The organism is Wenxinia marina DSM 24838 (genome assembly GCF_000379485.1).
GTDB classification, from domain to species: Bacteria; Pseudomonadota; Alphaproteobacteria; order Rhodobacterales; family Rhodobacteraceae; genus Wenxinia; species Wenxinia marina.
Genome location: NZ_KB902288.1, coordinates 1 through 109,771, shown reverse-complemented (window position 1 = coordinate 109,771; position 109,771 = coordinate 1). Strand labels below are relative to the sequence as shown.

Annotated in this window: 110 protein-coding genes and 1 tRNA gene (1 of these 111 cut by a window edge); 47 read left to right on the top strand and 64 right to left on the bottom strand. The window is 70.8% G+C overall.

The annotated features are described in order from the left end of the window. The 3 genes from aroA to A37W_RS0109600 all read right to left on the bottom strand — a co-directional run. Positions 1-179 carry the 5' end (the start) of a 3-phosphoshikimate 1-carboxyvinyltransferase gene (aroA, locus tag A37W_RS0109610; RefSeq protein WP_018302820.1) on the bottom strand. Its footprint begins 1,180 nt before the window's first position, so the window shows 179 of its 1,359 coding nt (coding positions 1-179); it begins with the start codon at positions 177-179; the stop codon falls past the left edge of the window. A 690-nt stretch (positions 180-869) separates the two neighbouring features. Further along, a complete protein-coding gene (gene trmB, locus A37W_RS0109605) occupies positions 870-1,577 on the bottom strand; it encodes a tRNA (guanosine(46)-N7)-methyltransferase TrmB (protein WP_018302819.1) in 708 nt (235 codons plus the stop codon). Between the two features lie 151 nt (positions 1,578-1,728). Beyond that, the gene (locus tag A37W_RS0109600; RefSeq protein WP_026198402.1) at positions 1,729-2,715 is read right to left on the bottom strand and encodes a 2-hydroxyacid dehydrogenase; all 987 of its coding nucleotides are present in this window, start codon (positions 2,713-2,715) and stop codon (positions 1,729-1,731) included. 100 nt (positions 2,716-2,815) lie between these two features. On the opposite strand from A37W_RS0109600, the gene A37W_RS21415 reads away from it, so the two are divergent. Further along, positions 2,816-3,499 (top strand): SH3 domain-containing protein, encoded by a 684-nt coding sequence (locus A37W_RS21415; RefSeq protein WP_018302817.1) that lies wholly within the window; start codon positions 2,816-2,818, stop codon positions 3,497-3,499. Positions 3,500-3,579: 80 nt separating this feature from the next. Further along, entirely contained in the window at positions 3,580-3,825 is a 246-nt protein-coding gene (locus A37W_RS0109590) for a hypothetical protein (RefSeq protein WP_018302816.1), read from the top strand. A 260-nt stretch (positions 3,826-4,085) separates the two neighbouring features. Here the strand turns inward: A37W_RS0109590 and trpS are convergent, their stop codons facing one another. Then, positions 4,086-5,105 (bottom strand): tryptophan--tRNA ligase, encoded by a 1,020-nt coding sequence (gene trpS, locus A37W_RS0109585; protein ID WP_018302815.1) that lies wholly within the window; start codon positions 5,103-5,105, stop codon positions 4,086-4,088. A gap of 72 nt (positions 5,106-5,177) precedes the next feature. On the opposite strand from trpS, the gene A37W_RS0109580 reads away from it, so the two are divergent. Then, positions 5,178-5,858: a rhomboid family intramembrane serine protease gene (locus A37W_RS0109580; RefSeq protein WP_018302814.1), complete on the top strand. Its 681-nt coding sequence runs from the start codon at positions 5,178-5,180 to the stop codon at positions 5,856-5,858. Between the two features lie 465 nt (positions 5,859-6,323). Here the strand turns inward: A37W_RS0109580 and murJ are convergent, their stop codons facing one another. Further along, a complete protein-coding gene (gene murJ, locus A37W_RS0109575; protein ID WP_018302813.1) occupies positions 6,324-7,910 on the bottom strand; it encodes a murein biosynthesis integral membrane protein MurJ in 1,587 nt (528 codons plus the stop codon). An 87-nt stretch (positions 7,911-7,997) separates the two neighbouring features. On the opposite strand from murJ, the gene A37W_RS0109570 reads away from it, so the two are divergent. Beyond that, a complete protein-coding gene (locus A37W_RS0109570) occupies positions 7,998-8,921 on the top strand; it encodes an endonuclease/exonuclease/phosphatase family protein (RefSeq protein ID WP_018302812.1) in 924 nt (307 codons plus the stop codon). Between the two features lie 133 nt (positions 8,922-9,054). Here A37W_RS0109570 and A37W_RS0109565 read toward each other — a convergent pair whose 3' ends face one another. Continuing rightward, on the bottom strand, positions 9,055-11,892 hold the full coding sequence (locus A37W_RS0109565) for a [protein-PII] uridylyltransferase (protein WP_018302811.1): 2,838 nt from the start codon (positions 11,890-11,892) through the stop codon (positions 9,055-9,057). Beyond that, complete coding sequence (locus A37W_RS0109560; RefSeq protein WP_018302810.1) at positions 11,852-13,027, bottom strand: penicillin-binding protein activator; 1,176 nt, start codon at positions 13,025-13,027, stop codon at positions 11,852-11,854. The genes A37W_RS0109565 and A37W_RS0109560 overlap by 41 nt, the downstream gene beginning before the upstream one ends. 95 nt (positions 13,028-13,122) lie before the next feature. On the opposite strand from A37W_RS0109560, the gene rsmI reads away from it, so the two are divergent. From rsmI to A37W_RS0109540, 4 genes are all read left to right on the top strand, one after another. Next, on the top strand, positions 13,123-13,995 hold the full coding sequence (rsmI, locus tag A37W_RS0109555; RefSeq protein WP_018302809.1) for a 16S rRNA (cytidine(1402)-2'-O)-methyltransferase: 873 nt from the start codon (positions 13,123-13,125) through the stop codon (positions 13,993-13,995). Between the two features lie 55 nt (positions 13,996-14,050). Then, positions 14,051-14,488, top strand: coding sequence for a YraN family protein (locus tag A37W_RS0109550; protein ID WP_018302808.1), 438 nt, complete (start codon positions 14,051-14,053; stop codon positions 14,486-14,488). 141 nt (positions 14,489-14,629) lie between these two features. Beyond that, positions 14,630-15,571: a glutathione synthase gene (gene gshB / locus A37W_RS0109545; protein WP_018302806.1), complete on the top strand. Its 942-nt coding sequence runs from the start codon at positions 14,630-14,632 to the stop codon at positions 15,569-15,571. Beyond that, the gene (locus tag A37W_RS0109540; RefSeq protein WP_018302805.1) at positions 15,568-16,491 is read left to right on the top strand and encodes an alpha/beta hydrolase; all 924 of its coding nucleotides are present in this window, start codon (positions 15,568-15,570) and stop codon (positions 16,489-16,491) included. The genes gshB and A37W_RS0109540 overlap by 4 nt, the downstream gene beginning before the upstream one ends. Here the strand turns inward: A37W_RS0109540 and A37W_RS0109535 are convergent. From A37W_RS0109535 to cobU, 4 genes are all read right to left on the bottom strand, one after another. Then, positions 16,461-17,975, bottom strand: coding sequence for a YifB family Mg chelatase-like AAA ATPase (locus tag A37W_RS0109535; RefSeq protein WP_018302804.1), 1,515 nt, complete (start codon positions 17,973-17,975; stop codon positions 16,461-16,463). The genes A37W_RS0109540 and A37W_RS0109535 overlap by 31 nt on opposite strands. Positions 17,976-18,234: 259 nt before the next feature. After that, positions 18,235-18,912: a glutathione S-transferase gene (locus A37W_RS0109530; protein WP_018302803.1), complete on the bottom strand. Its 678-nt coding sequence runs from the start codon at positions 18,910-18,912 to the stop codon at positions 18,235-18,237. Between the two features lie 76 nt (positions 18,913-18,988). After that, positions 18,989-19,567, bottom strand: a complete 579-nt coding sequence (locus A37W_RS0109525; RefSeq protein ID WP_018302802.1) for a histidine phosphatase family protein — start codon at positions 19,565-19,567, stop codon at positions 18,989-18,991. Continuing rightward, positions 19,564-20,091: a bifunctional adenosylcobinamide kinase/adenosylcobinamide-phosphate guanylyltransferase gene (gene cobU, locus A37W_RS0109520; protein ID WP_026198400.1), complete on the bottom strand. Its 528-nt coding sequence runs from the start codon at positions 20,089-20,091 to the stop codon at positions 19,564-19,566. Before cobU ends, A37W_RS0109525 begins: the two co-directional genes overlap by 4 nt. A gap of 93 nt (positions 20,092-20,184) precedes the next feature. Here cobU and A37W_RS0109515 point away from each other — a divergent pair, with 93 nt between their 5' ends. From A37W_RS0109515 to A37W_RS0109465, 11 genes are all read left to right on the top strand, one after another. Beyond that, a complete protein-coding gene (locus tag A37W_RS0109515; RefSeq protein WP_081617071.1) occupies positions 20,185-21,063 on the top strand; it encodes an RNA polymerase factor sigma-32 in 879 nt (292 codons plus the stop codon). Then, complete coding sequence (locus tag A37W_RS0109510) at positions 21,060-21,830, top strand: ChaN family lipoprotein (protein ID WP_018302799.1); 771 nt, start codon at positions 21,060-21,062, stop codon at positions 21,828-21,830. The genes A37W_RS0109515 and A37W_RS0109510 overlap by 4 nt, the downstream gene beginning before the upstream one ends. Before the next feature lie 153 nt (positions 21,831-21,983). Beyond that, positions 21,984-23,168: a bifunctional phosphopantothenoylcysteine decarboxylase/phosphopantothenate--cysteine ligase CoaBC gene (gene coaBC, locus A37W_RS0109505; RefSeq protein WP_018302798.1), complete on the top strand. Its 1,185-nt coding sequence runs from the start codon at positions 21,984-21,986 to the stop codon at positions 23,166-23,168. A gap of 59 nt (positions 23,169-23,227) precedes the next feature. After that, the gene (gene dut / locus A37W_RS0109500; protein ID WP_018302797.1) at positions 23,228-23,695 is read left to right on the top strand and encodes a dUTP diphosphatase; all 468 of its coding nucleotides are present in this window, start codon (positions 23,228-23,230) and stop codon (positions 23,693-23,695) included. Then, a complete protein-coding gene (locus tag A37W_RS0109495; RefSeq protein WP_018302796.1) occupies positions 23,692-24,759 on the top strand; it encodes a HesA/MoeB/ThiF family protein in 1,068 nt (355 codons plus the stop codon). The genes dut and A37W_RS0109495 overlap by 4 nt, the downstream gene beginning before the upstream one ends. A gap of 80 nt (positions 24,760-24,839) precedes the next feature. After that, entirely contained in the window at positions 24,840-26,102 is a 1,263-nt protein-coding gene (locus A37W_RS0109490; RefSeq protein WP_018302795.1) for an imelysin family protein, read from the top strand. Next, entirely contained in the window at positions 26,099-26,344 is a 246-nt protein-coding gene (locus A37W_RS21410) for a (2Fe-2S)-binding protein (protein WP_018302794.1), read from the top strand. Before A37W_RS0109490 ends, A37W_RS21410 begins: the two co-directional genes overlap by 4 nt. Next, positions 26,341-26,826: a bacterioferritin gene (bfr, locus tag A37W_RS0109480; RefSeq protein ID WP_018302793.1), complete on the top strand. Its 486-nt coding sequence runs from the start codon at positions 26,341-26,343 to the stop codon at positions 26,824-26,826. The genes A37W_RS21410 and bfr overlap by 4 nt, the downstream gene beginning before the upstream one ends. Beyond that, positions 26,786-28,345: a di-heme oxidoreductase family protein gene (locus tag A37W_RS0109475; protein WP_081617070.1), complete on the top strand. Its 1,560-nt coding sequence runs from the start codon at positions 26,786-26,788 to the stop codon at positions 28,343-28,345. The genes bfr and A37W_RS0109475 overlap by 41 nt, the downstream gene beginning before the upstream one ends. After that, positions 28,342-29,319, top strand: coding sequence for an imelysin family protein (locus tag A37W_RS0109470; RefSeq protein WP_018302791.1), 978 nt, complete (start codon positions 28,342-28,344; stop codon positions 29,317-29,319). Before A37W_RS0109475 ends, A37W_RS0109470 begins: the two co-directional genes overlap by 4 nt. Before the next feature lies 1 nt (position 29,320). Next, entirely contained in the window at positions 29,321-30,400 is a 1,080-nt protein-coding gene (locus A37W_RS0109465) for a DUF1513 domain-containing protein (protein WP_018302790.1), read from the top strand. Between the two features lie 87 nt (positions 30,401-30,487). Here the strand turns inward: A37W_RS0109465 and A37W_RS0109460 are convergent, their stop codons facing one another. The 4 genes from A37W_RS0109460 to dapD form a co-directional block, all read right to left on the bottom strand. Next, a complete protein-coding gene (locus A37W_RS0109460) occupies positions 30,488-30,817 on the bottom strand; it encodes a DUF8846 family protein (RefSeq protein ID WP_018302789.1) in 330 nt (109 codons plus the stop codon). Beyond that, positions 30,817-31,062: a GlsB/YeaQ/YmgE family stress response membrane protein gene (locus A37W_RS0109455; protein ID WP_018302788.1), complete on the bottom strand. Its 246-nt coding sequence runs from the start codon at positions 31,060-31,062 to the stop codon at positions 30,817-30,819. The genes A37W_RS0109460 and A37W_RS0109455 overlap by 1 nt, the downstream gene beginning before the upstream one ends. Before the next feature lie 84 nt (positions 31,063-31,146). Further along, complete coding sequence (locus A37W_RS0109450; RefSeq protein ID WP_018302787.1) at positions 31,147-31,401, bottom strand: GlsB/YeaQ/YmgE family stress response membrane protein; 255 nt, start codon at positions 31,399-31,401, stop codon at positions 31,147-31,149. Between the two features lie 91 nt (positions 31,402-31,492). Beyond that, positions 31,493-32,320: a 2,3,4,5-tetrahydropyridine-2,6-dicarboxylate N-succinyltransferase gene (dapD, locus tag A37W_RS0109445; protein ID WP_018302786.1), complete on the bottom strand. Its 828-nt coding sequence runs from the start codon at positions 32,318-32,320 to the stop codon at positions 31,493-31,495. Between the two features lie 124 nt (positions 32,321-32,444). On the opposite strand from dapD, the gene A37W_RS0109440 reads away from it, so the two are divergent. Next, on the top strand, positions 32,445-32,843 hold the full coding sequence (locus A37W_RS0109440; RefSeq protein WP_018302785.1) for a GFA family protein: 399 nt from the start codon (positions 32,445-32,447) through the stop codon (positions 32,841-32,843). A gap of 80 nt (positions 32,844-32,923) precedes the next feature. Here A37W_RS0109440 and rpsU read toward each other — a convergent pair whose 3' ends face one another. Next, positions 32,924-33,130 (bottom strand): 30S ribosomal protein S21, encoded by a 207-nt coding sequence (gene rpsU / locus A37W_RS0109435; protein ID WP_018302784.1) that lies wholly within the window; start codon positions 33,128-33,130, stop codon positions 32,924-32,926. Between the two features lie 169 nt (positions 33,131-33,299). Here rpsU and A37W_RS0109430 point away from each other — a divergent pair, with 169 nt between their 5' ends. The 4 genes from A37W_RS0109430 to A37W_RS0109410 all read left to right on the top strand — a co-directional run bounded on the left by A37W_RS0109430 (position 33,300) and on the right by A37W_RS0109410 (position 37,050). Further along, positions 33,300-34,010, top strand: a complete 711-nt coding sequence (locus tag A37W_RS0109430) for a COQ9 family protein (RefSeq protein WP_018302783.1) — start codon at positions 33,300-33,302, stop codon at positions 34,008-34,010. A gap of 1 nt (position 34,011) precedes the next feature. Continuing rightward, positions 34,012-35,004, top strand: coding sequence for an NAD(P)H-quinone oxidoreductase (locus tag A37W_RS0109425; RefSeq protein ID WP_026198398.1), 993 nt, complete (start codon positions 34,012-34,014; stop codon positions 35,002-35,004). A 361-nt stretch (positions 35,005-35,365) separates the two neighbouring features. After that, entirely contained in the window at positions 35,366-36,124 is a 759-nt protein-coding gene (locus A37W_RS0109415) for an electron transfer flavoprotein subunit beta/FixA family protein (protein WP_018302780.1), read from the top strand. After that, entirely contained in the window at positions 36,124-37,050 is a 927-nt protein-coding gene (locus A37W_RS0109410) for an electron transfer flavoprotein subunit alpha/FixB family protein (protein WP_018302779.1), read from the top strand. The genes A37W_RS0109415 and A37W_RS0109410 overlap by 1 nt, the downstream gene beginning before the upstream one ends. Here A37W_RS0109410 and A37W_RS21405 read toward each other — a convergent pair. Continuing rightward, positions 37,016-37,819, bottom strand: a complete 804-nt coding sequence (locus A37W_RS21405; protein WP_018302778.1) for a DUF6473 family protein — start codon at positions 37,817-37,819, stop codon at positions 37,016-37,018. The two genes, A37W_RS0109410 and A37W_RS21405, sit on opposite strands and share 35 nt — an antisense overlap. A 147-nt stretch (positions 37,820-37,966) precedes the next feature. Between A37W_RS21405 and A37W_RS0109400 the strand changes: the two genes are divergently transcribed. Further along, positions 37,967-38,842: a 3-hydroxybutyryl-CoA dehydrogenase gene (locus A37W_RS0109400; RefSeq protein WP_018302777.1), complete on the top strand. Its 876-nt coding sequence runs from the start codon at positions 37,967-37,969 to the stop codon at positions 38,840-38,842. Here the strand turns inward: A37W_RS0109400 and A37W_RS0109395 are convergent. The 8 genes from A37W_RS0109395 to A37W_RS0109360 form a co-directional block, all read right to left on the bottom strand. Continuing rightward, a complete protein-coding gene (locus tag A37W_RS0109395) occupies positions 38,839-40,275 on the bottom strand; it encodes a methyl-accepting chemotaxis protein (RefSeq protein ID WP_018302776.1) in 1,437 nt (478 codons plus the stop codon). The two genes, A37W_RS0109400 and A37W_RS0109395, sit on opposite strands and share 4 nt — an antisense overlap. Positions 40,276-40,303: 28 nt before the next feature. Beyond that, positions 40,304-41,215, bottom strand: a complete 912-nt coding sequence (locus A37W_RS21400) for a lysophospholipid acyltransferase family protein (protein ID WP_018302775.1) — start codon at positions 41,213-41,215, stop codon at positions 40,304-40,306. A 28-nt stretch (positions 41,216-41,243) separates the two neighbouring features. Continuing rightward, positions 41,244-41,522, bottom strand: coding sequence for an HPr family phosphocarrier protein (locus A37W_RS0109385; RefSeq protein ID WP_018302774.1), 279 nt, complete (start codon positions 41,520-41,522; stop codon positions 41,244-41,246). Beyond that, complete coding sequence (locus tag A37W_RS0109380; RefSeq protein ID WP_018302773.1) at positions 41,519-41,944, bottom strand: PTS sugar transporter subunit IIA; 426 nt, start codon at positions 41,942-41,944, stop codon at positions 41,519-41,521. The genes A37W_RS0109385 and A37W_RS0109380 overlap by 4 nt, the downstream gene beginning before the upstream one ends. Beyond that, complete coding sequence (rapZ, locus tag A37W_RS0109375) at positions 41,941-42,855, bottom strand: RNase adapter RapZ (protein WP_040753794.1); 915 nt, start codon at positions 42,853-42,855, stop codon at positions 41,941-41,943. The genes A37W_RS0109380 and rapZ overlap by 4 nt, the downstream gene beginning before the upstream one ends. A 67-nt stretch (positions 42,856-42,922) precedes the next feature. Then, positions 42,923-43,348 carry an HPr kinase/phosphorylase gene (locus tag A37W_RS0109370; RefSeq protein WP_018302771.1) on the bottom strand — a complete coding sequence of 142 codons (426 nt, stop codon included), beginning with the start codon at positions 43,346-43,348 and terminating at the stop codon, positions 42,923-42,925. A gap of 7 nt (positions 43,349-43,355) precedes the next feature. Next, positions 43,356-45,119: a sensor histidine kinase gene (locus A37W_RS0109365; RefSeq protein WP_018302770.1), complete on the bottom strand. Its 1,764-nt coding sequence runs from the start codon at positions 45,117-45,119 to the stop codon at positions 43,356-43,358. Between the two features lie 17 nt (positions 45,120-45,136). Further along, a complete protein-coding gene (locus A37W_RS0109360) occupies positions 45,137-45,838 on the bottom strand; it encodes a response regulator transcription factor (RefSeq protein WP_018302769.1) in 702 nt (233 codons plus the stop codon). A gap of 310 nt (positions 45,839-46,148) precedes the next feature. Here A37W_RS0109360 and A37W_RS0109355 point away from each other — a divergent pair, with 310 nt between their 5' ends. The 3 genes from A37W_RS0109355 to A37W_RS22800 are packed head-to-tail and all read left to right on the top strand — an operon-like array spanning position 46,149 to position 48,708. After that, positions 46,149-47,744 (top strand): phosphoenolpyruvate carboxykinase, encoded by a 1,596-nt coding sequence (locus tag A37W_RS0109355; protein ID WP_018302768.1) that lies wholly within the window; start codon positions 46,149-46,151, stop codon positions 47,742-47,744. Continuing rightward, positions 47,741-48,226, top strand: coding sequence for a DUF3859 domain-containing protein (locus tag A37W_RS21395; protein WP_018302767.1), 486 nt, complete (start codon positions 47,741-47,743; stop codon positions 48,224-48,226). Before A37W_RS0109355 ends, A37W_RS21395 begins: the two co-directional genes overlap by 4 nt. Positions 48,227-48,237: 11 nt before the next feature. Further along, positions 48,238-48,708 carry a DUF3859 domain-containing protein gene (locus A37W_RS22800; RefSeq protein WP_157236475.1) on the top strand — a complete coding sequence of 157 codons (471 nt, stop codon included), beginning with the start codon at positions 48,238-48,240 and terminating at the stop codon, positions 48,706-48,708. Positions 48,709-48,873: 165 nt separating this feature from the next. Here A37W_RS22800 and A37W_RS0109340 read toward each other — a convergent pair whose 3' ends face one another. The 3 genes from A37W_RS0109340 to clpS are packed head-to-tail and all read right to left on the bottom strand — an operon-like array spanning position 48,874 to position 51,043. After that, entirely contained in the window at positions 48,874-49,677 is an 804-nt protein-coding gene (locus A37W_RS0109340; protein ID WP_018302765.1) for an SDR family NAD(P)-dependent oxidoreductase, read from the bottom strand. A 15-nt stretch (positions 49,678-49,692) separates the two neighbouring features. Continuing rightward, positions 49,693-50,676: a class I SAM-dependent methyltransferase gene (locus A37W_RS0109335; protein WP_018302764.1), complete on the bottom strand. Its 984-nt coding sequence runs from the start codon at positions 50,674-50,676 to the stop codon at positions 49,693-49,695. A gap of 19 nt (positions 50,677-50,695) precedes the next feature. Then, complete coding sequence (gene clpS, locus A37W_RS0109330; protein ID WP_018302763.1) at positions 50,696-51,043, bottom strand: ATP-dependent Clp protease adapter ClpS; 348 nt, start codon at positions 51,041-51,043, stop codon at positions 50,696-50,698. Positions 51,044-51,138: 95 nt separating this feature from the next. Here clpS and A37W_RS0109325 point away from each other — a divergent pair, with 95 nt between their 5' ends. Both A37W_RS0109325 and A37W_RS0109320 read left to right on the top strand, forming a co-directional pair. Further along, on the top strand, positions 51,139-51,873 hold the full coding sequence (locus tag A37W_RS0109325) for an HAD family hydrolase (protein ID WP_018302762.1): 735 nt from the start codon (positions 51,139-51,141) through the stop codon (positions 51,871-51,873). A 222-nt stretch (positions 51,874-52,095) separates the two neighbouring features. After that, complete coding sequence (locus tag A37W_RS0109320) at positions 52,096-53,622, top strand: D-alanyl-D-alanine carboxypeptidase family protein (protein ID WP_018302761.1); 1,527 nt, start codon at positions 52,096-52,098, stop codon at positions 53,620-53,622. A 197-nt stretch (positions 53,623-53,819) separates the two neighbouring features. Here A37W_RS0109320 and preA read toward each other — a convergent pair whose 3' ends face one another. From preA to A37W_RS0109295, 4 genes are all read right to left on the bottom strand, one after another. Then, the gene (preA, locus tag A37W_RS0109315) at positions 53,820-55,124 is read right to left on the bottom strand and encodes an NAD-dependent dihydropyrimidine dehydrogenase subunit PreA (RefSeq protein WP_018302760.1); all 1,305 of its coding nucleotides are present in this window, start codon (positions 55,122-55,124) and stop codon (positions 53,820-53,822) included. A gap of 1 nt (position 55,125) precedes the next feature. Further along, a complete protein-coding gene (locus A37W_RS0109310; protein WP_018302759.1) occupies positions 55,126-55,626 on the bottom strand; it encodes a hypothetical protein in 501 nt (166 codons plus the stop codon). Beyond that, positions 55,623-56,069: a hypothetical protein gene (locus A37W_RS0109305; protein ID WP_018302758.1), complete on the bottom strand. Its 447-nt coding sequence runs from the start codon at positions 56,067-56,069 to the stop codon at positions 55,623-55,625. Before A37W_RS0109305 ends, A37W_RS0109310 begins: the two co-directional genes overlap by 4 nt. Before the next feature lie 196 nt (positions 56,070-56,265). Further along, positions 56,266-57,585: an NAD(P)-dependent oxidoreductase gene (locus A37W_RS0109295; RefSeq protein ID WP_018302756.1), complete on the bottom strand. Its 1,320-nt coding sequence runs from the start codon at positions 57,583-57,585 to the stop codon at positions 56,266-56,268. 149 nt (positions 57,586-57,734) lie between these two features. Between A37W_RS0109295 and A37W_RS0109290 the strand changes: the two genes are divergently transcribed. Next, positions 57,735-58,328 (top strand): DedA family protein, encoded by a 594-nt coding sequence (locus tag A37W_RS0109290; RefSeq protein ID WP_018302755.1) that lies wholly within the window; start codon positions 57,735-57,737, stop codon positions 58,326-58,328. Positions 58,329-58,405: 77 nt separating this feature from the next. Here the strand turns inward: A37W_RS0109290 and mmsB are convergent, their stop codons facing one another. The 5 genes from mmsB to A37W_RS0109265 form a co-directional block, all read right to left on the bottom strand. Continuing rightward, positions 58,406-59,275 (bottom strand): 3-hydroxyisobutyrate dehydrogenase, encoded by an 870-nt coding sequence (gene mmsB / locus A37W_RS0109285; RefSeq protein ID WP_018302754.1) that lies wholly within the window; start codon positions 59,273-59,275, stop codon positions 58,406-58,408. Next, the gene (locus A37W_RS0109280) at positions 59,272-60,318 is read right to left on the bottom strand and encodes an enoyl-CoA hydratase/isomerase family protein (RefSeq protein ID WP_018302753.1); all 1,047 of its coding nucleotides are present in this window, start codon (positions 60,316-60,318) and stop codon (positions 59,272-59,274) included. Before A37W_RS0109280 ends, mmsB begins: the two co-directional genes overlap by 4 nt. Continuing rightward, the gene (locus A37W_RS0109275; RefSeq protein ID WP_018302752.1) at positions 60,315-61,454 is read right to left on the bottom strand and encodes an acyl-CoA dehydrogenase family protein; all 1,140 of its coding nucleotides are present in this window, start codon (positions 61,452-61,454) and stop codon (positions 60,315-60,317) included. The genes A37W_RS0109280 and A37W_RS0109275 overlap by 4 nt, the downstream gene beginning before the upstream one ends. A gap of 75 nt (positions 61,455-61,529) precedes the next feature. Then, the gene (locus A37W_RS0109270) at positions 61,530-61,895 is read right to left on the bottom strand and encodes an HIT domain-containing protein (RefSeq protein WP_018302751.1); all 366 of its coding nucleotides are present in this window, start codon (positions 61,893-61,895) and stop codon (positions 61,530-61,532) included. A gap of 11 nt (positions 61,896-61,906) precedes the next feature. Next, on the bottom strand, positions 61,907-63,484 hold the full coding sequence (locus A37W_RS0109265) for a DUF5928 domain-containing protein (protein WP_018302750.1): 1,578 nt from the start codon (positions 63,482-63,484) through the stop codon (positions 61,907-61,909). A gap of 144 nt (positions 63,485-63,628) precedes the next feature. Between A37W_RS0109265 and A37W_RS0109260 the strand changes: the two genes are divergently transcribed. Beyond that, a complete protein-coding gene (locus A37W_RS0109260) occupies positions 63,629-64,447 on the top strand; it encodes a sulfotransferase family protein (protein ID WP_018302749.1) in 819 nt (272 codons plus the stop codon). 35 nt (positions 64,448-64,482) lie between these two features. Beyond that, entirely contained in the window at positions 64,483-65,208 is a 726-nt protein-coding gene (locus A37W_RS0109255; RefSeq protein WP_018302748.1) for a phosphatase PAP2 family protein, read from the top strand. A 129-nt stretch (positions 65,209-65,337) separates the two neighbouring features. On the opposite strand, the gene A37W_RS0109250 is transcribed toward A37W_RS0109255, so the two are convergent. Further along, the gene (locus A37W_RS0109250) at positions 65,338-66,321 is read right to left on the bottom strand and encodes an adenosine kinase (RefSeq protein WP_018302747.1); all 984 of its coding nucleotides are present in this window, start codon (positions 66,319-66,321) and stop codon (positions 65,338-65,340) included. Between the two features lie 85 nt (positions 66,322-66,406). Next, complete coding sequence (gene nth, locus A37W_RS0109245) at positions 66,407-67,069, bottom strand: endonuclease III (protein ID WP_018302746.1); 663 nt, start codon at positions 67,067-67,069, stop codon at positions 66,407-66,409. Positions 67,070-67,178: 109 nt separating this feature from the next. Here nth and A37W_RS0109240 point away from each other — a divergent pair, with 109 nt between their 5' ends. Both A37W_RS0109240 and A37W_RS0109235 read left to right on the top strand, forming a co-directional pair. Next, positions 67,179-68,018, top strand: coding sequence for a methylated-DNA--[protein]-cysteine S-methyltransferase (locus A37W_RS0109240; protein ID WP_026198397.1), 840 nt, complete (start codon positions 67,179-67,181; stop codon positions 68,016-68,018). 122 nt (positions 68,019-68,140) lie between these two features. Next, positions 68,141-68,788, top strand: coding sequence for a YiaD family glycine zipper/OmpA-like lipoprotein (locus tag A37W_RS0109235; protein WP_018302744.1), 648 nt, complete (start codon positions 68,141-68,143; stop codon positions 68,786-68,788). Positions 68,789-69,144: 356 nt separating this feature from the next. Here the strand turns inward: A37W_RS0109235 and puuE are convergent, their stop codons facing one another. Beyond that, positions 69,145-70,563, bottom strand: a complete 1,419-nt coding sequence (gene puuE, locus A37W_RS0109225; protein ID WP_018302743.1) for an allantoinase PuuE — start codon at positions 70,561-70,563, stop codon at positions 69,145-69,147. 108 nt (positions 70,564-70,671) lie between these two features. Between puuE and uraH the strand changes: the two genes are divergently transcribed. Continuing rightward, a complete protein-coding gene (gene uraH / locus A37W_RS0109220) occupies positions 70,672-71,025 on the top strand; it encodes a hydroxyisourate hydrolase (protein ID WP_018302742.1) in 354 nt (117 codons plus the stop codon). A 406-nt stretch (positions 71,026-71,431) separates the two neighbouring features. Here the strand turns inward: uraH and A37W_RS0109215 are convergent, their stop codons facing one another. From A37W_RS0109215 to A37W_RS0109170, 10 genes are all read right to left on the bottom strand, one after another. After that, positions 71,432-72,406, bottom strand: a complete 975-nt coding sequence (locus A37W_RS0109215; RefSeq protein WP_018302741.1) for an aldose epimerase family protein — start codon at positions 72,404-72,406, stop codon at positions 71,432-71,434. Continuing rightward, positions 72,403-73,245 (bottom strand): SMP-30/gluconolactonase/LRE family protein, encoded by an 843-nt coding sequence (locus A37W_RS0109210; protein ID WP_018302740.1) that lies wholly within the window; start codon positions 73,243-73,245, stop codon positions 72,403-72,405. Before A37W_RS0109210 ends, A37W_RS0109215 begins: the two co-directional genes overlap by 4 nt. After that, a complete protein-coding gene (locus A37W_RS0109205) occupies positions 73,242-73,844 on the bottom strand; it encodes a 2-dehydro-3-deoxy-6-phosphogalactonate aldolase (protein WP_018302739.1) in 603 nt (200 codons plus the stop codon). The genes A37W_RS0109210 and A37W_RS0109205 overlap by 4 nt, the downstream gene beginning before the upstream one ends. Further along, a complete protein-coding gene (locus tag A37W_RS0109200; protein ID WP_018302738.1) occupies positions 73,841-74,746 on the bottom strand; it encodes a 2-dehydro-3-deoxygalactonokinase in 906 nt (301 codons plus the stop codon). The genes A37W_RS0109205 and A37W_RS0109200 overlap by 4 nt, the downstream gene beginning before the upstream one ends. Next, positions 74,743-75,519 carry an SDR family NAD(P)-dependent oxidoreductase gene (locus A37W_RS0109195; protein WP_018302737.1) on the bottom strand — a complete coding sequence of 259 codons (777 nt, stop codon included), beginning with the start codon at positions 75,517-75,519 and terminating at the stop codon, positions 74,743-74,745. Before A37W_RS0109195 ends, A37W_RS0109200 begins: the two co-directional genes overlap by 4 nt. A 720-nt stretch (positions 75,520-76,239) precedes the next feature. Beyond that, positions 76,240-77,298, bottom strand: a complete 1,059-nt coding sequence (locus A37W_RS0109190) for an acetate/propionate family kinase (RefSeq protein WP_018302736.1) — start codon at positions 77,296-77,298, stop codon at positions 76,240-76,242. Beyond that, the gene (locus tag A37W_RS0109185; protein ID WP_018302735.1) at positions 77,295-78,236 is read right to left on the bottom strand and encodes a phosphate acyltransferase; all 942 of its coding nucleotides are present in this window, start codon (positions 78,234-78,236) and stop codon (positions 77,295-77,297) included. Before A37W_RS0109185 ends, A37W_RS0109190 begins: the two co-directional genes overlap by 4 nt. 170 nt (positions 78,237-78,406) lie before the next feature. Next, positions 78,407-79,102, bottom strand: coding sequence for a GNAT family N-acetyltransferase (locus A37W_RS0109180; protein WP_026198395.1), 696 nt, complete (start codon positions 79,100-79,102; stop codon positions 78,407-78,409). A 2-nt stretch (positions 79,103-79,104) separates the two neighbouring features. Continuing rightward, positions 79,105-80,487, bottom strand: coding sequence for an aminotransferase family protein (locus tag A37W_RS0109175; protein ID WP_018302733.1), 1,383 nt, complete (start codon positions 80,485-80,487; stop codon positions 79,105-79,107). A gap of 470 nt (positions 80,488-80,957) precedes the next feature. Then, entirely contained in the window at positions 80,958-81,911 is a 954-nt protein-coding gene (locus tag A37W_RS0109170; protein ID WP_018302732.1) for an ABC transporter ATP-binding protein, read from the bottom strand. 403 nt (positions 81,912-82,314) lie between these two features. Here A37W_RS0109170 and A37W_RS0109165 point away from each other — a divergent pair, with 403 nt between their 5' ends. The 4 genes from A37W_RS0109165 to A37W_RS0109150 all read left to right on the top strand — a co-directional run bounded on the left by A37W_RS0109165 (position 82,315) and on the right by A37W_RS0109150 (position 86,500). Beyond that, entirely contained in the window at positions 82,315-82,503 is a 189-nt protein-coding gene (locus A37W_RS0109165; protein ID WP_018302731.1) for a zinc-finger domain-containing protein, read from the top strand. A gap of 70 nt (positions 82,504-82,573) precedes the next feature. Next, on the top strand, positions 82,574-83,056 hold the full coding sequence (locus A37W_RS0109160; RefSeq protein WP_018302730.1) for a GNAT family N-acetyltransferase: 483 nt from the start codon (positions 82,574-82,576) through the stop codon (positions 83,054-83,056). Positions 83,057-83,138: 82 nt separating this feature from the next. Beyond that, entirely contained in the window at positions 83,139-85,970 is a 2,832-nt protein-coding gene (polA, locus tag A37W_RS0109155; RefSeq protein WP_018302729.1) for a DNA polymerase I, read from the top strand. Next, on the top strand, positions 85,967-86,500 hold the full coding sequence (locus tag A37W_RS0109150; RefSeq protein WP_018302728.1) for a GNAT family N-acetyltransferase: 534 nt from the start codon (positions 85,967-85,969) through the stop codon (positions 86,498-86,500). The genes polA and A37W_RS0109150 overlap by 4 nt, the downstream gene beginning before the upstream one ends. A 256-nt stretch (positions 86,501-86,756) precedes the next feature. Here the strand turns inward: A37W_RS0109150 and hemC are convergent, their stop codons facing one another. Further along, positions 86,757-87,692, bottom strand: a complete 936-nt coding sequence (gene hemC / locus A37W_RS0109145; protein ID WP_018302727.1) for a hydroxymethylbilane synthase — start codon at positions 87,690-87,692, stop codon at positions 86,757-86,759. A 236-nt stretch (positions 87,693-87,928) separates the two neighbouring features. On the opposite strand from hemC, the gene A37W_RS0109140 reads away from it, so the two are divergent. Further along, positions 87,929-88,624, top strand: a complete 696-nt coding sequence (locus A37W_RS0109140) for a helix-turn-helix transcriptional regulator (RefSeq protein WP_018302726.1) — start codon at positions 87,929-87,931, stop codon at positions 88,622-88,624. A gap of 32 nt (positions 88,625-88,656) precedes the next feature. Next, a complete protein-coding gene (gene hemE, locus A37W_RS0109135; protein WP_018302725.1) occupies positions 88,657-89,697 on the top strand; it encodes a uroporphyrinogen decarboxylase in 1,041 nt (346 codons plus the stop codon). Positions 89,698-89,772: 75 nt separating this feature from the next. Here hemE and hemF read toward each other — a convergent pair whose 3' ends face one another. Next, positions 89,773-90,660: an oxygen-dependent coproporphyrinogen oxidase gene (gene hemF, locus A37W_RS0109130; RefSeq protein WP_018302724.1), complete on the bottom strand. Its 888-nt coding sequence runs from the start codon at positions 90,658-90,660 to the stop codon at positions 89,773-89,775. An 81-nt stretch (positions 90,661-90,741) separates the two neighbouring features. Between hemF and A37W_RS0109125 the strand changes: the two genes are divergently transcribed. Further along, on the top strand, positions 90,742-91,131 hold the full coding sequence (locus A37W_RS0109125; RefSeq protein ID WP_018302723.1) for a hypothetical protein: 390 nt from the start codon (positions 90,742-90,744) through the stop codon (positions 91,129-91,131). 47 nt (positions 91,132-91,178) lie between these two features. After that, positions 91,179-91,255 (top strand) — tRNA-Met (locus tag A37W_RS0109120). A 57-nt stretch (positions 91,256-91,312) separates the two neighbouring features. On the opposite strand, the gene A37W_RS0109115 is transcribed toward A37W_RS0109120, so the two are convergent. The 12 genes from A37W_RS0109115 to A37W_RS0109060 form a co-directional block, all read right to left on the bottom strand. Next, a complete protein-coding gene (locus A37W_RS0109115) occupies positions 91,313-92,353 on the bottom strand; it encodes a tyrosine-type recombinase/integrase (RefSeq protein WP_018302722.1) in 1,041 nt (346 codons plus the stop codon). Positions 92,354-92,535: 182 nt separating this feature from the next. After that, positions 92,536-92,865 (bottom strand): DUF2190 family protein, encoded by a 330-nt coding sequence (locus A37W_RS0109110; protein ID WP_018302721.1) that lies wholly within the window; start codon positions 92,863-92,865, stop codon positions 92,536-92,538. 1 nt (position 92,866) lies between these two features. After that, positions 92,867-93,088 carry a phage head-tail joining protein gene (locus tag A37W_RS0109105; protein ID WP_018302720.1) on the bottom strand — a complete coding sequence of 74 codons (222 nt, stop codon included), beginning with the start codon at positions 93,086-93,088 and terminating at the stop codon, positions 92,867-92,869. Next, positions 93,088-94,371, bottom strand: a complete 1,284-nt coding sequence (locus tag A37W_RS0109100; RefSeq protein WP_026198394.1) for a phage major capsid protein — start codon at positions 94,369-94,371, stop codon at positions 93,088-93,090. The genes A37W_RS0109105 and A37W_RS0109100 overlap by 1 nt, the downstream gene beginning before the upstream one ends. Before the next feature lie 106 nt (positions 94,372-94,477). Further along, positions 94,478-94,879 carry a DUF2213 domain-containing protein gene (locus A37W_RS0109095; RefSeq protein ID WP_026198393.1) on the bottom strand — a complete coding sequence of 134 codons (402 nt, stop codon included), beginning with the start codon at positions 94,877-94,879 and terminating at the stop codon, positions 94,478-94,480. Continuing rightward, positions 94,872-96,251, bottom strand: a complete 1,380-nt coding sequence (locus A37W_RS0109090) for a phage portal protein (RefSeq protein WP_018302719.1) — start codon at positions 96,249-96,251, stop codon at positions 94,872-94,874. Before A37W_RS0109090 ends, A37W_RS0109095 begins: the two co-directional genes overlap by 8 nt. Next, on the bottom strand, positions 96,251-96,874 hold the full coding sequence (locus tag A37W_RS0109085; protein WP_018302718.1) for a hypothetical protein: 624 nt from the start codon (positions 96,872-96,874) through the stop codon (positions 96,251-96,253). The genes A37W_RS0109090 and A37W_RS0109085 overlap by 1 nt, the downstream gene beginning before the upstream one ends. Before the next feature lie 481 nt (positions 96,875-97,355). Continuing rightward, positions 97,356-99,047 (bottom strand): DUF262 domain-containing protein, encoded by a 1,692-nt coding sequence (locus A37W_RS23190; RefSeq protein ID WP_081617067.1) that lies wholly within the window; start codon positions 99,045-99,047, stop codon positions 97,356-97,358. 13 nt (positions 99,048-99,060) lie between these two features. After that, entirely contained in the window at positions 99,061-100,833 is a 1,773-nt protein-coding gene (locus tag A37W_RS0109075; RefSeq protein ID WP_018302716.1) for a phage terminase large subunit family protein, read from the bottom strand. Beyond that, positions 100,823-101,320: a hypothetical protein gene (locus A37W_RS21380; RefSeq protein ID WP_018302715.1), complete on the bottom strand. Its 498-nt coding sequence runs from the start codon at positions 101,318-101,320 to the stop codon at positions 100,823-100,825. The genes A37W_RS0109075 and A37W_RS21380 overlap by 11 nt, the downstream gene beginning before the upstream one ends. 387 nt (positions 101,321-101,707) lie before the next feature. Beyond that, positions 101,708-103,792, bottom strand: coding sequence for a virulence-associated E family protein (locus A37W_RS22795; RefSeq protein ID WP_018302714.1), 2,085 nt, complete (start codon positions 103,790-103,792; stop codon positions 101,708-101,710). A gap of 263 nt (positions 103,793-104,055) precedes the next feature. Further along, on the bottom strand, positions 104,056-104,286 hold the full coding sequence (locus A37W_RS0109060) for an extracellular solute-binding protein (protein ID WP_026198392.1): 231 nt from the start codon (positions 104,284-104,286) through the stop codon (positions 104,056-104,058). Here A37W_RS0109060 and A37W_RS23705 point away from each other — a divergent pair. The 3 genes from A37W_RS23705 to A37W_RS21370 all read left to right on the top strand — a co-directional run bounded on the left by A37W_RS23705 (position 104,285) and on the right by A37W_RS21370 (position 109,399). Further along, positions 104,285-104,527 (top strand): hypothetical protein, encoded by a 243-nt coding sequence (locus A37W_RS23705; protein ID WP_018302713.1) that lies wholly within the window; start codon positions 104,285-104,287, stop codon positions 104,525-104,527. The two genes, A37W_RS0109060 and A37W_RS23705, sit on opposite strands and share 2 nt — an antisense overlap. A gap of 170 nt (positions 104,528-104,697) precedes the next feature. Continuing rightward, positions 104,698-106,095, top strand: coding sequence for a fused MFS/spermidine synthase (locus A37W_RS0109050; protein WP_018302712.1), 1,398 nt, complete (start codon positions 104,698-104,700; stop codon positions 106,093-106,095). 253 nt (positions 106,096-106,348) lie between these two features. Then, the gene (locus tag A37W_RS21370) at positions 106,349-109,399 is read left to right on the top strand and encodes a TIR domain-containing protein (protein WP_018302711.1); all 3,051 of its coding nucleotides are present in this window, start codon (positions 106,349-106,351) and stop codon (positions 109,397-109,399) included. Positions 109,400-109,771: the final 372 nt, after the last annotated feature.

The following is a 109,771-nucleotide window of genomic DNA, read 5'->3' as shown; positions in this document are numbered from 1 at the left end:
GCGGTGTCGAGGACGTCCTGCCCTTCCAGGAGGCCGGTGACGCGGGTCTCGCCCACCGCAAGCGCGCCGAGGATCAGCGAGCGGTGCGAGATCGACTTGTCGCCGGGGACGTGCGCCTCGCCCGTCAGCGGGGCGCCCCGCTGCGAGATCATCGGGATCGGCTCGCCGTGGCCTGACATGGGTCTCTCCCTCGCCCGTTCGCGGGGTGTCTATCGGAGCCGGCGGCGGGCGTCCATCGGCGGGGCGGGCGGGCATGCCGAGCAACCGGCGGGATATCGCACCGCGACGCAAGGGCAGCGTCTGGCCGCGGTCAGAGGCTCCTACGCTGCGGTGGCGGCGATACATCCCGCCACCCTCGCCAGACCGCGATCGTCTCGCAGGTGGCGCGGAAGCGTCTGGCCGGGGGGCGGCGGGACGCTGCCCGGGCCGCTGGCGCGGCTGTTTCCGGGCCGGGTGCCGCAGGTCTACACGCGAAGGCTGGAACGTCGGGCTGGACCTGGTTCCTGATCCGGCCAGCCTTGCAGTTCGCAACCCGGCGGGGCGAGGCCCCGGCTCGAGGCCGGGGCGGGAGCCACAAGGACCACCCGTCCCGGGCCTGACCCGGCGGGAGCCACAAGGACCACCCGTCCCGAGCCTGACCCGGCGGGAGCCACAAGGACCACCGTCCCGGGCCTGACCCGGCGGGAGCCACAAGGACCACCCGTCCCGGGCCTGACCCGGCGGGAGCCACAAGGACCACCCGTCCCGGGCCTGACCCGGCGGGAGCCACGAGGACCACCCGTCCCGGGCCTGACCCGGGACCCCAACCGACAGGGCGCCCGTCCCGCGCAAGGCCCGGGTCAGACCCGAGCCGATCAGGTCCCCGCCCCTTACACCCTCCGGAACGTCAGGTAGTGCGGCGCCCGTCCCTCGCGCAGCGCCTTCTGCTCGTAGCGGGTGGAGGGCCAGTCGTTCCAGGCCCGGTCGGTCGGATGATCCTCGCGCACGAAGCCGGCGGCGGGGACCTCCTTCAGCGTCTGGCGGACGTAGTCCGGGATGTCGGTCGCCACGCGGAACTCCGCGCCCGGCGCCAGCACCCGGTGCAGCGCGGACAGGTAGCCGGGCGTGACGAAGCGGCGCTTGTGGTGGCGCTGCTTGGGCCAAGGGTCGGGGTAGTTGAGGAACGCCTTCGCGGCGCTCCCCTCCGGCAGAACGTCGAAGAGGTCGCGCACGTCGCCAGGATGGATGGCGAGGTTCTGCACCCCCGCCTCTCGGATCTGCCGCAGCAGCATGGCGACGCCGTTCACGAACGGCTCGGCGCCGAGGATCGCGACCTGCGGATGGCGCGCCGCCATCGCGACGAGGTGCTCGCCGCCGCCGAAGCCGATCTCGACCCAGATCTCCCGCGCGCCGGGGAACCGGGCGGCGAGGTCGAGCGGCCGCCGGTCCGGGTTCTCCTCCCAGCCGACCGGCCCGGGCGACAGCGGCGCGAGGTCTTCGTCCAGCATCTCGCGCTGGCGCGGCCGCAGCGTCTTGCCGTGGACGCGGCCGTGAAAGTTGCGCCAGGGCGCGCCGGATTTGTGGCGGTCGGATCTCATGGCCGGGCGCTGTAGCCAAGGCGGCCGGAGGCTGCAACCGCGGGCAGGCGTGTGCGGGGGTGGTGGGTTTCACCCACCCTCCGGGGCGCGGGGACGCAGGGTCGATGGCAGGATCAGGCCGACGATGACGGCGCGGGAGGTTTCACCCACCCTACATCATGCCGGGCACCACGAGGTCGGGCGGCCGGTGGCCGTCCTCGAAGGTCTTGATGTTGATGATCACCTTCTCGCCCATCTCGACCCGCCCCTCCACGGTGGCCGAGCCCATGTGCGGCAGCAGCACGACGTTGGACAGCTTGCGCAGGCGCGGATTGATGTGCGAGCCGTGCTCGTAGACGTCGAGTCCCGCGCCCGCGATCTCGCCGGCGCGCAGCATCCGGGTGAGCGCGTTCTCGTCGATCACCTCACCGCGCGAGGTGTTCACGATCACCGCCGACGGCTTCATCAACTTCAGCCGGCGGGCGTTCATCAGGTGGAACGTCGACGGCGTGTGCGGGCAGTTGATCGACAGCACGTCCACCCGGGCGACCATCTGGTCGAGGCTCTCCCAGTAGGTCGCCTCCAGCCCCTCCTCGATCTCGGGGCGCAGGCGTTTGCGGTTGTGGTAGTGCACCTGCATCCCGAAGGCGCGGGCCCGCCGCGCCACGGCCTGGCCGATCCGGCCCATGCCGAGGATGCCGAGACGCCGGCCGGCGATCCGGCCGCCCAGCATCGCGGTCGGCGCCCAGCCCGGCCAGTCGCCGGCCTGCATGACGGCGAGTCCTTCGGGAATCCGCCGGGTGACGCCGAGGATCAGCGCCATCGTCATGTCGGCCGTGTCCTCGGTCACCACGCCCGGCGTGTTCGAGACGAGGATGCCGCGCTGGCGGGCGGTGGCGACGTCGATGTGGTCGACCCCGGCGCCGTAGTTCGCGATCAGCTTCAGCCGCTCGCCGGCCTGCGCGAGGAGGGCGGCGTCGATCCGGTCCACCAGCGTCGGCACCACCACGTCGGCGTCCTGCAGCGCCTCGGCCAGCGCCTCGCGGGTCATCGGCACGTCGTCCGGGCTGAGGCGGGCGTCGAACAGTTCGCGCATCCGCGTCTCCACCGCCTCGGGCAACCGTCGCGTGACGACAACAGTCAGTCGCTTCCCCGGCATCTGGCGCGGCCCTTCGCTTGTGCTTTCCCCGTCCCGAGGCGCAAGTTGCCCCCAAAAGGCGCCGGGGCACAAGCATCCCGGCCCATCGGGCGAGCGGGACATGACACGGACGGGCGGCAGGACGGGACTGGCGGTCGCGGCGGCGCTGGCGCTGGGCGTTGCCGGCGCGGCGGCGGCAGAGCAGATGCGGCCGCGGCCGAGGCCGGTGGACCTGACGGCGGAGACGCTGGCCGCCGACGCCGCGATGGCGACCGCGGCGGAGGCCGGCACGGTCGACGCCGACGCCCGCCCCGAGGCGCGGCCCGTGGCGCTGCGGCCCGAGGACGTGATGCCGGTCGCCGCGCCCGCCGCGCCGACCATCGGGCCCGAGACGAACCTGCCCCTCCCCCGCTACGTCTCGCTGAAGGTCGAGGAAGGCAACGTCCGCCGCGGCCCGTCGCTGTCGCACCGGATCGACTGGGTCTTCGTCCGCCGCGACATGCCGCTGCAGATCGTCGCCGAGTACGGCCACTGGCGCCGCGTGGTCGACCGCGAGGGGCTGGGCGGCTGGGTCCATTACGCGCTGCTGTCCGGGGTCCGGACGGTGATCGTGGACGAGGACCTGCTGCCCCTGCGGGTGCGCCCCGATCCCGACGCGGCCGAGGTGGCGCGGCTGGAGGCCGGAGTGATCGCACGGCTCGGCGAGTGCGAGATCGACTGGTGCTGGCTCAGCGCCGGCGGCTTCCGCGGCTGGGCGCCGAAGAGCGCGCTCTGGGGCGTCGATCCGGACGAAACGCGCGAGTAGGCGGCCCCTCCGTCGCGCGGGGCCTGACCAGGCCGCCGGGCTGCGCTAGAGTGATCGCGAACAGATCAGCGGAGCCGCCCATGACCGATCCCGCCACCGCCGCCACGCTCGAGGGGCGACTCCTCGCCCAGCGCAAGGTCCTCGCCCGGATCGTGGCCGAGCTGAAGAGCCCGGCGCTCGACGCGTACCTCGCCGACCGGGACCATTTCGAGGGCTACGACGAGGATCCGGGGGCGGTGCCGGACGACGGATTTTCGATCGAGGGGGCGATCTCGGACGAGCTGCGGCTTATCCGGGAGCTGGCCGAGGCGATGCGGGCGCGCTGAGGGCGGCGCTCCTGCCTTCGGGCCGGGCCCCGCGCACGCGGGCCTGAAGCCCGGCTCGGGCGGTGGGCCCGCCCCCCACGCGGGTCGGCGCGGGAGGCGGGAAGGGAACATCGGCAGGGACGGCCGATGGGACAGCGCCGCCCGGGGTGCGGGCGACGACCGGGCGGCCGCAGAGAGGCCGGGCCGGCAGGCGCGGGGACAGCGCCCGGCCCCGTTATCCGGCGAGTCGGTAAAGGATTCGTGACGGTCCGAGCAGAACCTCAGCCGCGCACCAGCCCCACGATCTCGTAGGTCTTCGCCAGGATCGGCGCCGCGACCTGCCGCGCCCGCTCGGCCCCGCGGGCGAGCGTGCGGTCGATCTCGGCCGGGTCATCCAGCAGCCGCCGCATCTCGTCCGAGATCGGCCCCAGCCGCGCGACGGCGAGGTCGGCGAGGGCCGGCTTGAAGGCTCCCCAGCCCGCGCCCTCGTGCTCGGCCAGCACCGCCTCGGCGCTGGTGCCCGACAGGGCGGCGTAGATCTCGACGAGGTTGCGGGCCTCGGGCCGGTCCGCCAGCTCCTTCACCTTTCCGGGGATCGGGGCGGGATCGGTCCGCGCCTTCCTGAACTTCTTCGCGATGGTGTCGGCGTCGTCCAGCATGTTGATCCGCTCCATGTCGGACTCGCCGGACTTGGACATCTTCTTGGTCCCGTCCCGCAGGTTCATCACCCGCATCGCCGGCCCCTCGATCACCGGCTCGGTGAGGGGGAAGAAGTCGGTCCTGTAGTCGTGGTTGAACTTGGCCGCGATGTCGCGGGTCAGCTCCACATGCTGCTTCTGGTCCTCGCCGACGGGGACGTGGGTCGCGTGATAGAGCAGGATGTCGGCCGCCATCAGCGCCGGGTAGGCGTAGAGGCCGAGGCTGACCGCTTCGGCGTTCTTCCCCGCCTTCTCCTTGAACTGGGTCATCCGGTTCATCCAGCCGACCCGCGCGACGCAGTTGAAGATCCAGGCCAGCTCGGCATGGCCCGACACGGCGGCCTGATTGAACAGGATGGATTTCTCGGGGTCGATGCCGCTGGCGATGTAGCCGGCCGCGACCTCGCGCGTGGCCTGCGTCAGCTCGGCCGGGTCCTGCCAGACGGTGATCGCGTGCAGGTCGACGACGCAGTAGATCGTCTCGAACTCCCCGTCCGCCATCTCGACGAAGCGCTTGATCGCGCCGAGGTAGTTGCCCAGCGTCAGGCCGCCGGACGGCTTGATGCCGGAAAAGACACGGGGGGCGAACGTCGGCTCGGTCATGGGGGCAGCTCGCTGGTCAACGGGGCCGGCCTCGCTTACCGAGGGGCGGTCAGGGCGTCAACCGGAGGTCCCATGCAGGAGGAGAGCCCGTTCGGCGCGGTGCCCCCGCTCGTCGTGGCGCTTACGATCGTCGCGGCGCTGGTCGAGGCGATCCTCGCCCTCGGCGCCGAGGGGCTGGTCGGCGGACCGGCGGCCGTGGGCTGGCGCTCGCAGGCGGTGGCCGACTGGGGCGTCTCGCCCCTGGTGTTCGAGCAGGTGGCCTATCGCGGCGACTGGTCCTTCGACCTCGTCCGCCGGTTCGTGACCTACGCCTTCATCCAGGGCGGCGTCACGCCGGCCCTGTTCGGGATCGCGCTGCTGCTCGCGCTCGGCAAGTTCGTGGGCGAGATCTTCCACCCCGTCGCTCTGGCGATCCTGCTGCTGCTGTGCACCGTCATGGGGGCCGTGGCGTTCTGCGCGATCTTCTCGGGGCCGATCGCCCTGATCGGACTGTTCCCGGCGGTCTACGGGCTGATCGGCGCATTCACGTACCTGCTGTGGCTCAAGCTGGGGGGACTGGGGCAGAACCGGCTGACGGCCTTCCGCCTCATCGGGGTGCTGATGGCGTTCCAGCTGGCCTTCTCGCTGCTGTTCGGCGCCAGCCCGGTCTGGGTGGCCGAGGTGGCGGGCTTCGTCACCGGCTTCGCGTCGTCGGTCCTGCTGGCGCCCGGCGGGTGGAGCGGGTTCGTGGAGCGGATGCGGGCGCGGGGGTAGGCAGACCAGCCTCACCGTCCCTCACGCCCCGCCCCGGCCTTGAGCCGGGGCCCCGCGGGAGAAGTGCTCCGGCGCGTCGAGGTCCCGGGTCAGGCCCGGGACGGGTATTCCGGAAGCTTACGGCCCACTTCTCGCCTCTCCGGACCTCCCCGCCCGGAATCAGCCGCGTCAGCGGCCCGGGCAGCGTATGGCCGCCCCCCGGCCGGGTCAGGTCCGGGACGGGTTGAGCCTGGCCGGCCGCAATCTCTTTAACCTTCCCCTCCGGACCTCACCCGCCCGGAATCAGCCGCGCAAGCGGCCCGGGCAGCGTCTGGCCGCCCCCCGGCCAGACGCTTCCTCGCGGCAGGCGCGACATTTCAGGATCGTCCGGGCAAACTTAGATAAACCGCGATCCGGAGACGTCGGAGCGTCTGCCCGCGGCCAGCCGCCGCCCTCCCTTGGCGCAAAGCCTGCAAGGCCGACGACCTACCGCCGCATCGCCCGCCGGAACTCCGCCAGCCGGAACGCGCCGAACAGCTGCCCGAACGCGAAGTAGATCACGATCCCCGCCGCCACGAGCAGCGCCAGCGCCCAGCCGCGCGAGCCGGGCGTCATCAGGAACGGCGTCAGCGTGGCCGACAGCGCCCACAGGATCCCGCCCATCGCCACGCTCGCCAGCACGATCCGCCAGATCCGCCGCCGGAACCGGTCGTCCAGCCGCGCCGCCTCGCCCATGCCGCGGGCGCCGATGCGCAGCGTCACCACCATCGCCCAGCCGGCCAGCGTCGTGCCCAGCGCCGCGGCGATGTAGCCGATCACCGGCGCCAGCCCGACCGCGACGGCCGCGTTCACCACCAGCGCGACGAGCGCGTAGTAGAAGGGCCGCCGCGTGTCCTCGCGCGCGTAGAACAGGGGCTGGTAGCACTTCTGCAGCACGAAAGCCGGCAGGCCGAGGCCGTAGACCGCCACCGCGAAGGCCGTCGCCGCCGCGTCGTCGCTGTCGAACGCGCCCCGCTCGAACAGGACCGACACCAGCGGCAGCGGCACGACGAGCAGCGCGATCGTGGCGGGGATGGTGAGCGCCAGCGAGAACTCCGCCGCGCGGCTGAACGCGTCGCGCCCGCCGATCGTGTCGCCGGCGCGCAGGCGTCGCGACAGGTCGGGCAGCAGCACCACGCCGACCGCGATGCCGATGACGCCGAGCGGCAGCTGGTACAGCCGGTCGGCGTAGCTGAGCCAGGCGACCGCGCCCTCGAAATGGCTCGCCACCTGCCGCCCGATCAGCAGGTTGATCTGCACCACCCCGCCCGCCAGCATCGCCGGCAGCGCGATGATCGCGAGCCGCCGCAGGTCGGGCGTCAGCCGCGGCCGCAGCGCCCGCATCGAGAAGCCGGCCCGGTGCGCCGCCCACCAGACCAGCAGCAGCTGCGCCGCCCCCGCGATCGGCACCGAGGCCGCGAGCGTGTCGCCGACCCGCAGGCCGAGGAGGTTGTCGATCCCGGTCCCGAGCGACTCCTCCATCGGCCGGCCGAACAGCCAGCCGACCACCATCGCGACGATGAAGACGACGTTCAGCAGGACCGGCGCCGCCGCCGCCGCGACGAACCGCCCCGTCGCGTTGAGGACCCCCGACAGCAGCGCGGCGAGCGAGATGAAGAGGATGTAGGGAAACGCGATGCGCCCGTATTCCACCGCCAGCGTGAACCGCTCGTCGCCCACGAAGCCGGACGCCATCAGCCAGACCAGCGCCGGCATCGCGACGATGCCGAGGATGGTGAAGGTCGTCAGCAGCACGGTCATCCCGACGAACGCCTCGCGCGCGAAGCGCTCCGGCTCGTCCCCCGCCTCCAGCTTCTTGGCGAACATCGGCACGAAGGCCATGTTGAAGGCACCTTCGGCGAAGAAGCGGCGGAACATGTTGGGCAGCGAGAACGCGATCAGGAACGCCTCGGCGATCGGCCCGGTGCCGAGGAAGGCGGCGATGAGGATGTCGCGGGCGAAGCCGAGCACGCGGCTGGCCAGCGTCCAGACCCCCACGGTCAGGAAGCCCTGGACGAGACGGATCGGTTTCATGCGGGCGGGACTGCCTCGGGCGACTGCTCTGGCGGCCTACCTACCCGCTCGCGCCGGTCAGGGGAAGCGGACGGGACGGACGCGGACGTGAGGGCGGTGCGCTGGATCCTGCGCGGCCTCCTCGCGCTCGTCGCGATGCTCGCGCTCGTCGCCTGCGCGTTGCAGGTGGCGCTGGGCGGGGACGAGGGCGTGCCGCCTCGCTCGGAGGGCGCTCTCAGGGTGGCGACGCTGAACGTGCATTACATCCGCCTGCGTGCGGACGAGGGCCCCTGGTCGGTCGGCGACTGGGAGGTGCGGCGGGGTCCGCTCGACCTCGCCTTCAAGGCGCTGGATGCCGACCTCGTGGCGTTCCAGGAGATGGAGAGCTTCGGCGGCGGCGAGGGGACGGACGTGAACCTCGCCCTCGACTGGCTTCTGGAGCGGAACCCCGGCTACGCCGCCGCCGCGGTGGGCGACCCGCGGGAGTTCCCCTCGACCCAGCCGATCCTCTACCGCCGGGACGCGCTGGAGGTCGAGGCACAGGGCTGGTTCTTCTTCTCCGACACGCCGGACGTGATCTATTCCCGCACCTTCGACGGCTCCTGGCCCGCCTTCGCCTCGTGGGCGCGGTTCACGCCAGAGGACGGAGCGGCCTTCACGGTGATGAACGTGCATTTCGAGTATCGCAGCGGATCGAACCGGATGCTGTCCGCCGCGCTGGTGGCCGAGCGGATCGCGCCTATGCAGGCCGAGGGGCCGGTGATCCTGCTCGGCGACCTGAACGCACTGCACGGATCGCGCACGATGGCGGTGCTGGAGGGCGCCGGCCTGACCTTCGCGGACGTGTCGGGCGCGACCTACCATTTTGACCGGGGGATCAACCTCTTCGGCGCGATCGACCATGTCGGCGTGAGCGACGGGGTGGAGGTGGTGGGGGAGCCGGTCGTGGTGCGCCGCCGGTTCGACGGGGAGTGGCCGACGGATCATTACCCGGTGGTCGCGGACCTGAGGTTGCCCCTGCCGGGTGGGTGAAACCCACCCGGCACGTTCGCCATGGTGGGTTTCGCCCACCCTACGCGTCGGCCCGCCGCGCCAGCGGGCCGGACCCGCTCAGGCCGTGGCCTGTCGACCCCGGCTGCGGGACCGCTCCGTCCCGAGGAGCGCCCTACCCCTGCGCCCGCGCCCGTTCGGCGCCCTTGAAGATCGCCTCGCGCAGCTTCTTCTCCAGCGCCTTCTGCCGGCTCTCGGCGTGGAATTTCAGGCCGAACATGTCCTTGACGTAGAAGGTGTCGACGACCTGCTCGCCGTAGGTCGCGATCACCGCGCTGGAGATGTTCACGTTGTTTGCCGCCAGCGTCCGCGTCAGGTCGTAGAGCAGACCGGGCCGGTCCCGCGTGTCGACCTCGATCACGGTGTAGATGTCGGACGCGTCGTTGTCGAAGGCGACCGAGGTGGCGACGGCGAAGGCCCGCTCGCGCTTCTTGATCCGGTCGCGGTCCTTCAGCGCGTCGCGGGCGACCACCTCGCCGGCGAGCGTGCGCTTGATCATCGAGCGCAGGCGCGGCAGGCGGGCCTCCTCGAACGGATGGCCTTCGGCATCCTGGATCCAGAAGATCGCAGTCGCGTAGCCGTCCTTCGTCGTGTAGGTCCGCGCGTCCACGATGTTGGCGCCGACCAGCGCCAGCGCGCCGGTCATCCGGCTGAAGAGACCGGGATGGTCGGCCATCGCGAAGGCGGCGCGAGTGGCGTCGCGGTCGGGGTCGAGCTTGAGGTCGATCCGCACCTCGTCGTCGCGGATGCCGCGCAGCAGGCCGGCGAATATCGCGTGGGCGTCCACGCCGAGGCCCTGCCAGTACGGGCCGTAATGCCGGCCCGTCTCGACGCGCAGCTCCTTGGGATCCCAGCCCGCCAGCGCCTCGCGCAGCGCCCGCTTCGCCTCGGCCTCGCGCGCCTCGCGGTTGAGGTCCTCCAGGCCCGTCGCCAGCGCCTGCTCGGTCGCGCGGTACAGGCCGCGCAGCAGCATGGCCTTCCAGTTGTTCCACGTGCCCGGCCCGACGCCGCGGATGTCGCAGACGGTGAGGACGGTCAGCAGGTCCAGCCGCTCCTTCGACTTCACCGCCTTGGCGAAGTCCTTCACGGTGCGCGGGTCCGAGATGTCGCGCTTCTGCGCCATGTCCGACATCAGCAGGTGATAGCGGACCAGCCACTCGGCGGTCTCCGCCTCCTTCTTCGTGAGGCCGAGGCGGGGGCCGACGGTCCGCGCGATGCGCGCGCCGAGGACGCTGTGATCCTCGTCCCGGCCCTTGCCGATGTCGTGCAGCAGCACCGCGGCGTACAGGACCTTGCGGTTCACGCCCTCCTCGAGGATGCGGCTGGCGATGGGCAGCTCCTCGGCCAGCTCGCCCTTCTCGATCCGCGCGAGGGTGGAGATGCACTGGATGGTGTGTTCGTCCACCGTGTAGTGATGGTACATGTTGTATTGCACCATCGCGACGATGGGCGCGAACTCCGGGATGAAGGCGGCGAGGACGCCCAGTTCGTTCATCCGCCGCAGCGCCCTCTCGGGGTTGCCGTGCTTCAGCAGCAGATCGAGGAACAGTCGGTTCGCCTGCGGGTCCTCGCGCATGCCGCGGTCGATCTGGTCGAGGTTCGCGGCCAGCAGGCGCATCGCGTCGGGATGGAGGAGCGTGCCGGTGCGCAGCCCTTCCTCGAAGATCCGCAGCATGTTCAGCTTGTCGGAGAGGAACGCGGTCTCGTCCGCGACGGTCAGGCGGTTCTGCTTGATCGCGTAGGGCGGCTTGGCCTTCTTGCGGCGCGACAGCAGGCGCTGCAGCATCGGCTCGGGCTTGAGGTGAGCCGCCTCCTGCGCGGTCAGGAAGATCCGCGTCAGCTCGCCCACGCGGGTGGCGTGGCGGAAGTAGTCCTGCATGAAATGCTCGACCGCGCGCCGTCCGCCATGGTCGCGGTAGCCCATCCGCTCGGCCACCTCGACCTGCAGGTCGAAGGCGAGCTGGTCCATCGCCCGCCCGGTCAGCAGGTGCAGGTGGCAGCGCACGGCCCACAGGAACGTCTCGGCGTCGCGGAAGGTCTGGTACTCGTCCGGCGAGAAGACGCCGCGGCCCACGAGCTCGCGCGCGGCGCGCACGTTGTAGACGTACTTGCCGATCCAGTAGAGAGACTGCAGGTCGCGCAGGCCGCCCTTGCCCTCCTTCACGTTCGGCTCGACGACGTAGCGCTGGCCGCCCTGCTTGCGGTGACGCTCGGTCCGCTCGTTCAGCTTGGCCTCGACGAAGTCGGAGGCGGTGGTGCGGAACAGCTCGGTCCAGAGACGGGCGCGCAGGGTGTCGGCGAGGGAGGCCTCGCCTGCGAGGAGCCGCATCTCGACGAGGGTGGTGCGGATGGTGAAGTCCTCGCGCGCGAGGCGCAGGCAGTCCTTCACGGTGCGGGTGGCGTGGCCGACCTTCAGCTTGAGGTCCCACAGGATGTAGAGCATCGACTCGACGATGCTCTCGGCCCAGGGGGTGACCTTGTAGGGCGTCAGGAACAGCAGGTCGACGTCGGAATACGGCGCCATCTCGCCCCGGCCGTAGCCGCCGACGGCGATGAGGGCGATCCTCTCGCCCTCGGTCGGGGTGGGGTTCGGGTGCAGCCGGTCGCGCACGACCCGCAGCGTCTCGCGCACCAGGCCGTCGGTGAGGAAGGCGTAGGCGCGGATCGTGCGGCGGGCGGCGAAGGGCTGCCTCCGGAAGGCATCGGCGATGACCTCGCGGCCGCGGGTTCGGGCGCGGGTCAGCACCTCCACCGCCGCCCGGCGGACCTCGATGGGCTGGTCGAGACCGTCGAGCGCCGCGTCCATTTCCGCGCGCACCGCCGCGGGGTCGAAGATCTCGACGCCCGGGCGGATCAGCGCCGCGTCGGGGACGGCGGTCGGGTCGGCGGGAGGCGGAGCGGTCGGCGCCGGCTCAGAAGCCGGCACCGCCGAAGCTGCGCGGGGCGGGGTCAAGGATCACCACCTGCTGGTTGCGGATCGTGGCCACCGCCATGCCGCGCTCGTTCGTGCCGTCGGGCAGCAGCCGGAAGATGCCCTGCGTGCCCTGGAAGCCCTGGCCCGTGGTCAGGTCGTTCCGGCCGAGGCCGCCGCCCCGCGAGACCAGCGCACCCACGGCGGCGATGCCGTCGTAGGCGAGCCCGGCCAGCGGATGCGGCTCGTCCCCGTAGGCCGCGGCATAGCGCTGCTCGAAGTTGCGCTGGGTCGCGGTGTCCGGAACGGCGAAGACGCCGCCCTGCAGTCCCGGCAGGGCAAGCCCCTGCGGCGCGGCATCCCACCGGGTGAGGCCCATGTAGCGGATGAGATCCGGGCCGAGACCCGCCTCGGGCAGGGCGGTGGCCAGGATCGGCAGGTCCGCGTTGATGCCGGCGGTCAGGAACAGCGCATCCGCGCCGGTGGCCCGCGCCTCGGTCGCGATCGGTTGCGCGGCGGCGAGGATGCCCTGCTGCGACAGCGGGTACGACTTCGTCCCGACGACGGCGCCGCCCGCACCCTGGACCGCGGCCGCGATCTCGGCCTGGCCGAGATTGCCCTGCAGGTCGTTCGAATGGGCGACGTAGTAGCTCGACAGCCCGTTGCGGAGGCCCCAGCGGGCAAGGCGGTTGGCGGTGTTGCGGAAGGTCGGGCCGAGGACGAAGACGTTGCCGCCGGCGATGGTCGGATTGTTCGAGAAGGCGAGCACGTTGATGCCGGTGCCCGCGACGGCGACGCCCGCGGCGTTCGCGCTTTCTGCGTAGAGCGGCCCGAGGATGATCTGCGCCCCCTCGTTCACCGCCTGCGCCGCGGCGCTCGCCGCCTGCTGCGGGTTGGCGCCGGTGGGGTAGGTGCGCAGGTCGATCTCCACGCCCTGGAGGTCGGCTGCCGCGAGGCGCGCCGCGTTCTCGAGGTTGCGGGCGAGGAAGTCGTCGGACGACTGGCCCGAGCCGGAGGGCAGGAGCATCGCCACGCGCACCGGCTCGCCGGGGTCGACGCGGGGGCCGCCGCCGGTCCCGGGTAGGCCCATCGGGGCGCAGGCGGTCAGCCACGCGGCGGAGAGGACCGCAACGAAGCGGGCCGCGACCTTGCGGCGGGTCGGGTTTTTCGCGAACATCGGCCGGGTCTCCTTGGCGCTGCGGCGGGTTGTGGCGTCGGCTTCTGGCGTCGGGCCGGACCACATCATAGGAGCGGCGGCACGGGGGTCCAGCGATGAATGACGCAGCGAGGCCCGTTTCCGCCGGGCTGCATTTCGTCGCCGTGCCCATCGGCAACGCCCGGGACATCACGCTGCGCGCCCTCGACGTGCTCGCCGGCGCCGACGTTCTCGCGGCCGAGGACACGCGGACGCTGCGGCGGCTGATGGAGATTCACGGCATCGCCCTGAACGGCCGCCGGATCGTCGCGTACCACGACCATTCCGGCGAGGCCGATCGCGCGCGGCTGCTGGACGAGCTGCGCGGCGGGCGGTCCGTCGCCTACGCGTCCGAGGCCGGCACGCCGCTTCTCGCCGATCCGGGCTACGCGCTCGGCCGCGCGGCGATCGCCGAAGGGCTGCCGGTGGTCGCGGTGCCCGGCGCCTCGGCGCTGCTGGCCGCGCTGGCGGTGGCGGGCCTGCCGACCGACACCTTCACCTTCGCCGGCTTCCTGCCGTCCGCGAGCGCCCAGCGCCGGGCGCGGCTGGCCGAGCTGTCGGCGGCGCCCGGCACGCTCGTCCTGTACGAGAGCCCCCGTCGGCTTGCCGCGGCGCTCGCGGATCTCGCCTCGGTCCTCGGCGGCGCCCGTCCGGCCGCGGTCGCGCGCGAGCTGACCAAGCGGTTCGAGGAGGTCCGGCGGGGCACGCTGGACGAGTTGGCGGCGGCGCTGGACGCCGAGGCGGTGAAGGGCGAGGTCGTGGTGCTGGTCGGCCCCCCGGCCGCCGGTGCCGCGGCGGCGGACGACGCGGCGGTCGAGGCGGCGCTGGCCGAGGCGCTGAAGACGATGCGGGTGAAGGACGCGGCGACGGCGGTCGCCGGCGCCCTCGGCCGGCCGCGACGCGACGTGTATCAGATCGCCCTGGCACTGGCGGCGGAGGGCGGGACTTAGGCGATTGTTAGGACGAATCGTACAAGTTGAAGCGGCTGATGCAGGGGACCGTACCATGCCGCTCGATCTGTTCGACTGGGCCGATGCCCTGCCCCCTCCTCCCGCCCCCGCCGCGCCTCTCGGCGGCGGGCGGTCCCGGCGGGGCGCCGCGAACCACCGCCGCGGCTCCGCGGCCGAGGATCAGGTGCTTGCGGCCTACGAACGGCGCGGCTGCAACCCGCTCGCCCGGCGCTGGCGCGGCCGCTCCGGCGAGGTCGATCTGGTGATCGGAGACGGCGAGACGGTCGTCTTCGTCGAGGTGAAGGCGGGGCGCGACGCGGCGGATGCGCTGGCGCGGATCCGCCCCCGGCAGGTCGCCCGCATCCACGGCGCGGCGGCCGAATTCATCGGCACGCTGCCCGGCGGCTCGCTGACCGAGACGCGCTTCGACGCTGCGCTTGTGGACCGCCACGGCGGGATCACGGTGATGCCGAACGCGCTGGGCCACCTCTAGCGCCGGCGGCGACACGGTCCGGACCGTAGCCGGTCCCGTCTGGGAAAACCGTCCCTTTTGAGCGCCGCGAGTTGCGCGGCCGGACCGGATCGGACAAGACGGGGACGCGCCGCCGCCCGGCGGTCCGACCACGAGGATCCGATGCCGCTCTCCGTCGCCATTCAGATGGACCCGATCGGGCCCATCAACATCGACGCCGATTCCACCTTCCGCCTCGCCGAGGAGGCACAGGCGCGGGGCCATTCGCTGTTCTACTACACGCCCGACCGGCTCGCCTTCCGCGAGGGGCGGGTGACCGGACGCGGTTGGCCGCTGACCGTCCGCCGCGTGAAGGGCGATCACTTCGAGACCGGACCCGAGGAAGAGCGCGACCTGTCGACGTTCGATGTCCTGTGGCTGCGCCAGGATCCGCCGTTCGACATGTCCTACATCACGACGACGCACCTCCTCGACCTCATCCACCCGCAGACGCTGGTGGTGAACGACCCGTTCTGGGTCCGCAACTACCCCGAGAAGCTGCTCGTCCTGCGCTTTCCCGACCTGACGCCGCCCACCGTCGTCGCCCGCGACCTGCGCACCCTGCGCGAGTTCCGCGACACCCACGGCGACATCATCCTCAAGCCGCTCTACGGCAACGGCGGCGCCGGCGTGTTCAAGCTGCACGCCGAGGACGGCAACCTCGCCTCGCTGTGGGAGATGTTCGCCCAGATCAGCCGCGAGCCGCTGATCGCGCAGAAGTTCCTGCCGGACGTCAGCAAGGGCGACAAGCGCGTCATCCTCGTCGACGGCGAGCCGGTGGGCGCGATCAACCGCGTGCCCCAGAAGGGCGAGACTCGGTCGAACATGCATGTCGGCGGCCGCGCCGAGAAGGCGACGCTCACCGACCGCGACCGCGAGATCTGCGCCGCGATCGGCCCCCTCCTGCGGGAGAAGGGGCAGATCTTCGTCGGCATCGACGTGATCGGCGACTGGCTGACCGAGATCAACGTGACCTCCCCCACCGGGATACAGGAGCTGGAGCGGTTCGACGGGACCAACGTCGCCGCGAGGATCTGGGAGGCGATCGAGGCGCGGCGCGGATGAGCCTGGCGCTGCGCCTTCTCAACCTCTGGCTCGCCCGGGTCGAGAAGCCGCTGCTGCGCCGCGCCGACCCGATGCGCCTGCGCGATTCGTTCGAGCGGATGGGGCGGACGCTGTTCCGCCCTCCGCGGGGCACCGTCTGCGACCGGGTGACGCTGGGCGGGGTGCGGGCGCTCCGCGTGACGGGTCCGGATGTCGATCCAGAGGCGGCAGGCCGCCTCCTCTACCTGCACGGCGGCGCCTTCGTCATGGGCTCGGCCCGGGCCTATGCCGGGATGGCCGCGCGCCTGTCCGCCGCGCTCGGCCTGCCGGCCATCGTCCCCGACTACCGGCTCGCGCCGGAGCACCCGTTCCCTGCCGCTCTTCAGGATGCGGGGAAGGTCTGGGCGGCGCTGTCGGCAGACGTCGGCGCCGGCCGCATCGTCCTGGGCGGCGACAGCGCGGGCGGCAACCTCGCCCTGTCGCTGCTGGGCCGGCTTGCGGACGAAGGCCTGCCCGGCCCCGCCGCGACCTTCGCCTTCTCGCCGCTCACCGATTTCCGTCCCGCCCGCCTCAGCGGCGCCGCCGGATCGCGCAGCGCCAACGAGGCGGTCGATCCGATGCTGCCGGTCTCGCGCCTGACCGAGGTGCGGCGGCTCTACCTCGCCGGGGCCGATCCGGCGGATCCGCGCGCGTCGCCGGTGCTCGGCCGCTACGGCGGCGCGGGGCCGGTCTGGCTGGCGGCGGGGACGACGGAGATCCTGCTGGACGACATGCGGGAGATGGCGGCGCGGCTGCGCGCGGACGGCGTCGCGGTCGAGACCCACCTCGTCGACGCCGCGCCGCACGTCTGGACCTTCTTCCCCGGCCTGCCCGAGAGCCGCGAGACGCTGGCCGCGCTCGCCAGGTGGGCTCAGGAGGTTGGCGCGGTGGACAGCCGGTAGGCCACCGCCTCGGCCACGTGGGGGCGGCGGACGTCGTCGCTGTCGTCGAGATCGGCGATGGTGCGGGCGACGCGGAGCACCCGGTGATAGCCGCGGGCGGTCAGGGCGAACCGCTCGGCCACCTTCGTCAGCAGCTCCCGCCCCTCGGGGTCCGGAGCCGCGATCCCCTCCAGCACCTGCCCCTCGGCGTCGGCGTTGGTCCGCAGACCCTCCCGGCCGTCGAACCGCGCCGCCTGCCGCGTCCGCGCCGCCGCGACCCGGGCGGCCACCTCGGCAGAGCCGTCGCCCGACGGCGGCAGGTCGAGGTCGCTGAAGGCGACCGGCGGCACCTCCAGCCGGATGTCGATCCGGTCCATCAGCGGCCCCGAGATCCGGCCGAGATAGTCCTCGCCGCACAGCGGCGCGCGGCCGCAGGCCTTGTCCGGCTCGGCCAGGTGGCCGCAGCGGCAGGGATTGGCGGCCGCGACCAGCAGGAACCGGCAGGGATAGCGGATGTGGGCGTTGGCGCGGGCGACCATGACCTCGCCGGTCTCGATCGGCTGGCGGAGGGTTTCCAGCACCGGGCGGGGAAACTCCGGCAGCTCGTCGAGGAAGAGGACGCCGTTATGGGCGAGGCTGATCTCGCCGGGCTTCGCCGCGCGGCCGCCGCCGACTATGGCGGGCATCGAGGCCGTGTGGTGCGGCTCGCGGAAGGGTCGCACGCGGCTGATCCCGCCCTCGTCCAGCAGCCCGGCAAGGGAGTGGATCATCGAGGTCTCCAGCGCCTCGATCGGGGTCAGCGGCGGCAGGATGCCGGGCAGGCGGGCGGCGAGCATCGACTTGCCCGACCCCGGGCTGCCGGTCATCAGCAGGTGATGCCGCCCCGCCGCCGCGATCTCCAGCGCGCGCTTGGCCCGCTCCTGCCCCTTCACGTCGCGGAGATCCCGCGCCGCGGGGGCGTCCGTGACCTCGCCCGGCACCGCCGGCTCCAGCACGTGGGCGCCGGTATAGTGGCGGATCACCTCGGCCAGCGAGGCGGGGGCGATCACCTTGGTCGCGTCCACCCACGCCGCCTCGGCGCCGCAGGCTCGGGGGCACAGGAGCATCCGCTCGTCCTCGGCCGCCGCCATCGCGGCCGGGAGCGCGCCGATGACGGGCATCAGGAGGCCGGTGAGGGAGAGCTCGCCCAGCGCCACGGTGCGCGCGACGTCGTCGTGGGGCAGCACCTCCAGCGCGGCGAGGAGGGCGAGCGCGATCGGCAGGTCGAAGTGGCTGCCTTCCTTGGGCATGTCGGCCGGCGAAAGGTTTACGGTGATGCGCTTGGAGGGGAGCGCGATGGAGAGCGCGTTCAGCGCCGCGCGCACGCGTTCGCGCGCCTCGCTGACGGCCTTGTCGGGCAGGCCGACGATGGCGAAGGCGGGCACGCCGGGCGAGATCGCGCACTGCACCTCGACCGGCCGCGCCTCGACGCCCTCGAACGCGACCGTGTAGGCCAGCGCCACCATGTCCCGCCCCTCTCCGAACGGGTCAGGGTTAACGCCTCAGCGGTTTAGGAATGGTTAACAGTGCAGGTGATGCCCGCCCGGAATCAGCCGCGCAAGCGGCCCGGGCAGCGTCTGGCCGCCCCCCGGCCAGACGCTTCCTATCGACCTGCCAGACATTCGGGGGTCGTCCGGGGAGGCGGAATAAATTGCATCTACCGCAGCGTCGGGGCGTCTGCCCGCGGCCAGCCTGCCCTTGCGGTGCGCTCGGAGAGTCGAGTGTTCAGGCGGGCCAGTCAGACTTCGTCAGCTCCATCCGGTACGGCGCCGGCTCAACAGGGCGCGTCAGCCCCTCGGCCCGCCAAGCGCAGAACGCCGGCTCGGCGAGGTGCGCGGCCACGTAGGCCTGCGCGTCCTCGCCCACCGGCAGCCCGTACCCCGCGATCCGCGCCGCGACCGGCGCGAAGAACACGTCCGCCAGCGACCATGCGCCGAAGAGCCAGGGGCCGCCGTCGCCATGACGCTCGCGGGCGTGCGACCAGAGCGTCTCGATCCGCGCCAGATCCGCGCGCACCGCGTCGGACGAGGCGAACCCGTTCCATGCATGGGCGAGGTTCATGGCGCAGGCGCCACGGAGCGCACCGAAGCCGGAATGCATCTCGCCCACCATGGACCGTGCGAGCGCCCGCGCGGCGCCGTCGGCAGGCCAGAAGCCGGCGTCCGGGTGCCGTTCGGCCAGCGTCTCGGCCATGGCGAGGCTGTCGGTGACGGCCCAGCCTTCCGGCGTCAGCATGGCGGGGACGGTGCGGCCGGGCGCGACGGGGGCGAGGTCCGCCAGCAGGGTGCCGGAATAGAGGCCGACCTCGACCAGCCGGTGCGGCAGGGCGAAGGTCTCGAACATCAGCCAGCCCCGGAGCGACCAGCTGGAATAGGTGCGGTGACCGATGAAGAGCGTGTACATGGGCGCATCCTAGCCGCGCCGATGACGCCCGCGCCAACGCGGAAACGTGCGGCACGCCATCACCCGGAAAGATGGATCAGCAGACGTGACCGACGCGGCCGGCGGACCAGCGTCCTCCGTCCAGCCGCGTCTCGGTCAGCGACAGCGGCTCGATCCGCTGGCCGATCGCCCGCGACGGCGGCAGGCCCGAGGCGCGGGCCCAGCGGGTGAGGATCACGCCCAGGTGCGCGACGGCGACGATGTCGCGGCCCTCCGCCTGCGCCAGCAGGTCGGCGACGGCGGCGTCGACGCGGGCGGCGGCGGCGTCCCAGCTCTCTCCGTTCGGGGGGGCGTGGGCGCCCGGGTCCTCCCAGTAGAGGCGGGAGAGGTCGGGATCGGTTTCGGCGATGTCCGAGAAGTGGCGGCCGTCCCAGTCGCCGAAATCGAACTCGCGCAGGCGCGGGTCGTCGGGGAGGCGGTCGCGGCCCCGCCCCAGCGCGTCGGCGGTGGCGCGGGCCCGGGCGAGGTCGGACGATACCAGCAGCGCGCCCGACGGCAGCGCGGCGTCGAGCCGCGCGAGGGCGGCGGCGTCGGACAGATCCGCCGGCACGTCGCGCCAGCCGGTGAAGACGCGTTGGTGGGTCGGCCCGTGACGGACCCAGACGATCCGCGTCACGGCAGCGCCCCCTTCATCACCAGCGGCAGGCCTGCGGCGACGAAGATCACGTCGTCGGCCGCCGCCGCGATGCGCTGGTTCAGCGCGCCCTGCGCCTCGCGGAAGCGCCGCCCGAGGGGCGTGTCCGGCACGATCCCCAGACCGACCTCGTTCGACACCACGACGACCGGCGCGGCGCAGCGGGCGATGGCGTCCAGCAGACGCGCCGTCTCGGCCTCCACGTCGCGCCCGGCGCCCATGAGGTTGCCGAGCCACAGGGTCGCGCAGTCGACAAGAGCCGCCTCCCCGTCCGCGAGCCCGCCCAGCACCCCGGCGATCTCGAGCGGCTCCTCGATCGTCCGCCAGCCGCCGCTCGCCCTCTGGGCACGGTGGCGGGCGATCTTGCTTAACATTTCATCGTCGCCGGCCTCGGCCGTGGCGACGTAGACGGGCGTCCCTCCGCCTTGCAGGACAAGGGTTTCGGCGAAAGAAGACTTCCCCGACGCGGCCCCGCCTAGGACCAATGTGCACTTTCGCAACCCCATCTGTGAAACTTTCTCTGATCCGCTGCGTTGCGAAATTCGTAGGCTCGGGAAACGTGGGCCTCGTCGGTCCAGAGCACTACAGGGGGTTACTTCATGGCATTCGACGGTTACGGGGACCAGACACTCTCTCGCACGGCGATGAAGGCGGAACTCCTCGACGCGGAGACCGAGCTGAGGCTCGCCTATGCCTGGCGGGACCAGCGGGACGAGCGAGCGCTGCACCGCCTGATCACCGCGTACATGCGGCTCGCCATCTCGATGGCGGCGAAATTCCGGCGATACGGCGCGCCGATGAACGACCTGATCCAGGAGGCGTCGCTGGGCCTGATGAAGGCGGCCGACAAGTTCGACCCCGACCGCGGGGTGCGCTTCTCGACCTACGCGGTGTGGTGGATCAAGGCCTCGATCCAGGACTACGTGATGCGGAACTGGTCTATGGTGCGGACCGGCTCCACCTCCTCGCAGAAGTCGCTGTTCTTCAACATGCGCCGGGTGCAGGCCCGGATCGAGCGAGAGGCCGCGGCGGCCGGCGTGACCCTGGAAGGGCACCTGATGCGGGCGATGATCGCCAAGGAGGTCGGCGTGCCGATCGCCGACGTCGAGATGATGGAAGGCCGCCTCGCCGGGTCCGACTATTCGCTGAACGCGACCCAGTCGACCGAGGACGAGGGCCGCGAGTGGATCGAGGCGCTGGAGGACGACAGCGCGCAGGCGTCCGAGACGGTGGCGAACGATCACGACACCGACACGCTGCGCCAGTGGCTGCTGGTGGCGCTGTCCTCGCTGAACGACCGCGAGCGGTTCATCGTCAAGGAGCGCAAGCTGCGCGAGGAGCCGCGCACGCTGGAGAGCCTCGGCGACGAGCTCGGCCTGTCGAAGGAGCGGGTGCGCCAGCTGGAGGCCGCCGCCTTCGGCAAGATGCGCCGCAGCCTGGAAGGGCAGTCGCGCGAGGTGACGCACTTCTTCGCATGATCCGGGCGGCCCTTGCCCTGCTTCTGATCCCGATGTCCGCCCTCTCGCAGGAAGGGGCGGACATCGTCGTTCTGGGCGAGGTGCACGACAGCGCCGAGGCGCATGCGCGGCAGGCGGAGCTGGTGGCGGAGATCGTGCCGGCGGCGCTGGTGTTCGAGATGCTGACGGCCGATCAGGTGGCGGCGGCCGAGGGCATCGACCTGACGGACGCGGACGCGCTGGCCGCGGCGTTCGCCTGGGCCGACAGCGGCTGGCCGGACTTCGCCCTCTATTCGCCTATCTTCGCCGCGGCGCCGGAGGCGGCTCTGTATGGCGGATCGGCTCCGCGGGACCTCGTGACCGCGGTGGCGACACATCCGCCGGGCGCGGCGAACGCGTCGCCGATGCGCGGCTACGACCTCCCGCCGCTGTCCGGCGCCGACCGCGCGGTGCTGATGGACGAGCAGTTCGAAGCGCATTGCCGGGCGATGCCGCGGGAGATGATGGGCAGGATGGTCGATGCGCAACGCCTGCGGGACTGGTGGATGGCGGACGCGGCCCTGTTGGCGCTGGAGGAGACGGGCGGGCCGGTGGTCGTGATCGCGGGGACGGGCCATGCCCGTGCGGATTTCGGCGTGCCGGCGGTGATCGCGCACCTGGCGCCCGGGACGTCGGTCTGGACGCTGGGTCAGGTCGAGGGCGCGGCGCCGCCCGGCGCGCCGTTCGACTCGGTGGAGGCGGTGCCGCCGGTGGACCGCCCAAATCCGTGCGCGGCCTTCGCAGAGTGACCGCGCCAGCTCGATGTCCCCTGCCCCGCGGACCATCTTCACCCGACGCCTCGCCCGGTGATCGCGCAGGGCCGTCCCCGGCTCATCCCCGCCCCGTGACCCGCGCGCCCGACCCACGTTGCCCCCGCCGGTGGCGCCGCCTATCTTCCGCCCGTGCCCGGTCGTATCCTCCTCATCATCGGCGGCGGTATAGCCGCCTACAAGGCGCTGGAGACGATCCGGCGCCTGAAGGATCGCGGCTACGCCGTCACCCCCGTCCTGACCCGAGCGGGGGCGGAGTTCGTGACGCCGCTCTCTGTCTCGGCGCTGGCGGGGCAGAAGGTCTTCACCGACCTATTCGACCTCACCGACGAGGCGGAGATGGGCCATATCGAGCTGTCGCGCAGCGCCGACCTGATCGTGGTGGCCCCCGCCACCGCCGACCTGATGGCCAAGATGGCGCACGGGCACGCGGACGACCTCGCCTCGACGCTGCTGATGGCGACCGACACGCGGGTGCTGCTGGCGCCGGCGATGAACGTGCGGATGTGGGAGCATCCGGCGACGCAGCGCAACCTCGCGACGCTGAAGGGCGACGAGATCCTGACCGTGGGCCCGAACGAGGGCGGCATGGCCTGCGGCGAGTACGGGCCGGGACGGATGGCCGAGCCGCTGGAGATCGTCGCCGCGGTGGAGGCGGCGCTGGCGGACGGGCCGCTCAGGGGGAGGCACGTCCTGGTGACGTCCGGCCCGACGCACGAGCCGATCGACCCGGTGCGCTACATCGCCAACCGCTCCTCCGGGGCGCAGGGCACGGCGCTGGCGCGGGCGCTTGCGACGCTGGGCGCGCGGGTGACCTTCGTGACCGGCCCGGCGAGCGTGCCGCCGCCCGAGGGCGTGACGGTGGTGAGGGTCGAGACGGCGCGCGAGATGCTGGCGGCGGTGGAGGCGGCGCTGCCCGCGGACGCGGCGGTGTTCGCGGCGGCGGTGGCGGACTGGCGCGTGGCCTCGGCCTCTACCCACAAGATGAAGAAGGAGGCGGGGGCTGTGGCGCTGGAGTTCGCCGAGAACCCGGACATCCTCGCCACCGTCGCACGGCGGACAGAGGGCCGCCCGCGGCTGGTCGTCGGATTCGCGGCCGAGACCAACGACGTGGTGGCGCATGCCACCGCCAAGCGCGCGCGCAAGGGCTGCGACTGGATCGTCGCCAACGACGTCTCTCCCGGGACCGGGATCATGGGCGGGACGGAGAATGCGGTGACGCTGATCACGTCAGGCGGGGCCGAGGACTGGCCGCGGATGGGCAAGGACATGGTGGCGCGGAAGCTGGCTGAGCGGATCGCGGCCGCCCTCGCCTGACCGTCGCGCGGGGCGATGCCGGTCACTGGAGTATTTGTCTGCAAGATAGGGGACAGGGCGTGGTCACGATTGCGGTGAGGTTCGTGGACGGGGCCGACCGGGCGCTGGGGCTGCCGCGCCATGCCAGCGCGGGCGCCGCCGGGGCGGATCTGCGCGCGAACTTCGCCGCGGCGGACCGCGCGGCCGGTGTGACGCTGGTCCCCGGGGCGCGGGCGGCGGTGCCGACGGGGCTGGCGGTGGCGCTGCCGGAGGGCTGGGAGATGCAGGTGCGGCCGCGCTCGGGCCTCGCGCTGCGGCACGGGCTGACGGTGGCGAACGCGCCGGGGACGGTCGACAGCGACTATCGCGGCGAGGTGAAGGTGATTCTCGTGAACCTGGGCGATGCGCCGGTCACCGTCGCGCATGGCGACCGGATCGCGCAGGCGGTGATCGCGCCGGTGACGCGGGCGTCCTTCGAGGAGGTCGACGCGCTGGACGAGACGGTGCGCGGGACGGGCGGCTTCGGCTCCACCGGCGTTTCGGGATGATCCTCGTCGGCGCCATGGCGGCGGCGATCTGGGCGGTGGGCTGGCTCACCGGCGCGCCGGTGCGGGCGCGCCTCATCATGCTGGGCCTTCTCATGGTCGCCGTGCTGGCGGGCCACGTGCTGCTGCCCGACGGCCATCCCCTGCGCGAGGCGACGGGGGGCGAGGCGGCATTCTGGCTGATGCTGCTGGCGTTCGGGGCGCTGGTTTTCGGCTACCGCGCGCTGCTGACCAGGGTGAAGGCGCGGGCGCGGAGCGCCGAGGCGGAGCGCGCGCCCGCGCCCGCGCCGGGCGGGCCGATGGGCGGCGACGAATTGCGGCGGTCGCTGCGCCACATCGTCCTGCGCGAGATCGGCGGCCCGGGACAGGCGGCGCTGAAGCAGGCGAAGGTGCTTGTGGTGGGCGCGGGCGGCCTCGGCTCGCCGGTGCTGGAGTACCTCGCCGCGGCGGGCGTCGGCACGATCGGGGTGATCGACGGCGACGACGTGGACGAGACCAACCTGCAGCGGCAGGTGATCCATTCGACGGCGGACGTGGGACGGCCCAAGGTGTTCTCCGCCGCCGACCGGATCGCGGCGCTGAACCCGCATGTCGTGGTGCGGCCCTATCATCGGCGGTTGACGGGGGAGATCGCGGCCGACCTCGTGGCGGCGTACGATCTCGTCCTCGACGGGACCGACAATTTCGAGACGCGCTATCTCGTCAACCGGACCTGCGTCGCCGCGGGCGTGCCGCTGGTCGCCGGCGCGCTGACGCAGTGGGAGGGGCAGCTGGCGCTGTGGGACCCGGCCCGCGGCGGTCCGTGCTACGAGTGCGTCTTCCCCACGGCGCCCGACCGGTCGCTGGTGCCGAGCTGCGCCGAGGCGGGGGTGCTGGGGCCCCTGCCCGGCATCGTCGGGTCGATGATGGCGGCCGAGGCGGTGAAGGTGATCGCGGCGGCGGGAGAGCCGCTGCGGGGACGGCTGATGATCTTCGACGCGCTCTACGCCGATGCGCGGGTGATCCGGACAAGGCCGCGCGCCGACTGTGCGGCCTGCGGGGGGCGGGGCGCCGACGCGGCCGCCTGATGAAAACAGTCGGGATTGCAATTCCCGACAGGAAAGATCAGACAAGGCGGGCAACCCGGACCGAACCCGAAGGAATCGTCATGTCCCGCCTCGCCCTCCCGGCCGCCGCGCTGTTGTCCACCGTCGCCGCCGGCGCGCTCGCCCAGACCCCGGCCGAGGTCGTCGAGACCTACGCCGACATCGCCGAGGCCGGCTACGGCGACAGCCTCGCACTGGCGCGCGACCTGCAGGGGGCGGTCGACAACCTCGTCGCCAACCCCTCGCCCGAGGCGCTGGAGGCCGCCCGCGCCGCCTGGATCGCCGCGCGCGAGCCGTACCAGCAGACCGAGGTCTACCGGTTCGGCAACCCGATCGTCGACGACTGGGAAGGCCGGGTGAACGCCTGGCCGCTGGACGAGGGGCTGATCGACTACGTCGACGCCAGCTATGGCGGCGCCACCGACGCGAACGAGCTGGCGGCGCTGAACGTGATCGCGAACCCGCAGATCACGCTCGCCGGGCAGGCGGTGGACGCCTCCGAGATCACGCCGGAGCTGATCGCCGACACGCTGAACGAGGCGGACGGGATCGAGACCAACGTCGCCCGCGGCTACCACGCGATCGAATTCCTGCTGTGGGGGCAGGACCTGAACGGCACCGACGCCGGCGCAGGCGAGCGGCCCTACACCGACTATGTGCAGGGCGAGGGCTGCACCGGCGGCAACTGCGACCGCCGGGCGGACTACCTGACCGCGGCGACCGAACTGCTGGTCGCGGACCTGCAGGAAATGGCGGCGAACTGGGAGGACGGCGGCGCGGCGCGCGCGGCGGTCACGGACGATCCGCGCGCCGGCCTCGTCGCGATGCTGACAGGGATGGGCAGCCTGTCCTACGGCGAGCAGGCGGGCGAGCGGATGCGCCTCGGCCTGATGCTGAACGATCCCGAGGAAGAGCATGACTGCTTCTCGGACAACACGCACCGCAGCCACCTGAACGACGCGCTGGGCGTGCAGAACGTCTATCTCGGCCGCTATGTCCGGCCCGACGGGTCGGTGGTCGAGGGGCCGTCGCTGTCCGACCTCGTGGCGGCGCAGGATCCGGCGCTCGACGAGGCGATGCAGACCGACCTTGCGGACACGATGGCGGCGATGGAGGCGATGAACGCCGCGGTCGAGGGCGGATTCGCCTACGACCAGATGCTCGAGCAGGGCAACGACGAGGGCGAGGCGATCATCATGGCGGCGGTCGACGGGCTGATCGCGCAGACCCGCACGATCGAGCGGATCGTCACCGCGCTGGAGCTGGACCGGATCGCGTTCGAGGGGTCCGACAGCCTCGACAACCCGGACGCGGTGTTCCAGTGATCGTCTGCCACTGCCAGTCCATCAGCGATCGCGACATCCATGCCGCGATCGACTGGATGCGCGCCGCGGACGCGGATGCCATCATCACGCCCGGCAAGGTCTACCGCGTCCTCGGCAAGGCGGCGGAGTGCGGCGGCTGCATGCCGCTTTTCCTGTCAACCATGCGCGGCAATGCTAACCTCGGCGTACCCGCGGCCCTGACCGGCCTGCGGCGCGGCACAGCACGGGAGAAGACGGCATGAAGGGCGACGCGACGGTCATCGAATACCTGAACCGGGCGCTGAGGTCCGAGCTGACGGCGGTCAGCCAGTACTGGGTGCACTACCGCCTGCAGGAGGATTGGGGCCTCGGCCACATGGCGAAGAAGAGCCGGGCCGAGAGCATCGAGGAGATGTTCCACGCCGACAAGCTGATCGCGCGGATCATCTTTCTCGGCGGGCACCCGAACCTGCAGCGGCTGGACCCGCTGCGGATCGGGCAGACGCCGAAGGAGACGCTCGACGCCGACCTGGCGGCGGAGTACGAGGCGCGGTCCCTGTATTCCGAGGCGCGCAAGCACTGCCAGGAGGTCGGCGACTTCGTCAGCATGAAGCTGTTCGAGGAGCTCCTCGCCGACGAGGAAGGCCACATCGACTTTCTCGAGACGCAGCTGCACGTCTTCGAGACGATCGGAGCGGAACGCTATGCCCAGACCCAGGCCCTGCCGATGGACGAGGCCGAGTAGGCTCGCCCTGCTGGCATCGCCGCTGGCCGTCCTCGCGGCAGCGGCGGTACCGGCGGCGGACGGGCCGGGTCTCGGCGATCCGCACCTTTCCGTCGTGCCGCGCACCGCCGAGGAGGCGGCGCGGATCGCCGCCGTCACCGCGCCGGCGACGGACTTCTCGGCGCCCGAACGGTTCGAGGGGCTGCCCGCGGGCGGCGCGACGGTGCGGGCGATGACGAACGCGGACGCCTTCTCGCAGCCGTCGGGCAACATGAGCTTCGAGCGCGAGCTCGATTTCCGGGTCGGCAACGGGCTGTTCCGCAAGCTGTGGGTCTCGTCGCCGTCCTCGACGCTGGCCTCCGACGGGCTCGGCCCGCTCTACAACGCGCGCGGCTGCCAGAACTGCCACATCAAGGACGGGCGCGGGCATCCGCCGGAGGGGCCTGACGACGACGCAGTGTCGATGTTCCTGCGCGTGTCGATCCCCGGCGGGCCGGAGGCGGCGATCGCCGAGATCGAGGACTACATCGGCACCCTGCCGGACCCGACCTACGGCGGGCAGCTGCAGGATTTCGGCACGGCCGGACATCCGGCGGAGTACCGGCTGTCGGTGACCTACGAGACGATCCTGGTCCCGCTGTCGGGCGGCGAGGTCGCGTCCCTGCGCGCGCCGACCTACGAGGCCGCCGACCTCGGCTACGGGCCGCTGGCGCCGTACGCGATGCTGTCGCCGCGGGTGACGCCGCAGATGATCGGCCTCGGCCTGCTGGAGGCGATCCCGGCGACCGACATCCTCGCCCACGCGGACGAGGACGACGCGGACGGCGACGGCATCTCGGGCCGGCCGAACGTCGTCTGGTCTCTGGTGCACGACGCGCCGATGCTGGGCCGGTTCGGCTGGAAGGCCGGGACGCCGACGCTGCTGGAACAGACGGCGGGCGCGTTCTCGGGCGACATCGGCATCTCCTCGCCGCTGTTCCCGGACGGCTGGGGCGACTGCTCCTCGGCCGAGGCGGCATGCCGGGCGGCGATGCACGGCGCAGACGTGGGCGCCCACGAGATCGAGCAGGAGGGGCTGGACCTCGTCACCTTCTACTCCCGCAACCTCGGCGTTCCGGCGCGGCGGGGCGAGGACGATCCGCAGGTGCTGCGCGGCAAGGAGGTGTTCTACGACGCCGGCTGCGCCTCCTGCCACGTGCCCAAGTTCGTGACCGCGCGGCTGGAGGACCGGCCCGAGCAATCGTTCCAGCTGATATGGCCCTACACCGACCTGCTGCTGCACGACATGGGAGAGGGCCTCGCCGATCACCGGCCCGAGGGCCGCGCCACGGGGACCGAATGGCGCACGCCGCCGCTCTGGGGCATCGGCCTGACCGAGCAGGTGTCGGGCGTCGAGAATTACCTGCACGACGGGCGGGCGCGGACGCTGCTGGAGGCGGTGCTGTGGCACGGCGGCGAAGCGCAGGCGGCCCGCGACCGGATCGTGGAGATCCCGCCGCAGGACCGCGCCGCCCTCATCGCATTCCTGGAGAGCCTGTGAGACATCTCGCCCTGACCCTCGCCCTCGTGGCGTCCCCCGCCGTCGCGGACGTGGGCCACGCGACGCGGGAGGTGATCCTGCCCGGCTTCGCCCGGTTCGCGGAGGCGGCGGACGACCTTGCCGCCGCCGCGGCGGACGACTGCACGGCCGGAGCGCTGCTGCCGGCCTACCAGGATGCGTTCGACGCCTGGATGACGGTCGCGGACCTGCGGCTCGGCCCGTCCGAGACGGCGGCGCTGTCCGTCGCCTTCTGGCCCGATGACCGGGGCTTCACGCCGCGCCAGCTGTCGACGCTCATCGCGGCGGAGGACCCGGTGGTGGCGGACCCGGACGCCTTCGCAGAGGTGTCGGTGGCGGCGCGGGGACTGTTCGCGCTGGATATGCTGCTGGGGGATGCGGACCTGTCCGGCTACGGCACGGACAGCTACACGTGCGCGCTTGTGCAGGCGGTGGCGACCGACCTCGCTCGCACGGCGGCGGCGCTGGAGGCCGGTTGGGCCGACTATGCCGGCGTGCTGGAGAGCGCGGGCGCGACGGGCAATGCGACGTTCCTGGCGGAGGACGAGGCGGTGCGGGCGATCTACACGCAGATCGTCTCCGGCCTCGAATTCACCGCCGACACCCGGCTGGGCCGGCCGATGGGCACGTTTGAGCGGCCGCGCCCGACGCGGGCGGAGGCGTGGCGCACGGACCGACCGGTGCGCGACGTGGTGCTGGCAAGCGAGGCGGCGGTGGCCCTGGCGCACGCGCTCGTCGGCGGCGAGCTGCCGGCGACGGACGCGGCGCTGGCGCGGGTGCGGCAGGCGGCGGAGCGGGTGGGCGATCCGTCGTTGCAGGACCTGGACGATCCGCAGGCGCGGTTGCTGGTCGAGGTGCTGCAGCAGGCGGTGCGCTCCCTGAAGGCCGCCATCGAGGGCGAGGTCGGCGCCCCCCTCGGCATCGCGCCCGGATTCAATTCGACGGACGGAGACTGACATGACCACGCGCCGCGGCTTCCTCGTCAGCCTGTTCGCCGCGGGCGCCGGGGCGGCCGCGCCGTCGCTTGGCTGGGCAGCGGCGGGCAGCCCCGCCTACCTCGCCGCCGCGAAGGAGCCGGACGGCGGCTTCGCCCTGTTCGGCCTGTCGGCGGACGGGGCCGAGACGCTCCGCGTCCCCCTGCCCGCCCGCGGCCATGCCGGCGCCGGCCACCCGTCGCGGCCCGAGGCGGTCGCCTTCGCCCGGCGGCCCGGCGCCTTCGCGCTCGTCCTCGACTGCGCGGCGGGCGCGGTGATGCACCGCCTGACGCCGCCCGGCGGCCGGCAGTTCAACGGCCACGGCGTCTACGACCCCACGGGCGAGCTCCTCTTCACGTCCGAGCAGGTGGCGGACGGCAGCGCGGGGCGGATCGGGGTCTGGGACGTGGCGGACGGCTACGTCCGGCTGGACGAGTTCGCGACCGGCGGGATCGGGCCGCACGACCTGCGGCTGATGCCGGAGGGGGCGACGCTGGTGGTGGCGAACGGCGGGATCGAGACCGACCCGACCGACCGGACGAAGCTGAACGTGGAGTCCATGACGCCGTCGCTGGCCTACCTGTCGCTGGACGGGGCGCTGCAGGAGCGAGTCGACCTGGGGCCGGACCTGGCGCAGAGCTCGATCCGGCACCTGGCGCTGCGGGACGACGGCCTCGTCGCCTTCGCGATGCAGTGGGAGGGACCGACGGGCGCGGCGGTGCCCCTTCTGGGTCTGCACAGGCGAGGGGCGGCGCCGGTGCTGGCGTCGGCGCCCCTGGCGGACGAGCTGGCGATGCAGGGCTATGCCGGCTCCGTCGCCTGGGCCGGGGACGGGACGGAGGTGGCGATCAGTTCGCCCAAGGGCGGGCGGCTGCACCGGTTCGGCCCGGACGGCGTATTTCTCGGCGCGGTATCGCGGGCGGACGTCTGCGGGCTGGCGCCGCGGGGTACGGGACTGCTCGCGAGCGACGGGCTGGGCGGGCTGATCGCGGTGGAGGCCGGGGCGCCGGCCGCGCTGGGCCGTATGGACCGGGCGTGGGACAACCACATCGTGGCGCTCTGAGATCGGGGTGCGCGAAGAAATTTCGACGAAATTTCTTCTGTCCATAGATGGAAATTCGTCGAATTTCCTTCGCGCGTGGGCGCGACGTCAGCTCTTTTCGTCGCCCTCGAAGAACGGCGTCATCTGCGCGACGATCACGCTGTTCTCGTCCAGCGCCCGCTGCATCAGCGCCTTCTCATCGTCGTCGAGATCGTGCCCCTCGGCCAGCCGCTCCTCCAGCGTGCCGTAGCCGGTGACGTCGAGCGGCGCGAGGTCGGCCTGCTTGAGGATCGCCACCGTCTCGCGCACCGCCTCGGCCTCGTCGATGCCGCTGGCATAGCACATCAGCGCCGCGCCGGTGGCGCCGTCAGGCAGGCCGTCGCCCGCCTTGCGCCCCACCTCGACCAGAAGGGTGTAGACCTGCTGCCGCCCCGCCATCAGCGCCGCAGCCTCCGGCCGAGCCAGATCAGCAGCGCCGCGCCGGCCGCTCCGACGATCAGCTGCGGGAACCACGACCGCTCGGCGTAGATGCCGATCCAGCCGAGGATCGCGTTCAGCAGGACGGCGCCCACGATTCCCAGCGCGATGTTCGCCAGCAGGCCGGTCCGCGCCCTCATCACCCGGCTCGCGATCCAGCCGGCCAGTCCGCCGACGATAATCGATGCGATCAGTCCCAGTCCCATGTCGCCCTCCGCGTTCGGCCGCACAAGAAACACGGCCCGCTGCCGGGGGCAACGGGCCGTCGGGAACTCGTCACGCGTCGAAGGTCAGGTGCTGCGGCGCACCAGCCTCGCGATCCAGATGAGGATGCACGCACCGATGAAGCCGGCGATGAGCGAGCCGATCCAGCCGTAGGTCTCGGTGTCGAAGAACAGACCCAGCAGGAAGTTGAAAACGATGGCACCGATGATGCCGAGAATGATGTTCATCAGAAGTCCCATGTTGGACTTCATGAATTGCTCCGCCAGCCAACCGGCGATGCCGCCGATGATGATGGCGGCGATCCAGCCCACGCCGTTCATGTCGTTCGTCCTTTCGTTCCGTCCGCCCGGCGGTTCCCGGGCGATCGGGGGCAGAACGTCGCATGCGCGGGAAAAGTTCCGCGGGGTTCCCTCAGTCTCGCAGCAGCTCGTTGATGCCGGTCTTGGACCGTGTCCTTTCGTCCACACGCTTGACGATGACGGCGCAGTAGAGGTTCAAACCGTTCTTCGTCGGCATCGAGCCGGCGACGACGACCGAATAGGGCGGCACCTCGCCGTAGGTGACGGTGCCGGTCTCGCGGTCCACGATCTTGGTCGACTGGCCGAGGAAGACGCCCATGCCCAGAACGCTGCCCTCGCGCACGATCACCCCCTCGACCACCTCGGAGCGGGCGCCGATGAAGCAGTTGTCCTCGATGATCGTGGGGCCGGCCTGCATCGGCTCCAGCACGCCGCCGATGCCGACGCCGCCGGACAGGTGCACGTTCCGGCCGATCTGCGCGCAGGAACCGACGGTGGCCCAGGTGTCGACCATCGTCCCCTCGTCCACGTAGGCGCCGAGGTTCACGAAGGACGGCATCAGCACGACGCCCTTGGCGATGTGGGCGGAGTGGCGGACGACGGCGTTCGGCACCGCGCGGAAGCCGGCGGCGCGCCACTGGTTGTCGCCCCAGCCCTTGAACTTGCTGTCGACCTTGTCCCACCAGCCGCCGCCCTGCGGGCCGCCCGGCTGCATCTCCATGTCGCGGATGCGGAAGCCGAGAAGGACCGCCTTCTTGGCCCACTGGTTCACGTGCCAGTCGCCGCTCTCCTGCCGCTCGGCCACCCGCAGCGTGCCGGCATCGAGGGCGTTCAGCGTCTCCTCGATGGCCTCGCGGGTCTCGCCGCTGGTGGTGGGGGACAGCGTGTCGCGCGCCTCCCAGGCGGCCTCGATCGCGGCTTCGAGTTGGGCGTGGGACATGAGGGCGTTCTCCGGAAGTGACGTCGGGGGCGTCATAGGTCGCACGGGCGGGCGTGGCAATCGCGCCGGGCCTTGCGGCGCGGGGCGGAGCGGGCCTAGCGTGCAGCGGTCGGAGGGAGACATCATGAGGATCGACGGACGCTGCCATTGCGGCGAGATCACGTGGACGGCCGAGGTCGACCCGGCCCGCACGATGATCTGCCACTGCACCGACTGCCAGGCGTTGTCCGGCGCGCCCTACCGCGCCTCGGTCGCCTGCGCGGAGGAGGATCTGACGCTGCAGACCGGCACCCCCGCCTCCTACGTCAAGACCACCGCCGACAGCGGCAACGCGCGGCTGCAGACGTTCTGCGGCACCTGCGGCGCGCCGCTCTGGTCGACGGCGCCCGAGGGGACGGGGCGGACCTTCATGCTGCGCCTCGGCGGGGTGGAGCAACGGGCGGACCTCGTGCCGCAGCGCCAGGTCTTCACCGGCTCCGCCCAGCCGTGGGTCCGGGATCTGGACGCGATCCCGGGCAGCTGAACCGGACCCTCGGAAACGACAAACCCCCGGGCGTGAGCCGCGGGGGTCGTCTGAACTTCAGCAGTTCGGAAGAGGTCGCCTCAGAGGAGACCTTCGCGCTGCGCCTTCTTGCGCGCGAGCTTGCGCTGGCGACGGATCGCCTCGGCCTTCTCGCGGGCCTTCTTCTCGGACGGCTTCTCGAAATGCTGCCGAAGCTTCATCTCGCGGAAGACACCCTCGCGCTGCAGCTTCTTCTTCAGGGCGCGGAGCGCCTGATCGACGTTGTTGTCGCGAACGGAGACCTGCATGTGGTTTTCACCACCTTTCTAGGTTGGAATGATCGGATCGTTGCAGGAAGCGCCGATATAGGAACCTTCGGACGGTTTGTCCACCCGCCCCGAGGGTGCGGCGCCGGCGCTGGCGCCCGCCGCGCCCCGCGCTATCGTGGGTACGACGCGACCGACGCGGGAGAGACCCATGACCGACGCCCAGACGGAAACCGACGAGGCCCGCCGCGCGCGCCTCCTGCAGGCCGCCCTGCCGAACGTGGCGTTCGAGGGCTGGTCGGCGAACCTGCTGCCCCGCGCCGCGGAGGCGACGGGCATCGACATGGCCGAGGCGCGGCGCCTGTTCCCGCGCGGCGCCGTCGACCTCGCCGTCGCGCACCATGAGTCCGGCGATGCGGCGATGGTGGCGAAGCTGAAGGCGGCCGACCTGACGGCGATGCGGTTCCGAGATCGTGTCGCGTTCGCGCTGCGCGCCCGGATCGAGGCGATCGGCGACAAGGAAGCGGCGCGCCGCGCCAGCGCGCTCTTCGCGCTGCCGACTCACGCGCCCGAGGGGGCGCGACTGATCTGGCGCACCGCGGACCTGATCTGGGACACGCTGGGCGATCCGTCCGAGGACCTGAACTGGTACACCAAGCGAGCGACGCTGTCCGCGGTCTGGGCCTCGGTCCTGCTGTTCTGGCTGGGCGACGACAGCTGGGAGGCGCAGGCGACCGACGCCTTCATCGACCGGCGGATCGACGACGTGATGCGGATCGAGACGATGAAGGCGCGGGTGAACGAGGCGCCGCTGCTGAAGCCTTTCACCGGCCCGCTGTCGCGGCTGACCGCGATGATTCGCCGGCCCCGGCCGGTGAGCGGTCCGGGGGGCCTGCCCGGTCGCTGGACGCCGGGGGCCTGACGTGACCCAAATGATGCGCGTGATCGAGATCGGCCGGCCCGGCGGGCCGGATGTCCTGACAGTCGCCAGCCGCGAGGTCCCTAAGCCGGGACCGGGCGAGGTGCGGATCAGGGTGGCGTTCGCCGGGGTGAACCGGCCCGACGCCCTGCAGCGCGCCGGCGCCTACGCCCCGCCTCCGGGCGCGAGCGACCTGCCGGGCCTCGAATGTTCGGGCATCGTCGACCGCATCGGCGAGGGCGTGACCGACTGGTCCGAGGGCGATCGGGTCTGCGCCCTCCTGCCGGGCGGCGGCTACGCGCAGTATGTCGTGACGCCGGCGGCGCACTGCCTGCCCGTGCCCGAGGGGCTGGGGATGAAGGAGGCGGCCTGCCTGCCCGAGACCTTCTTCACCGTCTGGTCCAACGTCTTCGGCCGCGGCCGGCTGCAGGCGGGCGAGCGGTTCCTCGTCCACGGCGGCTCCTCCGGGATCGGCACGACGGCGATCCAGCTGGCCCGTGCCTTCGGCGCGCGGGTCTTCGCGACCGCCGGGTCGGCCGAGAAGTGCGCCGCCTGCACCCGGCTCGGCGCCGAGCGGGCGATCAACTATCGCGAGGAGGACTTCGTCGAGGTGCTCACGGCCGAGGGCGGCGCCGACGTGATCCTCGACATGGTCGGCGGCGACTACATCGCCCGCAACCTCAAGGCCCTGGCCGAGGACGGCCGGCTGGTGCAGATCGCCTTCCTGCAGGGGCCGAAGGCCGAGCTGAACCTCGCGCCGCTGATGGCGCGGCGGCAGACGATCACGGGCTCCACCCTGCGCCCGCAATCGGTGCTCGCAAAGGCGCGGATCGCCGAGGATCTGGCTCGCGAGGTCTGGCCGCTGATCGCGGCGGGACGTGTCGCGCCGGTGATGTTCCGGACCTTCCCGCTGGCCGAGGCCGCCGCGGCGCACGCGCTGATGGAGAGCTCCGAGCACATCGGCAAGATCGTGCTTGAGGTGGGCGGCGAGGCCTGACGCGCGGACTATCCGAACACCGCCGCTGCGCTACTCTCCGCCCGTGGCGACCCGATTCCCGGGTCGCCCTTTCTGGGAGGATCGGTCTGATGGCCGACAAACCGAAGGGCGGCAAACCCGCCAGCAGCAAGGAACAGAAGAGCGCTCCCGCCGGCGCGATGGGCGGCGCGAAGAAGTCGGACGGCAAGAAGAAGTGACGCCGGCGCGCGGCCGGCCCCCGCGCCGGCCGCGCGCTCTGCCCCTCCTCCCCATGCGCGGCAAACGTGGCGTTCCCGCGCCGGCCTGCGTCGCTTTTTCCCTGTTTCCGCGCAGGACCCCGCGATAACACGGCTCGGAACACGCAGCAGACAGGAGATACCGCATGAAGGTCCTCGTGCCGGTCAAGCGGGTGATCGACTACAACGTGAAGGTCCGGGTCAAGGCGGACGGGTCCGGGGTCGATCTCGCCAACGTCAAGATGAGCATGAACCCCTTCGACGAGATCGCCGTGGAAGAGGCGATCCGCCTGAAGGAGAAGGGCGCCGCCGAAGAGGTCGTCGCGGTCTCCATCGGCGTCAAGCAGGCGCAGGAGACGCTGCGAACCGCCCTCGCCATGGGCGCCGACCGGGCGATCCTCGTCGTGGCGGCGGACGACGTGCACCAGGACATCGAGCCGCTGGCGGTGGCCAAGATCCTCGCCGCCATCGTCAAGGAGGAACAGCCGGGGCTGGTCCTCTGCGGCAAGCAGGCGATCGACAACGACATGAACGCGACCGGTCAGATGCTGGCGGCGCTGCTGGGCTGGAGCCAGGGGACCTTCGCCTCGAAGGTCGAGATCGACGGCGACCACGCCTCGGTCACCCGTGAGGTGGATGGCGGCCTGCAGACCATCAAGGTGAAAATGCCGGCGATCGTCAGCGTGGACCTGCGGCTGAACGAGCCGCGCTATGCGTCGCTGCCGAACATCATGAAGGCGAAGAAGAAGCCGCTCGACGAGAAGACGCCGGCCGATTACGGCGTCGACGTGTCGCCGCGGCTGTCGGTCGTGAAGACGACGGAACCCGAGGCGCGCAAGGCGGGCGAGATGGTCGGCTCGGTCGACGAGCTGGTGGCGAAACTCAAAGAGCGGGGGGTCGTCTGATGGCCGTTCTCCTTCTTGCCGAAATCACCGACGGGCAGTTGAACATGGACGCCACGGCCAAGGCCGTGGGCGCGGCGCAGACGCTCGGCGACGTGACCGTCCTCGCGGTCGGCGCCAAGGCGGCGGACGCCGCGGCCGAGGCGGCGACCATCGGCGGCGTGACCAAGGTCCTCGTCGCCGAGGATGCGCTCTACGGTCACCGCCTGGCCGAACCGGCGGCGGCGCTGATCGCCAGCATGGCCGGCGAGTATGACCATATCGTTGCCCCGGCCACGACGGACGCCAAGAACATCATGCCGCGCGTCGCGGCGCTGCTGGACGTGATGATCCTCTCGGACGTCTCCGGCATCGTCGACGCCGACACGTTCGAGCGGCCGATCTACGCCGGCAACGCGATCCAGACGGTCAAGTCGTCGGACGCCAAGAAGGTGCTGACGGTGCGCACCTCGACCTTCGACGCCGCCGGCACCGGCGGCTCGGCCCCGGTCGAGAGCGTGTCGGCGGGCGAGGATCCGGGCCTGTCGTCCTGGGTCGAGGACCACGTCGCCGCCTCCGACCGGCCCGAGCTGACCTCGGCCGGCCGCGTGGTGTCCGGCGGGCGCGGCATCGGGTCCAAGGAGGACTTCGCGATCATTGAGGCCCTCGCCGACAAGCTGGGCGCCGCGGTCGGCGCGTCGCGGGCGGCGGTCGATTCGGGCTACGCGCCGAACGACTGGCAGGTCGGCCAGACCGGCAAGGTCGTGGCGCCCGAACTGTACGTCGCTGTCGGCATCTCGGGCGCGATCCAGCACCTCGCGGGGATGAAGGACAGCAAGATCATCGTCGCGATCAACAAGGACGAGGAGGCGCCGATCTTCCAGGTCGCCGATTACGGCCTTGTCGGCGATCTCTTCACCCTGGTGCCGGAGCTGACCGAGAAGCTGTGAGATCGCAGAGGGCGGCGGCCAGCGCGGTCGCCGCCTCTTCGTGCGCCCGGGGGCCGAGGGGCCGGCCCGGGCGTCCGGTCATCGCGCCGTCGGCCAGGGCCGGCGCGGATGGGACGACGCAGGTCACGCCGCGGGCGAGCGGGCGCAGCGCGTCGATCATCGGCGCGGTGACGAAGAGCGGGTCCGGCCCCAGGCCCCTCGCCGCCGGCCCGTCGGGTGGCGGGGCATCGCTGAACCAGACGAGCTGGACCGGCGCCGGGCAATCCTGGAGAAAACGTTTCATGCGGGCGGACCAGGCGCGCTGAAGCTCCTCCCGGACGAGGGCGAAGCGGTCGGGCGACAGACGCTCCAGCTCGCGCAACAGGTGCCGGGTGAAGCAGAAATCGGCGAAGTCGATCTCGGGATACAGCGCCTCGAGCGCTGTCGCGGCGCGCAGGAACCGGTCGTTGCGCCGCGGATGCACCTCGTAGAAGCGGTTCGACAGGTTGCGGGCGCCGGTCACCTCCAGCACCACCGCCACCGCGCCGGCGCAGGCGGCGAGGGTCGCGGGGTCGCGGAGGGCGCCGTCGATGGAGGAGTTGGCCCGGCCGAGATTCAGGCACCGCCGGCCCGTCATCCGCTCCAGCATGTCCGGCCAGGGGCGATCGACAAAGCGGCCTGCCGCCTCCGTCCCGCCCACGCAGGCGATGTAGCTCCCCGCCGGGTCCTTCTGGCCGCCCATCGGCCAGGCATGCGCCGTCCCCGGCGCGATCGCGGCTTCGGCCCCCATCGGACCACCCCCTGGTTCGACTCACCCGTCCCCACTGTGCCCGGCGGAGGTTGCGATCGTCCTAAGCCTGGCGCTTTCCGCCGCGGGCAGGCTTGAGACGGCCCTGTCCGGGCCCTAAGGTCCGCCCGATTGCAGAAAGGGGCGAGGATGGAGATCCGGCAGGTCGGAATCATCGGCGCGGGGCAGATGGGCAACGGGATCGCGCACGTCTTCGCCCTCGCGGGCTACGACGTGCTGCTGACCGACATCAGCCAGGACGCGCTGGACGGCGCGCGATCGACCATCACGCGCAACCTCGACCGGCAGGTGTCGCGCGGGACGATCGACGCAGGCGCGCGCGACGCGGCGCTGGGGCGGATCGCCTCGACGCTGAAGCTGCCGGACCTCGGCGCGTCGGACCTGGTGATCGAGGCCGCGACCGAGCGGGAGACCGTCAAGCAGGCGATCTTCGAGGACCTGGTTCCGCACCTGAAGCCCGAGACGATCCTGACGTCGAACACCTCGTCGATCTCGATCACCCGGCTGGCGGCGCGGACCGACCGGCCGGAGAAGTTCATGGGGTTCCACTTCATGAACCCGGTCCCGGTGATGCAGCTGGTGGAGCTGATCCGAGGCATCGCCACCGACGGGCCGACGTTCGACGCCTGCCTTGCCGTGGTGGAGCGGCTGGGCAAGACGGCCTCGACGGCCGAGGATTTCCCCGCCTTCATCGTGAACCGCATCCTGATCCCGATGATCAACGAGGCGGTGTATGCCCTCTACGAGGGTGTCGGCAACGTCCGGTCCATCGACACGTCGATGAAGCTGGGCGCGAACCACCCGATGGGGCCGCTGGAGCTGGCGGACTTCATCGGTCTGGACACCTGCCTGGCCATCATGAACGTGCTGCACGACGGGCTGGCGGATACCAAGTACCGCCCCTGCCCTCTGCTGGTGAAGTATGTCGAGGCCGGCTGGCTGGGGCGCAAGACAAAGCGCGGCTTCTACGACTACCGCGGCGACGAGCCGGTCCCGACGCGTTAGGCGGCCGATCGGCGGCCGGGCACGTCGCGGGGCGGCGCACGGCGGTCGGTGCCGTCGCGGTGCAACTGGAAGGCGTCGAACGGACTGGCGAGCTCGGCCGCACGCCTCGACAGGTCCTCGGCGTTGTCCGACACGTCGCCGGCCATCGCCGCGTTGCGCTGTGTCAGTTCGTCAATGGCGGACAGCGCCTTCTCCACCTCGCCGATCGTCGTTGCCTGCTCCGTCGCGGTCTGCACGACAACGCGAATCTCGCTCGACACCGCGGCGGCGCTGTCGCGAATCTTCTCGAGCGAGGCGCGGGTCCGCCCCACGAGATCCGAGCCGCGACCGACGGTGTCACGGCTGCCGTCGATCATGCGGCGGATGTTCTCGGTCAGCTCCGCGGCGCGCTTGGCGAGCGCCCGCACCTCGGAGGCGACGACGGAGAAGCCCTTGCCGGCCTCTCCGGCGCGGCTCGCCTCCACGCTGGCGTTGAGGGCGAGGAGGTTGGTCTGGAAACTGATCTCCTCAATGCTGGTTGTCACATCGGCGATGTCGCGGAAAGCCTGCTCGATCTCGCCCATCGCGGCAGTTGCCTGATCCGCGTCGCCGAGGCCGGTGACGGCGGCGTCGCTGTTGCCCTCGCTGGCATCGATGGCGCGGCGGAAGCTGATGTCGTTCTGGCGGATCGAGTTCGCGAGTTCGGTCACGGCGGCCGTGCTCTGCTCCACCGACGCGGCCTGCGACTGGGCGCGCCGCGACAGATCCTCGGACAAGCGGGACAGCGCGCCGGTCTTCTCGCGCACCCCCTCGGCGTTGAGCTTGACGCCGTGGAACACCTCCTCGACCCGACTGGCCATGGTGTTGAAGGCGATCCTGTTCGGCGCATAGGCCGTGGGGAAGTCGTCACCGATCCGCCGGCCGGTGTCACCGCGGCTGAGCGACTCGATCGCCTCGCCGAGCAGGTCGAAGGCGCGCGACTGCTCTTCCGCCTCGGCGGCGAAGAAGGCGGTCATCACGGCCTCGATGTCCATCAGGACGGCGGTGGACGCGGCCCGTGCCATGCGGCGGCCGCGCGCCGGGCGCAGACGCGTGGCGGCCGAGATCGCGTCGTGAATCAGTCCGGTCGCACGTGCATACATGGACATGAAAATGAGGTAGGGCAGACCGATCCGGAAATGGACGCGTCCTACCGTGTCGGCCGAGTGGAAGTAGTCGTCGTCGAAGCGGCCGGAGAACAGCCTTTCCCAGTGGCGGGCCTGCTTGCTGCGCGCGTGTCGCATGTGGGCCGCGTCCGAGAAGAAGGCGGACATCTCGGCGTCGCTGGAGACGTCGCGGTAGAAGGTGCCGAGGATGTCGTCGATCCTGGGGCCGATCACGCCCCACACCGCCGCGAGATCCTCGCGCAGCGCATCATCGACACCGAAGCGGGTCTGGAAGGCTGACTTGTCCATCTGTCCTGCCGTCTGGGTCCGGCAGCACTTATGACGCAGACTCCTTGCCAGCCGGTGTACGCGAGCGCCCCCCGAGGGCGAGCGTTTCGGCGCGCAGCCAGTCCATCATCGCCCGCGGATCGCCGGAGCGCCGCGCGATCTCGTCCGGGCCGATCGGCCGGCCGAAGGCGGGGCGCTGCGGCCGGTCGAAGGCATGGACCACCTCGTGCAGCAGCAGGCTCTGCCGCAGCGTGGGCGAGAGGCGGTTGGCGACGTGGTACCAGCGCGAATTGGAGCCGGGGAAGTGGCAGGGCACGACACTGGCGCCCGAATTGCGGATCATCTTGGCGGTGAAGAGGCTCCACTCGCCCTCGATCGCGGGACCGAAGGCGGTGTGCGACGCCGCCACGGCGCCAGAGGGGAACAGCGCGACGAGACCGCCGCGGGCGAGATGATCCATCGCGGCGCGGCGCATCTCGATCATCCGCCGCTGGGCATCGGGTTCGTGCGGGAAGGGCACGGCGATCATGTAGCTGGCCGCGACCTCGTCGATGCCGGTCAGGATGGAGCGGGTGAGGATACGGTAATCGTCCCGTACATGGCCGATCAGCGCGGCGAGGATCATCCCGTCGACCAAGCCGTGGGGATGGTTGGCGACCAGCACCACGGGCCCCTCCCGCGGGATCCGTGCCAGCTCCTCCGGCGGGGTGAGGAGGTCGATGCCCATCACCTCCATCGTGCGCAGCCAGAAGGCGTGGCCGGAGGGCACCCCGCCACGCTCGAACGCGTTGATGCGGCGGACGATGGTCCACTTGCCGGTCATCCACTCGATCGCCCGGATCGTCGCCCGCTTGATCGGGCTGTCGAAGGTGTTTGAATAGGTGAGCGTCCGCATGTCGTAGATCGACGCGGGTGCGGTCCCGTGGCTGGCGGTGTCGGTCGGGTCGGTGAGGTCGGTCACGGCGCGGCTCCCCTCTCGCGACGGGCGGTCAGTTGCCTTCGCCGAACCTGTCGGCGACGAGAGCCTCGATCGCGTCGGCGAGGGTCTCGGCCTGCGGGCCCGCCGTCTCGACCTCGATGAAGGTGCCCTTCGAGGCGGCGAGCATCAGCAGCCCCATGATGCTGTCGCCCGAGGCGCTCATCCCGTCCTTGGAGATCTCGGCGCGGGCGTCGTGGGCCTCGACCACCTCGGCGAGCTTGGCCGAGGCGCGGGCGTGCAGGCCCTTGACGTTGAGGATCTTCAGCCGCCGCCGGACGACCGTGCTCATGCGACGCCGCCCCGGGCGGCAGCGCGGACGGCGGGCTGGGCGACGATCTGGCTGTCGATGTACTTGCGGCCGGCGTCGAGGGCGAGCGCGACGGCGTCGTCGACGCTGCGCCGGCGCGACTTGGCCAGCTTGATGAGGAGCGGCAGGTTGGCGCCGTAGAGGATGCGGCGGTCCGTCACGCCACAGGCGCGCAGCGACAGGTTGGAGGGCGAGCCGCCGAACATGTCGGTCACCACGATCACCCCGTCGCCGGTATCGACGGCATCGGCAGCGGCGCAGATCTCCATCTGCTTGGCGGTGCGGTCGCAGTCGGGGCGGATCGCGATCGCGCGCATGCCCTCCTGCGGGCCGACCACATGCTCGACCGCAGAGAGGTACTCGCGCGCGAGGCCCCCATGGGCGACGATCACGATGCCGATCACCTGTCCGTACCCCGCTCCGGGCCGCCATCCGCCAGCGCCGCTCGGCGCTCCAACTCCCTGTGACGACTAGACACCTGCCACCCGGCGGCCGCAAGCGCCGATGCCATCTCGCGCGCGATGGCCACGCTGCGGTGTTGCCCTCCGGTACATCCGAAGGCGACGACGAGGTGGCTCTTGCCCTCGTCGCGGTAGCCCGGCAGCACGGTCAGGAGAAGGTCGCGGGTCCGGGCGAAGAACTCGTCGTAGCGCGGGTCGGCCTCGACGTGGGCGAGGACGGCCGGATCGCGGCCGTCGCGGCCGCGCAGCGACGGCTCCCAGTGCGGGTTGCGGAGGAATCGGACGTCGAAGACGAGGTCGGCGCCGCGCGGCAGGCCGCGCTTGTACGAGAAGGACTGGATCGACACGGCGAGCGTACGGCCGGCGCCGCCGGCGAACAGGTCGAACATCTCGGCGCGCAGGTCGTGGGGCGTCAGGCCGCCGGTCTCGATGAGGATGTCGGCGCGGCCGCGGATCGGCACCAGCAGCTCCTTCTCGCGCTCGATCCCCTTCAGCGGCGGGCCCTCGGGGGCGAGCGGGTGGCGGCGGCGGGTCTCGGAATAGCGGGCGACGAGGTCGTCGACCGGCGCGTCGAGGTAGAGGACCTGCTCGGCCACGTCGTCGCGGGCGGCGAGGCGGTCGATCGCCTCGATCAGCGCATCGACGCCGAAGTCCCGGTTGCGCACGTCGAGGCCGAGCGCGAGCGGCCGGGCGAGCGGGGGGCCGTCGATGAGACGCGGCAGCAGCGAGAGCGGCAGGTTGTCGATGACCTCCCAGCCGAGATCCTCGAGCGCGTTGATAGCGGTCGAGCGCCCGGCGCCGGACGGGCCGGTGACGAGGACGACGCGCTGCCGACCGTCAGGAGCGACCGGAATGCGGCCGTCCGGATTGGTTGCATTGAGTGTCTCGATATTCGTCTGCACGGGTGGGGTGACCGGAAAATCAGTGGAGCCGACCAAGCAGTAGATACTGAAGGATCGCGGCCGCAAAATGGCCGGTCCCGGCATCGTGAAGCAAGGGGACGTCAACATCGAGGCGCGTGACGCTGCGTCGCGGCGGAAGCCTTTCCGTCTCGCGCGTGCCGAGATCGACCTCCAGCGCGACCTGGACCGGAGGATGGGCGGCGGCCGCGAGCAGGCCGACAAACCGCGCCTCGATCATCCCGGTCAGCGCGGGCGGGCAACTGGCCACGAGGCCCGCGCCCCGACGGGTAAGGATCGTGCGGTCGTCGGCGACGAGACCGGCGCCGCGGGACATCAATTCCAGCGCCAGCGCGGACTTCCCGCTGCCCGACGGGCCGGTGATCAGGACGCCGCGGCCGGCGACCGCGACGCAGCTGGCGTGGATGGTCTCGGGGGCCGGGGCCACCGGAACGTCAGATCGGCAGGCCGACCACGAAGCGCGCGCCCAGCGGGTCCGAGGTCGGGTCCGCGTCGGTGGGGCGGATGTTCTCGGCCCAGATCACGCCGCCATGGCTCTCGACGATCTGCTTGGAGATGGCGAGGCCGAGGCCGGAATTGTTGCCGAACTGAGATTGCGGGCGCTCGGAGTAGAAGCGCTGGAAGATCTTGGACAGCGCGTTCTCGGGGATGCCGGGGCCGGTATCCTCGACCACGATCAGGACGCGGTTCTTGCGCTTGCGGACCCACATGCGGATCGCGTCGCCGTCCTCGCAGAACGAGATGGCGTTGGTGATGAGATTGACGAAGACCTGCGCCAGCCGGCTCTCGAGGCCGGTGATGATGATCGCCTGCTCCGGCAGGTCGACGATGAACTCGACGCCCTTGGCCCTGGCGTCGCGGCCGAGGAACTCGTGCAGGCGGGTGAGCATGACGAGGAGGTCGAACGGCTCCTCCTCCTCCCTCACCAGCTCGGAATCGAGGCGCGAGGCGGAGGAGATGTCGGTGACGAGACGGTCGAGGCGCTGCAGATCGTGCTCGATCACCTGGAGCATCTTCTGCCGCTGCTCTTCCTTCTTGACGACCTCGAGCGTGCCGACGGCGGAACGCAGGGACGCGAGCGGGTTCTTGATCTCGTGCGCGACGTCGGCGGCGAACTGCTCGTTCGTCTCGATCCGCTCGTAGAGGGCGGCGACCATGCCGCGCAGCGCGGCGGACAGGCGGCCGATCTCGTCCGGGCGGGCGGTGAGGTCGGGGATGCGGATCCGCTCGGGCGTCATCTTGCGGGCGTTGCGGTCGCGCCCCAGCTCGGCCGCGGCGGCGAGCTCGGCGATCGGATTGGCGATGGTCGAGGCGAGGATCAGCGACAGGACGACCGAGATCAGGATGCCGACGAGGAACATCTGCAGCACCTGCTCGCGCTCCTGCCGCAGGAGGCCGTCGATCTCGCCCGAGCGGCTGGCGACGGCGATGGCGCCGACGGGGGTGTCGCCCCGCATGATCGGCGTCGCGACGTAGAGGACCGAGCCGCGGGCGTCGAGGCGGGTGTCGATGGCCGTGCCGTTGACCATAGCGTTGCGCGACAGGTCGCGGCCGACGGTGACCGGGTCGCCTTCGGCGGCGCCGCCGGTGCCCGAGATCCGGTCGGCCAGCGCGGTCCACGACCGGTTGATCAGGTCCGACACGATGGTCGAGTTCTCGGATCCGTCGAGCCCCTCGAACGCGCCCCGCCGGTCCGCCGCCTCGCCCCGGGCGACGAGCTGGCCCTCGGTGTCGTAGACCATGACCGAGATGCCGTTCGACAGGTCGAGGCCCTGCAGCGTCGCGACCGGGTCGATGCCGTCCGCGGTGATCAGGTTCACCGGCGCGCTCGCCGGCAGCGCCGCCTCGAACACGTCGGCGATCAGCTCGGTCTCGCTGACGAGGCCGGTGGCGCGCTGGAACAGAAGATTGTCGCGGCCGGGCGCGAGGTACAGCATTCCGGCGACCATCAGGCACAGGCCGACGAGGTTGAAGGTGACGATCTTCCGCGCCAGCGGCGAGGTGCGCAGCGCGCGCAGCCCGCGCCGGCGGGGCGCGGCGGTCGTGCGCTTCTCGGGGCGGACCCAGTCCTCGCCCAGAAGGACCTGCGTGGTGCCGTCGGCGGCTTCGGCCCGGTCGCCGGGGCGTGCGCCCATCGCCCGCGCGGCGTTGCGCACGGACCCAAGGTCGCGAACGTCGATCTGCGGCGCGGCCGTCATGTCCTGCCCCTTCGGCCTTATTCTTCGTTGTAGCGGTAGCCGATCCCGTACAGCGTCTCGATGGCCGAGAACTCCTCGTCGGCCTGGCGCATCTTCTTGCGCAGCCGCTTGATGTGCGAATCGATCGTGCGGTCGTCGACGTAGACCTGGTCGTCGTAGGCGACGTCCATGAGCTGGTCGCGACTCTTCACGAAGCCGGGCCGCTGGGCGAGGGCCTGCAGCAGCAGGAACTCGGTCACGGTGAGGGAGACGTCGTTGCCCTTCCAGGTGACGGCGTGGCGCAGCGGATCCATCGTGAGCTGGCCGCGGACCATGACCTTCGATTCCTCGCCCGTCTCGGGCAGATCGCCCGAGATCGCCTCCTGCCGGCGGAGGAGCGCGCGGATCCGCTCCACCAGCAGGCGCTGGCTGAACGGTTTCTTGACGTAGTCGTCGGCGCCCATCCGCAGGCCCAGCACCTCGTCGATTTCGTCGTCCTTGGAGGTCAGGAAGATGACGGGCATCGAGGTCTTCTGGCGGAGGCGCTGCAGCAGGTCCATGCCGTCCATGCGCGGCATCTTGATGTCGAGGACGGCCATGTCGGGCATGCGCTTGTTGAAGGCGTCGAGCGCGGACTGTCCGTCGTTGTAGGTCTCGACCTCGAAGCCCTCGGCCTCGAGCGTCATCTGGACGGACGTCAGGATGTTCCTGTCGTCGTCCACCAATGCGATTTTCGACATCGGGGTTACCCTTGCTGCTCTAATTCTTGTTTTGCCTGTTTTTCCATGAGTCTAATCCCCCTTTCCTCACGCGAATCAATCCAAAACTGGCCGGACGCCCGGCTGCCGCCCCAGTTTTGCCAAGAAAAAGGCGAAGGAATGGCTAAAATGCCTCACCGGCAAGGCAGGGCGGCGGCGGGCCGACCGCCGGCCGGACTGGTGGCGCAAACATCGGAACTGGTGGCGCTAACGTCCTGTTCAGCCTCGGAAAGCCCGTGATACGCGTCCCCGAGCGGGCGAAATGACGCCCCGTCAACAGGAGACGTTCCCGATGCCCGGTTCCGCCATCCCCGCCCTGACGCTCGACGCACAAGGCATCACCGGCCTCGGCAACGCCTTCTACAACCTCTCCGCCGACGCGCTGCTCGACGCCGCCATCGAGCGCGGCGAGGGCGTGCGCGGCAAGGGCGGCACGCTTCTCGTCAGCACCGGCAGGCACACCGGCCGGTCCCCCAGGGACAAGTTCGTGGTCCGCACGCGGGCGACCGAGGACAGGGTCTGGTGGGACAACAACGCCCCCATGCAGCCCGACGCCTTCGCGCGGCTGAAGGCCGACATGCTCGCCCACATGCAGGGGCGGGACTACTGGGTGCAGGATCTGATCGGCGGCGCCGACCCGGCGCACCGGCTCGACGTGCGGATGGTGACCGAACTCGCCTGGCACGCCCTCTTCATCCGACACCTTCTCCGCCGCCCGACCGAGGCCGAGCTGGGATCGATGAGCCCAGACTTCACCATCATCAACTGCCCGTCGTTCAAGGCCGACCCCGACCGCCACGGCTGCCGCAGCGAGACGGTGATCGCGATCAACTTCGACGAGCGGACGGTGCTGATCGGCGGCACGGAATATGCCGGCGAGAACAAGAAGTCGGTCTTCACCATCCTGAACTACCTGCTGCCCGAGAAGGGCATCATGCCAATGCACTGCTCGGCCAACCACGCGCCCGGCAACCCGGTCGACACGGCGATCTTCTTCGGCCTCTCCGGCACCGGCAAGACGACGCTGTCGGCCGATCCGAACCGCGTGCTGATCGGCGACGACGAGCATGGCTGGTCGGACCGCGGCACCTTCAACTTCGAGGGCGGGTGCTATGCCAAGACGATCGGCCTCAAGGCCGAGAGCGAGCCCGAGATCTACGCCACCTGCTCGATGCCGGGCACGGTGATCGAGAACATGGTCTACGACCCCGAGACGCTGGAGCTGGACTTCGAGGACGACAGCCTCACCGCGAACACGCGCTGCGCCTACCCTCTGGAGTCGATCCCGAACGCCAGCGCCTCGGGCCTCGGCGGGCATCCCAAGAACGTCATCATGCTGACCTGCGACGCGTTCGGCGTGCTGCCGCCGATCGCCCGGCTGACGCCGGCGCAGGCGATGTACCACTTCCTGTCCGGCTTCACCTCCAAGGTGGCGGGGACCGAGCAGGGCGTGACCGAGCCGCAGCCGACCTTCTCGACCTGCTTCGGCGCGCCGTTCATGCCGCGCCGCCCCGAGGTGTATGGAAAGCTGCTGCAGGACAAGATCGCCAAGCATGGCGCGACCTGCTGGCTGGTGAATACCGGCTGGACCGGCGGCGCCTACGGCACCGGCAGCCGGATGCCGATCCGCGCGACCAGGGCGCTGCTGTCCGCCGCGCTGGACGGCTCGCTCGCCGAGGGGCAGTTCCGCAAGGATCCGAACTTCGGCTTCGACGTGCCGGTGTCGGTCGAGGGCGTCGACGACGCGCTGCTTGACCCCCGCTCCACCTGGGGCGATCCTGACGCCTACGACCGGCAGGCGGCGAAGCTCGTGGAGATGTTCGCGGACAACTTCGCCCGCTACGTGCCGTACATCGACGAGGACGTGAAGGCGGCGGCGATCGGATGACGAGACTTCTCGGGGCGGCAGCCCTTCTTCTGGGGGCCGGCGCCCCCGCGGCGGCGGACGAGATCAGCGGACAGATCAGCCGCTGGCAGGCGGGCGTCGTGTGCTCCTCGCAGTTCGGCAACGGCGCACGCCCGGCCGACGACATCGCCTTCGTGGCGCAGACGCAGGTCGTGCCGGCGGTGGTCGGCATGGGCTTCGGCGTGCGGGCGCAGGCGCAGGCGCCGGGCGGCGTCGCCGTGACGATCGTGGTGGACCACCCGCCCTTCACGCCCGGCGGGCCGACGCAGCATACCTACGCGACGACAATGTCGGGCTCGGCCATGTCCGGCTTCTTCTACCGGTTCGAGGACCAGCAGGAGGCGGCGGTGGGCGCATGGCGCGTGTCGGCGCTGTCCGGGCAGACGGTCCTCTATTCCCTCGACTTCGACGTGGTGCCGCCGCGGGCGAACGACGGCCTTCTGGCGGCCTGCGGCGCCGGTTGAGCGCGGTGGCCGTGCGGGCCCTTCTCGTCGCGGCCCTCGGCGCGGGACCGCTGTCGGCCGAGACGATCCAGAGCGACGCCATCGCCGAGATGCAGGCCGGCGTGATCTGCCCGAACCTCGCCGGTCCGGTGTCGTTCGTGGCCTACACGCAGGTGGTCCCTGCCGTCCTGGGGATGGGCTTCGGCGTGCGCGCCCGGGCCGCGCGGCCCGAGGGGCATCCGGACGTCGTGGCCTACGTCGGGCACCCGCCCTTCGCCGCGAACGGGCCGGGGGACGGGACGCAGACGATGATCTACGACGCCGCGATCTCGGGTCAGGGGCCGTCGGGCTTCTTCTTCCAGTTCGAAACGGAGGAAGAGCTGGTGCCCGGCGACTGGTGGATCGCCGTCGTGGACGGGACCGAGCTGCTGTACCGGGTGGACTTCCGCGTGGTCGCGGCGAGCGAGGGCGACCGGCTGGTCGAGGTGTGCGGGCTGGGATGAGGTCGGCGATGTCGCCCGCCCGGACACAGCCGCTTCAGCGGCCCGGGCAGCGTCTGGCGGCCCCCCGGCGGACATCTGCCCGTGGCCAGGCGCCGCCCTCCGACGCGCTCTAGAACAGCCGCCCCGGGCTGGCCCCGGGGCCTCGAGGTCCGGGCCTCGCCGCCGTCAGTGCGTGCCGACCGCCGCCGCGTCGATCAGCGTGCGGCCGCCGTCCACGGTGATCACCTGCCCGGTCACGAAGTCCGACGCGTCGGACGCGAGGTACTGCGCGGCGTCGGACACCTCGCCGGGCCCGGCGATCCGGGCCAGCGGCGTGTGCTGCAGGATTTCGGACCGCATCTCGCCATGCTCCTTCAGCGCGCCCTTCAGAGACGCGCTCATCACGCTGCCGAAGGCGACGGCGTTCACCCGGATCCGGCGCGGCGCCAGCGCCACGGCCATCGAGCGGGTGAACTGCTCCAGCGCCGCGGTGGCGACGGAATAGCCGAGCAGGTCGGGATGCGCCCGCCGGGCGGCGATGGACGACAGGTTGATGATCGAGCCGAGCGTGCCCTCGGTCCGGTCCTCGCCCTGCTTGATCATCCGCTTCGCCGTCGCCTGGGTCAGGCGCAGCGCCGTCATCAGGTTCTGCTCGATCAGGTCCGGCACCGACGTGTCGTCGGGGTCGAGAGGGTCGGTCGTCGCCACCTGGCGCGAGGCGTTGACGAGGATGTCGATCCGGTCGAACGCGTCGGTGGCCAGCGACAGAAGGTTCTGCACCGTCAGCTTCTGCCGCAGGTCGCCGGTGAACATCCGCACCGACCCTTCCTTGTCCGCATCCTCGCCGATCTCGCGGGTCAGCGCGGCCTCGTCGCGGTCGACGAAGACGACGTTCGCCCCCTCCTCGACGAAGCGGCGGCCGATGGCGAGGCCGACGCCGTGCGCGGCCCCGGTGACAATGGCGGTCTTGCCGGCGATCGAGAACGACATGTCGGGGGGCTCCGGTCAGGCCCGGCGGGTGCGCCGCGGCCGCGTGGCGTGGAGGAGCTTGAAGCCGCCCGTGCCGCCGATCTCCTCGGTGCGGACGAACGCCTCCTCCAGCGCCGCCTCATAGGGCAATTGCCGGTTTGCGACAAGCCAGAGGGCGCCGTTCGGGGTCAGCATCGCTGCCGCCGCGGCGATGAAGCCCCGGCCGAGCGAGGGGTCGGCGGCGCGGCCGGCGTGGAACGGCGGGTTGCAGACGATGCCGTCGAAGGGCTGCTCGGGGCGGTACGCCGTGGCGTCGGCCCAGTGGAATGTGGCGCGGGAATCGGCGACGTTCAGGCGGGCGCAGTCGAGGGACAGCTTCTCGGCCTCGATCAGGTCGAGGCTCTGCACGCCCTCCCGCTCGAGCACCGCGCGGGCGAGGTAACCCCACCCGGCCCCGAGATCCGCCATCCGCGCGGGCAGTTGCGCGGGCAGCGCGGCGGCCAGGGTCTCGGACCCGCGGTCCGGCCCGCCCTCGGAGAAGACGCCCGGCTGGCGGACCCAGCCGTCGTCCTGTCGCTCCGGCCCCGGAGAGGCCCAGTCGCCGAAGGCGTCGCCACCGGGGGCGACGGCGATCCGGCCGTGGCCGGCGGTGATCGACGGCGCCTCGCCGAGACGGGCGCGGATGTCGCGCCACAGGCTGTCGATGCCGTCGGTCTTCTGCCCGTCCACCGCAACCGTCGCGGCGCGCGCCGACGCCTCGGCCACCATCGCGCGGGACAGGGACTTGGAGCGGTTGGCGAAGACGATGGCGAGGTCGCTTTCGGGCGGTTCGGTCGCGACGTCGAGGCCCTGCGCCGTCCAGAACTCCACGTCCGGGCGGAAGGTCGCGACGATCGTCACCTGCTCGCGCGGGAGCGCCGCAAGGTCCACGTCGCGCGGCGGGCGCAGCAGCGTGATCCGTCCCTCGGGCAACGGCAGGAGGCCGCTCTCGGCGGCGCGGCTCAGGCGGCTCTGCGACATGGGGTCGGGCGCGGGCGCCCTATTCCTTTTCCATCGTGCATTGCAGCGGGTGCTGGTGCCGCTGGGCGAAGTCCATGACCATCGCGACCTTGGTCTCGGCGATCTCGTACGAGAACACGCCGACCACGGCGACGCCCTTCTTGTGCACCGTCAGCATCAGTTCGAACGCCTGGGCGTGGGAGAGGCCGAAGAACCGCTCCAGCACGTGGACGACGAACTCCATCGGGGTGTAATCGTCGTTGAGGATCAGCACCTTGTAGAGCGGCGGCTTGCCGGTCCGGGTGCGCGTGGCGAGCTTGACGCCGGTGCCGCCCTCGCGGTCGCCGTCGTCGCCGTCGTCCTGCATCGTCCAGAAATCCGTCAGCATGCCGTCCCTTGCGTTCCCCGCGCCCGGTTCATAGGCGACTGTATATAAGGTCGCGGCTTTGGCTGAAAAGACCGCTAACGGGGAGTTTTCGACCCATGCCAAAGAGCGGGACCGGCCTCGCCGACTGGACCGTCGGTTTCGACGCCGACGACACGCTGTGGCACAACGAGCGGTTCTTCCGGATGACGCAGGAGCGCTTCGCCGACCTGCTGTCGGACCACGCCGACGGGCCGGCGCTGATGGAGCGCCTGCATGCGGCCGAGCGGCGCAACCTCGGGCGCTACGGCTTCGGCATCAAGGGCTTCACCCTGTCGATGATCGAGACCGCGGTCGAGGTGACGGAGGGCCGGGTCGACGGCCGCGTGGTCGGCGAGATCCTCGCCGCCGGGCGCGAGATGCTGGCGCATCCGATCGAACTGCTGCCCCATGCGCGGGAGGCGGTGGAGGCGGTTGCGGGACGGGCGCGGGTCGTGCTGGTGACGAAGGGCGACCTCCTCGACCAGGAGCGCAAGCTGGCGCAGTCGGGTCTCGGCGACCTCTTCGATTCGGTCGAGATCGTCAGCGACAAGACGCCCGCGACCTACGCCCGGATCTTTCCCGGTGACGGGGCGCGGGGCGTCATGGTCGGCAACTCCCTGAGGTCCGACGTCCTGCCCGCGATCGAGGCGGGCGGATGGGGTCTCTACGTGCCGCACGACCTGACCTGGGCCTACGAGTCGGCCGACGAGCCGGAGGCGCATCCGCGCTACCGCCGGCTCGGATCGCTGGCGGAGATCGGCGCGGTAATGGACGACCTCGCGGCAGGCTCAGCGATCCGTTCCGGGCATTAGTGGTGGGGTAGCGCGCAGCCGCCACCACATCTAGCGCGTTGCATGCAGAACACGGCCGAACCTGCTGAATCTGCGGGGGTTTGCGGCCACACGGACGCGTGCTAGCGTCGCCTCAACAAACGAGGGATCGGCCCGAATCCGGCCCCGTGAGGCAGTAAAAGGCAGTATGCCGTGACACGTCGTCTGGAACTGGCGGCCCGTCTGGGTCTGCTCATGCTATTCATGCTGGCCGCGGGGGCGTTCGCCCCGAGCCAGGCCCGCTCGGCGCCGTTCGCCGCGATGGTGATGGACGCCCGCACGGGCGAGGTCATCTTCGCGCGGAACGCCGACACCCGGCTGCATCCCGCGTCGCTCACCAAGATGATGACGCTCTACATCGCGTTCCAGGCGGTGGAGCGGGGCGAGATCGGCCTCGACACGATGGTGACCATCACCTCCGCCGCGGCGAACGAGCCGCCATCGCGCCTCGGCCTGCGGTCTGGTCAGCAGATCGCCTTCCGCTACCTGATCCGCGCCGCCGCGATCCGGTCGGCCAACGACGCGGCCCACGCGATCGGGGTCGCGATCTCGGGGTCCGAGGACGCCTTCGCGCGGCGCATGAACGCCACCGCGCAGGCGATGGGGATGCGCAACACCACGTTCGTGAACATGCACGGCCTGACCGCGGACGGGCACATGTCGACGGCGCACGACATGACGATCCTCGGGCGGCACGTGATCTACGACTTCCCGCAATACTACAACCTGTTCTCCCGGCGCTCGGCCGATGCCGGGATCGCGCAGGTGCTGAACACCAACCGCCGGTTCCTCGACGCCTACGACGGCGCGGACGGGATCAAGACCGGCTACACCAATGCCGCCGGCTACAACCTCGTCGCCAGCGCGCAGCGCGGGCAGGAGCGGATCATCGCGACCGTCTTCGGCGGCACGTCGGTGGCCGACCGCAACCGCCGCGCGGCCGAGTTCCTGGACATGGGCTTCTCCCGCGCGCCCGGGCAGGTCGCGGTGAACGCGCCGCAGCCCGCCCCGGCGATGGACGACATCCCGGCCGGCGCCGTGGTGCTGGGGCAGAGCGTGCTGAACGCGCCGCCCGCGGCGCGGACGGTGCGGGTGTCGGGTCTGGTGACCCGCAGCCTGCGGCCCGTGGCCCGGCCCGCGGGCATCGGGCCGGACCTCGACGGGGTCAGCGACGACATGATCGCCGACGCGCTGGCGCAGGCGCTGGAGCAGGCGGACGCCGGCGACACGACAGGGGCGGCCGCGCCGCCCGGCGCGCCGGACACGGGCGGCACGATGACCATCGCCGAGGCCGCGGCGGGGGCCGAGGGCCTCGACGTCGCGGGCGGGCTCGACGATGCCGTCCTCCTCGCAGCAGCCCCGCCGCCCGAGGGGATGCCGGCCCCCGAGACGCGCCCGCGCGAGATCATCATGACCTCCGCCGCCATCGCGCCGGCGGAGGTGCCCCTGCCCGAGGCCGCGCCGGAAGTGGTCACGCGCCTGTCCACCTCCGGCGGCCATCACTGGGGCATCAACGTCGGCCGCTTCAACAGCCGCTACGACGCCGAGCGGCACCTGCTGACCGTCGCGCTGAACGAGGCGGCCGTCCTGTCGGGCGGCCTGCGCCGCGTGGTGCAGCGGCCGAACGGGTTCGACGCGAACTTCATGGGACTGACCCGCGAGGGCGCGGACCTCGCCTGCCGCCGCCTGCAGGCGCGCGGGACGACCTGCTTCATGATCGGGACGGAGTAGGCCCGGGCGCGGCGGATCGTCCGCCGAACCGGCCGACGGAACGGAGTGTCCGGCCAGGGCCGGACGCCCCGACGCTGCCGGATTCGCCTCGTCTCACCACGCTGCATGACCGCCGGCCCCGCGGGGGCCCGGCGGCGTCCGGCCGGGGGGGCGCTGCCGAAGCCGCCTGGCCGGACCGGAGTCCCTGGACCGCGCCCCTATTCCGCGGCCGTGGCCATGGGGTTGTTCGGGTGCGTCGTCCAGTTGGCGTACTCGTCCTGCACCACACGTCCGGTGCGCGGATCGACGGTGCCCGGCGCAAGCCGCTCCATCGTGATGCAGTCCTCGACCGGGCAGACGTCCACGCACAGGTTGCAGGCGACGCACTCGGCGTCGATCACCTCGAACACCCGCCCCTCGCCCATCGCGATCGCCTGGTGCGAGGTGTCCTCGCAGGCCGCGTAGCAGCGGCCGCACTTGATGCAGAGGTCCTGGTCGATCCGCGCCTTGGTCACGTAGTTGAGGTTCAGGTACTGCCAGTCCGTCACGTTCGGAACCGCCCGCCCCACGAAGTCGGCGGTGGAGCGGTATCCCTTCTCGTCCATCCATTGCGACAGGCCGGACATCATCTCCTGCACGATGCGGAAGCCGTAGGTCATGGCCGCCGTGCAGACCTGCACGTTGCCGCAGCCCAGCGCCATGAACTCCGCCGCGTCGCGCCAGGTGGTGATGCCGCCGATGCCGCTGATCGGCATCCCGCGCGTCGCCTCGGCGCGGGCGATCTCGGACACCATGGACAGCGCGATCGGCTTCACCGCCGGTCCGCAATAGCCGCCGTGGCTGCCCTTGCCGTCGATCGTCGGCATCGGCGCGAAATTGTCGAGGTCGACGGACGTGATGGAGTTGATCGTGTTGATGAGGCTGACCGCGTCCGCACCGCCATTGCGCGCCGCCGCGGCCGGCTTGCGGATGTCGGTGATGTTGGGCGTCAGCTTCACGATGACCGGGCGGTCGTAGTACTGCTTGCACCACCGCGTGACCATCTCGATGTATTCCGGCACCTGCCCGACGGCTGAGCCCATGCCCCGCTCGCTCATCCCGTGGGGGCAGCCGAAGTTGAGCTCGATCCCGTCGGCGTTCGTCTCGGCCACCCGCGGCAGGATCGCCTTCCACGCCGCCTCCTCGCAGGGGACCATGATCGAGGCGATGAGCGCGCGGTCCGGATAGTCGGCCTTCACCCGCGCCATCTCCTCGAGGTTCGTCTCCAGCGGGCGGTCGGTGATCAGCTCGATGTTGTTGATGCCCAGCACCCGCCGGTCGGCGCCATAGACCACGCCGTAGCGCGGGCCGTTCACGTTCACCACCGGCGGCCCCTCGGCGCCCAGCGTCTTCCAAACCACACCGCCCCAGCCCGCCTCGAAGGCGCGGCGGACGTTGTATTCCTTGTCCGTCGGCGGCGCCGAGGCGAGCCAGAACGGGTTCGGGCTGCGGATGCCCACGAATTCGGAGGTCAGGTCGGCCATGTCAGGCTCCTTCGCTGGAGGGCTCGAATTGGTCGGGATCGACGCCTGCACCTGCAAGGCGTTGGCGGGCAGCGGTCCGGGTCTGCATGTCGAAGGTCTTGGGGTGACGAAGAACGACCGCTTCGAAGGTCAGCTCGGCGTGGCCGCGGGCGAGCAGGTCGACGAAGCCCGCCGACGCGTCCCGCTTCAACGTGAGGTCCGAACAGGTCTTGGCTTCGCCGTCGCGGGCGATCTTCTGGCGTGTGCGGGACAGACGCACGGTCTTGCCCCGCTCATCCGCCAGCATCTCCTCGAGCGCGTGAACGGACTGCCAGACGTCGTGCTCCACCGTTCCGGGCGTGGCTTCGGGCTGGATCAGACAGAGGCGCACGAAGGCGGCCCGCTCGATGACGTCCGAACCCAGACGACGGGCATTGGAGATCATCGCGCGAAGCCGCTCCGCGTCGGCGAGGGTCTCGATCCGATCCAGAGCGGCGCGTTCTTCCTTGGCAATCGGCGTCATTCGACGGGGAACTCCGCGCTGTCGAGCAGGGTGAAGCCCGAGCCGTTCCAGTCGTGGTAGTCCTCGATCAGGTAAGGCTGCCCGTCATTGCCGAGCGTGTGATACCGCACCACCAGATCCCACCCGCCGTCCGCCCCGGGCGCGGCGTAGAGAGTCTGCGCCGAGCCCGTCCAGAGCACCCGGAGCGAGCGGCCGTCGAGGACGGCGGCGGCGCAGACGACGATGCCGTTGGAGCAGGTGGCGCTGCTGTCGATCACCACCATGAGATCCTCGGCACCGTCCCCGTCGATGTCGGCGCGGACGGTGCGGGTGGAGAAGCCGATTTCGGCCAGATCGATATCGCCGAGGCCCAGCGCCTGCTCTATCACGGGCCACTCCTCGACGGTCTGCGCCGCCGCGGGACCGGCGAGGCAGAGGGCGAGGATTGCGGCGGAACCCTTCATCGCTGACCCTCCTGATGCTCGGGACAATGATAGGACGTCCGGCTGCCCGCTGTCTTCCTCGCGATGATGTGGCCGCAGCGCGGGCGATCGTCACCGGCCTCGCGGAGGCGGACCAGCCCGTCGTCCGGCAGCTTCGAGCGGTCGGCGCCGGGTTGCACACCCCCGTGCAGCACCGCCCGCATCTCGCCGTGCGACGTCACCCCGCGAGCGTCCGGTGGATGTCCTCGGCCGCGTCCCGGCCCTGCGCGACCGCGGTCACGGTGAGGTCGTCGCCGCCCGAGGCGCAGTCGCCGCCGGCCCAGACGTTCGCGAGCGAGGTCTTCATGCTCCGGTCGACGGCGATCTTGCCGCCCATCAGCTCCAGCCCGCCGTCGGTTGTCAGGGTCTGGCCGATCGCCTTGAACACCTGGTCGGCGGGCAGCGAGACGGTCTCGCCCGTGGCCCGCAGCGCGCCGTCCACCTCCTCGGTCAGCGCCAGTTCGATGGCGCCGTCGTGGATCGCCTTCGGCTGCGCGTTGAACAGGAACCGCACCCCGTGCGAGGCGGCGAGGTCCTGCTCGTACCGGCTCGCGCCCATCCGGTCGCGGCCGCGGCGGTAGGCGACGGTCACCTGGTCGGCGCCGAGCAGGCGCGACTGGATCGCGGCGTCGATCGCCGTCATGCCGCCGCCGATCACCACGACGTTGCGCCCCACCGGCAGCGCGCCGAGATCCGCCGCCTGCCGCAGCTCGGAGATGAAGTCGACGGCGTTCAGCACGCCCTCGCGCTGCTCGCCCTCGGCCGCGAGCGCGTTCACCCCGCCGAGGCCGACGCCGAGGAAGACGGCGTCGAATTCGTGCCGCAGCGCCTCGAGGTCGAGGGTGTCGCCGAGGCGGCGGCCCTGCACCAGCTCGATGCCGCCGATCCCCATCACCCAGGCCGCCTCGCGCGCGGCGAAGTCCTCGGTGCTCTTGTAGGCGGCGATGCCGTATTCGTTCAGGCCGCCCGGCTTTTCCCGCGCCTCGTAAAGGGTCACGTCGTGGCCGTGCCACGCCAGCCGGTGTGCGCAGGACAGGCCGGCCGGTCCCGCGCCGACCACGGCGATCCGCTTGCCGGTGGGCGCCGCGCGCTCGAACGGGTGGCCCTGCCGGGCCATCAGCGTGTCGGTCGCGTGCCGCTGCAGGCGGCCGATCTCCACCGGCTTGCCCTCGGCGGTCATGCGCACGCACGCCTCCTCGCACAGCTCCTCGGTCGGGCAGACGCGGGCGCACATGCCGCCGAGGATGTTGGCCTCGAAGATCGTCTTCGCCGCCGCCTCGGGCGTGCCGGTGGCGATCTGGCGGATGAACAGCGGGATGTCGATCTCGGTCGGACAGGCGATCGTGCAGGGCGCGTCGTGGCAGAAATAGCAGCGGTCCGCGGCGACGTGCGCCTCGTGCGCGTCCATCGGCGGGTGCAGGTCGGTGAAGTTGCGGGCGATCTCGTCGGCCGGAAGGCGCCCCGGCGCGATGCCGGCGGTGAACGGGCTGTTGGGCAAGGCGGGCTCCCGCGGTTTGGCCTGTTGTCGGTCGAAGCCTGCCACATGCTCAAATTTTATCAAACGGTAAATTATGGGCGCCCGGCGGACGCCGTGGACGGCGCCGGCGCGGCCGCTAGGTCCCCCGGGATGACGCTGCCTCGCCGCCGATGACCGCCGACGACATCCTCGCCCTGATCCGCGACTGGGGGGTGCCGGCGCTGGCGCTCGGCACGTTCCTGTCGTGTCTCGCCTTCCCCGTGCCGGCGACGCTGCTCCTGCTCGCGGCCGGCGGCCTTGCCGCGGGGGGCGAGCTGTCGCTGGCCGGCGCGACGCTGGCGGCGTGGCTGGGCGCGGTGGCGGGCGACCAGGCGGGCTATTTCCTGGCGCGGGCGCTCGCCGGGACGAAGGTCGCGGCGCGGCTGGCCGGGAAGGCGCCGGCGGGATCGATGGACAAGGCGCGGGACGCGATCGAACGGCGGGGCGGAACGGCGGTGTTCCTGTCGCGCTGGTTCCTCAGCCCGCTGTCGCCCTACGTCACCTTCGCGGCCGGCGCGGCGCGGATGAACTGGCCGCGCTACACGCTGGCCGGGGCGGCGGGCGAGGCGATCTGGGTCGGGATGTACATCGCGCTCGGCTGGGTGTTCACGGACCGCATCGCCGAGGTGTCGGGCACCGCCGGCAAGGTCGCGTGGGCGATCACCGGCCTCGTGGTCGTGGTCCTGATCGGCTGGGCAATCAGCCGGCGGGCGGCGCGGGAATAGCGATCCGGGGCGCGAAGGAAATTCGACGAATTCCATCTCGGGACAGAACAAAATTTGTCGAATTTTGTTCGCGCGCCCTACCCCCGGCTCCGCTTCTCGAACCGCGGCAGCATGGCCGAGAAGTCGCGCCCCGCGCCGCCCTCCTCCTCCACGAACCGCCTGTAGTGGTCCGCCGCCGCCGCGCCCATCGGCGTGTCCGCGTCCACCGCCTCGGCCGCCATCTGGGACAGGCGCAGGTCCTTGAGCATCAGCTCGGCGGCGAAGCCGGGCCGGTAGTCGTTGTCCGCCGGGCTCGCCGGGCCGATGCCGGGCGCCGGGCAGTAGGCGTTCATCACCCAGGAATAGCCCGACGAGGTCGAGACGACGTCGAACATCGCCTGCCGCGACAGGCCCAGCTTGTCTGCCAGCACGAACGCCTCGCAGGTCGCGATCATCACCGATCCGAGGATCATGTTGTTGCAGATCTTCGCCGCCTGCCCGTTGCCGGACGGGCCGCAGTGGACGGCCTTCTGCCCCATCACGTCGAACAGCGGCTTCACCGCGTCGAACGCCTCCTCGGACCCGCCGGCCATGAAGGTGAGGGTGCCGCCCTGCGCCCCGCCGATCCCGCCCGAGACCGGCGCGTCGACCGCGCGTAGGCCCGCCGCCGCGGCCGCCTCGGCGACCGCACGGGCGCTTTCCACGTCGACGGTGGAGCAGTCGAGGTGCACCGCGCCCTTCGCCATCGCCGGGTGGATCTCGCGCGCGACCGACCGCAGGATCGGGCCGTCCGGCAGCATCGTGATGACCACCTCGGCGCCCTGCGCCGCCTCGGCCGCGCTGCCGGCCATCGTCAGGCCGTCCACCTTCGCGACCGGGTCGAAGCCCGTGACCTCGTGCCCGGCATTGGCGAGGTTCAGCGCCATCGGCGCGCCCATGTTGCCGAGGCCGACGAATCCGATCTTCATGCCCTGTTCCCCTCCAGCCGCAGCGCGTCCGCCCCGAGGGGCGCCGTCATCCGCCGCACGTCCTCCTCCGTCACCGCGCGCCAGTCGGCGTGGCGCCAGCGCGGCACGCGGTCCTTGTCGATCACCTGCGCGCGGATGCCTTCGAGAAAGTCCCCGTGCTCCATCGCGCGGTGGGTGACGCGGTACTCGTGCTCCAGCGCCGCCTCGATCGTGTCCGACTCGCGCACCGCGTGGATCATCTCCACCGTCACCGCCATCGACAGCGGTGCGTTCCGCGCCATCAGGTCCACGCCCGCCTGCACCGCCTCGGAGGGCTCTTCCGGCAGGCCGTCCATGATCTCCGCCAAGGTGGAACCATGCCACGCCTCGTCGATCTCCGCCCGGTGCGCGGCGAGCCGGCTGTCCGGCGCCTCGTGCGCCGCCGCCTCGGCCTCGCCCGCATCGCCGGTGTGGACGAGGCGCTGCTTCAGCGCCTCCCAGCCGCTCTCGGGCAGGTACTGGTCCGCGAAGCCGGCAAAGATCGCGTCACCGGCGTCCATCCGGTCGCCCGTGGTCCCCAGATACTCGCCCAGCCGCCCCGGCGCCCGCGCCAGAAGGAGCGAGCCTCCGACGTCCGGCACCAGCCCGATGGAGCATTCCGGCATCGCGATCCGGCTGCTGCCGCCCACGATCCGGTGGCTGGCATGGCAGCCGAGGCCGACGCCGCCGCCCATCGTGAAGCCCTGCAGGAACGCGATGACCGGCTTGGGATAGTGCGCCAGCCGCGCGTTCATCCGGTACTCGTCCCGCCAGTAGGTGCGGCCGTAGGAGAAGTCGCCCCGCGTGCCCGTGCGGTACATCTCGCGGATGTCGCCGCCGGCGCAGAACGCCTTATCGCCCTCGCCGTCGATCAGGACCAGCGCGACCTCCGGGTCGTCCGCCCACGCGACCAGCGCGGCGTCGATGGCGTGCACCATCTCCAGCGTCAGCGCGTTCAGCGCCTTGGGCCGCGTCAGGGTGATCCGCCCGGCGCGGCCCTCGGTCCGGATCGCGACGTCGCTCACCGGCCGACGAGCCCGCGGGCGACGATCAGGCGCATGATCTCGTTCGTACCTTCGAGGATCTGGTGCACCCGCAGGTCGCGGACGATCTTCTCGATCCCGTAATCGGCGAGGTAGCCGTAGCCGCCGTGCAGCTGCAGGCACTGGTCGGCGACGCGGCTGCCGGCCTCGGTCACGAACTTCTTGGCCATCGCGCAATGCTGCGGCGCGTCCGGCGCGCCCTGGTCCAGCTTCCACGCTGCCTGCCGCAGGAACACCCGCGCCGCCTGCAGCTCGATCTCGCAGTCGGCGAGGCGGAACTGCAGCGCCTGGAACCGGTCGAGCGTCTGGCTGAAGGCCTGCCGCTCGCCCATGTAGGCGACCGTCGCGTCCAGCGCCGCCTGCGCCGCGCCGAGCGAGCAGGCCGCGATGTTCAGCCGCCCGCCGTCGAGGCCGGCCATCGCGTAGGCGAAGCCGCGCCCCTCCTCGCCGATCAGGTTCTCGGCCGGCACCGGGCAGCCGTCCATCTGGACCTGGCGCGTCTCCTGCGCCTTCCAGCCCATCTTGGCCTCGAGCCCGCCGTAGCTGAGGCCGTCCGCCCCCGCCTCGACCAGGAAGGCCGACACGCCTTTCGGCCCCGCCTCGCCCGAGCGGGCCATGACGACGTAGGCGTCCGAATAGCCGCCGCCCGAGATGAACGCCTTGGTGCCGGTCAGCGCCCAGCCCTCGTTCGTGCGCTCCGCCTTCGTCTTCAGCGCCGCGGCGTCCGAGCCCGACCCCGGCTCGGTCAGGCAGTAGGAGAGGACCGTCTCCATCGTCAGCGCCTTCGGCAGGACCCGCGCCTTCATCTCGTCCGAGCCGTAGGCGTCGATCATCCGGGCGCACATATTGTGGATCGACAGGAACGCGGCGGTCGCCGGGTCGGCCATCGACAGCGCCTCGAACACCAGCGTCGCGTCGAGCCGGCCGAGGCCGGCGCCGCCCGCCTCCTCGCTGACGTAGAGGCCGCCGAAGCCGAGTTCCGCGATCTCGGGCCACAGCTCTTTCGGGATCGAGCCGGCCTCTTCCCAGGCGCGGGCGTGGGGGGCGATCCTCTCGGCGCCGAAGGCGCGGGCCATGTCGAAGACAGCCGACTGCTCGTCGGTCAGCGCGAAGTCCATCGGCACTCCTCCTCCACCCCCATGGCTAGGCCCCGGGGGCGGGCCTGTCCAGCCGGCCGCACCGTCAGATCGGTGTCAGTCGGCCGGCAGCATCCGGCCCAGCTGCGCGCCGCCGATGATGTGCAGGTGGAAGTGCGGCACGTCCTGCACGCCGTGGAGGCGGGCGTTCGCGATCGCGCGGAAGCCGTGACTCACGTCGACCTTCCGGCACACCTCGCCCACCGCCGCGAAGAAGCCCGCCTGCTCCTCTGGCGAGGCCTCCTGCGCGAAGTGGTCGAGCGACATGTACGGCCCCTTGGGGATCACCAGCACGTGCACCGGCGCCTGCGGGCGGATGTCCTCGAACGCCAGGGCGTGCTCGTTCTCGTAGACGGTCCGGTTCGGGATCTCGCCGCGCAGGATCTTGGCGAAGATGTTCTCGGAATCGTAGTCGAAGGCCATTGGCGGATCCTCTAGTCGGCGAACAGGTTTGGAGTTTCGGCGAGCCGCAGCGCGACGTCCGGCGGGACCGTCAGGAAGCGGGCGAGCGTGCCGGCATTCGCCTCGGGCGCGGCGCCCTCGCGGATGCGGGAATGATTGGCGAGGTGCGCGTCGCGCAGACGATCGCTCTCGCCCGCGACATCGTACCGGATCGTCGGCAAGAGCTGCCGCAGCGTCTCGTCCGACGTCTCGCCGCCGGCGAGGCCGACACGGCGGGCGTGATCGGCGAGGTAAGTATCGGTGAACTCGCACTCCACCTCCAGCAGCCGGACGGTGGGGCGGTCGGCGTAGAAGTCGCTCACGAGGTCGAGCGATCCGGTGTCGAGGCAGATGATCAGGCGATCGCTGTCGAAATAGTCGAAGAGCATCCGCATCAGCGCGCGCCGGTGCCGGTGCCTCTTGGCGATGGTCGTCTGGATGCCGCCGAGGTCGGGCAGCGGCGCACTCTCCTCGTTGAAGACGTAGTCGAGGGCGGGGATGTCGGTGTGGTGCCGGATCGCGCCGACCAGCCGCTTGGCGACGTGCCACTTCTTGCAGGCGACGATCAGCAGCTCGCGCTCGCGGCCGAGGAGGTTGTCCGTCTCCCAGAAGCGGGGCGCGAAGCGGCGGCCGACCCGGCCGCGGCCGGTCAGGAACGCGAACAGCTTGCGCCCCTCGTCCGACACCCTGAACTCCTCGCGCCCCGACGCGTAGAGCCGGCCGAGCCGGCGCTTCAGCTCCTTCGCCTCGGGGCTGATCTTGCGGGCGAACAGGAAGTCCTGGCTCAGCAGCAGGTCGTAGTGATCGTTGTAGAAGGTCACCGGCATGCCGTAGTCGGTGAACATCAGGAACGTCGGCGTCCGGCTGCGGATCTCGCGCTCGGGGATGAGGTGGCGCACCAGCGTCTGGAAGAACGTCTCGTCCGGGATCCAGGTCCGGCGGAAGAACCGCACGACGTCCCTTCGCGCCCTGGTGAAGGCGACCACCTCCTCGACCGTGCGGCGGCGCAGGCACCACCACTGGCTGCCGATCTGCACCGCGATGTCCGGTGGCACCCGCCGCCTCAGGCCGAGCCGGCGCTGGAGACGCAGCGAGCGGTAGAACCGGTCCTTCTGCGTCCGCTCGTTGAAGAAGTGGCGGTAGATCAGCCGCTCTTCCTTGATCCCGGTCTTGATCCAGTCGCTGTCGTAGAAATCGAAGCTCTCGATGTAGTCGACGTCGTCGGCGTCGAGAAAGCGGTGGGCGTAGGCGGCGGACTTGATCGCCATGCAGTCGCCCGACAGCATGTAGAAATGCGTCGCCCGCGGAAACGCGGCCAGCGCCGCCTCGATGGCGTGGAGCGTCGCCTGCACCAGGCTCCACTCGCCCCAGCCGCAGCGGACGCGAGTCTTCGCGAAGGTGACGTTGTCGTTGCCCGCCAGCTCGGCCCGGATCAGGTCGTAGTCCGCGGCCCTGGCGCGGGCGTCGAAGTGGATCGAGATGCAGTCGCCGACGGCCGTCAGCTGCCGGGCCTGCTGGACGATCGCCTCGGGGTCCTTGTGGCAGAGCAGGATGAAGGCAATTTGCGCCAAAAGGGGGTCCCGTCCGTCACGTTTTCGCCCGTCTGTCTGGCTAGATAGCGTGAAGGCCCGTTGAAGAGACAGGCCAAAATTGCAAACCTCGGACGGTCGCGCGGGGCGCGGCGGGGCCGAGGCACAGGCGGAGTGGCGACGGGCATGGGCTTTCCCGGCACCTGGATGACGTTGAGCGAGAGCATGGTCTATCGCGTGGTGCCCAAATGCGCCTGCTCGACCATCGGGCAGGTCATGTTCTACTCGGACCACGGCCGCTTCTTCGACGGCGACATCCACGACGCGAAGGAGGGCCTGCACAAGTGGGCCCAGGACGAGAGCCAGGGACCGATCGCCGACAACGTCAAAGCGCACAGGTCCTATGCCTTCACCTGCGTGCGCAATCCCTACACCCGGATCCTGTCGTCGTTCTTCGACAAGATCGCCGGCATCCAGCGCAACGGCCGCCGCTACCGCGGCAACCTCGTGCCGATGCTGGCGCAGAAATACGGGATCGAGGTCGGCAGCCCGGAAAACGGGTTCGAGTTCGATCAGATCGCCAGCTTCCGGCGGTTCCTGCTGTTCGCCCGCGACACGATCCGCTTCCGCAAGCCGATGGACCCCGACATCCACTGGTCGGCGATGTCCGGGCACATCTCGACCTTCATCGCCAATGGCGGCACCTACGACCGCATCTTCTGGACCGAGCGGTTCGACGACGGGATGAAGTCCGTCCTCGAAAACGTCGAGACGCCGGTGCCGGTCGCCATCGGGGACGTGCCGCGCTTCAACGAAAGCGAAGGGCACGGGCCGAAGCGGGAGCACCCGGTCGAGGCCTACTTCGACGACCTCGCGATGCACCTGATGTGGGAATGCTATCGCAGGGACTTCCAGCTCTTCCGTTACGATTTCGAGAACCCGGCGAACAAGATGCCGACGGGCGAGATCGACCTCGCCGAGGTGCACGCCAAGCTGGGAGAGTGAGGAACCGGCCGGCGCCGGAGCCGGTTGCACGGAGCATGAGAGCCTCAGAATTCCTCCGCCGCGCCGACACCGGATTTCTCTTCACCCTCGCCCTCATCGCCGGTGCGATCTGGGCCTTCGTCACCCTCGCCTCCGAGATGGCCGAGGGCGACACCCACGCCTTCGACGAGGCGATCCTGACGGCGATGCGGGTGCCGGGCGACCTGTCCGATCCCATCGGTCCCGGCTGGCTGGAGGTGATGATGCGGGACGCCACCGCGCTGGGCGGCGTGGGCGTCCTCACCTTCGTCGTGTGCGCCGCGGCCGGTTGGATGTGGCTGCGGCAGGACGGCCGCTCGGCGATCTACCTCGTCGCCGCGACAGGGCTGGGGATGCTGCTGTCGCCGCTCTTCAAGACGCTGTTCGACCGCCCCCGCCCCGATCTGGTGCCCCACGACACGATGGTCTCGACGGCGTCCTTCCCGTCCGGCCACTCGCTGATGGCCGCCGTCACCTGGCTGACCCTCGCCGCCATCGTCGCCCGCGGCGTCGAGGAGCGGGCGCTGAAGGCGTACGTGATCGCGCTCGCCATCGTCATCACGCTCGCCGTCGGAGTCAGCCGCGTCTATCTCGGCGTCCACTGGCCGACCGACGTGCTGGCCGGCTGGTGCCTCGGCGGCGCCTGGGCCACCGGCGCGGCGACCCTGGCCTCCTGGTTGGCGGGGCGGGGGCGGATCGAGCACGCGAAGCTGGAGCCGGGCGAGGCCGCTCGCAATCCCTGACATTAAGGCGCAAGTGGCGCGGGGCCCCGGCTCGGCGGCCGGGGCGGGTGTCATCTCTGACCCGGCCGTCTGCCATCCCGTCCCGGGCTTGACCCGGGACCTCGACGGGACAACGCGCCCCTTCAGGTCCTAGACCAGTTCGGCCTCGCGGAACGCCTCGATCATCGGCCGCTCGGGCCGCGGGCCGACGTGGCCGATCACCTCGGCCGCGCACATCACGCCCATCCGCGCCGCGACGTCCAGCGGCGTGCCGGTCGCCACGCCGTACAGGAACCCGGCGGCGAACTGGTCGCCCGCCCCGGTCGCGTCGATCGGGGTCACCGGCGTCACCGGCGCCTCGACCCGGCTGTCCCCCGACCAGACCCAGACCGACCGGCCGGAGCGGGTGCAGGCCACGATCCGGCACGCCTGCGCCGCCTGCGCCAGAGCCGCGTCGAGGTCGTCGCCGGTCTCGTAGAGCGTGGTCCATTCCTTCTCGTTGCCGATGGCGATGTCGACGTCGCCCGCGATCAGCCGCTGGAAGTCGGCGCGGTGGCGCTCGGCGCAGAACGGGTCGGAGATGGTGATCGCCGCCTGCCCGCCGGCGGCCTTCATCCGCGCCGCCGCCTCGGCGAAGGCGGTCTTCCCCTCGGGCTTGTCGAACAGGTAGCCCTCGAGGAAGAGGATCTTCGACCCCTCGAACACGTCCGGCACGTCGCCCGAACCGATGTCGGCTCCGGCGCCGAGATAGGTGTTCATCGACCGCTCCCCGTCCGGCGAGACGAAGATCATCGACCGCGAGGTCGGCAGGTCCACCTTCTGCGGCGGCAGCGGGAACGCGGTGCCGGCCTCTTCCAGCGCCGTGGCGTAGAACCGGCCCAGCGCGTCGTCCTTCACCTTGCCGATGAAGGCGGTGCTGAGGCCCAGCTCGCCGATCCCGGCAATCGTGTTGCCGACCGACCCACCCGGCGTCTCGGTCCGGTCGCGCATCGAGGCATACAGCAGTTCCGCCCGCTCTCGGTCGATCAGCTGCATGATGCCTTTCTCGATCGCCATCTGGTCGAGGAACATGTCGGAGGCGTGGGAGATCACGTCGACGATCGCATTGCCGATGCCGATGACGTCGTAGCTCATTGTTCAATCCTTCGGGTCGGGCCGGGCGCCGATTTCCACGCGGAAATCGGCCATGGAAACCGCGCGGTTTCCGTGCGCCGGCGGATCATGCGGCGCCCTTCGGGGCGGGGGTCTTGTCCTCATAGAGGCACAGGTCCGCGATCAGGCAGTCGGGGCAGCGCGGCTTGCGGGCGAGGCAGATGTAGCGGCCGTGCAGGATCAGCCAGTGATGGGCGTGGCGCTGGAACTCGGCCGGCACGTGGTCCTCGATCGCCCGCTCGACGATCTCGACATTCTTTCCCGGCGCGATGCCGGTGCGGTTGCCGACGCGGTAGATGTGGGTATCCACCGCCTGCGCCGGATGACTCCACCACATGTTGAGGACGACGTTCGCGGTCTTGCGGCCCACCCCCGGCAGGCTCTCCAGCGCCGCGCGGGACGAGGGCACCTCGCCGCCATACTGCTCCACCAGGATGCGGCTGAGCTTGATGACGTTCTTCGCCTTGTTGCGGTAGAGGCCGATCGTCTTGATGTACTCGGTCAGCCCCTCCTCGCCGAGGTCCAGCATCTTCTGCGGCGTGTCGGCGACCTTGAACAGCTCCCGCGTCGCGCGGTTCACGCCGGCGTCCGTCGCCTGCGCCGACAGCGCGACCGCGACGACGAGGGTGAAGGCGTTCAGATGCTCCAGCTCGCCCTTCGGCTCCGGCTCGGCGGCGCGGAAGCGGGTGAAGATCTCGCGGATCGTGTGGTAGTCGAGCTGGCGGGCCATCGCGCGCTTTCATGCCCGCGCCCGGCGGGACGGTCCAGCCCTTTCGCCGGCCATGATTAGCCGCAAGCTTCGGATCGCGCGGCGGCGGGCGGCTCGCTACATCTGGGGCATGCAACACGAAAGCTCCTATCATTACCGGGTCATCGGCCGCGCGATCGAGGCGATCGACCGCGCCGGCGGCGGGACCCTGCCCCTCGACGCGCTGGCGGCCGAGGTCGGCCTGTCACCCGCGCACCTGCAGCGGGTCTTCTCTGCCTGGGTCGGCGTCTCGCCCAAGCGGTTCCAGCAGTACCTGACGCTGGGCCACGCGCGGACGCTGCTGCGCGAGCGGTTCACGACGCTGGAGACGGCAGGCTCGGTCGGCCTGTCCGGCACGTCGCGCCTGCACGACCTGTTCGTCACGTGGGAGGCGATGTCGCCCGGCGAGTACGCCAGCGGCGGCGCGGGGCTGGAGGTTTTCTGGGGCTGGTTCGACAGCCCGTTCGGCCCGGCCCTCGTCATGGGGACCGACAAGGGCATCTGCGGCATCGCCTTCGCGGCCGAGAGCGGCGAGGACGCGGCAATGGCGGACCTGCGCGGGCGCTGGCCGAACGCGGCCTTTGCCGAGGCCCCGGATCGGCTGGCGCCGTGGGTCGCCGCCGCGTTCGGGACCGCGCCGCAGCAGAAGGTCCCCCTCGTCCTCATCGGCGCTCCGTTCCAGATCAAGGTCTGGGAGGCGCTGGTGACGATCCCGTCCGGGCAGGTCACCACCTATTCCGAAATCGCCGCCGCCATCGGCCGGCCCCGCGCGGTCCGCGCCGTCGGCACGGCGGTCGGCCGCAACCCGGTCTCGTTCCTGATCCCGTGCCACCGGGCGATCCGCAAGACGGGCGGCCTCGGCGGCTATCACTGGGGCCTGCCGGTCAAGCGAGCGATCCTGGCGTGGGAGAGCGCACGCGCGGAAGCGTGAGATTTCAGGCGGAACCGGCGGAACATCGCCTGACTTAAGGGCGTTATTGGATAGCATGCGCCCAAGGGCGATATCGTCTGCCGAGCGCACGAGATGCGCGAATCCTGAATACGGACATGTCCATGATCACCAGACCCATCCTCCTCGCCTCCGTCGCCGTCCTCGGCCTCGCGGCCTGCCAGGCCCCCATCCCCGGCCAGGGCACCGCCAATACGAACCAGGGCGCGATGCTCGGCCTCGGCCTCGGCGCACTCGCCGGCGCCGTGAGCGGCGACGACCGCGACGAGGCGATCCGCAACGCCGCGATCGGTGCGGTCGCCGGCGCCGCGATCGGCGGCGCGATCGGACAGCAGCTGGACCGGCAGGAGGCCGAACTGCGTGCGGCGCTCGGCCCGCAGGTCGGCATTGTGAACACCGGCAACTCGCTGGTCGTGACGCTGCCGCAGGACATCCTGTTCGCGACCGATTCCGCGACGCTCACCGGCTCGCTGCAGAACGATCTGCGCGCGGTGGCGGGCAGCCTGAACCGCTATCCGAACACGACCGTCAACGTGATCGGCCACACCGACAACACCGGCGAGGCGGCCTACAACCAGGCGCTCAGCGAGCGCCGGGCGCAAGCCGTCGCCTCTGTCCTCGTCAACTCGGGCGTCGCGGCGGGCCGCATCCGTGCCGTCGGCCGCGGCGAGGACCAGCCGGTCGCGTCGAACCTCGACGCCGCGGGCCGCCAGCAGAACCGCCGGGTCGAGATCGTCATCACGCCGACCTAAGGCGCGGATGATCGCGATCATCGGGCCCCGCGCAGTCGCGCGGGGCCTTTTTCGTGCGCGGCTGGCTCCCGTACCAGGGAGGGTGTTAATAGGGCGCGACGGAGGGCAGCGGCTGGCCGCGGTCAGACGCTCCGACCATCGAGGTCTGCGGTTTATGGCGCGGTCCCGCACGACGGCTTTCGTCGCGATGGCGGCACCCAAGCGTCTGGCCGTGGGGGCGGCCAGACGCTGCCCGGGCCGCTTGAGCGGCTATTCCGGGCGAAGGAAAAGGTCGTTGGTCGACCCGCGGGCGCACCTCACTGTGCAAGGCCCGGCTCAAGGCCGGGGCGGGTGGGTCCGATCGGGCGCGTCGGCCCCTACCCCAGCATCGCCCGCAACCGCAGCTCGGCGATCCGCTCCACCTGCCGGCAGGCCTCGGCGAACTCGGTCTCGTGCTCGTTCCCGATCCGCCGGCGGAAGGCGCGCAGGATCCCCGCCTTGTCGTGGTCCCGCACCGCGATGATGAACGGAAAGCCGTGCTTCGCGACGTAGTCCGCGTTCAGCCGCGTGAACTCTTCCCGCTCGGCGTCCGTCAGCGCGTCGAGACCGGCGGAGGCCTGTTCGGCCGTCGACTCGGCCGTCAGCCGCTTGGCGGCCGCCAGCTTGCCGGCGAGATCGGGGTGGGCCGCCAGCACGCCCTCCCGCTCTTCCCGGCTGGCGGAGCGGAAGATGCGGGTGAGGGCGGAGTGCACGCCGGTCGCGCTGTCGTGGGCGGGGCCGAGCTCCAGCGCCCAGGCGCGCTCGGCGATCCAGGGGCTGTGCTCGAAGATGCCGCCGAACCGCGCGACGAAGGTCTCCTTGTCCATCTGTGACGGCCGCTCCCGCCGGACGGGCGGATGCACCCGCGCCCAGTGCTCGGCCACCTCGATCCGGCGGGGGAACCAGACGCCCTCGTGCCCCTTCGCATGCTCCAGGAACCGCTTCAGCCCCGCGACCTTGCCCGGCCGCCCGACGAGGCGGCAGTGCAGCCCGACCGACATCATCGCCGGCCGGCCCGCCAGCCCCTCGGCGTAGAGCGTGTCGAAGGCGTCGGTCAGATACTCGCCGAAGTCGCGGCCGGTCACCCAGCCGGGGGCGGTGGCGAAGCGCATGTCGTTGGCCTCGAGCGTGTAGGGGATGATCAGCTGGTCGCGGTCTCCGAACGTCATCCAGTGCGGCAGGTCGTCGTCGTAGGTGTCGCTGACGTAGGCGAACTGCCCGGTCTCGGCCGCGAGCCGCACCGTGTTCACGCTGCAGCGGCCGGTGTACCAGCCGCGGGGCGCCTCGCCCGTCACCTCGGCATGCAGGCGGCTCGCCTCGGCGATGGCGGCGCATTCCTCTGCCTCGGGCATGTCGCGATGCTCGACCCATTTCAGGCCGTGCGAGGCGATCTCCCACCCGGCCTCCTGCATCGCCTTCACCTGCACGGGGCTCCGCGCCAGCGCCGTGGCGACTCCGTAGATCGTCAGCGGGATGTCCATGCCGGTGAACAGCCGGTGCAGCCGCCAGAACCCCGCCCGGGCGCCGTAATCGTAGATCGATTCCATGTTCCAGTGCCGCTGCCCCGGCCAGGGCTGGGCGCCGGCGATGTCGGACAGGAACGCCTCGGACTGCGAGTCGCCGTGCAGGAGCGAGTTCTCGCCCCCCTCCTCGTAGTTCAGGACGATCTGCACCGCGATCCGCGCGCCGCCCGGCCAATGCGGGTCCGGCGGGGTGGGGCCGTGGCCGGTCATGTCGCGGGGATAGCGGTCGGGCATCGTCTGGCTCCTGTCGGCGGTGCGCCGATGCTGCCGGGGGGCGCGGGGGGTTGCAAGCGGGCGCGCGGCGACGGCTAGATGGCGGGAACGTCCTTCGCGAGGTTGCCCGTGCCCGGATTCCTGACCACCCACGTCCTCGACACCGCCACCGGCGCGCCCGCCGCGGGCCTCCGGATCGAGCTGTTCCGCCTGGACGGCACCCTGCGCGAGAAGGTGGCGGAGGCGGTGACCAACGCGGACGGGCGGACCGACACGCCGATCCTGCCGGAGGAGCGCTTCGCGACGGGGCGGTACGAGCTGCTGTTCCACGCCGGCGACTACCTGCGCACCGGCGGGCTGGAGGCGGCGGAGCCGCTGTTCCTGGACGAGGTGCCGATCCGGTTCGGGATGAACGAAGCGGGCCACTACCACGTGCCGCTGCTGCTGTCGCCGTACGGGTTCTCGACGTACCGGGGGAGCTGAGGCGGCGAGGATGGGGGGCTCTGCCGGATCCGGCGCTGGTCGCTCCGTTGCTTGCCGCAGCCTGCAGGCTCCAAGCGGGACACAAGGGCAGCGTCTGGCCGCGGTCGGACGCTCCGACGATGCGGTAAGGGCGCTTTATCCCGACACCCCCGCATGGCCTCGATCGTCTTCCAGGTGGCGAGCAAGCGTCTGGCCGGCGAGTGACCAGACGCTGCCCGGGCCGCTTCGTGGCTGAGTCCGGGCGGGGGCTTCGTAGCTGACGTCGGCGTAGAGCGGACCTGTCCCGGGCCTGATCCGGGACCTCGATCCATCCGGAGCGTCAGGTCCGGCGAGGCCCCGGGTCAGGCCCGGGGCGGGTTCAACCGAGATGCACGGGGATAGCCCGACGCTCGGTCCACGCCCCGCCTCACCGGCTGAACCGCCACTCCGTCACGGTCCGGTAGGTCTCGCCCGGCGCGAGCTCGATCGACGGGAAGCCCTCCTGGTTCGGCGCGTCGGGCCAGTTCTGCGCCTCGATGGCAATTGCCTCGAAAGGCACGCAGCCGGGGCGGACGGAGGTGCGGTTGTCGAAGAACTGCAGCCCGGGCTCGGTCGTCGCCACGGTCAGCGTGAGGCCGTTCCGGCCGGTCAGGTGCGCCGCCACGCGCAAGGCCTCCGGCGCGTCCGACAGGCAGAAATTGTGGTCCACCCGGAACGTCTCCACGTCCAGCACGCGCCCCTCGCGCAGATCGAGGCCGAGGTCCTCCACCGGCAGGACGCGGCCGGTCGGCGCATCCTCGTCCGTGGTCTCGGTCACCCGGTCGGCCAAGACCTGGAGCGTATGCCCGTCCCACGTCTCGCCGCCGTCCATCGTCCAGTACGAGTGGTTGGCGCAGTTCATCAGCGTCGGCGCGTCGGTCGTCGCGGTCAGCGTCATCCGCAGAGTCGCCGGCGCCTCGGCCTCGAACCGCGCTTCGATCCGCCGGTTGCCGGGAAAGCCGCCCTCGCCGTCCGGCAGATCGACCGCGAAGACGACGTGGGACGGTCCGCTCTCCGCTATCTCCCAGACCTTGCCCCAGGTCCCGGCGGCCCCGGAATGGAGCGTGATGTGCCCGTTCTGGTTCGCCTCGAACGTGCACTCCCGCCCCGCGATCACCGCCTTCGCGCCGGTCAGCCGGTTCACGACCGGCCCGACCAGCGCACCGTGGTAGAGGAGCGGGCCGAGGTAGTCCTCCATCCGGTCGCTGCCGGGGGTGAGGCTGTGATCGACGCCCGGCAGGTGCACCGCCTGAAGCCGCGCGCCGTAATCGAGGAAGGACGTGGTCAGGTCGCCGGCGCCGATCGTGATCTTGCGGACCTCGCGGCCGTCCGGGAGCGTGCCGAACGCCTCGCCCCCGCTCACAGGATCACCCGGTGCTCTGCCTGGCCGACGTGGCCGGTCTCGACAGCGAAGGTCTGGCCCTGCAGTGGCGCCTCGGCCAGGGTCGACTGCGGGATGCCGACCGCGGCGGAGGTGCAGAAGATCGTCCTCAGCCCCTCGCCGCCGAAGGCCGGGCAGGTGGTCTGGATCGCCGGCAGGTCGATCGCCTCCTGGAAGGTGCCGGAGGCGTCGTAGCAGGCCACCTGACCCGCCCCCCAGTGCGCGGTCCAGAAGTTGCCGGCGGCGTCGATCACTGCGCCGTCGACCTTGGGCCCCTTCTCCGAGAGATCGAGCCAGACCTCCGCCTCGCCCTCGGGCCAGCCGTCGGGATCGGACAGCCGCCAGCGCATCACCTTGTTCACGTGGGTGTCGACGTAGAACGCGGTGTGGCCGTCGGGGTGGAAGCAGATCGCGTTGCTGACCGTGACATCCGGCACCAGCCGGCGCACCTCGCCCTTGTAGTACCGCCAGATCGACCCGGCGCCCTGCTCCGCCTCGCGGCCCATCGTGCCGATCCAGAAGCCGCCGTAGGGGTCGGCGCGGCCGTCGTTGGAGCGGGTGACGGCGTTGTCGGCCTCGAGCGGCGCGACGAGGTCGCTGTCGCCGGTGGAGAGGGTAAAGCGGTAGAGGCCGTCGGCGGAGGCGACCAGAAGAGTGTCGTCGTCCACCCAACCGGCGGCGGAAACGAAGGTCGGGAAGCGCCAGGACTGGCCCTTGCGGTGCAGCCGCCGGCCGAGGATGTCGAACCAGAACAGCTCGCCCCGGCCGGGGTGCCAGAGCGGGCCCTCGCCCAGCAGGCAGATCGTGTCGTCGTGAATCATGGTGCGGCCTCGTCGTAAGCGGTCACGATGTGGCGGGCGCGGGCGGCCACCTCGGCGGCGGACAGGCCCGGCGTGTAGAGCGCGGTGCCGATGCCGAAGCCCGCGGCGCCGGCGGCGATCCAGTCGGCGAAGTTGCCGGAACCGGCGCCGCCCACCGCGTAGACCGGCGCCTCGGGCGGCAGGACGGCGCGCATCGCGGAGAGGCCCGGGGGGCCGATCAGGCTGGCGGGAAACAGCTTCAGCCCCGTCGCGCCTGCGGCGAGGGCGGCGAACGCCTCGGTCGGGGTCATCACGCCGGGCCAGCTCTCCAGTCCCGCGGCCCGGGCGGCGCGGATCACCGACGGCTCCATGTTGGGCGAGACGACGATGCGGCCGCCGGCGTCGGAAACGGCTGCGACCTGCGCCTCGGAGAGGACGGTGCCGGCGCCGATGGTGGCGCGGTCGCCGAAGGCGTCCGCCATGGCGCGGATGCTGGCCAGCGGATCGGGCGAGTTCAGCGGCACCTCGATGGTGCCGATGCCGGCCTCGACGAGGGCGCCGCAGACCTCCACGGCCTCGTCCGGCCGGATGCCCCGCAGGATGGCGATCAGGGGTCTCATGCGCGTTCCCTTATTCCGGCCCACGCTGCGGCCAGGCCCGCCAGCGTCACCGCGTCGGCGTCCGCCGTCTCGACCGGCACGCCCTGCGCCTCCAGCGCGGCGCGGTAGCGGCCGGCGAGGGTGCCCTCGCCGATGAGGCCGACGCGCTGGCCCAGCCAGTAGGGCCGCGCGGCGGCGAGTTCGGCGCCGATCAGCAGGCCCGACAGCCGCGCACGGGCCACGGCGGCGGTCTGCCCGTGCAGCAGCCCCTCGGCCCGCAGCGGGAACAGCCGCGCGGCCAGCCGCTCGGGCGCGGCGCGGGCATCCTCCACCGCCTCGGCGAAGGCGGCGTCGTCCCAGCCGTCGCCGCCGACCGAATGGCGCAGGACGGTGTGGCCCGACAGCGCGGCGAACAGCTCGCCGGTCATGTAGGTCTGGAAGCTGACCACCTCGCCCGCGCTGACCTGCACCCACTTGGTGTGGCTGCCAGGCAGGCACATGACGCCGTCCCAGCCGGGGCTCCGGGCGAGGAAGCCGGCGATCTGCGTCTCTTCCCCGCGCATCACGTCGGCGGGGCGGTCCTGGCTCATCCCCGGCAGGATGTGGACCGACAGGCCCGGCGTCCGGGTCGGGGCGCGCACCGGACGGTCGCCCAGGGGGGCGGCGGGGACGGCGATGTAGGGCGCCTCGATCCAGCCCTGGCGTGCGCCGACCATGCCGCAGGCGATTGCGGTGACGGGGCCGGCGATCCAGTCGCCGGCGCACTCCTTCAGCGCCTCCTCGAACTGCTCCGGAGCCAGCCTGCCCATGCCGCGGTCCGAGGTCCGCAGGCCGAGCGCCCGGCCGTCTCCGGTCATCGCCCAGACCCGCAGGTTGCTCGTCCCCCAGTCGACGGCGAGCCAGTCCGGCACCCCGTCGGTCATGGGGCGAAGACGACGCCGCCATCGGCGACGAGGCACTGGCCGGTCATCGCGCGGCTGGCGTCGGAGGCGAGGAACAGGGTCGGGCCGACCATGTCCTCGGGCTTGAGCTCGACCTTGAGGCACTGCTTGCCCAGCATCCTCTCCTTGCTCTCGTCGGTGACCCAATCCTTCAACTGCCGCTCGGTCAGGATCATGCCGGGGGCGATGGCGTTCACCCGGATGCCCGCCTCGCCGTAGTCGCGGGCGAGCGCGCGGGTCAGGCCGACGATGCCGGCCTTCGACGTCTCGTAGGGCAGCATGCCGGGGCTCGCCGACATCCAGACAATGGACGTGTAGTTGACGATCCGGCCCTTCGTGCCGGCGCCCTTCATCGCGTTCGCGGCGTGCTGCGCGGCAAAGAACTGGTGGCCGAGGTTCACGGCGATCTGGTCGTTCCAGTCGTCCTCGGTGATCTCGGGCGTCTTGAAGCGCATGTCGTTGGCGGCGTTGTTGACGAGGACGTCGAGGCCCCCGTGCTCGCGCGCGGCCGTGTCGATCGCCTCGCGCAGGCGGGCGGTGTCGGTCACGTCGCCCTGCAGGAACAGCGGGCGGGTGCCGGTGGCCTGCTCCATCTCGTCGCAGAAGCCGGAATAGTCCGAGCGGCCGATGAAGGCGACCTTCGCGCCCTGTCTCAGGAACGCCTCGGTCAGCTTCGCGCCGATGCCCGAGCCGCCGCCGGTGATGAAGACGGACGCACCGTCGAGATCCGGGTGGCTGGGGGTCTGGTCCGTCATGTCGTCCTCCGATCGCACGTTTGGGGCTCCGCCGCCAACCGCTGGTCGGCGCCCGGGTTCCTGCCCGCGATCTCCCTCGGGGCGGATCATGGATCGGGCGGCGCGGAAAGGCCAGTGGGGTGCGGGATAGGTGCGGCGGGTCCGGCCGCGAGGATGCGGGACTCGTCCGGCCGGGGGTCTTCGAAGCTGGAGACCATCTGCAGCGCCCGAGCCGGGCCGGACCCTGCACCTCGCGAGGACGGCGCCCTCCCCCGCGGGGCCCCTGTTCGGGGTCGGGGCGGGCGACAAGGGGGCGGCGTCTGGCGGCGTCTGGCCGCGGCCGGACGCTCCGCCGCTGCGGTGAAGGCACTTCATCGTGCCGCTCCGCACGACCTCGCCCGTCTCGCAGGTGGTGAGGGAGCGTCTGGGGGGGGGGGCGGCCAGACGCTGCCCGGGCCGCTTGCGCGGCTGCTCCGGGCAAAGGGAGTTCAGAAACGGGCGCGTCCGTAGTCAAACCCGTCCCGGGCCTGGCCCGGGACCTCGACGCTCCGGGGCTCATTGAGGGACAGAGAAGAGGGCAGTGTCTGGTGCGGGCAGATGCTCCGACGCGGCGGAAAGGGCGGTTTATCCCCCCTCCCACGCATTACCTCGCCCGCCTCGCAGGTGGTGAGGCAGCGTCGCCGCAGTTCCGGACGGGGTGCTGTGGCGTCCTGGCTTTCGTGCGCCCGCGGGCAGCGCGGTCTACGGCGTCAGCAGCCCCACCGCATCCCGCGCGATCTGCCGTTCCTCGTCGGCCGGCACGACGTGAACAGGCACGGTCCCGAACATCGCCAGCCGCGCCATGATCGCGTCCCGCACCGGCGCCGCGTTCTCGCCGATCCCGCCGGTGAAGGCCACGGCGTCGAGCCCGCCCATCGCGACCACGGCCGCCGCGCCTTCGCGCGCGGCCCGCTCGCAGAAGAGCTGCACGGCGAAGCGCGCTTCGGGATCGCTCCGGCCGAGCAGCTCCCGCATGTCGGAGGTGCCGGCAAGGCCGACGAGACCGCTTTCGCGGTTCAGCACGCGGCCCGCCTCTGCGATGCCGCGCTCCTCCGCCAGCCGCAGGACGGCCATGCCGTCGATCTCGCCCGTCCGGCTTCCCATGACGAGGCCGGACAGCGGCGAGTACCCCATCGAGGTCGCGACCGACCGCCCGTCGGCGATGGCGCAGGCGCTTGCCCCGCCGCCGAGGTGGAAGGCGAGGAGGCGCGGCGGCAGACGGTCTGCGAACCAGTGCACCATCGACGCGTAGGACAGCCCGTGAAACCCGTATCGCCGGAGGCCCGAAGCGCGCAGCTCCGCCGGCAGCGCGTAGGTCGTGGAGGTGTCGGGCTGGGTCGCGTGGAACGCGGTGTCGAAGCTGGCGAACTGCGGCAAGTCGGGCGCCAGCGCGGACATGGCACGAATGCCGGCGAGGTTCGCAGGATTGTGCAGCGGCGCCAGCGGGACGCACGCCTCGATCGCGGCAATGGCGCCGGCGTCGAGGCGGACCGGCGCGGTGAGGTCGGCTCCGCCATGGACGACGCGGTGGGCGGCGGCGGCGAGGCTGGCGAGCGGGTGTCCCGCCTCGTCCAGAGCGACAAGCACGAGGGAGAGCGCAACGGCGTGGTCGGGCGCCTCCACCTTCCGCGACGCTCCGGCGACCCTGAGCCGCCCGTCCCCGCCGATGCCCGAAACGTCCAGCGTCAGCAAGCTCACCAGCCCGGCGCCGAACAGCTCGACCTTCAGCGACGTCGAGCCGGCGTTGAGGACCAGGATCATCCCGGTCCGGCGGCGGCGAGGATCGCGCCCAGCGCGGCGCTCGCGATCCGGTCCGGCGCCTGCTGGCTGCGAGAGGTGAGGAGGATCGGCACCTTAGCCCCCATCACCATCCCGCCGGCACAGGCCCCCATCCCGAGGACCATCAGCTTGAACAGGGCGTTGCCGGTGGTGATCTCGGGCACCAGCACGATGTCGGCGTCGCCCGGCACCGGGCCCTCGAACCCCTTCACCCGCGCCGCGGCGGCCGACAGGATCAGGTCCATCGCCATCGGGCCCTGCACCTGCGCCTCCAGTGCCGTGGCGGCCCAGGCCGCGATCTCGGCCGCCTCGCCGGAGGAGGGGATCTGCGGCGTCACGTCCTCGGACGCGGAGAGGCAGCCCGCCTTCACGTCGTCGTCGCCGAGCAGCCGGGCGAGGCGGACGGCGTGGGACAGGCACGCCTTGCGAGTCTCGACGTCGGGCTCGACGTTCAGCGCGGCGTCGGTCAGGAACAGCGGCCGCTCGCTGCCCGGCAGGGTGATGTGGAAGACGTGGCCGCAGCGGGCGTCCTTCTCGCGCAGGCCCGCCCTGGACGGCAGCAGCGCCTTGAGGAAGGTCGAGGTATGGACCTGCCCCTTCATCACCGCGTCCGCCCCGCCCTCGCGGATCAGGCCGGCGGCGGCGTCTCCCGCCTCTTCCCGCGGCGCGTGGACGAGGTCGAGACCGGCGATGTCCCAGCCGATCTCGTCGGCCGCGGAGACGATCCTCTCGCGGTCGCCCACCAGGACCGGCCGGGCGAGGCCGAGGTCCGCCGCCTCGCGCAGGCCCTGAAGCGGGACCGCGGCGCCTGCGTTGACGAGGGCGACGCGCGGCGCGGGCAGCGCCTGCGCGCGGGCGAGGAGGCCGGGCGGGCAGACGGGCGTGGCGGCGGAGAGGAAGGGGAAGGTCTCGGGCGGCATCTCGTCTCCGGGTCTGGTCCGCGCCGAGCGTAGCGGCAGGCGGCGGCGCGGGCCAGCCGCTCGGACGGCGGCGCGGGCGGGCACGAATGAGCCGAGCCCCGGGGGATGAGGGGAGACCGACTCGACCGCCTGTAGGGTGGGTGAAACCCACCGCCGCGCCACGGTGGGTTTCACCCACCCTGCAGCGGCGTCTTCTGCCGCCCGTTCGCGTCGAAGTTCGACCGATCCAGCCAGCGGGTGAAGCGGGCCTTCCGCTCCGGCCACTCGGTGTCGAGGATCGAGAACCACGCGGTGTCGCGGTTGCGGCCCTTGTAGACCGTCGCCTGCCGGAACGTGCCCTCGTAGGTGAAGCCGAGCCGCTCGGCCGCCCGCCGCGAGGGGGCGTTCAGGGCGTCGCACTTCCACTCGTAGCGGCGGTAGCCGAGTTCGTCGAACACGCGGCCCATCATCAGCGCCTGCATCTCGGTCGAGGCGGCGGTGCCCTGAAGGCGGGGAGAGAGGTGGATGTGGCCGATCTCGATCACGCCGTTTCCGGGATCGATCCGCAGGAAGGACGCGAGCCCCGAGGGCACCCCCTCGCCGTCGAGGATGGTGTGGAAGAGCGGGTCGTCGCCGGTGCAGGTCCGCTCCATCCAGTCCCGCAGGTCGGCGGTCGAACCGAAGGGGCCGTAGGGCAGGTACGTCCAGTTCCGCGCGTCGGCGTCCTTGGCGAAAGCGTCGAACAGCGCCGCATGGTGCGTGGCCACGTCCACCGGCACGACGCTGCAATACCGGCTGGTCAGCGGCGTCCGCGGTGGGCGCGGGCGCGGCAGGGGCACGGTGACGGGCGGCCCGACGGGCTGCCCGAGCGCGTTCGTCGTGGACACGCCTACCCGAAGACGCGGGTCAGCGCCGTGCCGACCGTGTCGGCCACGCGGTCGAGGTCGTCCTTCGTCGAGATGAGCGCCGGCGCGAAGACCAGCGTGTTGTTGTAGCCGGGGACCGAGCGGTTGGTGCAGCCGATGATGACGCCGTCCTTCAGGCACTCGGCCACGACCTGCTGCACCTTGCGCTCGTCCGCCGGCTCGCGGGTGTCGCGGTCGGCGACCAGCTCGGCGCCGGCGAAGAGGCCGAGGCCACGGACCTGGCCGATGACCTTGTGGCTCTCCATCAGTCCGTTCAGCCGGTCGATGAAGTGCGCGCCCATGTCCGCCGAGTTCTGCAGCAGGTTCTCGTCCTCGATGATCCGCATGTTCTCGAGCGCGGCCGCCGGCCCGGAGACGCAGCCGCCGAAGGTCGAGATGTCGCGGAAGTGGCCCATCGGGTCCTCGGCGTCCTTGAACAGGTCGAACACCTTCTCGGTCGTGACGCAGCACGAGATCGCGGCGTAGCCCGAGGCGACGCCCTTGGCCATCGTGACGATGTCCGGCTGGACGCCATACTGCTGGTAGCCGAACCAGGTGCCGGTCCGGCCGATGCCGCAGACGACCTCGTCGATATGCAGCAGCACGTCGTACTTGCGGCAGATCTCCTGCACCTTCTGCCAGTAGCCCTCGGGCGGGACGATGATGCCGCCGCCGGCGGTGATGGGTTCGAGGCAGAGTGCACCGACGGTGTCGGGGCCCTCGCGCAGGATGACTTCCTCGATCCGTTCGGCCGCCCACTCGCCGTAGTTGTCCTTCGGGCCGCCCTGCTCGTGCGCGCGGTATTCCAGGCAGTGCGGCACCTCGACGAAGCCGGGCGGGAAGGGTCCGTACTGGGCGTTCCGCTCCTGCTGGCCGCCGCCGGCGAGGCAGGCGATCGTGGTGCCGTGGTAGTCGCGGTCGCGGTAGAGGATCTTGTGCTTCCTGCCGCCGTAATGCTTGTGCGCGATCTGGCGCACCATCTTGAACGCCTTCTCGTTCGCCTCGGAGCCGGAGTTGGCGTAGTAGACGCGGGTCATGCCCGGCATCTTCTCGGTCAGGCGCTCGGCGAAGGTGGCGCCGGCGATGGTGCCCTTGGTGCCGGCGAAGTAGCACATCTTCACCAGCTCGTCGCGGACGCGGTCGGCGATCTCGGTCCGGCCGTAGCCGACGTTCACCGTCCAGACGCCGCCCGACACGGCGTCGAGATGCTCCTTGCCGGCGATGTCCCAGACGCGGTTGCCCTTGCCCTCGACGATGATCTGGGGATCGACGCTGTCGAAGATGCGGTGCTGCACCATCTGGTGCCAGACGTGGCGCTTGTCCGCCTCGATGATCGCCTGCGGGTCGTTCTGTCTGAGGGTATCCATGTGGGGCCTCCATGCCATTGCGGGAGTAGGCCCCAGCGGTCCGGCGGGCGCACGTCAGCGGCGTCCGCGGTCCCTTCGGCCCGGTGGCGCGGAGTCTGCCGGTTCGCGCGGCCGGGTCAAGGGGGGGGGTGGGTGAGGCAGGACAGGTGCCCGCCAAGAGCGCTCGCCCTGTGGCTTCGCCGATCTGTCGAGCGCAACGGGAGGGCGGCGGCTGGCCGCGGTCAGACGCTCCGACGCCGCGGTGGTGGCACTTTATCTCGCATCCCCCGGACGCCCTCGACCGTCTCGCAGGCGGCGAGGAAGCGTCTGGCCGGGGGGCGGCCAGACGCTGCCCGGGCCGCTTGCGCGGCTGATTCCGGGCGGAGGCTCTTGCCGGGCGTCCATCGAGGGCCGGCCCGTCGGCGTCTGCGGCTGGCTCCGGGTCGGGCCGCTCCTTGCCGGGCCCTCCTCAAGAGCGGCGGGCCTACGCCTCAGGCCGCCCCGGCCGCCGCCCCCGCACCGTCCGACGTCAGCGCCAGGAACACGTCCTCCAGATCCGCCTCCTCGGTCCGCACGTCGCGCACCTTCACTCCCACCTCGCGGATCGCGTCCAGCACCTGCCCCGCCGTCACCTTTCGCGAATCGTAGGTGAAGGCGAGCGCGCCGCCGGGGCGTTCCTCCACCCGGATCCCGGCGGGCAGGCCGGTCGGCGGCGCCATCGGCTCCGGCGGGCCCACCACCAGCGTCCGGTCGGACACCCGCGCCAGCAGGTTCGCCGTCGTGTCCCGCGTGACGATCTCGCCGTGGTTCACGATGGCGATCTCGTCGCACATCTCCTCGGCCTCCTCGAGGTAGTGGGTCGTGAGGATGATCGTCTTGCCCTCCTCCTCGTTCAGCCGCCGCACGTTGGCCCACAGCTGCTGGCGCAGCTCGATGTCGACGCCGGCCGTCGGCTCGTCGAGGACGAGGATCGGCGGGTCGTGCACCAGCGCCTTGCCCAGCAGGAGCCGCCGCCGCATGCCGCCCGACAACGCGCGGGCATAGGCCTCGGCCTGCGGCTCCAGCCCGATCAGGCGCAGGATCTCGTCCGTCCGGCGCTTCGACTTCGGCACGCCGTAGAGGCCGGCCTGCACGTCGAGGCTGCCGCGGGGGGTGAAGAACGGGTCGAGGTTCGGCTCCTGCGGCATCACGCCGATGGCAGCGCGGGACTGGCGCGGGTTCACGTCCTGGTCGAAGCCCCAGATCCTCACGCGACCCGCGCTCTTCACCACGAGGCCGGCCAGGATGTTGATGAGCGTCGACTTGCCCGCGCCGTTGGGACCGAGCAGGCCGAAGATGGAGCCTTTGGGGATCGCCAGGTCGACGCCCTTGAGCGCCTCCTTGGCGGGGGCGCGGCCGGTCGCGGCGTAGGTCTTCTTCAGTCCCTCGATCTCGATCGCGTTCATCGGTCCCTCCGCTCGCCGGGGGCGCACCCTAGCGGCAGGGCGGCGGAGGGCAAGGCGGAGGTGATGGGCGGCGAGGAAGCCGGGGGGACGAGTGGCGGTCGGAAGGCCCCCGCCCGTCCCGGCCTTGCGCCGGGACCTCGACGGGCTTGGGCGTCGCTCCGGCCATGTAGACAGGGTGGCGGCGCCGCGCGGCCCCACGTACCCGTCGCGGCCTCGCGCCGGGACCAGGAGACTGCGGGCCTGCCCTTCGCCCGCGGGGCCCCGGGTCAAGCCCGGGGCGGGATCGGCCGTGGGCCGCCCGGGAGGAGCAGAGCGCCGCGCCGGCCCTCCGTCCGCCCGTCTTGCCCCGCGCCCCCGCTTCTTCCATAACCCGAACCGAACCCGAACGAGCCGGAGCCTACCGATGCCGATCCCCCCGCCCGAGACCCATATCGTGGACGAGTGGCGCGTATCCTGCGACGGCAGCGGACCGGCGTTGGGGCATCCGCGGGTCTGGCTGATGATTCCGAACGAGATCGGCTACGTCGACTGCCCGTACTGCGACGCCCGCTACGTCCACCGCGACCACGAGGACGGAGCGGCCGCCGGCTGATCGAGATGCCGGGGGTCGCGACGCTCTCCGGCGTCCCCTGCCCGATCGCCCCTGCCGTGCCGGAGGGGCGATGAGCGACCTGCCCGAGCTGCGCCCGCTCACCGGCGCCGAGATCGACGCGACCGCGCGGATGTGGGCGAGCGGCTGGCGCGACGCGCACCTGACCATCGTGCCCGAGGAACTGGCCCGCCTGCGGACCCTTCCGGACTTCCGCCGCAGGCTGGCGGACAGCGTGGGCGACTGCCTGATCGCGGGCGCCGAGGGCGCGCCCGAAGGCTTCGTCCGGCTGATCGGCGACGAGCTGGACCAGTTCTACGTCGCTGCCGCCCTGCGCGGCACCGGCTACGCCGCCCGCCTGATGGCGGCGGCCGAGGACGCCCTCCGGGCGCGCGGCGTGCGCGAGGCGCACCTCATCTGCACGGTCGGCAACGACCGGGCGGCGCGGTTCTACGCCCGCGAGGGCTGGCGCAATGCGGGCGTGGTCAATGTGCGCGTCGAGACGTCCGAGGGGCCGTTCCCGCTGGACGTGTGGCGGTTCGACAAGACGCTGTGACGCGGGCGTGACGCCCCGCCCGTCTGGCCCTTCCCCGCCGCCCGTGGCATTCAGGCCCGGCTGACACGGGAAGGGGCGCCACATGAGTTTCGGCAAGGGCCACCACCTGCACCTGATCGACGGCTCGGCCTTCATCTTCCGCGCCTATCACGCATTGCCGCCGCTGACGCGCAAGTCGGACGGCCTGCCGGTGGGCGCCGTCTCGGGCTTCTGCAACATGCTGCTGAAGTACATCGACGGGAACACCGGCGCCGACGCCGCGACCCACGTCGCGGTGATCTTCGACAAGGGCAGCCACACGTTCCGCAACGAGATGTATGACCAGTACAAGGCCAACCGCGAGGCGATGCCCGAGGACCTGTCGCCGCAGATTCCGCTGACCCGCCGCGCGACCGAGGCCTTCAACATCGCCTGCAAGGAAATGGAGGGGTACGAGGCCGACGACATGATCGCGGCGCTCTCCTGCCGGGCCCGCGAGGCCGGCGGGCGGGTGACGATCGTCAGCTCGGACAAGGATCTCATGCAGCTGGTCGGCGACGGTGTCGAGATGCTGGACCCGATGAAGAACAAGCGCATCGACCGCGAGGGCGTGTTCGAGAAGTTCGGCGTCTATCCCGACCGCGTCGTCGACGTGCAGGCGCTGGCCGGCGACAGCGTGGACAACGTGCCCGGCGCTCCGGGCATCGGGATCAAGACGGCGGCGCTGCTCATCAACGAGTACGGCACGCTGGAAGAGCTGCTGGACCGGGCGGAGGAGATCAAGCAGCCGAAGCGGCGCGAGACGCTGATCGGGCACCGGGCGCAGATCGAGCTGAGCAAGAAGCTGGTCATGCTCGACTGCGACACGCCGCTCGATTTCACGCTGGACGACCTGGAGATCCGCGACGCCGACCCCGACGTCCTGCTGCCGTTCCTGGCGGAGATGGAGTTCCGGACCATCGTCAAGCGGATCAGCGACAAGATGGGCCGCGAGGCGCCCGCGGTCGCCGAGGCGCCGGCCGCGGTCCCCGAGGGCGTCGATCCGCCGGCCGAGCTGCCGGGTGCGCCGGATCTGCCGTTCGATCACGGCGCCTACGAGAAGGTGTCGGACGCGCCGGCGCTGGAGCGCTGGATCGCCCGCATCCGCGACCTCGGCCACGTGTCGGTCGATACCGAGACGGACAGCCTGGACGAGATGCGCGCGAACCTCGTCGGCATTTCGCTGTCGGTGGAAGCGGGCAAGGGCTGCTACATCCCGTTGCAGCACCGGCCGGATTCGACCGACGACCTGTTCGGCTCGGACGCGCTGGCCGAGGGGCAGATGCCGCTGGGCGAGTGCCTGGCGCTGCTGAAACCGGTGCTGGAGGACGACGCGGTCCTCAAGATCGCCCACAACATGAAGTACGACCTCAAGGTCCTCGCCCGCTACGGCATCGCCATGGCGCCGGTCGAGGACACGATGCTGATGAGCTACGCCCTGTATGCGGGCGAGCACAATCACGGCATGGACGAGCTCAGCGAGCGCTATCTCGGCCACGTGCCGATCGCGATCAAGACGCTGATCGGCTCGGGCAAGGCGCAGCGGACCTTCGACAAGGTGCCGCTGGAGGACGCGGTGAAGTACGCGGCCGAGGACGCGGACATCACCCTGCGCCTGTGGCAGACCTTCAAGCCGCGCCTGCCCGCGCGCCGGGTGACGACCGTCTACGAGACGCTGGAGCGGCCGCTGATCGCCGTCCTCGCCCGGATGGAACAGGCGGGCGTGCAGGTGGAGCGGGGGACGCTCTCGCGCATGTCCGGCGCCTTCGCGCAGAAGATGGCGGAGCTGGAGGCCGAGATCGCCGAGCTGGCGGGGCGGCCGTTCAACGTGGGCTCGCCGAAACAGCTGGGGGAAATCCTGTTCGACGAGCTGTCGCTGACCCTGCCGGGCGGCGGCAAGCCCAAGACCGGCAAGACCGGCGCCTACTCCACCGGCGCCGACGTGCTGGAGGATCTCGCCACGATCCACGACCTGCCGCGGCGCATCCTCGACTGGCGGCAGCTCAGCAAGCTGAAATCGACCTACACCGACGCGCTGCAGGACCACATCAACCCCGAGACGGGGCGGGTGCACACCTCCTATTCCATCGCCGGGGCGAACACAGGCCGGCTCGCCTCGACCGATCCGAACCTGCAGAACATCCCGATCCGGACCGAGGAGGGGCGGCGCATCCGCGAGGCCTTCGTCGCGCCGGAGGGGCGGACGCTGGTGAGCCTCGACTATTCCCAGATCGAGCTGCGCATCCTCGCCCACGTGGCCGGGATCGACGCGCTGAAGGCGGCCTTCGCCGAGGGGCAGGACATCCACGCGATCACCGCCTCCGAGATGTTCGGCGTGCCTCTGGCCGAGATGACGCCGGACATCCGGCGGCAGGCCAAGGCGATCAACTTCGGCGTGATCTACGGCATCTCGGGCTGGGGCCTCGCCCGCAACCTGCGGATTCCGCGGGAGGAGGCGCAAGGCTTCATCGACCGCTACTTCGAACGCTTCCCGGGCATCCGGGCCTACATGGACGAGACCATCGCCTTCGCGAAGGCGAACGGCTTCGTGCAGACGCTGTTCGGCCGGCGGATCAACACGCCCGAGATCAACGCCAAGGGCCCGACCGCCGGCTTCGCCCGGCGCGCGGCGATCAACGCGCCGATCCAGGGGACCGCGGCCGACGTGATCCGCCGCGCGATGATCCGGATGGACGCCGCGATCGAGGGGCTGCCGGCGCGGATGCTGCTGCAGGTCCACGACGAACTGCTGTTCGAGGTGGACGAGGCCGCGGCCGACGACCTGATCGGGCGGGCGAAGGACGTCATGGAGGGCGCGGCGCACCCGGCGGTGGACCTGTCGGTCCACCTCGCCGTCGAGGGCGGCAAGGGCGCGACCTGGGCGGCGGCGCATTGAGCGACCCCGCCGGCCGGGTCAGCCTTCGGGAGCCCCGGCCGGAGGACGCCGCCGCGCTCGCGGCGCTGCCCCGCGAGGCGGAGATCGTCCGCATGTACGGCGGCACGCTCACGGGGGGCCCCGAGCGGACGCTGGCGAACGCCGAGGAGGAGATCCGTCGCCTGACCGAAGCGCCGTTCGGGCGGATCATCTGCCTGGACGACCGCGCGGTGGGCGGCGTGCGCCTGCATTCGCTCAACTCGCAGGACCGCAGGGCGCGGCTCGCGATCGGCCTCTTCGCCTCGGGCGATACCGGCCGCGGCATCGGCCAGCAGGCGATCCGGCTGACGCTGGATCACGCCTTCGGTCCGATGGACCTGCACCGCGTGGACCTGCGGGTGCTCGCGTTCAACGAGCGGGCGATCCGCTGCTACCTCGCCTGCGGTTTCGTCCACGAGGGGACCGAGCGGGAGGCGGCGCTGATCGACGGGACGTGGCACGACGATCTGATCATGGGGATCCTGAGGGCGGAGCACCTGGCGCGGGGGTGAGCCTGAGCCGGGCTGGCCCTGCTCGAAACCTCCCTTCGAGGAGGACGACGGAGGGCAGCGTCTGGCCGCGGCCAGACGCTCCAACGATGCGGTAGGAGAGATTTATCCCGCCACCCCCGAACGCCCCCCATCGTCTCGCAGGTGGCTCGGAAGCGTCTGGCCGGGGGGCGGCCAGACGCTGCCCGGGCCGCTTCGCGGCTGATTCCGGGCGGGATGAACCCACCGGGGGGCGCATCGTCGGTGGGTTTCACCCACCCTATCCGAAGAACCCCTCGCCCGCGCGCGCCAGCAGCCGCGCGGCCATCTCGCGTCCGGCCTCCGGACCGTCCGCTACGGTGACCGTCACGTCATCCGACAGGACCTCCGACCCGTCGGTCCGCAGGATCTCCCCCCGCAGCCGCAGCCGCCCGTCCGAAACCTCGGCGAGGCCGGCGATGGGGGTCTCGCAGGAGCCGTCGAGCGCTTCGAGGAACGCGCGCTCGGCCGCCAGCCTCTCGGCGGTCGCCCGATCGTGAATCGCCTCCAGCAGGCCGGCCGTCGCCTCGTCGCTCCCCCGCCGCTCGATCCCGATGGCGCCCTGGGCGACGGCCGGCAGCATCTCGTCCGGGTCGATGGGGCGAGCCGGCACGTCCACCCGGTGCAGGCGATTCAGGCCGGCCATGGCGAGGAAGGTCGCCTGCGCAACCCCTTCCTCCAGCTTGCGCAGGCGGGTCTGCACGTTGCCGCGGAACTCCACCACCTGCAGGTCGGGCCGGCGCGCCAGCAGCTGCGCCCGCCGGCGCAGGGACGAAGTGCCGACGACGGCCCCCCGGGCGAGGTCCGCCAGCCCCCCCTCTCCCAGCGTGACGAAGGCGTCGCGCACGTCCTCGCGCGGCAGGTACGTGTCCAGCACCAGCCCCTCCGGCTGCAGCACCGGCATGTCCTTCATCGAGTGCACCGCGATGTCGATGCTGCCGGCGAGCAGCGCCTCCTCGATCTCGCGGGTGAACAGACCCTTGCCGCCGATCTCGCGCAGGGCGCGGTCCTGCACGACGTCGCCGGTGACCTTGATCACCACGATCTCGAACGCCTCGGCCGGCAGGCCGTGGGCGGCCATCAGCCGGTCGCGGGTCTCGTGCGCCTGGGCGAGGGCCAGCGGCGAGCCGCGGGTGCCGATGCGGAGGGGGCGGTCGGGGGCGGGCGCTTCATTCATGCCCCTCGTCTACGGAGCGGAAAGCGCGCTTTCAAGCGGCGCAGCCAGAGGGGCGCCGGCGGCTCCGGCGTCTCGCGCCAAGGGCCGAGGCGAAGGTGCTGAAGGACGGCGTGATCGTACGAGGTCATGGGCAGGCTCCCGGGAGTGCCCCACCGTCAGACCACACCGCTCCTGCCATGCAGCTGGCAGGAGGATGTGCCAGAGTGTCAGCAGACCGCCCGACCGGAGCCCGCCCCGTGTCCCGCCAGGACCGCCTGTTCGAACTGATCCAGACGCTGCGCGCGGCCGAGGCGCCGCGCACGGCGCAGGCGCTGGCCGGCACGCTGGAGGTGTCGGTGCGCACGGTCTACCGCGACATCGCCACGCTGCAGGCGATGCGGGTGCCGGTCGAGGGCGCGGCGGGCATCGGCTACGTCCTGCGGCGGGGCTACGACCTGCCGCCGCTGAACTTCGACACCGAGGAGGCCGAGGCGCTGCGCGTCGGCCTCGCCCTGCTTGCGCGAACCGGGGACAGCGCGCTGGTCCGCGCCGGGCAGCGGGTGCGCGACAAGATCGCCGCGCTGCACGGCCCCGCCGCCTGGCTGAACGTCGCGCCCTTCGGCGCCCCGTTCGACGACCCCCACGCCGGTTGCGTGCCCGTCGCGCTGATCCGGCAGGCGGTGCGCGAGGAGCGCAAGCTGGAGATCGACTACCGCGTCCCCGACGGCGAGGCGACCTGCCGGGTGATCCGCCCGCTCGTCGTGATCTATCACCTCGAGGTCAAGATGGTGGCCGCGTGGTGCGAGCTGCGGCACGATTTCCGGCACTTCCGCCTCGACCGGATCTGGGGCTGCACATCGCTGCCGGACAGCTTCGCCGGACAGGGCGACGCGCTGCGCACGCTCTGGGCCGAGCGCGAGGGCGTGGACAAGGTCGCGGCCGGGCTGGCTTGACACCGGGACGCCGCCGGGGGACGGGAGGGGCCATGACCGACAAGCTCCTTCTGCGCGCCCTCGCCGGCGAGACACTGCCCACGCCGCCGATCTGGATGATGCGGCAGGCGGGCCGCTACCTGCCGGAATACCGCGCCACGCGGGAGAAGGCGGGCGACTTCCTGTCGCTCTGCTACAATCCGGAACTCGCCGCCGAGGTGACGTTCCAGCCGATCCGCCGCTACGGATTCGACGCCGCGATCCTGTTCGCCGACATCCTGCTGCTGCCCCAGGCCCTCGGCCTCGATCTGTGGTTCGTCACCGGCGAGGGGCCGCGGATGTCGAAGGTCACGACCGAGGCCGATCTCGCCCGTCTGAAGCCGGCCGAAGAGGTCCACGAGACGCTCGCGCCGGTGTACGAGACGGTGCGGATCCTCGCGGACGGCCTGCCGACGGAGACCGCGCTGATCGGCTTTGCCGGGGCGCCGTGGACGGTCGCGACCTATGCCATCGCCGGGCGGGGAACGCCGGACCAGGGGCCCGCGCACGCGCTGATCGCGGAGAACCGGCCGCTGTTCGAGGCGCTGCTGGCGCGGATCGAGGAGGCGACGATCCTCTACCTCTCGGCACAGGCCGAAGCGGGGGCCGAGGTGGTGAAGCTGTTCGATTCCTGGGCCGGCTCGCTCAGGGGCGCGGATTTCGACGCCTACGCGCTGGCCCCCGCGCGGCGGATCACCGCGGCGCTGAAGGCCCGCCACCCCGGCCTCCCGGTCATCGCCTTCCCCCGCGGCGCGGGCGCGCGCTTCGAAGGCGTCCACGCGGCGACCGGCGCGGACTGCATCGCCCTCGACGACGGGGTGGAGCCGGACTGGGCCGCGGCGCACGTCCAGAAGGACGGCTGCGTGCAGGGCAACCTCGCCTCCCGCCACCTCGTCACCGGCGGCGATGCGCTGGTGCAGGAGACGCGGCGCGTGGTCGATGCCTTCGCCGGGGGCCCGCACGTCTTCAATCTCGGGCACGGGATCACGCCGGACGCCGACCCGGACAACGTGACCCGGATGATCGAGGCGGTGCGCGGCGGCGTCAGCGGCTGACGCCCACGCCATGTTCGGCCCCGGCGCCCGCTCGATCGGCAGGGCCGCGCAGGCAGCCGGCGGCGGAGGAGACGCCTAGACCCACTTCGCCAGCGGCGGCAGGCTCATCAGTACCGCGTCGGCATCGTGGCCGGTGGCGAGACCGAACTTGGTGCCGCGGTCGTAGACGAGGTTGTATTCGGCATAGAGCCCGCGATGGATCAGCTGCGCCTCGCGGTCCGCCTCGGTGAAGGGCTGGGCCATGCGCTTCTCCACCAGCGGCCGGTAGGCGGGCAGGAACGCCCGGCCGATGTCCTGCACCAGGGCGAAGTCCGCCGCCCAGTCGCCGCTGTTGCGGTCATCCATGAAGATGCCGCCGACGCCGCGGGCGCGGCCGCGGTGCGGGATGTAGAAGTACTCGTCCGCCCAGGCCTTCAGCTCGTCGTAGAGGCCGGGGCCGTGGGGATCGAGGTGCGCCTTCTGCGTGGCGTGGAAGTGGGCGGTATCCTCTGCATACTCGAGGCAGGGGTTGAGGTCGGACCCGCCGCCGAACCACCAGGTGTGCGGTGTCCAGAACATCCGCGTGTTCATGTGCACCGCCGGCGCGTGCGGATTGGCCATGTGCGCCACGAGGCTGATCCCCGACGCCCAGAACCGCGGATCGTCCGCCATTCCGGGCACGCCCCTGGCGGCCATCGCCCGCTGCGCCGCCTCGCCGAGGGTGCCGTAGACCGTCGAGACGTTGACGCCGACCTTCTCGAACACCCGGCCGCCGCGCATCACGCTCATCAGCCCGCCGCCGGCGTCGCCGCCGTCCGCGGCCGCGCGCTGGGTCGGCGTCACCTCGAACCGGCCCGCGGGGGCGCTGCCTCCGCGCGCATCCTCCAGCGCCTCGAAGGCGGCGACGATCTCGTCCCGAAGGGTGCGGAACCAGTCGGCCGCGCGGGCGCGCTCGTCGTGCAAGGCCTCATCGCTCATGGTCATGGCCCCTGATATTGCCTAACATCCGGTTCTCGCCCTGTTTCGGCACTAGCTGCCCCCCACCCCCGCTTCAAGAGTGCTGCCATGCGTCCCGTCCTTCCCGCCCTCGCCGCGATCCTCGTCCTCGCCGGCTGCCTGTCCCCCCGCGAGGCCTGCATCGCCTCGGTCAGCCGCGAGCTGAACACGATCAATTCGCTGATCGCCGAGACGCAGGGCAACCTCGCCCGCGGCTACGCGCTGGAGGAGCGGACGGAGATCTACACCGTGCCCCGCCGCTGCGACGGCACCAACGCGGACGGCACCACCTTCACCTACAGCTGCCCCGAGCAGCGCACCCGCAGCCGCAACGAGCCGGTCGCGATCGACCTCAACGCCGAGCGCGCCAAGCTGAACTCGCTGCTGGAGCGCCGGGCCTCGATGGAGGCGGGCACCAACGCCGCCGTGCGCCAGTGCATCGCCTCCAACCCGGAGTGATTCCCGCTTGACGGGTCAGATGGCCTCGCCTATCTGACCCGCGGCTCGGCGGAGTAGCTCAGTTGGTTAGAGCAGCGGAATCATAATCCGCGTGTCGGGGGTTCAAGTCCCTCCTCCGCTACCATTTATCTTCAACGACTTACCTAGCTTCCGGCCCGACTCGGTTAGACCAGTTGGGAGGTCAGTTGGGGATTTTCGTTCTTCCTTCGTATGCTTCCAAGAGGCGGATTGCGGTGGCGGCGAGCGCCGAATCACGGCCGAGGTAGTGGTCTCGCATGATCGTCTCGACCCGCTTCAAATCGTGTCCGGTGACAGCGGCGATTTGAGGGACCTGTGCTCCAGCAACGGCAAGGCGCGTGACGGCTGATCCGCGAAGATCGTGGAAGGTCAGGTCTTCAACCCCGGCCGCCTCGCACGCCTTACGCCAAGACGCTCGGAAGCCGGATTCGGTCCAAGACGTGCCTCGGGTCGTCGAGAGGATCGTCACCGCTTCCCGCTTGGTCGCCTCGAGGATCGCCCGGAGCGGAGCGCCAACAGGCACCTCTACCGGAACGTTGCCCTTCCGTTGGCGGAGCCGGATCGTCGAGCCGTTGTAGGCCTTCCACGTCAGCCGGAGGAGGTCGCCTTGCCGCTGGCCGGTCCAGATAGCGAGCATGAAGGCGAGGCCGATGTGCGGCGGCGCGACCTTCAGGAAGGCGGCTTCGTCCTCGGCCGTCCAGATGTTGTCGACTCGGGTCGAGCGGTAGAGCTTGCCCGGACGTTCGCACGGGTTGGCGGGTACCGCTCCGCGGTCGTAGGCCCATGCTAGGATCAGGGCGAGCACGGCGAAGGCGTAGTCGGCCTGCCGACGCGACTTGGCGGCGAGGCGGTCGCGCCAGTTCATGAACTCCCCGCGGGTGCGCCGGTCGCTCAGGGCGGCGATGGGGAAGTCGCCGAAATCTTCCTCAATCTTTGCGATGTGCTTCGCGTAGTCGCGACGGGTGCGGAGCGCGAGGTCTTGGAACTTGGGCGCGTCCTGATAGGCCCTGAGGACCGAGGAGAGGGTGCCGGGCGGGGGCTGGAGGCGCTCGGCCACGGCCGCGTTGTACGCCGCAATGAACTCGGGCGCTCCGGGTTTGCCGGGCAGTCGCGGACCGCCCTTCCACGCATAGTAATAAGTGACGCTCGACCCGTCGGCGAGACGCTTCGAGACCCTATTCACGCCCTTCAGCCTGACGCGCACGTCGTGCCCTCCAGTTATCAAACGGCAGGGCTTCCGACTCGTGCCCTTTGACCACGGTAACGCCGATTGTCCCATCGGGCGAAACTTCCACCTTCACGACGTCGAGGCCTTGCGAGCGAACGGCTTTCACCGCCCGCTCGACGTCCCCTTGTCGGAAGTTGGAGGCCCGCCGCCCCATGGTTTCAGAACGTGCCGTTCAGGCGCACGTGGACGCTGGCTGAGGGGTTGCCCGCGGCGGTGACGGCGACGCCGATCTTCGTGTTGCCGCTGGCCGTGGCGGTCACGGCCCCGTCGGAGGTGCGCCAGTAGACGGCGTCACCGACGGCGAAGGCGTCAGTCGAGACCTTGGGCATGTCGAAGACACCGCGGGTCGTCAGGACCAGCGGCTCGCCGATGGCGGCATCGCCAGAGGCGATGCCGAAGAGCTGGCCGAGCTTGACGCCGTCCCCGCTCGCGGCCGCGGCGGCGGCCGTGACGGTGATCGACTCGCCCGGCTGGACGAAGTTGCGCATCTCAGGTTCCTTTCGAGGTGGTGAAGTGGAGCGCCGTCGGCGCGGGCCGTCCGGCGAGGGTCGCGATCTCGCGGTCGAGGGCGGCGAGCGCCCGGGCCATCTCGGCGTCGGACTTGAACTCCACCTCTTCGCCGTTCTGGTCGCGGAAGCGCCGCACGCCGTCGGAACGCGCCGCGATCAGCGCGTCCCGGGACTTCGTGAGCTGGTCGAGGGTGAGGGCCATCACGCCTCGCCTTCGTTGAGGTAGGCACCCCGCCAGTCCAGCCACCCGGCTCCGAAGTCGAGCCACGCGCGGAACTTCAGCCCCAGCGTGTCCCACGCCTCGGCGCGCTGGATTTGCACGCCCTGCGCCGAGCTGAGGTAGCCGTACTGGATCGCCGGGAGGCGGGCCGGGTCGGCGAAGACGTACCAGCGATCATCCGTGATCCGCGGCTCGACCAAGAGGGAGAGCTTGGAGCCGAAGGCGTTCACGTCCGCGACCGTGGCCGGGTAGATCGTCGCCAACAGGCGCTCGGCGGCCGACTCCAGCTCCGGCCCCACCAAGAGGTACTTGGGCGTCACGTTGATGAGCGTCTTGCCGTCGAGGCCGGTCACGCCGCGCATGGCCTTCCGCGCGCCTTCCAGCGCCGCCACGTCGCCCGCGGAGCCAAGCGCGAGGCCGGTCCCGGCGAGGTTGCCCCGGCTCGCATCGAAGACGGGCGTGCCGTCGCTCAGGTCCGGGTTGCCGGTGATGAGCTCGACCAGCACATCGGCCTCGGTCTGCGCCGCGGCCTCGCCGAAGGCGGCCGTCATGTCGCCCAGCATCCCGAGGTCATCGTTGATGAGGAGCTTCCGGCTCACGTTGATCGCCCGGCCGTAGGTGGTCAGGCGCATCGTCTCGCCGTTCTCGGCGCGGGTGGTGTGGGTGAACTCGCCGGACTCGGCCAGCTCTTCCAGCCGTCCCATTTCGCCGAGGCGGATGGCGGAAGCGGGCTTGAAGTTGGAAAGCCCGCGCTGCCGCCCGAGCGTCTTCAGCGGCGTCGCGGCGGCCCGGTAGGAGGCCAGCGCCGTCTTGTTCATGGCGTTGGACACGATCAGTGGGAAGTCGGACGTGGTGTGCTCGGCCGCCCGGGTGAAGACGTCGTCGGGGCTGAGGCCCCGCGTCGAGACGCCCACGCGGGCCAGCGCGTCGCGGGCCGTGTCGAGCACGGACTCGGCGAGATACTGGCGCACCTCGGGCTTCGGCTCGCCGCCCGCCATGCGGACGTGCAAGGCATCGGCCCGGCGCTCGCGGATCACGGCCGGGTCGTCATTGCCGCCGCCGTGCACGCGGATCACAGGGCGGCTGCGCTTGCCCTCCATCGCTTCTGAGACGGCCTGCCTGACGGCAACGTCGTCGGCCCGCGCGTCGATGAGCTGGTCGCCCAGCTCCTCCGGCAAGCCCATGGTGTGGACGAGCGCGCGGACATAGCCTGCGGGCGGCACCGCGGCCACGCGCGCGGGAGTGGTTTCGGGAGTATCGGGCATGTTGGAGCTCCTCTGGTCATGCCGAAGGCGGGCAGAGGGGTCCGCCGGGTTGCTGGTGATGCTGACTTCTGTCAGCTGGGCGGCTGCGGGGGTGCGGATGCGCGTCTTAGCCATTGATCTCTCCGAAGTGCTCTTTCCACGCGCTGACGCGGTAGCCGACCGAAACCCCGGTCAGGGTGCCGTCGGCGATCCGTTGCAGGATCGGCTCGACGTCGCTGGCCGAGCTGAAGCGCAGCGTCGCGACAAGCGTATCGCCTTCGACCCGCACGGCCTCCACGCGACCGATGGCGTCCTTGGCCGATCCGGTGCGATGAGAGTCGAGGACCGGGAGGCCCACGGCCGAGCTGAGGTCGAAGGCCGACACGTCGAAGACTTCGGCGTACTCGCCGCGCGCGTCGCGCCGGATGACGGGGGACGCCGTCGCGATGACCGCTTCGACCGTCCTCAGCTCGGCGTTGAATGTGGACGTGCGGGGCTGCGCCGCTCGGGTCAGCATCGTCTCAGGCATCGCCGGACTCCTTGTCCGTGAAGGTCAGCCCCAGCTCGCGCTCGCGGGCGTGGTCGGCGGCGATCTCCGCGTCGAGGTCGGCCGCGTTCCAGCCCATCTCGGCTACCGCCTGCGAGCGGGACATGAGGCCCATGGACAGCGCCTCTTTCACGGCGGTCATATCCTTCGCGGGGTCGACCTGCGCTTGGCGCGGCATGATCCACTCGGCCCGGATGTCGGGCGACACGTCGAGCCGCCCTGCCACCACTTCGCTCGCCAGCCAGCGCCGCCAGACGGGACGAAGGAGCTGAGGCACGAGCACGCCGTACTGCGTCTGCTCCACACGCGCCCGGAACGGCAGGAGTCCTGCCCGCAGGGAGGAATAGTTGGCGTTGGTCAGGTCGCCCGACAGCATGTGCTCGGGCAGGCCGAGCGCAGCGGCGAGGGCGAGGAGATTCATCCGAACGAAGGCGGGCGAGTCCTTCGCCGCCTCCGGCGAAGAGAACTTGATGTCGCACCCGCCGGGCAGCACTCGAACCACGCCCGGCTCAAGGCTGATGTCGCTGAGGCCATCGGCGTCCGGGAACGCCGCCCCTATCCCACCCATGTTGGTCGTGTCGGTGATGAAGCCCGCGTGCATGGCGGCGATCTTCGCTCCGACCAAGAGCGCATCTAGGAGCTGGTCAAACTCATTGGCGGTCAGCACGGCCGCGGCGAGCCACGACAGGCCCCGCACCTGCCCGGCTGCGATGGGCTGGACGATGTGCAACACGTCCGCCGCGTCGACGCGGACCGGCGGGGCGTAGTGCTCGAAGGTCGCGGTCGGCTGTTGCGGCAGGATGTGATACGCCACGCGCCGACCTTGGGCATCGAACTCGACCCCCTGCACGATCTCCCGATCGTCGCCGAGCCGCGCGTTCCTGGACTCGTCCAGTTGCTCGGGCGGGATAACCTGAAGGCGCAGCCCGTCGGGCGTATCGTGCAACAGGATCAGCGCCTCGCCGTCGACCACGAGGTGCCGGGCGATAGTCGCCTGAAGCCCCCAGAAGTCCGCGCGCCCGGCATGGTCCGCTTCCTCGGCCCAAGCGTCGAACGCGAAGCCAAGCTCGGCGTTGGGGGCGCGAGGCGTCGGTCGAATCCCCGTCCCCACGAGGGCCGTGATCCAATTATGGGTGCCGTTGGTGAGGAACGGTTGATTGACTGCAAGATACCTTGCCCGCTCGCGGGAGAGCCTGCCGCCTGCCGCCACCTCCGGGTTGACCGATCCGAAGACGGCCATGCTCCTGCCTCGCCGCCCGACCGCCGCCGCGTCGACGCGGCGCACCCGCGACGGCTCGGGCGCGTCGCGGGTGAAGCGGTTGACGAAGGACTTCGGCAGGAACGGGAAGGCCATTAGTGCATGGCCCGCTTGTCGAAGATCGCTTGGACCTTCGGATAGAAGCGGTCGAGAGCCGGGGTGAGCTCGATGGCCCAGACGGACTCGACCACGTAATTCTTGTTGCTGGTGAAGCCGAGCGTGGTCCCTTCGCGCTTGGCGAGCGTCATGATCCGCGCCTCGAAGTGCAGGTCGGCGTTGTCGGGCCGGTAGAACGCCCACACCTCAAGATTCCAGTCGCGGTGCCCGGCGACGTACTCGGCGATGACGTGCCGCGCGGGGGTCGCCTCGAACTCGGCTTCCATGCCTTCCGGGCGGTCGCCCACGCGCCAGCCGCTCAAGGCCAGCATCACGGCGCGGGCCGCCCGGTCGTTGTTGCCGACGAAGCGATGCAGCCGGGTCAGCGCATCGGCGACCAAGGCCTCTTCGGGCTGGAAGAGCCACGACTTGCGGCCCTCCGTCTCGCGCGCCGCCGGGGTCAGATACCCTTGCTTGAAGTACCAGCGCAGCCGGTCGGCCACGGCGGCCTTGTCTTCGTGATCGTGCAGGATCACGTCCGCCAGCTCGCCCGCCGTCAGGTACGCCCCGGGGTTCTTCGTGACGGGCTGGTACATGACCGGCCCCCCGTACTCTTTGGTCATCTCTTCGACTCCTCTTCGTGACGATGCTGGAGTAATCGGAGTCTGACTCCGAGTCAATGGACATGGAGTTTGACTTGGGGTATGCGGGATTCGGTAGCACGGCATCGCTGCCAGCCGTCCGCGCTCCCGGCCGAAAGTAGAGGGTCGGTCGGGAGCGCACCCCTCCCGGAGAAGAGGTAATCCATGCTCCCTTATGCGCGGCACTTGGCCGGAACGATGCGGGCCGGCCACTTCGTCAACAGCAGGAACGCTTTCGAGAGGTCCAGCCGTCAGCGCCGGAGAGCTTTCGAACGGTTCGTCATGTCGGAGATGAAGCACGTCGAGAAAATCACGGGAGTCGGAATGCCTCGGGAGGCATCAGACGAAGCCGTGCAGGCCCGATGCAAAGTCGATCCGATCTTTCGAGACGCTGTCGCGCGCATCACGAACGCGCGCGTCAAGCTTCTGGGCTACTAAATATTACGAGTTCGCCCAAGCGACCTCAAACCTTCCAAACGCTCGACCTAGCCAACTCGCTTAGACGACGTGTGTTTTCCTCGATTAGATCACGCGAAATTGTCTCGGCTTCACTCAACAGCGGAGGCAACTTGTATCCGCGACCCACAAGAACCTCCTTCTTTTCCGCAAAACCCTTGTCTGCCAGCAGACCATTTGTTTCCGAATCTACAAGAAAAAGGTTGCCGAGCTGACCAATAACATGTTCATCATCATCTGACTTAGAGGACGACTGCGGAAGGAGATGCTCAATCGTTAAGTCCTCGGAGTCCCCCAAAAATGGCTGCGCCTCCGCCTTCGCGATCTTCCTAAGAATGTACTGAACTAGGGATTTCTCGGAAGCATATAGATTTGTGAAGATTATCTGCTGGAATCCAACATCGAATTCCGCTTCCGGCACTTCTCTCTCGCGCAGCTTAGCAATAAGGTCTCCGATCGCAATTCCGACTTGGTTACTATCTTTTGCACTAAAGACCTGCCTGCCGAACGAAGAGTACATACCAGAAATTCCACCAGATGATCGCGACGAAGTGACGGCATTAAAACTAAAGTGGAACTTCTCGATTGCAGAAAGAGCGTTCCTTAAGGTCTTATATTTTATGATGCCATCACGATAAGCCCGCACGAGGGATAACAGCCCTGGCGCAGGCTGGACGACACGAAATACCCTCAAGGCCGCAAGCGAACGGGCTGCACTCTTCTCGTCTTTATTCCAACCGAACTGAGTGTCAAACATCGAGCGCCATTGTGCCGCGTCACTAACTAACCTGTCCAGATGACCTTTGGCATTGGTCTCATTAATAAGCTCTTTGACCTTCGAAAAAACCTTTGCTTTTCCCACAAAATCGTAGCGCGACTGCCACGAGTGGACGACAAACTGATCGGGGTCCAGCCTCACAGGAGAGCTGCTGATCGTATCAAGTATTTCCCGCCATTTATGCTTTGTCTGATCCACTTCCGAATTTGGCTTCAAATGTTTCGAGAAGTGATTGCGAAGCAAGTCGACAAGTGCGAGGTCTTTACCCCGGGTGTTAAGTGTCTCAAAGATCAGATAGGCGTCGTCCTCGTTTTCGAGAGAGACCAATATTACTGACAGTTCTAGAACTGCGTCTCTCAGCCCGCTCAGCCACCTGACCGCATCGATTGTGTTTGCATCTCTAGTTTGCTCCTTGTTGTCGAAGAAGCGCTCTACTGAACGGGCAATATTCTCCTCGAAAATTGCAAATGCTTGGGATATGGCCTCCTCCTCCCGGCCAATTTTGAGCTCCATTTCCGGCTCAGTAGCCTTCAAAATCTTTTCTTGCAGGAAAGGATATGACGTCTCAGTCTTCAATACGTAGACTGTCTTATATTCCTTGTCTCTTTTCTCAATGTATTCCTGAAGCCCGCTTGCAAGATCATCCGCTCCAAGCCTGGCAAATGCATCTCGAATCGCGCACAAGAATATCGTAATGGTGGTTAACCTTTGCTGACCATCGACGATCGCAAATAGATTGCCTTCTTTGTAGACAACCATCGCACCGATAAAGTAACTTTCCCCCTTGTTCTCATTGACGTCGTTCCAGAAAGTCAAAACTTGATCGGGCTCCCAAGAGTACTCCCGCTGGAAACGAGGAATTAGGAAGCGATTGCCCTTAAGTAGGTCCTCGATTCTCTTATCGTCAGACGAAATCTTCACGGTCTGGCCCTTCTCACGACGACAGCCACCTGCTTTTCACTACGGTAACTGGCTTCGGCGGCCCCGTCACCTTCCCCAACTCCGCTTCCCGCCGCTCGACGTCCGCCCCGATCAGCCCGCGGGCGCCGTAGGCGTAGACCAACGTGTCGAGGGCTTCGTTGCGGCGGCCCGAGACCACTTCCCAGCGGCGCACGGGGTGGCCCCGGCTGAACCTCGTCACAAGCCGCTCGGCGCGGAGCTGGTCGAAGTAGTCGCCTGACAGGGCGCTGCTGAAGAGGATCGTTTCGCCGTGGGCGATCCGCTGGTGCAGGGCCAGCTTCACCCCGTCGATACCGATCAGGGCAAGGCGAGTGCCCCGCGAGGTGCTGAACGCGAGGCTCGGACGGCTGAAGCCTGCGACGCCCTTCCCGGCGAGCACGCGGCGCGACGTGCGGGGGCGGCAGAAGGCATAGACCGCGTCGGCCCAGTTGCCGGAGTCGATCACGGCCGCGTCGACCGTGAGCACGCCCCCGGCCGGGTGGCGGAACTGCCGCCGCAAGAGGTCGTCGAGCTCCGCCCACGTCTCGTTCTCGGTCGGCGCTCCCCAGACGGTTTCGTGCCCCAGGACTCGCACGTCGCCGTCCTTCGTCCACCCGGCAAAGGTCGCTTCGATCCGGTCCGCCTGCACGTCCGCCCCGACCGTGAGGACCAAGGCTTCGGCGGGGATACGGTCGAGCCCAAAGGGGCGTTGCAGGGCGGCGAAGTCGGTCCCGTCGAGGTCGTCGCCCTCGCCACGCCACGGCTCGCCGAGCACGGTATTGAGCCACGGCTTGAGTGTGGTCGGACTGCGCTTCGCTTGAAGGAACTCCGCCGCCAGCCGCGGCCATGTGGCGTTCGGGAGCGTCGATGTGAGGGAGGTGAGCTTGTAGCCCCGATGCCCCTCCACCTCCGGCCGTGTGGCCCGCCAGCGGCCTTGCTCGACCATCTGGGGCTTCTGCCGGTCGGCCACCTCGGCCTCACACGCCGGGCAGCGCCAATGCGCCGTCTCGGGCTTGTCCGCGGCCCATCGGATATCCTTCCACAGTATCTCGCCGAAGGTGCCGCAGCTCGGGCACGGCACCTCGAAGACGCGCATGTCGGATTGCTCATAGGCCCGCACGATCCGCGACGTCTCGGCGTCGACGGGCGTCGAGGCCAGCACGATCTTGCGGTTGCCGAAGGTCATGGTCCGCCGCATGGCGAGCTCGACGGGATCGCCCTCCGTTCCGGCCGAGAGCTCATAGGCGTCGATTTCATCGGCGAAAAGGACGCGAGCCGTCCGGGCCCGGAGATTGCGCGGCGCGTGGGCGCTCACGACGGTCAGGGAGCCGCCCGCGAACTGCCGGTGCAGCATCGTGTCCCGCCCGGCCGTGTCGGCCGCCAGAGCGGCCCTGAGCGCGGGGGACTCGGCGAAGGTGGGCTCGACGACAGAGACTATGAGATGCCGCGCGTCGGCCTCGGCCGGGACGACGGCGAGGACCGGGGCCGGATCGTTCTGCACGAAGTGGCCGAGCGCCCCGACCATGAGCTGCGTCGCCCCGACACGGGCGCTCTTAAGGATGGACACCCGCTCGACCGACTCCTCGCCGATAGCGTCGGCGATCTCCCGTTGCGGCGGCCAGAGGCGCATCCGCCCGGGCTGCGCGGCGATGGCGCTCGGGAGGTAGACGTGGCCCTCGATCCAGTCGGAGAGTGCGAGCTTGGCGGGCGGCCGGAAGGCGGCGAAGGCATCGCGGCGGAGCCGGTCGAAACGGGGATCAAGCGTCATCGGCGATGCCCTCCATCGCGGCCCGCACCTCGGCGTCGAGGACGGCCGTCGCGTGCCGGTCTAGCCCGAGCTTAGCGGCCACCCGGCTCGGGATCGCGAGCACGCCCGCCCGGAGGTCCGTCACGATACCTCGCCACGCCGACGCCACGTCCCGGGCGTCGAGCATGTCCCCCCGGGTGACAGCGTTGTGCAGCGCGATCTTGTCGGCCTGCTCCCGGGCGAGGCGGAGCTTTTCGGCGGCGAGCTCCGCGTCGGCCCGGCGGCCCGTCGCCCCTGCCCGAGCGTGCTGGCAGTAGGCGTGGATGGCGGCCCGGAGCGGGAAGCGGTTGTCTTCCGTCCGCGGCAGGACGCCGTCGCGGGCGAGCGCGTTCACCCGGTTCGCCGTAAGCCCGAGCCATCCCGCGAGCTCGGCCGCCACCACGGGCTCGACGCCTGCCAGCGCGTCGATCTCCGCAAGCTCTTCGGGGGTCAGGGTTTCGGAAGCCATATCGTGTCCTTTACCGAAGTCAGATTTACCGGCTTACGAGACGGGGCCATCGGGTTTTCCGTCTCGTAATTTTACCGCAGGGGGAAAAGCCGGGGCTCCGCGCCCCCCGCAGCCCAGAAAGCGGGGAAGGACCCATCGTCCTTACGAGACGCTGCTTTACCGGCTTACCGGACGTCTCGCCTGAAGGGTCTGAAGGGTCCGAATGGTGTTGAGCCTCAACGGCCCCACAGACCCCATGCCCCCCTACAGGCCCTCTAGCCCACAAGGTACTCTCTAGAAACTTACCCTTCGGACCCTTCAGACCCTTCGGGAGCCCTTGTTTGTGGGGCGATTTGTCCAAAGGGTTCATTGCCCTGACCCTTCGGACCCTTCGGGAGCCACAGTACATCACTTGACGATCCTCAACTGCGTGACGGGGCGTTCCCAGAACGCCCGCCCCACACTGTCGCGTTGCCTCTCCCACCCGAGACGCTTCAGGATGTCGCCGACCCGCTTCATGCTTCTCTCGTGCATGTGGGCGGGCAGGCCCAAGGCGAGCTCCATCACCTCCCAAACCGTGCAACGCTGGCGGGGCCCTTCGCACGAGTCGTCCCCCGCCGGATTGTCGAGCCACGCGGCAATCGGTTCTTCCCACGGGTGCGCCGCGTACGCCGCTTCCTGCTCTTCCCGCGCCGCGGCCTCCGCGTCGCCGTCGAGCCACCACGCCTCGCCCGCACGGTAGGCGGCGACGGCCTCCGCGAAAAGTTGGGTGCGGGCGCTCTTCAAGCCCACGACGTTAATCCTGCCGCAATGGATCGGCCAGAATCGACGCCCCCCGGTCGCGTCCCGGAGGAACGTGTCTTCGTTGGTGGTGCCGACGAAGACGCACTGGCGCTGATACCGTTCATCGGACCGGCCGTAGGCTTCGCGGAAGCGGTCCGCCTGCGTCGAGAGAAAGGACTTCAAATGCTGGTTGGTCGCCCGCCGCGACGGGGCCAGCTCGGCGAGCTCGACCAGCCACAGGCCCCGGAGGTGATCCATCGCTTCCTTGCCCCCGTTGATCGGCGGGAGCGTGTCGGAGAAATAATCGCTACCGGAGAGAACGCGGCACGCCGAGCTCTTCCCCCCGCCTTGCGGGCCGATCAGCACCGGCACGTGATCGTGCTTGCAGCCGGGCTCCATCACCCGCGCCACCATCGCGATAAGAAAGGCCCGCCCGACGGCCCGGGTGTAGATCGCGTCCTCGGCCCCGAGATACCGCGTGAGCCACGTGTCGAGCCGCGGGACGCCGTCGTGGCGGGCCGCGTTGAGCTGGTCGCGGATCGGGTGATAGGACCGCCGCTCCGCAACGGCCCGGATCGCGGGCTTCAGGAGCTCGGCCTTGATCGTGGGCATCCCCCGCAATTCGAGGCCGGTCCGCACCCGCCCCTCCTCCGCGGCCCCGATCTCGCCCCGAGCCCATTCGGCCCGATGCGAGAGGAGGTTCCAGCGGAGCCCCTGAAGGATCGTGTCGCGGTTCCGCCCGAGGTAGTGGATCGCGTTGTGAAGGTTGTTCACCGGGCGGTCGCCCTGCATGAGCGGCGTGCCCCAGTCCTCTTCCACGCGCCCGACGTGCTCGGCGATCCAAGCGTCGAGCTCGACGTCATCGTCGACGTCGAGGTCAGCCATGGTCGCTTCCCTCTCTTCCTCGGCCCGCTGGTAAGCGCGGGTGAGAGCCCGATGACGCTGGCGCTTGTCGGTCCGTCCCCACCACTCGCCCGCCGGGCCGTCGTCGGCGGCGATGGCCTCAACGGCCTCTTCCTCCCGTACGCCGCGGTGCGCCCGCTCAGCGAGGAAGCGGAACGCCACCCCCGAGCCCGACTGGTCGCGATCATCGCGCGGCGGTGCGGCGTCCACGTCGTCGACTTCGTCGAGATAGGCCCCGCCTTCGGACAGGAAGACTTCGGGCGGCCGCCCGTCGAGCCCGCCCGCATAGAAGGCGGTCGAGAGCGCGAAGGACTCACCTGCGAAGCCGCCCCCGAGGATCGCGGCCGCCTTGCGGGCGAGCGGTTCACGATCCTCGGGCGGATAGGTCCGGCTGAGCGGCAGATAGGGCCGCCAGCGGTTGCCCTTGCCCGGCAGGCCATGGCTTGGCGACGTGACGACTATGCCCGCCACGCCCGCGTTCCTGAGGCGCCGAGCCGCCTCCTCGGGCGTCCGCTCGCCCTTGTCATAATCGAGCTCGATTCCGCTGATGCCCGTCACGTTCGCGTCGTGCCGGAGGAACCCCTTCTCCGAGCGGGCAGTGCCGAACTCCGCGAACTTAATGAGGGAGAGAGCTTCCTTCCGGGGGGCCGTCTTCCGGACGATGTCCTTTGCGAGCTTCCTCAGCGTCCCGCTCAGCTGCTGAGCTTCGCGGTCATAGACGCTCTTGAAGCGGGTGAGGGTGATCTGCCGGTCGAGTGGATCGATCTCTTGCCCTATCCCAATTTTTGCGGTATCTGAATACCCCATGTAGTGTTTCCTTTCTCCGGGGGCCCTGCAAGGTCATCTCTTCGGGCCGTTCAAGCTAAGCCCCCTGCTTCCGGTCGAGGCAGGGGGTTGTTCGTGATGTCGGAGCGGAACTGGCGGTTGGGAAACGGCGGCTAAGCCATTGATCCGCTTAGCGTCGAAACTGCCCCAGTTGGAAGAAAAGTCGTTTGTTTTCAACGGAAGCGAGCGGAATCATAATCCGCGTGTCGGGGGTTCAAGTCCCTCCTCCGCTACCAGCCGTTTCCCTAAGCATCTGACCTTGCGTCGAGATCACCACGCCGGCGTCGACGAAGGTGGGGGCCGAGGTCTCGGGCAGGGCGGCCCACGTCCGGCGCGTTGCCGCCGGCGAGCTGCAGGGTGATCTTCTGGACGTAGTCGGAAGGCACCGTCTCGAAGCTGACGGTCACGCCCGGCTGCGCCTCGACGATGCCGTTCAGCATCGCGAGGTGTGCGTCGCTGCCGGTCCAGACGGTCATGCGCGGATCCTGCGCCTGGACCGCGGTGGCGAGCGCCGCGAGGGTCGAGGAGTTGCGCCTGAGCACGGCCGACACCGCGGCCCTCGGGACGCCCGCCGCCCGCGAGACGTGTCGCTGGGATGGCCCGCTGCCCGTCGGCCCGCGCGGTCACGGCGCGATGATGGTGCGCTCGATCCTGCGGATGGTCTACCGTCGGCGGGTGCCGCGTGTCGGTCGGTCGGAGCACCGCCGGCCGCCATGACTCTCTGTCCCGGCCCGCAGGGACCGGCCGCGTTCGGACGCATCACTTGCCGAACCCCGCCGCCCGGCCCAGGTTCGCCCCATGCGTCCAGACCCCGATTCCATGCGCCTGCCGTCCGCTCCGGCGCGAGCCGCCGCGCCCCGCTTGCTTCGCCCCCACGGGGGCGTGCGGTGAAGTTCTGGCGCGCCATCGGACTGATCCTCGTCCTCTCCGCCGTCGGCCTGACCTACGAGATCGCCGCCGGCCGCGTCCTTGCGCCCTACTACGGCACGTCGCTGCTGACGTGGACCACGGTGATCGCGGTGGTACTGGCAGGGTTCTCGCTCGGCAGCGCATGGGGCGGAGTCATCGCCGACCGCCCCCGCGCCGCGGCCCTCTCGGCGGTGCGCGTGGCGCTGATCGCGACGGCGGTCCTGATGGCGCTGTCTCCGGCGCTGCTGGGCTTTCTCCACGGCTCCGGCGCGCGGGGCACGGGCGGCATGGTCCTCAGCACCCTGGTCGCGTTCTTCCCGGCCTCCGTCGGGATCACCCTGCCCTCGCCCCTGCTGACCAAGCTGGCGATCGAGGCGCGTCCGGGCCGCGAGGGCGCGTCCCTCGGCCTGGCCCTCGCCGCAGGCTCGGCCGGGGCAATCGGCGGGGCGGTCCTCGCCGGGTTCGTGGCCCTGCCGCTGGTGGGGTCGGTCGCGACCTTCGCGGGCTGCGCCGCGCTGACCCTGGGCTGCCTGCCCGTCCTGCGCGGAGGCGCCGCCGCGCCGCCGGTCGCCGTGATCGGCGCAGCCGGGTTCATCGGCCTGTCCGCCCTCGTCGGAACGCCGGTCTGCGATCACGAATCCGGCCTGTCCTGCCTTCATGTCGAACGGCGCGGGGGCGAGGTCAGGCTGTTCTCGGACCGGACCCTTCAGGCGGCCGAGCCGCTGGACGAGGGAGACGATCTCGCGATCGCCTACACCCGGTGGATCGGGGACCGGCTGGAGCAGGACACGGGGGCGGACGCGCGCGTCCTCTTCGTCGGCGGAGGCGGCTACACGCTGCCGAGCCGCCTTGTGTCGGACCGGCCCGCGGCACGGGCGACGGCGGTCGAGATCGACCCCCTGGTGACGGCGGTGGTGCGCGCGAACCTGCCGCGCGCGGCCGCGGTGATGGATGCCGCCGCGGATCGGTTCGAGATCGTTCACGCCGACGGGCGGGTCTTCCTGAACGAGAGCGCGGGCCGCTTCGACGCGGCCGTGATGGACGCGTTCTCGTCCGCGTCCGTGCCGGCCCACCTCGTCACGGTGGAGGCCTTCGAACGTGTGCGCGCGATCACCGACGGCCCGGTCTACGTCAACCTGATCGACCGGGCGGACGGTCCGCTCGCCCGGGGCGTCCACGCCATCCTGACCGAGCTGTGGCCGCACGTCGTCGCGGTGCAGGGCCCGGTCAGCCTGCGCGGCCGGGCCAACGTCCTCCTCGCCGCGTCCGACCGCCCGCTCGCCCCCCTGGCGACGCTGCCCGAAGGCTACGCGCCCACGCGGATCACGCCCGCGCGGGCCTTCACCGACGACCGGGGGTGGGTCGGACACAGGTAGCCGCTTCCGGCGGCTCAAATAGCCGAGGATGCGGGAGGAGTCGCACCGGCGTTGCGCGGCCGTAGCGCCCGGCGCCGCGAACCGGATGCGGCAGGCCCGAGCTTGTTGTATCGTCCATGATCATGGCCAGCCCGTGTCATAGCCTCTCGTCCGGACGACGCCCCGCACGCCGGCCGGACAGCCCCGCCGCGGGAGACCCGCCGACAGGGGCCCGCGGGACGGTGCCGCGGCCCGGCCGGACGACCGGCGCGGCATGACGGCCCGTGCGGCGGACACTTCGACCGGACCGCCGGCGCGGGGCCGCGGGGTGCCGGCGCCCGTCACCAAGGTCTTCTTCTCCTACGCGCAGAAGGATTCCCCGCGACTCGAGCGGCTGTTCGCCGCGCTGTCGGCGCAGGACGACCTGCGGGTGTTCCGCGACATTCACGACATCCTGCCGACCGAGGACTGGAAGTCGCGCCTCGACTCGCTGATCCGCGAGAGCGACACGGTCCTCTTCGCGCTGACGCCCGCGTCGATCCGCTCGGACACCTGCCGGTGGGAGATGGGGCGCGTGGCCGAGCTGAACAAGCGCCTCGTCCCGGTCGTGGTGGTGCCGCCGGACGACCCCGCGCTGGTCCCGGAGATCGTCTCGAAGTTCCAGTACGTGTTCCTGACCGACGCCCACGACTTCGAAGCGGGCCTGCAGCAGATCCGCTTCGCGCTCGACCTCGACATCGGCTGGATCCGCGAGCACACGCGCCTTGCCGACCTCGCCGCGCGCTGGGAGGCGGCCGGGCGCCCCGGGGCGCGGGCGCTTCGGGGGCAGGATCTCGAGGCGGCGGAGGCGTGGCTCCTGTCGCATCCGCCGAACGCGCCCGAGCCGACCGCGCTCCACCGGGCCTTCGTCATCGACAGCCGCCGCGCGCAGGCCCGGCGGCAGCGGCGCACGGTGGCCGGCGCGCTCGCGGCCCTGCTGGCGGTGGCCGTGCTCGCCTCCTTCGCGCTCGTCCAGCGCAACGCCGCCGTCCGGAACGAGGCGATCGCCCAGCGCCAGACGGAGGCGGCGACCCTCGCCCGCGACGACGCCGAGGCGCAGCGCGGCCTGGCGGAGGAGAACGCCCGCCGGGCCGAGGCCGAAACCGCCCGCGCCGAGGATGCCCTCGTCCAGGTCGCCGCCGAACGCGACCGGGCCGAGCGCAACTTCGGCACGGCGCGCGACGCGATCAACGCCCTCGTCTTCGACATCGCGCAGGGCCTGCAGGACGCGGAGGGTCTGCGGCTGGAGAGCCTGGAGTCGATCCTGTCCCACGCAGAGACCGCGGTGACGCGACTGCGCGCCGCCACGCCGGACAACAGGGAACTGCGGCACCTCGAGGCGGCGATGCGGGCCGAATTTGCGGAGGTCTACGCAGGCGCGGGCGAGAGGGAGCGGGCCCTGCGGTCCGCCCAGCAGGCCCATGCCCTGCTGAGCGACCTCCTCGAGGAGGAGCCCGACAATACCGGCTGGCAGAGCGACTACACCGTCGCCCTGGAACGGATCGGCGACCTGGAGCTTCAGGCGGGCCAGGTGGCCGCCGCGCTGGACGCCTACGACGAGTCGCTCCGGCTCCGGCGGGCGCTGTCGGCGGCCGATCCGGACAACGCGGTGGCGCGGCGCGATTTGTCGATCGGCCTGGAGCGGGTCGGCGGCCTGCACGTCCGCGCCGGCGAGATCGACGCCGCGCTGGAGGCTTATGGCGAGGCGCTGTCCATCCGCCGCGCTCTGGCCAAGCTGCGCCCCTCCGGCGCCGAAGAGCTGCGGGACGTCTCGGTGAGCCTGGAGAATATCGGCGATCTGTACATGCGCACCGGCGAGACCGCGGCGGCGCTGGAGGCGTATCGCGAGGGGCTGGACATCGTGAGCCGCCTGGCCGAACGGGACCCGGGCAACACCATGTGGCAGCGCGACCTGGCGATCACCCTCAACAACCTCGGCGACGTCTCGCTTCTGGCCGGGGACGCAGGCGCGGCGATGGAGGCCTACGAGCGGAGCCTCGGGATCGTGCGGCGCCTGTCTGCATCCGATCCGGGGAACGCGGTCTGGCGCCGGGACGTGTCGATCGGGCTCAATAACGTCGGCGACCTGCGCCGCCGCGCCGGAGACCTCTCCGCCGCGCTCGACGCCTATATCGAGTCGCTGGACATCGTCCGCGACCTGGCGGCGTCGGACCCCGGCAACACCGAATGGCAGCGCGACGTGACCGTGGGCCTGGAACGGGTGGGCGACCTTGGTCTGCAGATGGGGGACCGCGCCGCGGCGGAGGGGGCCTACCGCGACGGGCTGGACATCCGGCGCCGGCTCGCCGCGCTCGATCCGGGCAATACCCAGTGGCAGCGCGACCTGTCCGTGGGCCTCGACCGCATCGGCGATCTGGCCCGGGTGACCGGAGACGCGGACGGCGCGCTGGCGGCCTACACCGAGGCGCTGGACATCAACCGGAGCCTCGTGGCGACGGATCCCGGCAACCGGGACTGGCGGCGCGGCATCGCCGTCAGCCTGAACCGGATCGGCGACCTGCTCCTGCTGGCGGGCGATCCCGACGCGGCGCTCGCGAACTACACCGAGGCGCTGCAGATCGCGCGGGACCTGGCCCAAGTCGATCCGTCCAACCTCGAGTGGCGGCACGACGTCGCCTTCGGCCTCCACCGCATCGGCGACCTGCAGATGAGACAGCAGGACACCGAAGCTGCGCTCGCGGCCTTCACCGAGGCGTTGCAGATCGTGCGCGAGCTGCTGGGGATCGACCCGCGCAACACCCTGTGGCAGCGCGATCTGGCGCTGAACCTGAACAAGGTCGGTTATCTGCGGGGGCTGGCCGGCGACCTCGACGCCGCGCTGGGGGCGTACCGCGAGGCGCTGGCGGCGGCGCGCGGACTGGTGGCCGCCGATCCCGACAACGCCCTGTGGCGGCAGGACGTCGCGATCAGCCTCGACGCGATCGGCAACGCCTCGCTGCAGCAGGGCGAGAGCGCCGCCGCGCGCGACGCCTATGGCGAGGCGCTGGAGATCCGGCGGCAGCTCGCCGCCGAGGCGCCCGGCAGCGCCGCCGCGCAGGCCGATGTCGTCACCAGCCTCTACAACCTCTCCCTCGCGGCCGAGACGGATGTCGCCCTGGCGGCGCTGGACGAGGCGCTGGAAATCGTGGTGCGGCTCGGGGATCAGGGCCTGCTCAGCAGGGCGCAGGAGGCGTGGCCGGGCTACCTGCGCGACAGGATCGCGTCGCTGCAGGGCGACGGCGAGGCCCCGGCGCGCATGACTGCCTCCGGGTCCGGTCCGCGCTGAGGCGCACGACGACGCCTTTCCGCGTCCGAATCCGAGGCTGCGGACCGAGTCCCTTGGCTCTCCACCATCAGTGAGTCCGGCCCTGGGTCCGCCAGCTGGATCAGTGAGTCCTCGCCCTTCGGGCCGGAAAGCACCAAGCCAAGAAGAAATAATTGTATTCCTTGCCAGTGGGTTGTGAGATTTATCGCGCCGCGTCCAAAAAGTGTGTTTACAACACTATCTGATGGTGTCATAACTACACCATCGAAAGACGAACAGCCACACGGCCAGACCAGACACCAAGGAGACACCAGATGCTCAAGACCGTCCTCGCCGCCGCCGCCCTGACCCTCACCGCCGGCCTCGCCCACGCCGGGCTCCCCACCGCCGCCG

What these genes read in the sequence shown, in the direction of transcription:
- trmB (WP_018302819.1), bottom strand. Translation starts at nt 1,577, where the DNA reads ATGAGATCCGACCGCCACAAATCCGGCGCGCCCTGGCGCAACTTTCAC.
- A37W_RS0109600 (WP_026198402.1), bottom strand. Translation starts at nt 2,715, where the DNA reads ATGCCGGGGAAGCGACTGACTGTTGTCGTCACGCGACGGTTGCCCGAG.
- A37W_RS21415 (WP_018302817.1), top strand. Translation starts at nt 2,816, where the DNA reads ATGACACGGACGGGCGGCAGGACGGGACTGGCGGTCGCGGCGGCGCTG.
- A37W_RS0109590 (WP_018302816.1), top strand. Translation starts at nt 3,580, where the DNA reads ATGACCGATCCCGCCACCGCCGCCACGCTCGAGGGGCGACTCCTCGCC.
- trpS (WP_018302815.1), bottom strand. Translation starts at nt 5,105, where the DNA reads ATGACCGAGCCGACGTTCGCCCCCCGTGTCTTTTCCGGCATCAAGCCG.
- A37W_RS0109580 (WP_018302814.1), top strand. Translation starts at nt 5,178, where the DNA reads ATGCAGGAGGAGAGCCCGTTCGGCGCGGTGCCCCCGCTCGTCGTGGCG.
- murJ (WP_018302813.1), bottom strand. Translation starts at nt 7,910, where the DNA reads ATGAAACCGATCCGTCTCGTCCAGGGCTTCCTGACCGTGGGGGTCTGG.
- A37W_RS0109560 (WP_018302810.1), bottom strand. Translation starts at nt 13,027, where the DNA reads ATGTTCGCGAAAAACCCGACCCGCCGCAAGGTCGCGGCCCGCTTCGTT.
- rsmI (WP_018302809.1), top strand. Translation starts at nt 13,123, where the DNA reads ATGAATGACGCAGCGAGGCCCGTTTCCGCCGGGCTGCATTTCGTCGCC.
- A37W_RS0109550 (WP_018302808.1), top strand. Translation starts at nt 14,051, where the DNA reads ATGCCGCTCGATCTGTTCGACTGGGCCGATGCCCTGCCCCCTCCTCCC.
- gshB (WP_018302806.1), top strand. Translation starts at nt 14,630, where the DNA reads ATGCCGCTCTCCGTCGCCATTCAGATGGACCCGATCGGGCCCATCAAC.
- A37W_RS0109540 (WP_018302805.1), top strand. Translation starts at nt 15,568, where the DNA reads ATGAGCCTGGCGCTGCGCCTTCTCAACCTCTGGCTCGCCCGGGTCGAG.
- A37W_RS0109535 (WP_018302804.1), bottom strand. Translation starts at nt 17,975, where the DNA reads ATGGTGGCGCTGGCCTACACGGTCGCGTTCGAGGGCGTCGAGGCGCGG.
- A37W_RS0109530 (WP_018302803.1), bottom strand. Translation starts at nt 18,912, where the DNA reads ATGTACACGCTCTTCATCGGTCACCGCACCTATTCCAGCTGGTCGCTC.
- cobU (WP_026198400.1), bottom strand. Translation starts at nt 20,091, where the DNA reads ATGGGGTTGCGAAAGTGCACATTGGTCCTAGGCGGGGCCGCGTCGGGG.
- A37W_RS0109515 (WP_081617071.1), top strand. Translation starts at nt 20,185, where the DNA reads ATGGCATTCGACGGTTACGGGGACCAGACACTCTCTCGCACGGCGATG.
- A37W_RS0109510 (WP_018302799.1), top strand. Translation starts at nt 21,060, where the DNA reads ATGATCCGGGCGGCCCTTGCCCTGCTTCTGATCCCGATGTCCGCCCTC.
- A37W_RS0109495 (WP_018302796.1), top strand. Translation starts at nt 23,692, where the DNA reads ATGATCCTCGTCGGCGCCATGGCGGCGGCGATCTGGGCGGTGGGCTGG.
- A37W_RS0109490 (WP_018302795.1), top strand. Translation starts at nt 24,840, where the DNA reads ATGTCCCGCCTCGCCCTCCCGGCCGCCGCGCTGTTGTCCACCGTCGCC.
- bfr (WP_018302793.1), top strand. Translation starts at nt 26,341, where the DNA reads ATGAAGGGCGACGCGACGGTCATCGAATACCTGAACCGGGCGCTGAGG.
- A37W_RS0109475 (WP_081617070.1), top strand. Translation starts at nt 26,786, where the DNA reads ATGCCCAGACCCAGGCCCTGCCGATGGACGAGGCCGAGTAGGCTCGCC.
- A37W_RS0109465 (WP_018302790.1), top strand. Translation starts at nt 29,321, where the DNA reads ATGACCACGCGCCGCGGCTTCCTCGTCAGCCTGTTCGCCGCGGGCGCC.
- A37W_RS0109460 (WP_018302789.1), bottom strand. Translation starts at nt 30,817, where the DNA reads ATGGCGGGGCGGCAGCAGGTCTACACCCTTCTGGTCGAGGTGGGGCGC.
- A37W_RS0109455 (WP_018302788.1), bottom strand. Translation starts at nt 31,062, where the DNA reads ATGGGACTGGGACTGATCGCATCGATTATCGTCGGCGGACTGGCCGGC.
- A37W_RS0109450 (WP_018302787.1), bottom strand. Translation starts at nt 31,401, where the DNA reads ATGAACGGCGTGGGCTGGATCGCCGCCATCATCATCGGCGGCATCGCC.
- dapD (WP_018302786.1), bottom strand. Translation starts at nt 32,320, where the DNA reads ATGTCCCACGCCCAACTCGAAGCCGCGATCGAGGCCGCCTGGGAGGCG.
- A37W_RS0109440 (WP_018302785.1), top strand. Translation starts at nt 32,445, where the DNA reads ATGAGGATCGACGGACGCTGCCATTGCGGCGAGATCACGTGGACGGCC.
- rpsU (WP_018302784.1), bottom strand. Translation starts at nt 33,130, where the DNA reads ATGCAGGTCTCCGTTCGCGACAACAACGTCGATCAGGCGCTCCGCGCC.
- A37W_RS0109430 (WP_018302783.1), top strand. Translation starts at nt 33,300, where the DNA reads ATGACCGACGCCCAGACGGAAACCGACGAGGCCCGCCGCGCGCGCCTC.
- A37W_RS0109415 (WP_018302780.1), top strand. Translation starts at nt 35,366, where the DNA reads ATGAAGGTCCTCGTGCCGGTCAAGCGGGTGATCGACTACAACGTGAAG.
- A37W_RS0109410 (WP_018302779.1), top strand. Translation starts at nt 36,124, where the DNA reads ATGGCCGTTCTCCTTCTTGCCGAAATCACCGACGGGCAGTTGAACATG.
- A37W_RS21405 (WP_018302778.1), bottom strand. Translation starts at nt 37,819, where the DNA reads ATGGGGGCCGAAGCCGCGATCGCGCCGGGGACGGCGCATGCCTGGCCG.
- A37W_RS0109400 (WP_018302777.1), top strand. Translation starts at nt 37,967, where the DNA reads ATGGAGATCCGGCAGGTCGGAATCATCGGCGCGGGGCAGATGGGCAAC.
- A37W_RS0109395 (WP_018302776.1), bottom strand. Translation starts at nt 40,275, where the DNA reads ATGGACAAGTCAGCCTTCCAGACCCGCTTCGGTGTCGATGATGCGCTG.
- A37W_RS0109385 (WP_018302774.1), bottom strand. Translation starts at nt 41,522, where the DNA reads ATGAGCACGGTCGTCCGGCGGCGGCTGAAGATCCTCAACGTCAAGGGC.
- A37W_RS0109365 (WP_018302770.1), bottom strand. Translation starts at nt 45,119, where the DNA reads ATGACGGCCGCGCCGCAGATCGACGTTCGCGACCTTGGGTCCGTGCGC.
- A37W_RS0109360 (WP_018302769.1), bottom strand. Translation starts at nt 45,838, where the DNA reads ATGTCGAAAATCGCATTGGTGGACGACGACAGGAACATCCTGACGTCC.
- A37W_RS0109355 (WP_018302768.1), top strand. Translation starts at nt 46,149, where the DNA reads ATGCCCGGTTCCGCCATCCCCGCCCTGACGCTCGACGCACAAGGCATC.
- A37W_RS21395 (WP_018302767.1), top strand. Translation starts at nt 47,741, where the DNA reads ATGACGAGACTTCTCGGGGCGGCAGCCCTTCTTCTGGGGGCCGGCGCC.
- A37W_RS0109340 (WP_018302765.1), bottom strand. Translation starts at nt 49,677, where the DNA reads ATGTCGTTCTCGATCGCCGGCAAGACCGCCATTGTCACCGGGGCCGCG.
- A37W_RS0109335 (WP_018302764.1), bottom strand. Translation starts at nt 50,676, where the DNA reads ATGTCGCAGAGCCGCCTGAGCCGCGCCGCCGAGAGCGGCCTCCTGCCG.
- clpS (WP_018302763.1), bottom strand. Translation starts at nt 51,043, where the DNA reads ATGCTGACGGATTTCTGGACGATGCAGGACGACGGCGACGACGGCGAC.
- A37W_RS0109325 (WP_018302762.1), top strand. Translation starts at nt 51,139, where the DNA reads ATGCCAAAGAGCGGGACCGGCCTCGCCGACTGGACCGTCGGTTTCGAC.
- A37W_RS0109320 (WP_018302761.1), top strand. Translation starts at nt 52,096, where the DNA reads ATGCTGGCCGCGGGGGCGTTCGCCCCGAGCCAGGCCCGCTCGGCGCCG.
- preA (WP_018302760.1), bottom strand. Translation starts at nt 55,124, where the DNA reads ATGGCCGACCTGACCTCCGAATTCGTGGGCATCCGCAGCCCGAACCCG.
- A37W_RS0109310 (WP_018302759.1), bottom strand. Translation starts at nt 55,626, where the DNA reads ATGACGCCGATTGCCAAGGAAGAACGCGCCGCTCTGGATCGGATCGAG.
- A37W_RS0109305 (WP_018302758.1), bottom strand. Translation starts at nt 56,069, where the DNA reads ATGAAGGGTTCCGCCGCAATCCTCGCCCTCTGCCTCGCCGGTCCCGCG.
- A37W_RS0109290 (WP_018302755.1), top strand. Translation starts at nt 57,735, where the DNA reads ATGACCGCCGACGACATCCTCGCCCTGATCCGCGACTGGGGGGTGCCG.
- mmsB (WP_018302754.1), bottom strand. Translation starts at nt 59,275, where the DNA reads ATGAAGATCGGATTCGTCGGCCTCGGCAACATGGGCGCGCCGATGGCG.
- A37W_RS0109275 (WP_018302752.1), bottom strand. Translation starts at nt 61,454, where the DNA reads ATGGACTTCGCGCTGACCGACGAGCAGTCGGCTGTCTTCGACATGGCC.
- A37W_RS0109270 (WP_018302751.1), bottom strand. Translation starts at nt 61,895, where the DNA reads ATGGCCTTCGACTACGATTCCGAGAACATCTTCGCCAAGATCCTGCGC.
- A37W_RS0109260 (WP_018302749.1), top strand. Translation starts at nt 63,629, where the DNA reads ATGGGCTTTCCCGGCACCTGGATGACGTTGAGCGAGAGCATGGTCTAT.
- A37W_RS0109255 (WP_018302748.1), top strand. Translation starts at nt 64,483, where the DNA reads ATGAGAGCCTCAGAATTCCTCCGCCGCGCCGACACCGGATTTCTCTTC.
- A37W_RS0109250 (WP_018302747.1), bottom strand. Translation starts at nt 66,321, where the DNA reads ATGAGCTACGACGTCATCGGCATCGGCAATGCGATCGTCGACGTGATC.
- nth (WP_018302746.1), bottom strand. Translation starts at nt 67,069, where the DNA reads ATGGCCCGCCAGCTCGACTACCACACGATCCGCGAGATCTTCACCCGC.
- A37W_RS0109240 (WP_026198397.1), top strand. Translation starts at nt 67,179, where the DNA reads ATGCAACACGAAAGCTCCTATCATTACCGGGTCATCGGCCGCGCGATC.
- A37W_RS0109235 (WP_018302744.1), top strand. Translation starts at nt 68,141, where the DNA reads ATGATCACCAGACCCATCCTCCTCGCCTCCGTCGCCGTCCTCGGCCTC.
- puuE (WP_018302743.1), bottom strand. Translation starts at nt 70,563, where the DNA reads ATGCCCGACCGCTATCCCCGCGACATGACCGGCCACGGCCCCACCCCG.
- A37W_RS0109210 (WP_018302740.1), bottom strand. Translation starts at nt 73,245, where the DNA reads ATGATTCACGACGACACGATCTGCCTGCTGGGCGAGGGCCCGCTCTGG.
- A37W_RS0109205 (WP_018302739.1), bottom strand. Translation starts at nt 73,844, where the DNA reads ATGAGACCCCTGATCGCCATCCTGCGGGGCATCCGGCCGGACGAGGCC.
- A37W_RS0109200 (WP_018302738.1), bottom strand. Translation starts at nt 74,746, where the DNA reads ATGACCGACGGGGTGCCGGACTGGCTCGCCGTCGACTGGGGGACGAGC.
- A37W_RS0109195 (WP_018302737.1), bottom strand. Translation starts at nt 75,519, where the DNA reads ATGACGGACCAGACCCCCAGCCACCCGGATCTCGACGGTGCGTCCGTC.
- A37W_RS0109190 (WP_018302736.1), bottom strand. Translation starts at nt 77,298, where the DNA reads ATGATCCTGGTCCTCAACGCCGGCTCGACGTCGCTGAAGGTCGAGCTG.
- A37W_RS0109185 (WP_018302735.1), bottom strand. Translation starts at nt 78,236, where the DNA reads ATGCCGCCCGAGACCTTCCCCTTCCTCTCCGCCGCCACGCCCGTCTGC.
- A37W_RS0109175 (WP_018302733.1), bottom strand. Translation starts at nt 80,487, where the DNA reads ATGGATACCCTCAGACAGAACGACCCGCAGGCGATCATCGAGGCGGAC.
- A37W_RS0109170 (WP_018302732.1), bottom strand. Translation starts at nt 81,911, where the DNA reads ATGAACGCGATCGAGATCGAGGGACTGAAGAAGACCTACGCCGCGACC.
- A37W_RS0109165 (WP_018302731.1), top strand. Translation starts at nt 82,315, where the DNA reads ATGCCGATCCCCCCGCCCGAGACCCATATCGTGGACGAGTGGCGCGTA.
- A37W_RS0109160 (WP_018302730.1), top strand. Translation starts at nt 82,574, where the DNA reads ATGAGCGACCTGCCCGAGCTGCGCCCGCTCACCGGCGCCGAGATCGAC.
- polA (WP_018302729.1), top strand. Translation starts at nt 83,139, where the DNA reads ATGAGTTTCGGCAAGGGCCACCACCTGCACCTGATCGACGGCTCGGCC.
- hemC (WP_018302727.1), bottom strand. Translation starts at nt 87,692, where the DNA reads ATGAATGAAGCGCCCGCCCCCGACCGCCCCCTCCGCATCGGCACCCGC.
- hemE (WP_018302725.1), top strand. Translation starts at nt 88,657, where the DNA reads ATGACCGACAAGCTCCTTCTGCGCGCCCTCGCCGGCGAGACACTGCCC.
- hemF (WP_018302724.1), bottom strand. Translation starts at nt 90,660, where the DNA reads ATGACCATGAGCGATGAGGCCTTGCACGACGAGCGCGCCCGCGCGGCC.
- A37W_RS0109125 (WP_018302723.1), top strand. Translation starts at nt 90,742, where the DNA reads ATGCGTCCCGTCCTTCCCGCCCTCGCCGCGATCCTCGTCCTCGCCGGC.
- A37W_RS0109110 (WP_018302721.1), bottom strand. Translation starts at nt 92,865, where the DNA reads ATGCGCAACTTCGTCCAGCCGGGCGAGTCGATCACCGTCACGGCCGCC.
- A37W_RS0109105 (WP_018302720.1), bottom strand. Translation starts at nt 93,088, where the DNA reads ATGGCCCTCACCCTCGACCAGCTCACGAAGTCCCGGGACGCGCTGATC.
- A37W_RS0109100 (WP_026198394.1), bottom strand. Translation starts at nt 94,371, where the DNA reads ATGCCCGATACTCCCGAAACCACTCCCGCGCGCGTGGCCGCGGTGCCG.
- A37W_RS0109095 (WP_026198393.1), bottom strand. Translation starts at nt 94,879, where the DNA reads ATGCCTGAGACGATGCTGACCCGAGCGGCGCAGCCCCGCACGTCCACA.
- A37W_RS0109090 (WP_018302719.1), bottom strand. Translation starts at nt 96,251, where the DNA reads ATGGCCTTCCCGTTCCTGCCGAAGTCCTTCGTCAACCGCTTCACCCGC.
- A37W_RS0109085 (WP_018302718.1), bottom strand. Translation starts at nt 96,874, where the DNA reads ATGACCAAAGAGTACGGGGGGCCGGTCATGTACCAGCCCGTCACGAAG.
- A37W_RS0109075 (WP_018302716.1), bottom strand. Translation starts at nt 100,833, where the DNA reads ATGACGCTTGATCCCCGTTTCGACCGGCTCCGCCGCGATGCCTTCGCC.
- A37W_RS21380 (WP_018302715.1), bottom strand. Translation starts at nt 101,320, where the DNA reads ATGGCTTCCGAAACCCTGACCCCCGAAGAGCTTGCGGAGATCGACGCG.
- A37W_RS22795 (WP_018302714.1), bottom strand. Translation starts at nt 103,792, where the DNA reads ATGGGGTATTCAGATACCGCAAAAATTGGGATAGGGCAAGAGATCGAT.
- A37W_RS23705 (WP_018302713.1), top strand. Translation starts at nt 104,285, where the DNA reads ATGCGCGGATCCTGCGCCTGGACCGCGGTGGCGAGCGCCGCGAGGGTC.
- A37W_RS0109060 (WP_026198392.1), bottom strand. Translation starts at nt 104,286, where the DNA reads ATGACCGTCTGGACCGGCAGCGACGCACACCTCGCGATGCTGAACGGC.
- A37W_RS21370 (WP_018302711.1), top strand. Translation starts at nt 106,349, where the DNA reads ATGACGGCCCGTGCGGCGGACACTTCGACCGGACCGCCGGCGCGGGGC.